We start from the raw sequence: 115,343 nt of genomic DNA, 5'->3' as shown, positions 1-115,343 counted from the left end.
CAGATAATTGCCGATGAACGATCCGGCGACAACGACGATCAGCGCCCAGAACAGGATGTTGACGCCCAGCTTCTGGTATTTGGGATCGCTGCCGTGGATGACCGGGGCCAGGAACAGGCCGGCCGCGAGGAACGCCGTCGCGATCCACAGCACCGCACTCTGCACATGCCAGGTGCGGGTCAGCGCGTAAGGGAAATATTGCGAGACATCCAAGCCGTAAAAGCTCTGGCCCTCGATCGTATAATGGGCTGTGAAGGCGCCGATGAAGACCTGGAATATGAACAGCGCCAGCACCACGAACAGATATTTGCCGAGCGCCTTTTGCGATGGCGTCAGACCGGCGACTTGCAACGGGTCGTTCGCCGCCGCGACCAAGGGGGTATCATCGTGGCGGCGCAGGAACGCCCAACCCCAGATCAGCGCGCCCACTCCCGCGATCAGGATGACGACGCAGGCGAGCGACCACAGGATATTTTCCGGCGTCGGATAATTGCCGATCAGCGGCTCGGGCGGCCAGTTGTTGGTATAGGTCGCGACCGTGCCCGGCCGCTCGGTCGATGCGGCCCAGGCCGTCCAGAAGAAGAAATTGGTCAGCTTCGCCCGCTGCGCCGGATCGGGCAGCGTGCCTTCCTTCATCGCATAATTATCGCGGGTGGGCCGCAGCGTGGGATCGGAGCCGTAGAGCCGCTCATAATAGCTGGCGGTCTGGGCGAACGCTTGGGCGCGGCGGTTCGACACCGTCACCACGCCGCTCGCCCTATCATAGCTGTTGTGGCGATATTCCTGCTTGAGGCGATAGGTCAGCGCCGCCTTCTGTTCGCCGTCGAGCGCCTCGAAGGACTTCCCTTCGGTCTCCCGTGCCGCAAGATCGAGCCAGGCGACAAGTTCGCGGTGCAGCCAATCGGCGGACCAGTCCGGCGCCTGATAGGCGCCGTGCCCCCAGATCGAGCCAAGCTGCATGCCGCCGGTGCTCTGCCAGGCACTCTGGCCGTCGAGGATGTCCTCGCGCGTCATCAGCACTTGGCCCGTTGCGGTGACGATCTGTTCTGGGATGGGCGGAGCCTTCCGATAGATCTCCACCCCGGACACGCTCAATATGCCGAAAGTCACCGTCAGCACGGCGATCAGCGCCAACCACAGAACCTTATAGTTTCCCACGGCGCGATCTTTCTTTTCGATGGTCAAAGCCTGTTCGCCAATATGCCCAGAGCCCAAACTTGGCCTTCGCCGATGATGGGGCTCCAGTCGTTCGTCAGTACGGCTGGCAACCCTGGACAGATGGGGCGCGAAGATCGCGCGCCACGTCCGGCAGCGATGCTGGCTCGCGCCCGAGGCTTGCCCGGTAGCAGGGCGCCGCCGCCGTGTGCTGCGCTTCGAAAAGGAGCGTGGTCCAGAATCCGCCTCCGCCGACAGGCGCGAGCGCGATTGTCCCCCGTCACGAGATGCCTGCAGAGAAGGCCCAAATGATGACAAGTACGTAGCACAGTTCGTCCACTAAACCCATCCAGCGAGCAGCCGATCTTCGCCGCGATCGACTTCATCACTTCCCATTCCGAGCCGTACTCAGCCCGCTGCTCCGCGACCATAAGGACCGCGCGTTCCCGTACTTCGGGTGAAAATTTGTTCGTCGTCTTGCTCATAACGGCTCCTTGTCACAAGTGGGAGCCTCCTGAAAACCCGGGGCGCTTCGGGGACCGACTTGGTTTGGTCGATATCGGTCATCGCCAGCGCCGACATAGCCTGGTCCCCCTGTGGGAAGACTGAACACCGCGACCGCCGCCGAGGCCCGAGAGTGTCATCTCTTCTGTGGATGGCTCCCCTTTGCGAGTGCTCAACGAACTTATGGCAACGGTCAGTTGCAGTCTTCTGTTCGGCCTTTTGTGCAGCCTAGAATTCGACTGCTGGCCCTGATGAGGTCCGCGGACAAGATCCCAAACTAACTATCAGGCAGCGCTGTGCCAGTCCTCGCGTCTACCAGGCGAGTGCCGTCAGCCGTCACGACTTCGGCGACAGCTCGGCCAAGCCACATGCGATAGGTGACGGTCGACGGGCGCGGCAGTGGCGGCGGTGATCGCCGATGGCGATGCGAGCGCGAGGTGGCTGGGCAGGGCCGTGGTGGCGTTGCGCTCCACCAAGTGATCGCCATGCACGCGGTCGATGGGCAAGAAGCTCATCAACGCGCCGCTCGTGAACCAGAGGAGGAGCTGCGCACCGATGATAAGTGCAACCATTTGTGGGTGCGGCTCGCGAGGAGGTGCAGCCTTAGTTTCGCGCTTTTCAGAACCGCCCCTCCATAGTCGCTGCTGGCATCACTTCATGCCGGCATGTCTTTCATCATCTCGTCGTGATCGGCCGGCACACTCGCCACAAGCCCTTGTACTGCTCGCGCATCGTTCCCTGGAGCCTGGGCACGAACGCGAGCATACCCCGCGCGAAGAAGTTTAGGCGGCCATCTTTTCGCAGGCGTCGGCGCACTTGCGGCACGCGGCCACGCAATCCTCCATGCCGTCCAGGGATTCGCAGCTCGCGGCGCACGCTCGGCAGACCTCGGCGCACTCGCGACAGATATGCTGATGGTGCGACGACTTGCGCGCCATGAAGTCGATTGCGACTTCGCAAATCCTCGCACAGTCGAGCATGATCTTGATATGCTCAGGTGCGGCATGCTGGCCGCCCATTTCAAGGCAATGGTTCATTGCCATGTGCAGGCAGGTCACATGACACTCGTGGCAGGCGTCCATGCAGGCCTGCATGTCGGGGTTCATCTGATGCATCGATCCATCTCCGTCTGAGTCCCCCCACTAGAAGATACGCGCTTTGCGCGATAACCCCTTGCATAAAAATTCCAGCGGCGCTTGCCGGTTCCAGACCAAGCGATGTCGCCACCATAATTCCGCCGGCGAGCGCAAGCGGCGTCAACCGTCATCGTCGAGATCTGGCCCGCGCCCGCGCCCGCGCCCGGCTCTGCTGCCATGTCGGCCATCGGACCCGGAACCTGCTGAGCATGGGAGCGGCCATCTTTTCGGGCGTGACACTCTGCCCGTGGGGGGCCAGCGCGCGCATCGTGCCGATGACGTGCTTCAGCCACACACCCACGAGCCACAGGTCAACGCGATGTACCGTTGCGTACCGACAGCTTCGACAGTGCTTACGACACTCAAATGGGGAGCGACCTGAGGTGCGTCATCGAGGACAAGGCCGAGCCGCCAGATAGGCTCAGGACGCCAGACGCGTGAGTATAGGGCATTCGGGCCGCTCGTCCCCATGGCAGGCATTCGCAAGGTCGAGCAGTGCTTCGCGCATGGCATTGAGTGCATCCGCCTTCCGACCCAGGTCTCCCGCGCGCGATTCCGCCAGAGCCTTGACCTCCGCGCTCGCGCGCTCGCGGTCGGACCAGAGATCAAGCAGCACGCGGATTTCCCCAATGGGAAAGCCGAGATCGCGGGCGTTGGCGATGAAACGCAGGAGGTGCACGTCGGCTTGCGAATAGTCGCGATACCCGCTGTCACGTCGCGGCGGCGACGGGATAAGCCCGATCTTCTCATAATGGCGGATCATGCGCTGCGACACAGCGCTCGCATCGGAGGCCGCGCCGATGTTCACAGCGTCACCCGATTGAGACGCAGCGCGTTGGTGACGACGCTGACGGATGACAGGGCCATCGCCGCAGCGGCGATGACAGGCGACAGAAGGATGCCGAACACCGGATAGAGCAGCCCGGCGGCGATGGGGACGCCAGCGGCATTGTAGATGAAGGCGAAGAACAGGTTCTGGCGTATGTTGGCCATCGTTGCCTCGCTCAGGCGCCGCGCCCGCACGATGCCGTTGAGATCACCCTTGAGCAGTGTGATCCCGGCGCTTTCGATGGCGACATCGGTGCCCGAACCCATGGCGATGCCGACGTCCGCCGCCGCGAGAGCGGGCGCGTCGTTCACCCCATCGCCAGCCATGGCAACGACATGGCCTTCGCGCTGCAGCCGCAGGACGACAGCGCTCTTCTGATCGGGCAGCACCTCGGCTTCAACCGCATCGATGCCTAGTTTCCGGGCCACCGCCTCGGCGGTTGTCCGGTTGTCGCCCGTCAACATGACGACGCTCACGCCCTCTTTTCGCAAGGCGGCCAGCGCCTCCGCTGTGGTTGCCTTGATCGAGTCCGCAATGGCGAGAATTCCGGCGACCCGGCCATCAACGGCCGCGAAAATCGCCGTCGCTCCGTCCGCCCGCAGCTCATTGGCGCGTGCAGCCGCGGCTGACACATCGATGCCATTCTCTTTGAGATAAACGGCGCCGCCCAGAAAGATCCGCTTGCCGTCCACGGTCCCGACCGCGCCCTTTCCGGTAGGCGAGTCAAAGTCGGAAACCTCGGGAACGTCGATGTCACGATCCTTCGCGGCCGCGACGATCGCGAGCGCCAGCGGATGCTCCGACGCCCGCTCGACGCCCGCCGCCAGGCGAAGAAGATCGTGCTCCGAAAAGCCGTCCATCGCCACGATATTCGTGACCGATGGGCGCCCTTCTGTCAGCGTGCCGGTTTTGTCGACGACGATCGTGTCGACCTTTTCCATGCGCTCCAGCGCCTCGGCATTCTTGATCAGGACACCGAGGCCGGCCCCCCGTCCGATCCCGACCATGATCGACATCGGCGTCGCGAGACCCAGCGCGCAGGGACAAGCGATGATCAGCACCGCGACCGCGGCCACGAGGCCATGCGCCAGTCGCGGTTCTGGACCCCATATTCCCCAGATCGCAAAGGAGAGCAGTGCGACGGCAAGCACTGCCGGCACGAACCAGCCCGCAACCTTGTCGGCCATGCGCTGGATCGGCGCGCGCGAACGCTGCGCATCTGCCACCATCTGGACGATCCGCGCCAGCATCGTATCCCGGCCAACCTTGTCCGCGCGTATGACGAGCGATCCTGTTTGGTTTATCGTGCCCGCCACTACATGGGCATCGACCGTCTTCGTCACCGGCATCGACTCGCCAGTCACCATGGACTCGTCGATCGAAGAGCGGCCGTCCTCGACAATCGCATCCACAGGCACCTTTTCGCCGGGGCGGACGCGCAACCTGTCGCCGACCACGATCAGGTCAATCGCGACTTCCTCGTCGTGACCATCCGGCAGGATCCGGCGGGCAGTCTTGGGTGCCAGATTGAGCAGGGCCTTGATCGCGCCCGATGTCCGCTCTCGCGCGCGCAGCTCGAGAACCTGCCCAAGGAGCACGAGGACGGTGATGACCGCGGCGGCCTCGAAATAGATGGCGACCGTGCCATCCATCATGCGGAATGCCGCCGGGAATATTCCGGGGGCAAGCGTGGCCACCACGCTATAGGCCCAGGCGACACCGGTTCCCATCGCGATCAGCGTGAACATGTTCAGGTTTCGCGTCCGAATGGACGCCCAACCGCGCTCGAAAAACGGCCAACCGGCCCAAAGCACGACGGGGGTCGCCAAAGCGAGCTGAACCCACCCTGATATTCGCTCGGGGACGAGTTGATGAAGCGCGGGGAAAAGGTGTCCGCCCATTTCGAGTAGGAATATGGGCACCGTCAGCGCCAGGGCGATCCAGAAGCGCCGTGACATATCGACGAGTTCAGGGCTCGGGCCTGATTCCGCCGTTATGAGCTCGGGCTCGAGTGCCATGCCGCAGATCGGGCAAGGACCGGCACGATCTTTTCGGATCTCCGGGTGCATCGGACAAGTCCAAATCGTGCCAGGTTCTGCGGCCGTGGGCGTGTCGCCCCCGCTCGACAGATATCGTTCCGGCTCGGCGACGAACTTCGCCCGACATCCGGCACTGCAGAAGTGAAACTCCTGGTCGCCGTGTGAGGCATGGTGCGCGGTCGCGCCGGGATCGACCATCATGCCGCAGACAGGATCCTTCGCTGTCGTCGGACCTTGCGGCTCGCGGTGCTTTCCAGCGCAACAGTTATGCGCACCAGATGTGTTCGCGGAAATAGGATCGGTCATGGCTCGTCTCCTTGTCGACGCTAAACAATCTGGGGTCTGACATCGTGTCAGGGTCAAGGCCCCGGTTCAAATATTCTGTCCGCCAGACGCTGGAGCCTGATTATTCGAGCAAGAGATTGTGGATCGCGGTCGCTGCCTTGGCCGCCTGACCCGCCGCGACGGCAATCTGGTCCAACCCTTCGACGACGTCGCCGGCAGCGAACAGGCCGCTGATCGATGTTCGCTGGTGGTCGTCGACGATGATGCAACCCGACGCGCTCAACGAAGCACCGGCTACCCGCGCGAGCTCTGATCTTCCGGAACTTCCGAGCGCGACATAGAGCGTATCGAAGCTGAGCGATTGGCCATCGGACAGGCGCACGAGAACATCATCATCGTTTATCGATAATGTTTGTATGGCGGCACGTTCGACCGCAATTCCGCCGTCCGCAAGATCAGCTTGGTCGGCAAGAGAAAGCTGCACGGATTCTTCAGTGAGCAGGGTAACGGTTTCGCTGTAGCGCCGCACGAAGATCGCCTCGGCCGCTCCATGCTCCGAGCAGCCCAGGACTGCCACGCGCTTGCCGCGCACCTCGTACGCATCACAAATTGGGCAGTAGCGGATGAGGCCGCGCGAAACGCCTCTGTCATGTGCAGCTTGGGCGAGGTTGGGTCGGTGGTTTGCAACGCCCGGCGCAAGCAACACCGTCCGCGCCTCGAGGGTGCGGGAACTCATGCCCACGGCAAAGCCTGTCTTGGACTGCATGATACCGAGGGCCACGTCACTGACCAATTCCGCACCGTAGCCGACAGCGTGCTGACGCATACGCGACAACAACTCCTCACCAGATATCCCTTCCGGGAAGCCGATGAGATTATGCGTCGTGGGAATGCTGGCGGCACGTCCGGCCCCGGCGTCGATAACCAACGTGGCACGCAGAAATCGACCCAGGTAGGTGGCAGCTGTCAGGCCTGCGGGGCCTCCGCCAATGATAATGCAGTCGTACATGCGCACCTCGCCGACGGTGATCCTCATTTCTATTACGCGCGCTCGCCCATCTTCCCTCGCATGCCCTTCGATGTTTTGAAGAAATTGCTGGCCGGGGCGAGGGGTGCGCGCCGCCGGTGCGTAAGTCAGTAGTAGCCCGTCGAGAGACTCGATGGGCCATTCGGGAGCCCACGGGTCGCAGCGTGGAGCGGGGCGAGCGTCCAAGGGAAGACCTGATCGAACCAACGATCATCCGCTTGGCCGTTCGTCCCGCGATGGGCGGAACTGTTGGCTCCTTGGCACTTGCGAGCGCAAGTGCAGGGGGAGGTATAAATGGAGACCTACAGTCCTTTTTCTGTGTCGATGGGACGTGCGCTTTGGGTCATGGCCATGGTAGCGGGACCGCCTTTGATCATCATGGGTGTCGTGGGGCTGGTCATCTCGATTATTCAAGCCGCGACGTCGATCAACGAGCAAACGGTCAGCTTCGTGCCTAAATTGCTCGCGCTGCTGCTATTCCTGGTCCTCTTTGGTGCCGCGATGGGAGCATTGCTTGTCGATTATACGCGCGACCTCCTCATCCACATTCCAGACGACATCCAGTGAACAGCGAGGCAATCGACTTCCGCATGGCGTGGCAGGGATCAGGAATCTGGCCTGCCGTCGACCACAATGCTAGCCTCTCGAGCTCATCGAGTAATCGACAAAGGGGGACGGTTTGGCGGATTTTGAATTGCTGGCACGGCAACTCATTCAGCGATGGAAGGAAGATCCGAACGCGACCTATCAGAGCTGGTTTTTGTGGGACGAGCGGATCAAGAATTTCCGCTCCATCCGCCGCGGTCTGGCCCAGGTGGTCGCCGAGATCGAGACGGGACGATTTGGCGTCGCTTATCGCGGCTCGTCGCTGGAAACCGTGGTTCATTCGGTCGCGGAACAACGGCAGATCTTCAAGGGGGCAGATCATGCCTTTTTGTGGAAGCCAAAGCTGCGGATACCGGACATTTATGAGAACGCGGCGCATCAGCGCGCCTTTGGCCGGTTGCTGGATCACTGCGCGTGCTGCGATACGGCGGAAGAAATTATTTCCGGCATCCATACGATCGACCGGCTGAACATTAAGGGGCTCGGGCCAGCGGTCGCCAATCTCCTGTATTTTCTGCATCCGACGCTGGTGCCGCCGTTCAACACGGCGATCGTTAACGGGTACAACAAGCTCACGGGCGGAAAGGTCAAGCTGGGGAGTTGGCCGCATTTCCTGGCAATGCGGTCGGAGGTTCTCGATCTCAATGAACAATTCCGGGATCTGCTGTCCAACGATCTTGGCGCCATTGGCGGTCTATTGTTCGACATCGGCTCAGGCCGATATCCGGCCCCGCCCCGCGGTGAGGAGGATCAAAGCGCTAGCGGCTGGACAGCTCGTCTCGAGCAAGCCCGGGCAGAAGCGCAGAACCTCAATAAGGCTGTTCAGAAGCAGGGCGAAAGCGATCGCACCCATTCGGAAATTCAAGCCTGGCTCCGCGATATCGGTCGGGCGCTTGGCTATGATGTCTGGATAGCGGCCAATGATCGCGGCCGTCTTCATAACGGGATACGCCTTGGGGAGGGGTGCCTTGAAAGCTTGCCAGCTTCCATTTCCACCTCGACCGGCGGCGACGCCATCCGCCTGATCGATGTGTTGTGGCTCGAACAGGGCGGTGATCGTGTTGCGGCGGCTTTCGAGGTGGAGCACTCGACTTCGATCTATTCCGGCATAGTGCGCATGCTCGACCTGGCCCTGAGCGGGAGCGCACTACACGCAACCGCTGGGCTGTTCCTCGTCGCCCCGGACGCCCGAGAAGCCGACGTGCGGGCGCAACTGGCGCGCCCCGCCTTCAGCCGTGTCGCCGATCTCGAGATCGCCTATCTTCCCTATGGCGAGCTGGAGCGGCACAAGGAGGCAATTTCGCGGTTCGGATCAGGGCTGAAGGCGATCAAGGCCATAGCCCGCACACTGCCCTAAAAATCTCTCACTCACATTCCCGATGCTGGTGGCGCAAGCAGCCCAAGCCACGCGACCAGCGCGAGGATCGCGATTGCGCAACTGCTTTCGATCAGGAGGCTCCGGCGTAATGCTCCGACTGCGGCTGCGCCCTCTCCGCGCTCCAACGCAGCCGCGAGCGCCGGCGTCAGAAAAAAGCGGTTCGCCGCGGCCAGGAGGAGCATCGCACCGAAAAGCAGCAACTTGCCTAGAAGCAGGATGCCATAGAGGGTGGTGAAAAGTGCGCCGAGTTTCGATGGCCCAATCAATATCCAACTATTTACGAGGCCCGAGACAATCAGCAGGCCGACGACAATCGAGCCAACTCTTGCAAATCCGTCCAATGCCCGGTGGGAAAGATGGATATGCTCGGCCGCCATGCGCGTAGCGGACCGGAAGATCAGGAGACAGAGGCCACATAGCGCCCCTATCCAGGTCCCGGCCGCCAGCAGATGGGTGATGTCTGCGGCCAGGTGGAGCCAGCCAAGTGCGCCTTCATCGGCGGCTCCATGGCCGGTCCACGCCAGCGTAGAAAGTGCCACGGCGGCCGTGATCGAGAGCGAAGCCAATGCGAAGGTCGGCCGCTGCCATCCCACGATCGAGAAATACAACACTAACAGGAGAGCGGCGATACGCAGCTGCCAAACGGTGCCGATCGTCGTGCCCGAGATTACCAGGCTGACCGTCGCGCGGTCGACCTCGCCGATGGCGACTCCGCCCATCGATGCGGCCAATACCATGACGCCCAGGATCGACAATCCGATGCCGACCAGAGCGATGGTGGCGAGAACGGGACGGAAGCGCAGGACCGAGCCGGATTGCCGCTCGGCCCCGCGCAGCGTGTAGAGCCCGAACATCGGCAGCCCAAACAGGAGCATGAGATCAAGATATAGCCCCAGCCTGACGGCGGTCGCTACCGTGTCTGGCACCCCTTACTTGACCTTGAACGTGTAGCTGCCCTGGACGCGATGCGTGTCGGTGGACACGATGTGATAGTCGACCTTGTACGTCCCGGCAGACAGCGGCTTGGCGAAGGTCGCAACAAGCGTCTTGCCATCGGGGGCGAGGGCAACCTTGACGCCATTCATCTTCATCGGCCCCATCTTCATGCCGGGCATTTCGGTCATGGTCAGGTCGATGCCGGAAAATTGAGCAACGAGCGCCTCGGAAAAAACGAGCTGAACTTTTGTAGGGGCGGTGACCACCGCGTCGGCGGCGGGCATCGCAGTCGCCAGCCTGGGGTGTGCCTGAGCGGCCGTGGCTACGATTGCAGAGGCGGCCAGCGCAACCGCAAAAACTGTCTTACGAAACATCGATTTCTCCATGCGCGGCGGTACTGCCGACAATTCGAATTACGCACGGCCGCCCGTGACCCCTCAACGATGCCGCCACAATTCTTAGGCGAGCGCCGCACCCGACCTTCTGAGTTCGGTGAACGAGGATGATTTTCATAGGCCATGAGGGGTCGAGGCGCCCCGCGCGTATGATCAAGTGGACGGCTTGGACACACCGGTCGCCCGAGATTTTGTGGGGAGGATGCAATGGCAGATCCGCGGATGACAGGCATAAGGCGGCATTTGCCGAGCGGCCCCTTTCTTGCGATCGCGGCACTCGCCGTCGCTGCGGTCGGCGGTGTGGTGGTGTATGTCGGTGCATATGACATCGGCGCCGACTCGCCGCATAGCCGGCCTATCTACTGGATGATCGAGCAATTCCGGGATCGTTCTGTCGCTGTGCGCGCACGTAATGTCGTCGTCCCTGGCAATCTGATGGATGTAAAGCGCCTAGAGAGCGGCGCGGGGCTCTACACGGAGATGTGCAGTGGCTGTCATCTAGGGCCGGGCCTCGAGAAGACAGAGATCAGCCAGGGCCTGTATCCACGAGCCCCAGAGCTATTCCGGGAGCCACAAAGGTCGGCCAAGGAGCAGTTCTGGATGATCAAACATGGCGTCAAGCTCACGGCCATGCCGGCGTGGGGGAAAACGCACAGCGACGATTTGATTTGGGATATGGTGGCTTTTGTTCGTCAGCTACCGAAGATGTCGGCTGCGCAATATCAGGCCGCTGTCGCCAGCGCGCCGGAAGATCATGATGCGATGATGAAAGACATGCCAGGTATGGCGAAGACGGCGCCTTGAATGGGTACTTGCGTCGGTCAGCGCGAGATATCGCGTCGCGTGCTGCCGGGTGACCAGGCATTGGGTAGCGTCGTCAGGCGCCAACGGGTGAGATCGAATGATGGGAATAGACGATGAACATTGACCTTGACGGGCTTTTGAGCCGCTTGCGCACCGACGCCGTTCACCCAGGGCTTTCCGGTCTGGAGGAGGCTGTGTTCAGGCGCATTGCGGCGCGTCCGCAAGTTTCCACCGCGCAGCAGCTGACCCTTGGCATGGTGGCGGCGTTCGGCGCTGTATTGCTCGGCGTCGCCAGCAATGGTCTTGCAACGCCGGCCGAAGCGTCCGTGACATTATCTCCATTTGGGCCGTCCAATCCGCTTGCGCCATCGACGCTGTTGGTGGGATCGCGATGAAGGCCAAGCTGCTTTTGCTGGTCGCAGTGGTGGCCTTTATCGCGGCGGTCGCTGGCGTCTTTCTGGGCCGGTATTTCTTTCCGCAACCGGTGGCTGCGGGTGTCGAACTGCATGAGGTGTTGCACGGAAAACTTGATCTGGACGCTCGTCAAAAGAGCCAGATCGATCTTCTTGAACAGCGTTTTGCTGTCCGCCGGCGGGCACTCGAACTTGAATTGCGGGCCGACAACGCACGGCTTGCAGATGCCATTGAAGCCGAGCACGGCAACGGTCCGCGGGTAACAGCCGCTGTCGATCAATCACACCAGGCAATGGGCGAACTTCAGAAAGAGACGCTTGGCCACATCTTCGCCATGCGCCAGATCCTGCGCCCGGATCAGGCCAGGACGTTCGATCAGGCGGTGGTTCATGCGCTCACCGACGACGTACGGTGAGTCTGGATCTCAAGGCGTGTTCGGACGGTGAACTCGCGGCGTTGACCTTGGGTGGTCGCCAGGCGGCGTTCGCCGAGATTATGCATCGCCATCAGACACCGATTTTCCGTCTGGTTCGCGGTCTCGTGGTCAACGCGGACGAGGCGCTTGATCTGACGCAGGATTGCTTTGTCTCCGCCTTCGGCCATTTGCAGAAATATGATGGCGATCGCCCGCTGCGCGCCTGGCTGTCGCGCATCGCGATCAACAAATGCCGAGATTGGCGTCGCCGGCAGAAAGTGCGGCGATTGTTCACTTTCGGAGCGGGTCCAACAGAGCAGGAGCGCGAAGCGGTCCCGGACGATAGCCCCTCTGCCCATGAAACGGTCTCGGGAAGGATGGAGCTCGCACGCCTCAATGCGGCGATCGCACAGCTTTCGGCTCCGTTGCGCGAGGTACTCTTGCTGAGGACGGTAGAGGGAATGACCCAGGCGGAAACTGCGGCCGCGCTTGCGATCAGTGGCAAGGCTGTCGAGACGCGCCTGTACAGGGCTCGAAGCCGGCTCGCGGAAATATTGGCGGATTGATGAGGGGTCCGCCCAGGTCGTGCGTAAGCCTCAGAGAGTATGGTGCATAAGGCGTTCGCTGAGCCTTGCGCCTGATTTTGAACAAGGGAGACGACATGAGCCCGGTATTGACCCGCCGCGATTTAATCCGGGGAGCCTCGCTTGCTGGCGGTGGCTTGGCATTGTCCGCGTGGATGCCGGCATGGGCGCAGCCCGTATCAACCGGCATCGCGACGCCGCTCCCGACGGTTTCCGGCAATGACATCGAGCTTAAAATTGCTCAGCAGATGATGACGATCGACGGTCGGAAAATGCGGGCCATTGGCGTCAACGGCACAGTTCCGGCGCCGTTGATCCGGCTGCGCGAGGGACAGACTGTTCGCCTGCATGTGACCAACGATCTCGATGAGGATAGCTCGATACACTGGCATGGCGTGCTGGTGCCGCCGCAATTCGATGGCGTGCCGGGTATATCCTTCCCGGGCATTCGGCCCAAAACCACTTTTGTCTATGAATTTCCGATCATCCAGAACGGCACCTATTGGTATCATAGCCATTCGGGCCTTCAGGAGCAGCTGGGGCATTATGGTCCGATCGTGATCGACCCTGCCGGTGTTGACCCGGTGAAATATGACCGCGAGCATGTCATCGTGCTGGCCGATCACAGCGCCATTTCGCCAGAAGCGATCTTTCGGGCGATGAAAGTGGACCCCGGGCATTTCAACTTCCAGCGCCAGACGCTTGCCGGTCTGCTGTCCAAGCGCGACCAGGCTCTGAAGGATCGCCTCGATTGGGGCAAGATGCGGATGGATCCAACCGATATTTCCGACGCGACGGGTTCGGCTTATACCTACATCGTCAATGGCTACGGGCCTCGAGACAATTGGACCGCTCTGTTCACGCCGGGCGAACGCGTCCGGCTGCGCTTCATCAACGCCTCGGCGATGACGACCTTCAATGTGCGGATACCGGGCCTCCCGCTGACGGTGGTGCAGGCTGACGGCCAGAATGTGCGGCCCGTGATGGTCGAAGAATTCCAGATCGGAGTGGCTGAAACCTACGACGTGATCGTTACTCCGCCCGATGATCGCGCCTACACGCTGGTCGGTGAGGCCATCGACCGTTCAGGCATGGCGCGGGCCACGCTCGCGCCGCGTGCTGGGATGACGGCCGAAGTGCCGCCGCTGCGTGAACGGCCGCTCGCCACGATGAAAGACATGGGCATGGACATGTCATCGATGCCGGGCATGGAAGGCATGGACATGTCCGGAGGCGGCATGTCGCCGATGCGGGGCGTCGACCCGACTGCGGAGAAAAATGCCTCGGCGAAGCTGACGGTGGCTGGTGCCGGGGCCATGGCCATGGGCGCGGCTCCTGGCGGGACCGCCATGGCGGGCATGGATCATTCCAATATGGCGGGCATGGCGGCAGGCGGGGGTGCGATGGCCGGCATGGATCACAGCGCCATGGCGGGGCAGCCGGGCATGGATATGGGCTCCATGGAAATGGGGCCGATGAACATGCGTGACTTTTCAAAAGCGCCGCAGGTCAAAAAGTCACCGGGCGTGCAGACGATCTCGCCTATGCCGATGGACCGCACCGGAGAGCCCGGTCAGGGTCTCGAGAATGTCGGCCACAAGGTTCTCGTTTACAAGGATCTCATGGCGCTGGAGCGCAATCCTGACGTGCGTGCTCCGGACCGCAGTCTCGATATCCATCTCACCGGCAACATGGAGCGGTTCATGTGGTCGTTCGACGGCGAGAAGATGTCGGATGTGCATGACCCGATCCCCTTCATCGAGGGTGAGAGGGTTCGGATCAATCTGATCAACGACAGCATGATGGGTCATCCGATCCATATCCACGGCCACTTTTTTGAACTGGTCACGGGTCATGGCGATCATGCGCCGCGCAAGCACACGGTCATCGTGCAGCCGGGCGGGAAGGTCACATGGGATTTTACCGCTGATGCGGTCGGCGACTGGGCGTTCCACTGCCATCTTCTCTACCACATGCACGCCGGGATGATGCGCGTCGTCAGTGTGCGGCCGAAGGGAGACGCAGCATGAAGCGCGTTTTGACGACACTGCTCGGCGGGTCGGCGATGTTGCTCGCCATTCCGGTAACCGCGCAAGCCCAGTCGATGCAGGGCATGGATCATTCCAGCATGCCCGGTATGGCGATGCCCGCGAAAAAACCGGCTTCCCCCAAGCCTGCCAAAAAGCCTGCGGCAAAGAAGCCGGCTCCTAAAAGGGCCGCGCCGGTCAGAGTGGCCCCGGCAAAGCCCGCGGCTCGCCAGGATATGGAAGGCATGGATCATTCGACCATGCCTGGAATGGCGATGCCTCAGCCGGGACCAGCAGCCGCGGCAACGGCGCCGACTATGGACCATGGCGCGATGCCGGGCATGGATATGGGCAACAGCGGTTCTACACCGATGGCTGGCAGCATGCCCGGCATGAATATGTCCGGGGATCATGGTGGCCACGATATGGCTGCCATGCCGGGCATGGAAATGACCGGAACCGCACTCCCGGCCGGAAATGCCCCTGCGCCAAAGCCTCCCATGGACCACTACGCCGATCGGCAGTTCCCGCCCGCTGCGATGACACAGTCGCGAATGGCTATGATGCACGAGCAGGGGGGGCAAGCCTTCTATCAAATCATGTTCAATATCGCGGAGTATCAGGTTCGCAATGGGCGTGACGGCTACCGCTGGGATGGAGAGGCTTGGTATGGCGGGGACGTCAATCGGTTGACGCTGAAGAGCGAGGGCGAGGGTGTCCTTGGCGGTCCTGGCGGATCGTTCATGGAGACCGCCGAGGTCCAGGCGCTCTACAGCCGGGCGATCGATCCGTATTGGAACCTCCAAGCTGGCGTTCGATACGATTTCAAGCCCAATCCGTCCCGAACATACGCTACTGTCGGGGTGGAGGGCCTCGCACCCTATTGGTTTGAAACCGAAGCGGCTCTATTCCTTTCCAACAAGGGTGAAGTTCTCGGTCGTGTTGAGGGTTATTATGACCAGCGCATCACGCAGCGAATCATTCTGCAGCCCCGAATTGAACTGAATCTCTCCGCGCAGGACGTGCCTGAGACACGGATTGGGTCTGGAATCTCCAACGCCGAGTTCGGATTGCGCCTGCGCTATGAGATCCGACGGCAGTTTGCGCCTTACATTGGCGTATCCTACGATCGAAAACTGGGCAAAACTGCCGACTATGCAAGGGCTGATGGTGAACGCATTAAGGCGACCAGCTTCGTCATTGGTGTGAGGACCTGGTTTTGAGCGTTGTCAGTGGAGTCAACGAAGGGGACGTAACATGATGAAAACGTGGATGCGAGCCTCGCGGTGCAGACGATAGTCGGCAGCACGGCCATGTATCTTGTCATGTTCTTCGTGGACGACAGGCTCGGCAGCTCTACAACAATCTGAACATGTTCTGCATGTCCCAGAGATGGTTGCGCTGAGAAAGGTCGCCAGGCGCCGTATGTTGGCCCAGAGGGATAAAGCTGCGCTGTGCAATGAGTTTATTCGGTCCCAGAGACAGGAAATTGACCAGGTGAAGGCGCTTCTTGCCCGCAATATAGTGTCGCAAGAGTGGTGCTATCGGCTCGACCGGCAACGCGCCTGCATGAAATCGAAGGAGCTACCATGATCAGCATCCGTACCCTCGCCGCCGCTTTGGCACTTGCCGTTCCGGTCGCAGCGATGGCGGCGAACCCGATTGTGGTTCACCGCGATCCTGGCTGCGGTTGCTGTGAGAAATGGGCGGCGCAGGTACGCGCGCAGTTCGGCCGGCAGGTGCAGATCATCGACGATGCCGGCCGCGCCGGCTTGAGCAGGCGTGCCGGCGTGCCCTCAGACCTGGCTTCTTGTCATACCGCCACCATCGACGGGATGACCTTTGAGGGCCATGTTCCGATCTCCGACATGAAGCGCGTGCTGGCCCAGCATCCCAAAGGCGTCACCGGGCTCGCCGTTGCGGGGATGCCGATGGGATCGCCGGGCATGGAGATGGCAGGCATGAAGGGCCAGCCTTACGATGTCATCGCCTTTGGCCCCGAAGGGCGTCGCGTCTTTGCGCACCACAGTTGATCGCAGGCATCGACGCTTCGCTGATTCCGAAGCCATCGCCGGGTGGGTGTTGGTCTCGTCTTGCCGCCCGGTGTCAGAACGGCTTGCGCCCGGTATAGAGCGAGATCGAGCCGGTCGGCGTCTGGACGACGCGAACTTCGGCGACATTTTCGAAGCCGGCGTCGGCGATGAGCTCCGGCAGGATGCCCTTTGCGTTGAGCCCGGTGCGCTCCCAGCCGTCGAGCGCCTGCACCTGACGAAACAGCGTTCGCATCAACAAGGTACGCTGAAGTCCGTAATCGGCAATCGCCACGAGGCCACCTGGGCAAAGCGTTCGTGCCATGGCCCGAAGGATGGCCGATTTCACCGGCAGGTCGCATTGATGCAGCACGAGGCTCGACACGATCTTGTTGGCGATCGTGCCGACCAGGACGTCGACCTGGTCGCCGAAACCTCGAACCCACTCGCTTTCTACGCCGGCCGTTTGTGCCTTTTGCCGCGCCAGCGCGAGAGCGGCAGGATCCGGATCGACCCCGATCACGCGTGCCGTGGGGACAGCCTGTTTGATCGCGATCAGCTGCGAGCCCGTGCCGGCGCCCACATCGACGATGACATCGCCCGCCTCGGGTGCAATCGACTCGAGCAATGCGCTGCGCCACCGACGCTCGCGGGTCATGACCGCAATCACCCGGTCATAGTCGCCCGTCAGGCCAGACAGCCCGAGTGCGGGGACGAAGGTTGGACTGTCATTCACCGTTATGCCTCCATGTGCTTCATGGCGATCGCAGCACCCCGAGTCTTGAACCTTTCGCTTGCATCTTCAGTTTCGCGACGGGAGTAAGCTCCGATGCCAAGCTATGGCGATTTGTGGACCGGCCATGTCCGCCTGGGCGACGGATGGGCGTGGTTCGAGGGTCGTTGCGGCGACACCCGACCCCATCGCCATCTCGCCGCGCAGATGATCGTCGGACTGTCCGAGCCGATCCATGTCGAGACGATCGCAGGTTCGTTGACTGGACCTGCCGTGCTGGTGCGCGCAGGCGCGCTTCACGCGGTTCGTCCCACCGCGACGCATGCGAGGGTGATCTATGCGCGATCCTTCAGCCCGCTGGGTATTGCCTGGTCCAGGCTTGGGGACGGTAAGGACGCGGCGTCGCCACCGGCAGCGCTATCCGAGCAGTTGCGCAGCTCCGATGACCTCGCTGGAACGCTTTACGAGCTTGCAGCGGCCTGCCCGACACCGCCGATCGACGCGCGCCTTTGCGAGGCATTGCGGCGCCTGAAGGACGCACGAGTGGACATAGCCGATCTAGGTGAAATCGCGCGCGCTGTCGGACTCTCTGAACCGCGGTTGCGTGCGCTTGCCGCGGAGCAGTTGGGCGCACCGCTCTCACACTGGCGGCTATGGTTCATGCTCGAGCAGGGCCTGCGATCACTTGGCGCGGGCGCGCCCCTTGTGGCAGCCGCAGCGGATGCGGGGTTCAGCGACCAGGCGCATCTCTCTCGTACGATGCGGCGGTTCATGGGCGTCACACCAAGGACCGTGGCATTGGCGATGGCCTCCCGCTGACGGCAGCATCGACCAGGGTCGAGCGACCGAGCCTTGGGTGGAATACGTATAGTGGCTGTCTTCGATCCGGCCCAAATTTGGGGGGAAAGGAAGCCGTCATGACCGATGCAAGCAAGCTCAGTGTGATACGATGTGCCGCGAGCAGCGCTGCCGCTCTTTCCACTGTCTTCGTGCTTTGCTGGCTCGCGGCGACTTTGTTCGGTCCGATCGGGTCACACATGTTCGTGACGATGTTCACGACAGCTCCGCCGGGATCGTTCGTCGCGCTTGGGGCGGGGTTGTGCTGGTCGATCGTCTTCGGCGCAGCCGTGGGAGGTCTCTTCGCCGCATTCCACAATTGGATCGGTCATTGGCAGCGTCCCTAGGACGGCGCAGCGCAAGTGAGCAATCAGCAATTTTTAACGAGTTCTATATTCAAGGAAACGTGATCATGGAACGGCAACGACCGGCACATACTGGGAAAAAGAATTTCCTGACGTCGCGCGCGGGCATCGTGATGATAGGCTTTCTTGCGCTCGGTTTCGTGCTGCTGTTCACGGAGCATCGCGCGCATGTACTTGGCGCGCTGCCCTTTCTGCTGCTGCTGTCGTGTCCCCTGATGCACCTCTTCATGCATCACGGACATGGGCATGGTCACGATGGAACACCGCAGCCGGGGGCCGGTCGTTCGCCCCGGGAGGGTCAGGGCCAGTGACGGGCCATGCGCAAGCCTATGGTCTGTGGGGCCTCGTCGTCGTCAATGCAGCGGTCTTCATCCTGTTCGCCTACAGTTTCTTCAAGCCGCGAACCACTCGGGACTGGCGATCGTTCAGCGCGTTCAGCGCCTTCCTGGTTGCGCTGTTCGTGGAAATGTACGGCTTCCCATTGACTCTCTATGTCCTGTCCGGGTGGCTGCAGAGCCATTATCCCAATATCGACTGGTTCTCGCATGATGCCGGGCATCTGCTCGAGATGCTCTTCGGCTGGCGGGCGAACCCGCATGCCGGGCCATTCCATATCATGAGCTTTATCCTGATCGGCGGCGGGTTCATCTTGATCTCGACGGGTTGGAAGGCGCTGTACGACGCGCAGAAGGTCCACGAGCTCGCGACCCAGGGGATCTATTCCTATGTGCGGCACCCGCAATATATCGGGTTCATTCTGGTGATGTTCGGGTTCCTGCTGCAGTGGCCGACGATCCTGACGCTTGCGATGTTTCCGGTCCTCGTCGTCATGTATTTGCGGTTGGCGCGGACCGAGGAGCGTGAGGCTCTCGCCGAATTTGATGATGCCTATCGGCGCTACGCAAAGACCGTTCCACCGTTCGTGCCCCACCTCGCGCGCCTGCTCGGGGCGAAGCGTGACGCAGGAGCGGATCAGCGATGAATTCCCTGCCAGCCGGACCGGCGCAAATCCCAGGGGAACCGCTCAGCCGTCCGCCCGGCATCGGGGCGTGGCGTATAGGCCGGCGCGGCTGCACGTACGTGCCGGTCGCCTCGCCGAAATGACTGAAGCTTGAAACCGCGACACCGAGAAGGAGCACTGGCCATGGCAGATCCGCTGAAACCGACCACATCGCCGCTTACCGCTGGCAGGAATCCGGCAATCCCCGCGGTCGCCTTTGATGTGGGACTGCGAACATATATGCTCGCAGTCTACAACTACATGGCCAGCGGTCTGTTGTTGACCGGGATCGTCGCGATGTTGGTTGCGAACAGCGCCGCCATACGCGCCGTGTTTTTCGCCGCGAGCGGCACTCCGACGCTGCTCGGATGGATAGCGGTCTTCGCACCGCTCGCCCTGGTCTTTACGCTAAGCTTCGGTATCAATCGGCTGTCCGAGAGCACCGTCAAGGCACTGTTCTGGACCTATGCGATCCTGATGGGCGTATCGCTGTCGACCATCCTCCTCGCCTATACCGGCGTGAGTGTCGCGCGCACATTCTTCGTTACGGCCGCAGCCTTCGGAGGTTTGAGCCTGTGGGGCTATACAACCAAGAGGAACCTGTCGGCGTTCGGGACCTTCCTGATCATGGGCGTCGTCGGCCTGCTCATCGCCATGGTCGTCAACATGTTCCTGCGGTCGTCCACTTTGGATCTCATCGTCAGCGCGATCGGCGTGCTTCTGTTTGCGGGCCTGACTGCCTTCGACACGCAAAAGATCAAGAGCGTCTACTTCGATGTGGCCGGTACCGAGTTTCGCGGTAAGGCGGTCGTGATGGGAGCGCTGACGCTCTATCTCGACTTCCTCAACCTGTTCCTGTTCCTGCTGCGCTTCATGGGTGATCGGCGGCAATAGGTCAGCCGGGATGACCGGCCGACACGCGCAGGCCTTGGCGGCGGGCGCATCTATGGCTGCCGACACGTCGGCGGCGGCTTGCCTCGATTTCGGAGACCTGCCTTGAAGACGTCCACCTTCGATCTGCGTGGATCATTCGAATCGCTCGACCATCTCGGCGTCGAAAAGCAGTTGCTGCGGGTTCCCGGCGTGACGCAGGTCTCCGCGAACGCCGCCTCCGACAGCGTCACCGTCAGCTTTGATGAAGCGCGCACCAGCGAAACCGCGATAGAGGAGCAGATCGCGGCATGCGGTTTCCATTGCGGCGGCCGGCTCGTCCCGCGGCACGTGTGCGTGATCGGAAGCACAACCCAGTCCTCTGTCTTGCCCGACGCGACGCATCCTCCCGATCATCGTTCCGATGGTGTCGCCGCAAGATCGGTTGCTCCCGATCGCAAGCCGGTGACGGCCGAACACGACGCCATGGCGCACGAGATGGGCCATGGCGACGGCAAGGACATGGCGGCTATGGCGCGCGACATGCGCAACAGGTTTATCGTCAGCCTCGTTTTTGGCCTGCCGATCTTTGCGCTGTCGCCAATGGGTCTGGACCATCCCCTTCTGAAACCGATGTTCGGACTCAGTCTCGACCTGACCCTGTTCCTGCTTGCCAGCGCCGCGATCCTCTATCCGGTCTGGCCCTTCGTGGTCGCCGCGATCCGCGCGCTTCGGAACGGTGTGCTGAATATGGCGGTGCTCGTCCTGTTGAGCGTCGGCACCGGTTATCTGTTCAGCGTGGCGTCGACATTCCTGTTCAAGGGCCAGCAATTTTACGAGGCTTCCGCGGTCCTGCTCATCTTCATTCTGCTCGGCCATTGGCTGGAGATGCGCGCTCGCGCCGGCGCGTCCCAGGCAATCCGCGCGCTCATGGATCTGGCGCCGCCCATGGCGACCGTGCAGCGCGACGGAAAGGACGTCGAAGTGCCGACCGCCGAGGTGCTGGCCGGCGATGTTGTGCTGATCCGGCCGGGCAACAAGATTCCCGTCGACGGCGAAATCCTCGAAGGCAAATCTGAGGTCGATGAGTCGATGCTCACGGGCGAATCGATGCCGGTGTCGAAGGCGGCCGGCGACACCGTGATCGGCGCGACGATCAACCGCAGCGGTAGCTTCCGCTATCGCGCGACCAAGGTTGGCGCCGACACCGCGCTCGCCCAGATCGTCAAGCTCGTCCAGGAAGCGCAGAACTCGAAGGCGCCGGCACAGCTGCTCGCCGACCGGGCATCGCAGTGGCTGGTGCTCGCGGCAATTCTGATCGGTCTCGCGACGTTCGCCATCTGGTACTGGATTCTGGGTGGGACATTGCTGTTTGCGCTGACCATGACGATAACCGTTTTCGTGATCGCCTGCCCGGACGCCCTTGGCCTTGCCACGCCAATGGCGATAATGGTCGGTACCGGCCTTGGCGCGATGAACGGCATCCTGTTCAAGAATGCCAGCGCGCTCGAGGATGCGACCAAGCTTGACGTCATCGTGTTCGACAAGACGGGGACCCTCACCATGGGCCGGCCCAATGTTGTCGAAGTAGTGACAGCGGAAGGCATCACCCGGGACGAGGTGCTTCGCATCGCCGGTGCGATCGAGCGCAACTCCGACCACCCGCTTGCGCTGGCGGTCCTCGAAGGTGCATCCGGTATCACCCTTCCCGAGACGCGCGATTTTGCCAATATAGAGGGGAAGGGCGCCAGCGCCCAGGTCGAGGGCGCAACCGTGGTGCTTGGCAACCGGCGTCTCATGGATGAAGGAAAAGTAGCGCTGGGAGCCCTCGAGGAACCTGGCGAGCGCCTGAAAGGGGCGGGGCGCACCGTTGTCCATGTTGCGCGCGGCGGCGAGATTCTCGGGTTGATCGCCATAGCGGATGCGGCGCGGCCAACCGCGAAGGCGACCGTCGCGGCGCTTCGGGAGCGCGGCGTCAAGGTCGCGATGATTACCGGCGACAACGCCGGCACGGCCAAGCGAATCGCCGATGAGCTTGGCATCGACATCGTCCTTGCCGATGTGCTTCCCGGTCAAAAGGCGGAGAAGGTCAAGGAGCTGCAGGCCCAGGGCCAGCGTGTCGGCATGGTCGGTGACGGGGTCAACGATGCCCCCGCGCTTACCCAGGCCGACGTAGGATTTGCGATCGGGGCGGGCACCGACGTCGCGATGGAAAGCGCCGATGTCGTCCTGATGAAGAGCGACCCCTATGATATTGTCGGTGCCATAGCGCTCTCACGCGCCACGCTTCGCAAGATGCACCAGAATCTGTGGTGGGCAGTCGGCTACAATGTGATCGCCTTTCCACTCGCGGCGGGTGTGCTCTATCCGGTGCTGCTGAGCCCCGAGGTCGCTGCGCTGGCTATGTCGGGCAGCTCCGCACTCGTCGCGGTCAACGCGCTGCTGCTGAAGCGGACCCGGCTGGCGGGTATCAGTCGGGGCGGCATGAGTCGGGCCTCAGCGGTGGAGCACAATGCCGTTGGTGCCGCTGTTTGAGACCGGCCCACGAGTGCGACCCCGGCCCTCGCGGCCCGCTATCTTGGTGTGCATGATTGCCGACAGGAGAAAGAACCGGTGGTGAAGGCGAAGAACGAACCCCGTTACGCCGAGCAGTTGCGCGCGCTCCAGATCGGGCTCACCGCCCTGCAGCGGGGAATCATCGAGGATGGCCGCAAGGTGCTGGTCATCGTCGAAGGGCGCGACGCAGCCGGCAAAGACGGCACGATAAAGCGTGTCGTCGAGCATCTGAGCCCGCGCGAAACCCGGGTGGTGGCACTCGGCCCCCCATCGGATCACGATCGCGGGTCGTGGTATTTCCAGCGCTGGGTCCCTCATCTGCCGGCTACCGGCGAGATCGTCCTGTTCAATCGTAGCTGGTACAATCGCGCCGGCGTGGAGCGCGTGATGGGCTTTTGCACCGACAAGGAATATGAGGAGTTTCTGACGACCGTCCCAATGTTCGAGCAGTTGCTCGAACATTGCGGGGTCACGCTGGTAAAATATTATCTCGATATCTCGAGGGCGGAACAGAAGAAACGCCTGACCGCCCGACGCGAGGATCCGCTCAAACAGTGGAAGATCAGCCCGATCGACGACCAGGCGAACAAGCGCTGGAAGGCCTACAGCAAGGCGCGCGATGCAATGCTCGCCCGCACGCACAGCATCGCGGCACCCTGGACGGTGGTTCGCGGGGACGACAAGCACCAGGCACGCCTCGCGCTGATCAGGGATCTGCTGACCCGGCTGGGAGAAACGGATTCTGATCGCTATGGCCACCCTGATCCCAACACCGCCTTCCTTTATGACGATGCCGCCCGAGAACAGGGGCTGATCGCGCCGTGAGCGAGCCTCTTGCGTCATCACGCGGCGGGCGAAGTCGTTGCCGCTCACGTGAAATGAAATTTGCATGAGCCAAAGAAGGATCAGGCTATGTTCTGGGTCCAGTTTCTATTCCAGGGAAGCTCGATAGCGTGCCGAGCCTAGAGGAAGCCCGAGTCTCAGACCTCCAGAACGGACGTTCGGAATGCGTTTGCGTAACCTTGGATCGCGCCGCCCTGAGCGACGCACTCGTCCGGGAGACGGGCGATCTGGCAATGCGAGCGTCATATCTGGAAACGCGTCCGCATCTATTCTCGGACGTCGCGGTGTTCATCAATGTGTCCCAACTCGCCGGGATGCAGCGCATCATCGCCGCGATCGAGACGGTCGCCCGCCACCCGGATTATCTGGCAGCCACCATGGCCTGGGCGCCAGTAAGTGCCCGACAGGACTTTGGTCCGCACGGCGTCTTCATGGGCTATGACTTCCATCTGAGCGAGCGCGGCCCGGCCCTGATCGAAATAAATACCAATGCAGGAGGAGCAATGTTGAATGCCGTGCTCGCGCGGGCACAACGAGTCTGCTGTCCTTCCGAGCCGACAGATTTTCTTCGCGCAGATCCGTTTGAGTCCGTGGTCGCGGCCATGTTCTCGAAGGAATGGCGCTATCAACGCGGCAGCGGCGAACCGGTCTCCATCGCCATCGTCGATGACGATCCCGTATCGCAATATCTGTTTCCCGAGTTTCTGTTGACCCGCCATTTGCTGGAGCGGGCCGGCCATAGCGTCTGCATCGCCGATCCTTCTGAATTCGCCTATGCGTCCGGCACTCTTCGCTATGGGGACCGGAATGTGGATCTCATCTACAACCGGCTCGTCGATTTCTCGCTCGATCGACCCGAGCACTCGGCATTGCGAGCGGCATATCTCGACGGCTCGGTGGTCGTAACGCCCAATCCCCATGTCCACGCGAAATTCGCCGACAAGCGCAATCTCACCCTGCTGTCCGACACCGCGCAGCTGCGGGAATGGGGTTTCGACCCGGCAATTGTCGACACGCTTGTTGCCGGGATTCCGGCAACCGAACGGGTCGACAAGGCTTCCGCCGAGCGGCTTTGGGCGGGCCGCAGGCAATTCTTCTTCAAGCCGGCCGGAGGGTATGGGAGCAAAGCGGCCTATCGTGGCGACAAGCTGACGAAATCGGTGTGGGCCGAGATCCTGGAGAGCGACTATGTCGCCCAAGCCTATGTGCGACCAAGCGAGCGGATCATCCGGCTGGATGGAGAGACGGTTAAGCGCAAGATCGACGTTCGTCTCTACACCTATGATGGGGAGCCGCTTGTTGCCGCAGCGCGACTATATCAGGGCCAAACCACCAATATGCGCACCGCCGGTGGTGGGTTCGCGCCTGTTCTGCTGATGGCCGCCGACGATTCGCCGCAGGACTGCGACAGGTGCGCCACTGGCGAGGCGTGAGCCGGACAGAACAGCGAAACTGGCGTCCTGAAAGTCGGGATACATCGGACTTCGCCAGACCGGATTGCATTAGCGATCCGGCGAAGCCGCGGCGCAGAGACGAGCATCCGTATAGTCCCGCATATCGATGCCGCCCGATCTCGCTTTAGCTCCCGTCATGAGAAGCTTGAGATGAGCAGCGCGGCACCCGACATCGATAAGGCGAGCGGACGCGTTTGCGCGATCCGCGGTCCCGTGCTCGACGTGGAATTTGCCGCCGGCTCGCTTCCGCCGGTCAACGATGCGCTGTGCATCGTAACCCCAACAGGGAAGCACATCGCCGAGGTGCAGAGCCATGTCGATGCGCGCACCGTGCGAGCGGTCGCACTCCAGACCACCAGCGGACTCGCGCGCGGCGCCCACGTCGAGGCCACGGGTGCAGCGATCATGGTCCCGGTCGGCGATGCGGTTCTGGGCCGCCTGCTCGATGCCACCGGCGTCATCGGCGACGGCGGGGCGGCGCTTCCAGTGGACGTTCCGCTTCGCCCAATCCATCGCCAACCGCCGCCACTCGATGCCCAGAGCACAGCGACGACGATGTTCGAGACCGGGATCAAGGTGATCGATCTGCTTGCGCCCCTCGCGCAGGGCGGCAAGGCGGCGATGTTCGGTGGCGCCGGGGTCGGCAAAACCGTGCTGGTGATGGAACTGATCAACGCAATGGTCGCACGTTACGAGGGCGTGTCGGTGTTTGCTGGTATCGGCGAGCGCTCGCGCGAAGGGCATGAACTGCTCACCGACATGCGCACTTCCGGCGTGATCGCGAAGACCGTGCTGGTCTTCGGACAGATGAACGAGCCGCCGGGCGCGCGCTGGCGGGTCGGTCTGACCGCGCTTACCATCGCCGAATATTTTCGCGACGAGCAGAAACGCAATGTGCTGCTGTTGATGGATAATGTCTTCCGCTTCGTCCAGGCGGGCAGCGAAGTTTCGGGGCTCTTAGGGCGGATGCCGTCGCGGGTCGGCTATCAGCCGACGCTCGCGAGCGAAGTCGCGGCGCTCCAGGAGCGGATCGCCTCGGTCGCGGGCGCATCGGTGACCGCGATCGAAGCGGTCTATGTGCCTGCGGATGATTTCACCGATCCGGCCGTGACGGCGATCTCGGCGCATCTCGACAGCAATGTGCTCCTGTCACGCACGATGGCCGCGGAGGGCATGTACCCGGCGATCGATCCGCTTGCCTCCACCTCGATCCTGCTCGATCCGCTGGTCGTGGGCGAGGACCATTATGCGCTGGCCCAAAAGGTCCGCGAGACGATCGCTCATTATCGCGAGCTGCAGGACATCATCGCGCTGCTCGGCATGGAGGAGCTGGGACAGGAGGATCGGCTGATCGTTGGCCGTGCCCGCCGACTCCAGCGCTTCCTGACGCAGCCTTTTGTCGTAACACAGGCTTTTACAGGCCAGCCCGGACGATCGGTGCCGCTCCACGCCACACTCGATGGCGTGCGCGCTATCCTCGGTGGCGAGACCGACGACTGGCACGAAAGTGCCTTCTATATGGTCGGAGACCTGGAAGAGGCGCGCGGCAAGGTGGGGCCCAAGCCATGAGGCTGCGCATCACTGATCCCACCGCGATCATGGTCGACCGGGAGGTCGCCGCAATCCGCGCCGAGGATGCGACGGGCAGCTTTGGGATCCTGAACGGTCACGCCGATTTCCTGACCGCGCTCGATATCTCGGTCGTCTCCTGGCGCGACATGGACGGGCGCGCCGGCTACTGCGCGGTGCGCAACGGCATTCTGACGGTGAGTGGCGGCAATGACGTCTCGATCGCGACGCGCGAGGCGCATGTCGGCGATGATCTCGACGAACTCGAGACGGTAGTGCTTAGGGGTTACCGTGAGCGCGGCGATGCCGAACGCAGCGGTCGCACCGCCGCGACGCGGCTGCGCATGCGCGCGATCCGGCGCATGGTCGAGGCGCTGCAGGGCGTGCCGGCGGAGATCGGTCTATGACCCAGGATCTGCCACCCGAGCAGGAACGGCTCGTGGACGCGGTCAAACAGCGCGCTGAACGTCGACGCAGGGCGCGGGGATTGCCCTCCTTTGCGCGCAATTTCGGCCAGATCGGCGTGCTTGGCTGGCAGGTCGTCGTGCCGGCGTTAATTGCGCTCGCGATCGGCCGCTGGCTCGACCATCGGCTGTCCAGCGGTATCTTCTGGACCGCGCCGCTGCTGATCCTTGGCGTGAGCCTCGGCTGCTGGTCGGCCTGGAAGTGGATCGGGCGGCAATGACGCCCTGGGCCGTCCTCCTGTTTCTGCTGCTCGGCGCCGCTGCCGGAACAGCACATTACCTGGCTATCGCGAAGGATGCTGACCTGCTCGTCCATGGCGGATCGATTATGCTGTCGCTCGGCCTGCGGCTCGGTCGGATGCTTCTGACGCTCGGCGTGCTGCTCGTTGCCGCAAGGCAGGGCTGGGTGGACCTACTCGCGGCTGCGGCCGGGTTCATGGCGGCGCGACAGGTCGTGCTGCACCGACTGAAAGCGGTGTCGTGAAGTTCGCCTCTCCGCTCGAAAGCCATATCCTGTTCACGATCGGACCGGTTCCGATCAGCCAGCCGGTCGTCACGACATGGGGCATCATGGCGGTGCTGACGATCGGTTGTTGGCTTCTGACCCGGCGGCTCGGCCTTCGTCCCACCAGGACCCAGGCGGCGCTGGAACTGGTGGTCGAAGTGATCGCGCGCCAGATTCGCGAGACGATGGACGCTGAGCCACGGCCCTATCTGCCCCTGATCGGGACGCTCTTCATCTTCCTGCTCGTCGCAAACTGGTCATCGCTCTTGCCCGGCGTCGAACCGCCTACGGCGGCCCTCGAAACCGATGCGGCGCTGGCCTTGATCGTGTTCGGCGCGACGCTCTGGTTCGGTGTCCGGGCGCTTGGCGCGCGCGGTTATCTGCGCAGTTTCGCGCAGCCGTCGATCCTGCTCGTGCCGCTCAATCTCGTTGAGCTGTTCACCCGCAGCTTCTCCTTGATGGTGCGCCTGTTCGGCAATGTCATGAGCGGCGTGTTCATGATCGGCGTCGTGCTGAGCCTTGCCGGGTTGCTCGTACCGATCCCGCTGATGGCGCTCGAGATGCTGACCGGAGCCGTCCAGGCCTACATCTTCGGCGCGCTCGCAATGGTCTTTATCGGCAGCGCCATCAGCGAAGCGAACCCATCCCCGAAAGCGCCGAACCACGAGGTCTCTTCATGAACTGGATCCACATCGTCAGCATCCTCGGCGCGGCGTTCGCCATCGCCATCGGCGCGATCGCGCCGGCACTCGCCCAAGGCAAGGCGGTCGCCGCAGCGATGGATGCGATCGCTCGCCAGCCTGAGGCGGCGAACACCGTCTCGCGCACCCTGTTCGTGGGCCTGGCCATGATCGAGACGATGGCGATCTATTGTCTCGTGATCGCGCTGCTGCTGCTCTTCGCCAATCCCTTCGCTTGACATGCGTATCGACTGGTGGACGCTGGCGCTGCAGGCGATCAACGTCGTCATCCTCGTCTGGCTGCTCGCACGCTTCCTTTTTCGTCCGGTGATGGGGGCTATCACCGCGCGCCAGACGGCTATGGACCAGCTGCTCGCCGATGCGGAGTCTGCAAAGGCAGCTGCGCTCAAGCTGGAAGCGGATCTTAAGGCGCAGACCGACGCCTTCGCCGCCGATGGAGAGGCACGCCGGTCAGCTTTGCTGGCCAGCATAGAGGCCGAACGCAGCCGCCTCCTTGATGCGGCCACGATCGAGACCGATGCAAAAGCGAAGCAGGCGCTTGCTTCTGTCGAGGACGCGCAAAAGGGCATGGCGACACAGCTAGAGGAAAACGCGGCCGTGCTCGCGGGCCAGATGGCGTCTGCGTTGCTGCGCCGGCTACCGGCCGCGGGCACCACCGATATGATGTTCACTGCCCTGCTCGAACGGGTCGAACGCTTGCCGGTCGAGGAACGCCGAGCCCTGGCCGGTGACACTCCTCTCGCCATCGTGACGCCGGCCGCGCTCGATGGGGAGACCCAAGCGCGATGCGTGCAAAAGCTCGAAGAGGCACTGCCGGGGCTTGCAGCACCGAACTTCACCGTCGATCCCGCGCTGATTGCCGGGTTCGAGCTCCATGGACCGCACATGCTCGTCCGTAACAGCTGGCGAGCCGATCTCGACACGCAGCTGGCGGCACTCAAGGAGGACGATCATGCCGGGCTCCGCGGATGAATGGCTTGCCCGGGCCGCGACGCGCGTGGCCGCGGCGGAAATCGGCGCACAGGTCCGCCAGATCGGCCGCGTCGAATCAATCGGCGATGGCGTAGCGCTGGTCTCGGGTTTGGCGGAGGCACGGCTCGACGAATTGCTGCAGTTTGCCGGAGGTCAGGCGGGCTTCGTACAAACGCTCGACCGCGATCGCATCGGCTGCGTGATGCTTGAGGATGCTGACAGCATCGAGGCGGGGGACATCGTCTCGGGCACCGGCGCAGTGGTGCGCACGCCGGTGGGGCGAGGACTGCTCGGCCGTATCGTCGATCCACTCGGCCGACCACTCGATGGCGGGGCGGCGATCGTCGCCGAGCGGTTCGAGTCGGTGGAGCGCCCCGCGCCGTCGATCATCGATCGCGACCTCGTCGTTCAGCCGGTGCAGACCGGGATATTGGTCATCGACGCGATGTTCGCGCTCGGCCGCGGCCAGCGCGAGCTGATCCTGGGCGACCGCGCGACCGGCAAGACCGCGCTCGCCGTCGATGCGATCATCAACCAGCGGTCGAGCGACATGATATGCATCTATGTCGCGATCGGCCAGAAATCCTCCAGTGTCGCGCGCGTGATCGATCAGGTGCGCCGCCATGGCGCGCCGGAACGCTGCATCTTCGTGGTCGCGAGCCCGGCTTCCGCACCGGGGTTGCAATGGATCGCGCCGTTTGCCGCGTTCACCATGGCGGAATATTTCCGCGATCAGGGCGGCCATGCGCTCGTTGTGCTCGACGACCTCACCAGGCATGCCGCCACGCACCGCGAGATCGCGCTGCTGACCGGCCAGCCGCCGGGACGCGAGGCCTATCCAGGCGACGTTTTCTACCTCCATTCGCGGCTGCTGGAGCGCGCCGCCCGCATGTCGCCCGAAAAGGGCGGCGGTTCGCTCACGGCGCTGCCGATCGCGGAGACCGATGCCGGCAATGTCAGCGCCTATATCCCGACCAACCTGATCTCGATCACCGACGGGCAGATCGTGCTCGACACCCGGTTGTTCGCCGAAGGCCACAAACCCGCGGTCGATGTCGGCACCAGCGTCAGCCGCGTGGGCGGCAAGACGCAGGCCCGGGCGCTGCGGGACGCGAGCGGCACGATGCGGCTCGACTATGCCCAGTTCCTCGAACTCGAGATGTTCACCCGCTTCGGCGAGCAGCCAGAGCCGCGCGTGAAGGCCCAGATCGAGCGTGGCAGGCGGCTGCGCGCATTACTCTCCCAGCCGCGCTTCCAGCCTCTGCGGGTCGTCGATCAGGTGGCGCTGGCAATCGCGCTCACGGAGGGCCTCCTGGATGCCCTGGCGATCCCCGACATCACTGCGATCCGCGCGACGCTGCCGTCATGGCTCGATGCCAACGCCGCCGAGCTCACAGGGCAGGTCGAGGATAAGGGGACAATGGATGCGACGTTGCGGGCCGCATTGTTGGCGGCCGTGCAACGGATGATCGCCAGTTCCAGCGCTGGCGCCGCGACATGAGCGATCGTCTGGCCACTGTCGGGCGACGGATCGCCACTGTGCGGCAACTCGGTGCGGTGGTCAATGCGATGCGCGGCATCGCCGGCGCCCGTGCCCAGCAGGGCCGCGCGTTGTTGCCCGCGATCCGCGCCTATGCCGCGACGGCGGGTCATGCGATTGGGAAGGCGCGGCAGCTACAGACAGGACCTGCGGCACCGCCGCTGAACAGCGCAAAGGGCAAGACAGGTCTTATCGTCTTCGGCGCAGAGCAGGGGTTCGCGGGCGCCTTTCCAGAGCAGGTCTTGAACGCCGCTGCGAGCGATTCCCAAGCGGCGCACTTCTTCCTCGTCGGCGACCGTGCCGCCGCGCTTGCTGCCGAGCGGTCACTGCCCGTCGCTTGGGCCACCAGCCTTCCCAGTCGCGCCGCTGCGCTTGCCAATATGGCAACCGAACTGCTTGGCGCCCTCTACGATTATGTGGCCGTGGCCGGCGCGGTCCCGGTCGCAATGATCTATCCGGTCTGGACGGCAGGGCATGGTGCGTCGGTCGTCCGCCGCAGCCTTTTGCCGCTCGATCCCGATATGTTTCCGCCGGAGCCAGTTGGGTCGATACCCCTGATCAATCTGCCGGCAAGCGACCTCGTCGAGCGCTTGGCCCAGGAATATGTCTTCGCCCAGCTGTGCGAAGCGGCCACCGAGGCCTTCGCCGCTGAAAACGAGGCTCGCATGGCGACGATGGCGGCCGCGAAAACCAATATCGACGCCAGACTCCAGGCACTTGAACGCGAGGAACGGCTGACGCGTCAGGAGGAAATCACCGCCGAGGTGGTTGAGCTGGCGGCCGGGGCACGCGCACGCGGCCGAACCAGGGCGGTATCGGAGTAGGGGGCCGAGCTGATGCCGGAAGCGACGTGATTGCCTGGTATAAGTGTGCGGCACTGCCATCCGTATCAATACGCATGTTGTGAGCAGTCTGCGCCATTCATGGGTGCGCAAGCAGTTTGAGCGCTGCGCGGTGGCGCATCAGCGCTCCGGCAAACACCAGCTCCGGCTCGGCGGCCGGGAAACCATGCCTTTTCAGTTTCAGGAAGAATGACCATGGACCCGCAGCCCGAGGCGACAGGCCAGCCACTCTCCAGCGATGAGATCGGCCTGATCCACGCTTGGTGGCGCGCCGCCAATTACCTCTCGGTTGGACAGATTTATCTGCTCGATAATCCGCTGCTCCGCGAACCGCTCAAGATGGATCACGTCAAGCCGCGGCTGCTTGGACACTGGGGTACGACCCCCGGGCTTAACTTCCTCTATGTGCACCTCAATCGTGTCATCAAGGCGCGCGGCCTCAATGCGCTCTTCATCGCCGGGCCTGGTCATGGCGCACCAGGTGTCGTCGCCAACACATGGCTCGAGGGCACCTATAGCGAAGTCTATCCTGCCATCGGTCCCGACGAAGATGGCCTGCGCCAGCTTTTCCGGCAATTCTCCTTCCCTGGCGGCATTCCCAGTCATGCGTCACCCGATACGCCCGGTTCAATCCATGAAGGTGGTGAACTGGGTTATTCTCTTCTGCATGCGTTTGGCGCCGCCTTCGACAATCCCGATCTGATCGTTGCTTGCGTCGTCGGCGACGGCGAAGCGGAGACCGGACCGCTGGCGACCTCGTGGCACAGCAACAAGTTCCTTAATCCCGCGACCGACGGGGCCGTTCTGCCAATCCTGCATCTCAACGGTTACAAGATCGCAAGTCCGACTGTCCTTGCGCGCATTTCGCACACCGAGCTCGACGCGCTGTTTCGCGGTTATGGCTACCTGCCGATCTTCGTCGACGGCGAGGAGCCGGACGCGATGCACCGGGCGATAGCGGCCGCGCTAGACGACGCGGTCGATCGGATACACGCGATCCAGAAGGCCGCGCGCGACGGTGGGGTCACGACGCGTCCGCTCTGGCCGATGATCGTCCTGCGCAGCCTAAAGGGCTGGACCGGACCCAAGATCGTCGACGGGCAGAAGAGCGAAGGCTTCTGGCGGGCGCACCAGGTCCCGTTCACGATGGACAAGCCCGAGCATCTTGGGCTGCTCGAGGAATGGATGCGCAGCTACCATCCGGAAGAACTGTTCGATGATGGCGGGCGGCTTCGGCCCGAAATTGCGGCTCTGGCTCCGCGCGGCGACCGGCGGATGAGTGCCAATCCGCATGCCAATGGCGGGGCTCTGATGCGCCCTCTGCGGTTACCCGACTTCGCATCCTACGCGGTCCCGGTTGTTCATCCCGGCGAGAGCGACGGCGAGGCGACCCAGGTGATGGGTACGTTCCTGCGCGACGTGGTGCGGGAGAACGCCCAGGCCCGCAACTTCCGCGTTTTCGGCCCGGACGAGACGGCATCCAACCGGTTGCAGACGATCTTCGAAGCCACCGACCGGAGCTGGGACGCGGAGACGATCGCGGACGATGTCCATCTCGATCCCAGCGGACGCGTGATGGAGGTGCTGAGCGAACATTGCTGCCAGGGATGGCTGGAAGGCTATCTGCTGACGGGCCGCCACGGCCTGTTTTCCTGCTATGAGGCGTTCATCCACATCGTCGATTCGATGGTCAACCAGCACGCCAAATGGCTGAAGACGGCGAAGGAGGTGCCCTGGCGTCGCCCGATCGCTTCGCTCAATTATCTGCTGACCTCTCACGTCTGGCGCCAGGATCATAATGGCTTCAGCCATCAGGATCCCGGATTTGTCGATCATGTCGTCAACAAGAAGGCTGACATCGTGCGGGTCTATTTCCCGCCCGACGCCAATACCCTGCTTTTTGTCACCGACCATTGCCTGCGCAGCTGGGACCGAATCAATGTCATCGTCGCCGGCAAGCAACCTTCGCCCCAGTGGCTCGACATGAATGCGGCGATCAAGCACTGCACGCGCGGCATCGGTATCTGGGATTGGGCCAGCAACGATCGCAGCGGAGAGCCGGATGTCGTCATGGCGTGTGCTGGCGACGTTCCAACGCTGGAGACACTGGCCGCGGTCAGCCTGTTGCGTGTGCAACTCCCCGAGCTCAAGGTCCGCGTCGTCAACGTCGTCGATCTGATGACGTTGCAGCCCAACAGCCAGCACCCTCATGGGCTCAGCGACAGCGCGTTCGACGCGCTCTTCACGACGGATAAGCCGGTCATCTTCGCCTATCATGGCTATCCGGCACTAATTCATCGGCTCACCTACAAGCGTACCAACCACCAGAATATCCACGTCCACGGGTTCGAAGAGGAGGGCTCGACGACGACGCCGTTCGACATGGTGGTCCGCAACCATCTCGACCGCTTCCATCTCATGGGGAAGGTTATCGACCATGTGGAGCTGCCCGATAGCGCGGCCGCCTACGCCAAGCAGACGATCGATGATCAGCTGGTCGAGCACAAGCGGTACATCGCGGCACACGGGATCGATATGCCTGCCGTTCGCGACTGGCGGTGGCCCTCTGGAGCCTGAGGGGTCCACCGAGACGGGCGGTTTGGGAGAGCCCCGCCTCGAGAGACATGGCAGGCATTATGCGCGTGCGCTCGTTAACGGACAAGCATCTGGGGACATCACGTAATGTTGTTTCGAGCCATGCCGGGCATGCCGCGACGTCCCCCGGAGAAACGCTGCATGATCGATACGTCCGCAGACTGTGCCAAGTGCGACCCACTCGACGGCATCGCTCGGACGCTCGACCATGCCTCGGCCGCGGCAATCGCGCAGATGACCTCTGGCCTGTCGCCGGTGACAATGATGCAGGCGTGGCTGGACTGGTGTGCTCATCTCACCATATCGCCGGGCAAGCGGCTGCAGCTTGCCGGCAAGGCAGGGCGAAAGGTCCAGCGGATTGCCGATTATGCCGTGCGACGTGTGGGGCAGGTCGATGCCGCGCCGGCGATCGAGCCGCTACCGCAGGACCGGCGCTTTATCGATCCGGCCTGGCGGCAGTTCCCTTTCGACCTGATCTCGCAATCCTTCCTTCTCACCCAGCAATGGTGGCATGCGGCGACCACCGGCATCAGCGGCGTGTCCAGGCATCATGAAGAGATGGTGGCGTTCGCGGCACGGCAGATGCTCGACGTCATCGCGCCCACCAACTTCCTCGCGACCAATCCCGTGCTCCAGCGCAAGATCATCGAGTCCGGTGGTGAGTGCCTGGTCGAGGGTGCGAAGCATTGGATGGAGGATGCGGAGCGGCGCGCCCGAGGCGAGCCGCCCGTAGGGACTGAGGCGTTCCGCGCCGGGGAGACGGTGGCGATCACGCCCGGCAAGGTGGTGTTCCGCAACGCGCTGGTCGAGCTCATCCAATATGCGCCGACGACCGGGATTGTCCGCCCCGAGCCGATCCTCATCGTTCCCGCCTGGATCATGAAATATTACATTCTCGACCTGTCGCCGGAGAACTCGCTAATCCGCTGGCTGGTGGCCGAGGGCTATACCGTGTTCGTCCTGTCCTGGCACAATCCCCAGAGCGCGGACCGCGACCTCGATATCGACGCCTATCTTCGCCTCGGGCCGATGGCGGCGCTCGACGCGGTCATAGCGATCACGGGCTCGGACAAGGTCCACGGCGTCGGCTATTGCCTGGGCGGGACGCTGCTGGCGATCACGGCGGCGGCCATGGCTCGCGACGGCGACGAACGCTTCGCATCGCTCAGCCTGTTCGCGGTGCAGACCGAGTTCAGCGAGCCGGGCGAGCTCGGCCTGTTCATCGACGAGGCGCAGCTCAACCTGCTCGACAATATGATGTGGAGCCGTGGCTATCTCGACAGTAGCCAGATGGGCGGCGCCTTCCAGATATTGCGGTCCAACGACCTGATCTGGTCGCACATCCTCGGCACCTACCTGATGGGCGAGCGCGAACCCATGACCGACCTGATGGCATGGAATGCGGACGGCACCCGCATGCCCTACGCCATGCACAGCGAATATCTGCGCACGCTCTTTCTCGACGACGATCTGGCCGAAGGCCGGTTCAAGGTCGAAGGGCGCACGATCACGCTCTCGTCGCTGCGTCAGCCGATCTTCGTGGTGGGGACCGAGCGCGATCTTGTCGCGCCGTGGCGGTCGGTCCACAAGCTGCACTGGCTGAGCAGCGCCGAGATCCGCTTCGTCCTGACCAGCGGCGGCCACAATGCCGGCATCGTGTCCGAGCCCGGGCATCGCCACCGCAGCTATCATGTCGCGACCCGCGTCCTCGACCGCCCCGCGCTCGATCCGGACGATTGGCTGGACCAGGCCGAGGCGCGCGAGGGATGGTGGACGGACTGGGTGGCCTGGCTCGGCGATCATTCCGGCGCGCCGCAGGCCCCGCCGCCGATGGGTAATCCGGACAGGGGCCTCGTAGCGCTCTGCGATGCACCCGGCCATTATGTGCTGGAGCGCTGAGCAATGGGCAGCCTCAAAATGATCGAGAACCGGACCTTCGACGAGATCGTCGTGGGTGAGACGGCGAGCGTCACGCGGACCTTGGGCGAGCAGGACATTCAGCTGTTCGCCCTGGTTTCGGGCGACGTCAATCCGGCCCATCTCGATGCCGAATATGCCGCCGGCGACATGTTCGGGCGGGTGATCGCGCACGGCCTATGGGGTGGTGGTCTGATCTCGGCCGTGCTCGGCACGCAGCTCCCTGGGCCGGGCGCGATCTATCTGAGCCAGAGCCTTCGGTTCAAGCGACCCGTAGGGTTGGGGGATACGATTGTCGCGTCGGTCACGGTACGCGAGAAGCGCGCCAAGCATCATATCGTCGTCTTCGACTGTTGCTGCATCAACCAGGCCGGCGAGGAGGTGATCAACGGCGAGGCTGAGGTCAAAGCGCCAACCGAGAAAGTAAGGCGCCCGCGCATGGCGCTGCCCGATATCCAGCTCTCGGATCATGACGGCTTCCGCCGGCTGATCGAGATGACGAGAAGCGTCGAGCCCGTTCCCACGGCGATCGCACATCCCTGCACCACCGCCGCGATCCTGGCTGCGGCAGCCGCTGCCGAAGCCGGCCTGATCGTGCCGATCCTGATCGGCCCCGAGGCTCGCATCCGTGTGGCTGCCAAGGACGCCGGCAAGGATATCGGTGCCCTCCGCCTGATCGACGTGCCCCACAGCCATGCCGCCGCGGCGCGTGCGGTCGAACTGGTCCGCTCGGGCGAAGCACTGCTGCTGATGAAGGGATCGCTGCACACCGACGAACTTATGGGTGCTGTCGTTCCGGCTGCGACGGGCCTGCGAACCGAGCGCCGCATCAGTCATGCCTATCTGCTGGACGTCCCCGGGCATCCGGCGCCGCTCATCATCACCGACGCGGCGATCAACATCGATCCGAGCCTGGAAGACAAGGCCGATATCATCCGCAATGCGATCGACCTCGCGCATGTCATCGGCATCGCCTGTCCGAAGGTCGCGATCTTGTCTGCCGTGGAGACGGTCAATCCGGCGATCCGCTCGACGCTCGATGCGGCCGCCTTGTGCAAGATGGCCGATCGCGGACAGATCGTCGGCGGCGTCCTTGACGGTCCGCTCGCCTTCGACAACGCGATCAGCGAGAAGGCGGCAAAGGACAAGGGCATCGTCTCCCCCGTTGCAGGGCGCGCCGAAGTCCTCGTCGTTCCCAATCTGGAAGCCGGCAATATGCTTGCCAAGCAGCTGACCTTTCTCGGCGGCGCGGACGCGGCCGGCGTGGTGCTGGGCGCGCGGGTACCCATCATTCTCACCAGCCGGGCGGATTCGCTCCGCACCAGCGTAGCGTCATGCGCAATCGCGCTGTTGCTGGCGGGCCGCCCCCAGAGCCACGCCCGGCCCGATAGCGAAGCCGGCATGAAGGCGATCGTCAGTCTCAATGCCGGCTCGTCGAGCATCAAGTTCGCGCTCTATCGCTTGTCGGGCGGACAGCTCGACTTCGATGCGGGCGGCAAGATCGAGGGTATCGGCACTAGCCCCCGGCTCGTCGCGCGCGACGCGGGCAGCGAGACCATCGTGGAAAAGACGTGGCCGGGCGGGGACGCACTCTCGCACGAGAATCTGCTCGAGGACCTCTTTGCCTGGGCGGCAACCCAATTGGGAGACCGCAAGGTCGCCGCGATCGGCCATCGTATCGTCCATGGCGGCGTGCGCTTCGCCGCGCCGCAGATCATCGATGATACTTTGCTGGATGCGCTCGATGCCTTGATCCCATTGGCGCCGCTCCATCAGCCGCATAACCTCGCCGCGGTCCGGGCCTTGCGCCTGCTGGCGCCTTTGCTGCCGCAGATCGCCTGCTTCGATACCGCGTTTCACCATGGCATGCCGCCGTTGGCGACGCGCCTGCCGATTCCGCGCGCTTTTCACGGCCAGGGCGTGCGCCGGTATGGCTTTCACGGTTTGTCCTATGAATACATTGCGGGCCGCCTTCGCGAGATCGACCCTGCTCTGGCCGCAGGCCGCGTCATCGCCGCGCACCTAGGCAACGGTGCGAGCATGTGCGCAATGCGTGCCGGGGCGAGCGTCGATACGACGATGGGCTTCACGGCGCTTGACGGATTGATGATGGGCACGCGCTCGGGCGCGATCGACCCCGGCGTGGTGCTTCATCTTCAGACTCAGGTCGGTATGGCCGCACAGGCGGTGGAGACGTTGCTCTATGAGCAGTCGGGCTTACTCGGTGTGTCCGGGATTTCAGGCGATATGCGTACGTTGCATGCAAGCGACGCGCCGGAAGCGAAGGAGGCGGTCGCCCTTTTCGTCCAGCAAGCTGGCCGTCAGGCCGCCGCTCTCATTCCCGCGCTCGGCGGTCTCGACGGTCTCGTCTTCACCGCCGGCATTGGCGAGAATGATTCAGAGATTAGGGCTGCGATTTGCGAGCGCTTAGCTTGGACTGGCGTCATTCTTGATCTCGACGCAAATGCATCGAATGCGCCTGTCATCAGCGCGCCAGATAGCAGAGTGATCGTGCGGATCGTTCCCACTGATGAGGAGCGCGTGATCGCCGATCATACGGTCGCTCTTATCAATCGCCATGGAAGGGGGCGGCGGTGAGGCCGCGTGTTGATCCTTCGGTCACGCACCGGCGGAGCAGTGTATCACCGCGGGTGATCCGGCACTATGAGAAGATCGCCCTGATGCGAACCAGGCTTCGCAGCGATAACGGGTTATCGCGACTGTTCGTTTCCCGCCCACCAGTTGCCATTTTATCGCGCGATCGCTCGCGATCTCGGTTTTCCTATCGTGGAGATCGCGGATCTCGTCTCCCTCTCCCTTTGGAGCGATTTCGAGCGCTCCAGGCCGAGGTCATGTCGCTTGCCCATCACGCGCGCCGAACAGCTGTCAGGCTCGCAAGCTCCAGACGACGCGCGTGCCGCTGCTCGATCTCGCGGATCGATGCGGTGGTGACGACCGGTCGGGATGCCCGATCCTCGATCAGCTGGTGGCTCGCTGAATTCGCATTTAGCAAAGCAGGCGCTCCGCGCCAACCAGGAGGCGGTCATGATGTTACTGAACCGGCGGACGTTGCTGGCGAGCGGGGGTCTGCTCCTGGCGGCGGCGTGTACGCGAAAATTCGGTTCGCCCGAGCGTGCCGGGACGCTTCCGATCCCGCGCCTGGTCGACGCGCGCCAACACGGCCAGCTGATCAACCTGAGAGCACAGGAAGGCGAGACCACGTTCTTCCCTGGCCGGCGAAGCGCCACGCTCGGGTACAATGGTAGCTATCTCGGCCCGACGCTGCGGGTTCACCGCGGCGACGATGTGACGATGACCGTCGGCAACAGCCTGTCGGCTGACACAACGGTTCACTGGCACGGGCTGCTCGTGCCGGGCGAACTGGACGGTAGCCCGCACCAGCTGATCGCTCCCGGTGCGACCTGGCGTCCTACGCTGCCGATCCGCCAGCCGGCGGCGACCCTCTTCTATCACTCGCATGCGCATGGGTTGACGGGTGAGCAAGTCTATTCGGGGCTCGCGGGCATGCTGGTTGTGACGGATGAGGAAGAGCAGGGCCTTGGACTGCCGTCGGACTATGGCGTTGATGATCTGCCCGTCCTGATTCAGGACCGGCAATTCGAGGATGGCCGGCTGGTCATGCCGACCGGCATGATGGTTGCTTCGCAGGGCCGCCGTGGCAACACGATTCTGGTCAATGGCGCACCCACGCCTCGGGCCGATGTTCCGGACCGCCTGGTGCGGTTGCGGCTCGTGAACGGTTCGAACGCCCGCATCTATGAGCTTTCGTTCAGCGATGACCGGACGTTTCATTGGATCGGCACCGAGGGCGGTCTCCTGGCGAGGTCCGTCGAACTGCAGGCCCTCACCCTGGCACCCGGCCAGCGTGCCGAGATATTGGTAAGCTTCGCCGATGGCAAGCCGGTCGCTCTGGTCACCGCTCAAGATGCGAGCGCGTCGATGATGGGGATGATGGGAGGTATGGGAATGATGGGCGACCATCACGACGATGAAGACGACGCTTCAACGACGGAGACGGTGCTGACCTTCTCACCGCGCCCGGGCTTGGGCGGGCGGGCCGCAGCCGCTGTACCACTGCTCCTGGCGGCACGCACCGTACCAGATCCTGAAGCGGCCGTAAGGCGCCGGCGCTTCGTGCTCAATATGTCGATGGGCGGTATGATGGACAGCGATGACGGCGCATACGCGATCAACGACAGGCCGTTCGACATTGATCGCATCGACGAGGAAGTCGGTCTCGGGGACGTCGAGATATGGAAAGTCTCCGGGAAGAAGATGGCGCATCCCTTCCATATCCACGGCGTGCATTTCGACGTGCTACGCCGCGATGGCGACGACCCGGACCTTCTCGATCAGGGGCCTCGCGATACGATCGTCGTGAAGGAGGCGGTAGAATTGTTGGTCGGGTTCGACCAGCCGGCCACCAAAGCACCTTTTATGTATCACTGCCATATCCTGGAACATGAGGATGAAGGCATGATGGGGCAATTCACGGTCGGTTGATTCAATCCGGGTGCGTCGCCCAAAGCCTGCCAGGAGCGGGTGCATCTCACGGACGCGGCCAACGCCGGTGGCCCCTGTCGCTCGGACGGCAACGCCTGGCCGTGCCACTCTCGTCCAGCGACATCTTCGTGACAGCATGAACTCTCCAGGCGCTGCCGTTTTAGGCTCGTCAATATCGCTTGACCCAGGACTATGGTCCAAGGTCCACAATGATGATCTTGGCGCAGCCCGATAGCTCGGACGCCGTGACCGGGGAAACGGAGCGTGAGGGGTAACCGCTGCTCCTGCGTATAGAGTTATGGGGAGCCACGCTTGATGTCTCGTTTCGAAAGCCAACGCCGATTTTCGCTCGCCGGGTGCATGGTGGGAACGATGGCAGAAACCCTGCCTCCGACGGCTGTCGGCGCCTGTCCGCAAATCCATTCTAACCTTGTTTGACTGTGGATGACGGGGAGATGGATGGGGGCATGATTGAGAGCCAAAAGGCGAATGGCCTCGATCCCGATTCGGGCACGATCATTCAGGTAGTGAAGAGCGCGCCAAATTACGCCGTCTATGCGCTTGACCCTAAGGGCCTCGTGACAGTTTGGACCGCCGGCTGTGAAGAAATTACGGGATGGGCCAGCTCCGATGCGATCGGGAAACACCATTCGTTCCTGTATTGCGCGGAAGATATCGCGGCGGGCGTTGCGGATAGGCACCTCGCGCAGGTGGAGCAGCTTGGCCGGGTCGAGCAAGAGTCTTGGCGCGTTCGGAAAAACGGGTCGGAGTTCCTCGCCCATCTGACGACGACGGCGCTCCACGATGAGGCCGGCCAGCTGAGCGGCTATGGCAAGATCCTGCGCGACACGACCGATGAAGCCGCGACCAAGGAAGCGATCGTTGCCCGCGAGCAGCATCTCCAGTCGATCCTGGATACAGTTCCCGATGCCATGGTCATCATCGATGAGCGCGGGCTGATAACGTCCTTCAGCGCCGCGGCCGAGCGCTTGTTCGGATATTCGGAAGCAGAGGTGCTCGGCGCCAATGTGAGCAGCCTCATGCCGTCCCCGGACCGTGAACGGCATGATTCCTATATCGGCCGATATCTGTCGACGAGCGAACGGCGGATCATCGGTATTGGCAGGATCGTCGTTGGCCAACGGCGGGACGGTACCACCTTTCCGATGGAACTCTCGATCGGAGAGGCCGGTCACCGTGGCCACCGCGTCTTCACGGGCTTCATTCACGACCTGACAGAAAGCGACCGCAACGAACTGCAGCTCAAGGAGCTGCAAGCCGAATTGATTCACGTCTCGCGCCTCAGCGCGATGGGCACGATGGCGTCGACGCTGGCCCATGAGTTGAACCAGCCGCTTACCGCGATCGCCAATTATCTGGAAACGACGCGCGACCTGCTTGTCGATCCCGATGCCGAGACCGTCGCGATCGTGCGCGACGCGCTCGACGAGGCAGCTAAGGAGTCCCACCGCGCGGGGCATATCGTCCGAAGACTTCGTGATTTCGTGGCGCGAGGGGAGACCGAGAAGCGGATCGAGGATTTGCCGCGGCTGATTGAGGAAGCCGCTGCTCTCGGCCTTGTCGGCGCCCGTGAACGAGGCGTTCGCAGTTTTTTCGATTTTGATCCGGCGGCCTCGCCGGTGCTCGCCGATCGCATACAGGTTCAGCAGGTCCTCGTGAATCTGATCCGCAATGCGGTCGAGGCGATGGCGCAGGTCGCCATTCGCGACCTCACGATCACGACGCGGCGGCGGCCGAAGGCAATGGTTCAGGTGTCCGTGGCGGACACGGGCCCAGGCATATCCGAGCAGGTCGCGCCCCAACTTTTCGAAGCCTTTGTGAGCAGCAAGACCGACGGCATGGGCCTTGGCCTTTCGATCTGTCGAACGATCATCGAAGCCCATGGCGGCCGGATCTGGACCGACGGCGCGCCGAACGGAGGCGCTGCTTTTCATTTCACCTTGATGCAGGCCCGCCCGGAGGATGAGCATGACGCCTAAACGTATTGTCCATTTGGTCGATGACGAAGAATCCATCCGCAAGTCGGCCGGCTTCATGCTGAAGACATCGGGATTCGCCGTCCAGACCTATGCCTCCGGCATTGCGTTTCTGAAAGCCGTCAAGACCGCTGAGCCGGGATGCATTCTGCTTGACGTTCGCATGCCCGGCATGGACGGGCTCGAGGTCCAGGAGGTGCTTGCAGAGCGTGGTGTCACCATGCCGGTGATCGTTTTGACCGGGCATGGCGATGTCGGGATCGCGGTTCGCGTCATGAAGGCAGGGGCGGTCGATTTCCTGGAGAAGCCGTTCGAGAAGACCGCGCTCCTGGCCTCGATCGGCGTGGCTTTCTCGAGGCTCGATAAGTCCGACGCGCGGTCGCTTCGAGAGGCGGAGGCGAGGGTGCGGGTCGCCGTGCTCACGCCTCGCGAACGAGAGGTTCTCATCGGCCTCGCCAACGGCTTTCCCAACAAGACCATCGCCTATGATCTCGACATATCGACTCGAACGGTGGAAGTTCATCGGGCGAACCTCATGACCAAGCTCGAAGTGCATAGCCTGTCGGACGCGCTGAGGATCGCGTTTTCGGCCGGATTGGGCGATGCGCCGGAATCGTGAGCTTGGGATCACTACGTAGCGACGGCCTCCTGTTCATTTGCGATGCATGCCCAGGATCCGAGGGTGGATCAGCGAAGAGGCAGCATCGTCGGTCATGGGCGTTATCGATCACCAAACGAGCGAGAAAGCGGCCCTGATCCTGTTGTCTGACGACGATGTCTCGGTACGCAGGTCCCTTCATCTCTTGTTGCGGTCCCGCGGCTTTGGCGTCCTGTCCTATGCGAGTGGCACTGCCTTGCTGCTCGATCCGCAAACGCAATCGGGCGATTGCCTCGTGGTCGATTATCTTATGCCGGACATCGACGGCATTTCGATCCTGAGGAAGCTTCGGTCGGCGGGCTGGTGTGGGCCGGCGATCCTGATCACGGCGCATTACGCCGATAAGCTCGCCGAAAGCGCGCAGGAAGCGGGCTTTGCCGCTGTGCTCGAGAAACCTCTGCGCGATGGTGTGCTGGTACAGACCATCGGCGAAGTAATCTCCGCCGGGCGGAAAGTTGGCAGCGATCACTGCTAGGGAAATGGAATATCGCGCCGTGATCGGAACCTCTGCGACATCCTCGCACCTTCCCGGGACCGGCGCTCGTCCCACAAGGCATTTTCTCCGCCGCCTTCTGATGGTGGATATGCGCGCGATTCCGCGTGCGATCTTCTTCGCGGGCGCGCCCGGCCCTGGTGACTGCAAGGGCGGGGCCAGCGCGATCCGGGTATTCATGGCCGGGTCGTAGCATATGGAGGCGAGCTTGCCCGCCACGGTCATCGAAGCGGCGCGCGATCGGGGCGAACTTGGCTTCGTCGTTCTTCTCTTCGCGGCCACGGCGGTTGCCCTGGGTAATAGCGTCGTCCTGCCATTCCTGCCAGAAATGGTGGGTCAAATGTCTCCGGACGCGAGTGCCCTCGCGAGAGGGCGCCTTGTCGTCGCCCTGGTCACGGTTTCCCAGATCGCAGGGTGTCTCTCGGCGCCGTTATGGGGCTGGATTTCCGACCGGTGGAAACGGTGGCCGATCCTGGTCGTGGGGCTGTTGGGTTTCAGCCTGACAATGGCGTTGTATTCCGCGGTCGGATTCGAGCGACTCTATGTTTTGCGGTTGCTCAATGGCGTGTTTGCGGCGGCCGTCGTGCCGACGGCATTTGCGATGGTCGCCGATCGTTCACCAGATCTGGTTCGGCGAGCGCGTCAGTTCACCTGGCTGAACGCCCTGGTCTTCGCGGGCGACCTGACCGGCCCGCTCCTTGGAGAAATTTCGGTGGCGCTCGGAGCAACGTCGCCATTCCTGGCGCCAGCTGCATTGAGCGCGATCGCCATGCCCGGTCTTCTTCTGGTTTCACGGGAAAGTGCCACTGGTCCGGTCGGCAGCGTTCCACGCCCGAAAGCGCGTGAGGCGCTTGTCCCGCTGCTCCTGATCTCGGCCATTGCGTCCGGGTGCCTCACCGTTCTGCATCTGACGTTGTCGCTTGGATCGGGCGCGCGGGATCTGTTCCGCGAGAACGTCTCGATGCTGTTCGCTCTGTGCGGTGCAGCGATGCTGGTGGCGCAGCTCGTCCCGTTCACAGGGCGCAGAGTCACGGTCGGCGCGGCCTGGCTGTTGCGGCCAATGCTCGCCGGGCTGGCCGCCGCATTGATCATTGCCGTCTTCGCCCGGACCTTGTGGGTGCTCGTGCCTGTATTTCTGCTCGCCGGCTGGAGCACCGCGACGCTGAAGCTGCTCACCAATTATCTGACGTCGAAAGCGTCTCCGGGCACGCAGGGTTCGGGCCTTGCGCTCCAGTACGCGGCGGTGAGCGCCAGTCAGGCTGCGGCGTCGATCGTCACTGGATGGGCAAGCGCGTCGGAGCATTTGATGCTGTGGCTTGCCGCTGCCGCCGCGTTGGCGGTCACGGCGATGACGTTACGGTTGAAAGATTGAGGCGCCTCTCGTTCGCTCCGTCGTCAAAGTACATCAAAGGGCCGGCTCCGATTCAGATCTTCGGGCGATCGATGAAGCGGTGCACCGCGAACCCTGCCAGCATCGCGATCACGAAGGGCGCGGCAAGCGTCGGGCGGATGGCAAGGTCCGCAATCGCCGGACCGGGGCAGAGGCCGGCAATTCCCCAGCCGATCCCGAAGATTGCACTACCGCCGATCAGGCGCGCGGTGATCTCGCGGGCATCCGGCAGCGAGAAGCGGCTGTCGGCAAGTGGCGTCTCCATCCGCCGCCGGATCACCCAGGCCAAGGCCATCGGGGCGATGGCGCCTCCCATCACGAAAGCAAGCGTAGGGTCCCAGCGGCCTCCGAACAGATCGAGGAAGGCACGCACGCGGGTCGGATCTGACATGCCGGAACAGGCGAGTCCTGCGCCAAACAGGAGCCCGGCAATGAGTGCGATAGGGATGCGGACCCTCACCACGAAACGCCTAGCACGCGCATCACCGCGACGGTCGCGAAGCCAAAGCTCACGAAGCTCAAAGTTGCTACGATCGATCGCGCTGACAGGCGGGAGAGGCCACACACGCCGTGGCCGCTGGTACAGCCGCTGCCCATCCGGGTACCGAAGCCGACCAGCAGCCCGCCGATCAGGACCACCGCCGGCGAGGATGGAAAACGGGCAATTACCGGACCTGAGATCAGGTTCACGATCCCCGCTCCGAACGGCAGGCCGACAATGAAAGCCGCAGCGATGCTCCAGGGCGGGCCAGTCTGTGAGAGGGCGAAGGCACGCGCGGCGAGGCCGCTCACGCCCGCTATCCGGCCGAGGCCGAGCAACATGATCGCGCACGCCAATCCGATCAATATTCCGCCCGTCAAGGCAGCGAGCGGCGTGGCGTTGGTCCAGTCCATCAGAGCATATCCAGCGGCAACCTCAATGGCGCCATTCAGGCTGTGGCGTCCATCGCCATCGCTTGAGCCTGGCGGTCGGCAGGGTTGATGCGTTGGTGTGCCGCCGTCGCAGCACTGGCCGTCGCGACAGTTACGTTCGCGTTGAAAAGCTGAGGGGCTTCAGGAACGCTCTGTCGGCCAAGGGCGGTCAGGTCGTGATGGACCAGTACGCTGGCCGGCTTGTACCGAATGGCTGGGACCGCCTCATTTTCTCCACGTTCACCCGCTGCGGCGGCTGCGGATGTTGCGCGACGGCTCTGGGCCATTTCCGGGTCTTGCCCTTCGCAAAGGCAGGCGCGTTCAGCACAAGGCTGGCTTCCCCGGTCGCCTCGCTCACGAAGTTGGTCCCGCCGTATTCCCACCAGCAAATGCTGATAATTCTCGACGAAGCGTCGGTGGATCAAGCGCGCCTCGGGGCAATTCGCCGCCGCTGCCTGTGACCGGTGGGCGCGCACGCGCCGTAGCAAGTAAGGAATATCGCACTCGTTCATGACCGCCTCCATGCATTGAAAGTCGCAATTGGGTCGCGCCGGGTCTCTACGGAAATATACGAATGCTTCTCGTGCTTATGCCGGCTCGGATGCGGCGCCCTATGAGTGCGGGACGGATATGCCAGATGCTGTTGCGCCAGAACGCAAAGCGCCGGGAAGTTGTTGCTGGCTCAGACGGGTGGCCTGGGGCCGGCAAACATGCGGTCCGCAGCGGAAATCTGGCACGATCGTGCCCGCGGCTGATTGGCCGGTCGCGTGGCTTGCGGAATGAACGTCGGGTGCGGATCCGGAGGCAAGCGGTGACCGGCCAGATCACATTCCCATACTGGCCATTTCCTTGCAGCTCGCCGCGCAATCCCTGCAGGTCTGGGCGCAGGCCTGCATGCGGGCGTCGCCGGAGATCTTCGCGCAATCGCGCGCGCAGGCTTCGCACATCCGGGCACAGGCGTCGCACAACAGGGCATGCTGCGGCGATCGGCGCAGCATGGAATTGGCGGTTGTCTGGCAGAGCTCCGCGCAGTCCAGAAGCAAAGCGATGTGCGTCGCCTCGATATGAGCCGGTGCGCCTTGCTCGGTGCAGTATCGCGCGGTTTCCAGGCACATGCGGTGCGATGCGATACAGCTGTCGACGCACTCGTCGAGCGTCATCATGCCGTCACCACGCTTCCTTGGCGCCGCGATGGCCGGGCCTGCCGCGGCGACAGCCCCGGTAAGCGCCGCGAAGGTGAGTCCCGAACCGATGACGGCGCGACGATCAAGCATGATTTGGTCCTTTCCAAAAAGTTTAGCCGCTGCGGTTCAGCGCGCGTCTCACCACCAGATCCGTAAGCCAGCCACAAACCGGTGTTCGGTGGGATTTTCGCCAGCAAGGCGACGAAAATCCGCCGTCTCACCAAAGGAGCGCTCCCATACAAAGCCGACATAGGGAGCGACTTTTCGGTGAATCTCGTAGCGCATCCGCAAGCCGAGCTCGAGGTTGCTCAGGCCTCCGCCGAGCCCGCGCTCGGGAGCCGCCTTGCTGTAGGCGTTCGATTCCAGCTGCGGTACGAGGATGAGGCGGTTGGTGAGCAGCACGTCATAGGATGCCTTCAGACGTGCCGCGAGACGGCCATCGTCTCCAACGTAGCCGGTCAGCTGGACATCGAACCAATAGGGGGCCAGGCCCTCGATCCCCCCGGCGATCCAGCGATGGGCTCCCGGGCCGATGTCCTGACGCACGCCAAGGATCGTTCCCCAAAACGGGCGCTGTCCGTGCCACCAGAACGCCTCGACCGAGGATTCCGGATCAAGCCGCTCACCGGATTGTTTCAGGCCCTGGCTCCGCAGCAAGAGTTTGTCGTTGTCCGGGCCATTGGTAATCTGACCCGACCAGCTGATGCCTTGGCCTTGCTTGTTCGTGAGGAACTCGAGCTCATCCACGAGCACCTTGGCCACCGAAATTTTGTCGGCCATCTCATAGCCGGGCAGCGTCGAATTCCTGTAGCCGTCGGAATAAGCGTCCGGGTCGCGCGCATCGGCGCCGGGCTTTCCGCCACTCATGTCCATGCCGGGCATGTTCATCGGGGGCGCGCTGCTGCCATCTTTTTGCTGGTCGCCCATCTGCATATCCGGCGGCATGGCCTGATCATTGGAGCTGGCGGCCTCGGCGTTGCCCGCGGGTTTCACCTGCTGGCTGAGCGCGGGTTCGGTGATGGTGGTCATCGCGAGCCCGGTGAGAGCCAGCAACCAAGTTGAGCGCGAGCTTGTCATGCCACGACCACCTCGCGGAACATGCCCGCCGCCATGTGGTAGAGAAGGTGGCAGTGAAAGGCCCACCGGCCCATCGCGTCGGCCGTCACGCGAAAGGCCACGCGCTGGGCCGGTTGCACCGAAATGGTGTGCTTGCGGACCTGGAACTGTCCGTCGGGCGATTCAAGATCGCTCCACATCCCGTGCAGGTGCATCGGGTGGGTCATCATCGTATCGTTGACGAGGATGATCCTGAGCCGTTCGTTCGGGGTGAAATGCAGGGGCTTCGAATCGTTGAGCTTCACGCCGTCGAATGCCCACACGAAGCGTTCCATGTTGCCGGTCAGATGGAGTTCGATCTCGCGCTGCGGTTCGCGGGGGTCTGCCGCCGGCCCTGCTGTCTTCAGATCCGCATAGGTCAGGGTCCGGCGCCCATTGCGCCGCAGCCCGACGCCGGGATCATCGAGATTGGTACGCGGAAAGTCGACGCGCATGTCGGTATTGGCACCATATTCGGTACGCGCATGGCGGGCTTTGGGTGTCGTCTCGACCATGCCATGGTCGTGACCGGCCGGTCCCATCCCCGCCATCCCGGCCATCCCACCCATCATGTCGATCGGATCGAGCCAGGAGCGCGGATCGACCGGGGGAATGTCCGCGCTCATGCCGTCACGCGGCGCGAGCACGCCGTGGACAAAGCCGGTGCGATCCATGGACTGGGCGAAGATCGCATAGGCCTTGTCGTCCGCGATGGTCGCGATGACGTCGTAGGTTTCACCGGGTCCGATCCGGAATTCATCCACGTCGACCGGCTCGACGGGTTGTCCGTCGGCGGCGACGACCGTGAGCATCAGGCCGGGAATCCGAACGTCGAAATAGGTGGCGGTTCCGGCGCCGATAAAGCGCAGGCGAACCCTTTCGCCCTTGCTCGCGATGCCCGTCCAGTGCCTGGCGGAGGGCGCGCCGTTCAGGAGATAGGTGTAGGTGGCGGCGGACACGTCGCTCAGATCGGTCGGATTCATGCGCGCCTTGTTCCACATCGCGCGCTTCGACAAAGCACCGCCCAGCCCGAGCTTGCCGGCATCGCGCGCAAAATCGCCGGCGGTCGGCTGCGCGAAATTATAATAGCTGCTCATCTTCTTCAGGTTCAGATAGACCTGAAGCGGAGCCTCGTCCGTCCAGTCGCTGAGCATGACCGTATAGTCGCGGTCGGCGGCGAGGGGCGTCTCGCTCTTCGATTCGATGATCATCGGGCCATAAAGGCCCGTCTGCTCCGCCAATGTATGAGCATGGTACCAGAAGGTGCCGCTCTGCTTCACGACAAAGCGGTAGGTAAAGGTTTCGCCCGGCGCTATTCCGCCAAAGCTGATCCCTGGCACGCCATCCATGTCCGTCGGCAGGATCAGGCCATGCCAATGGATGCTGGTCATTTCATCCAGACTGTTCTTGACCCTGATCGTTACAGCGTCGCCTTCGCGCAGCCTGATCAGCGGGCCCGGCACGCTCCCGTTGACGGCCGTGGCGACGCTCGCTTTTCCGGAATAGTTGACCGTGACCCGGCTGATGTCGAGATCGATCTCGGTGCCGCTCAGCACGTCCGGCGTCTTCACCGCCGGTGCCGCGAGCGCGTGCGCGGGCCAACCCAGCGTGGCAAGGGCTGTCGCGAGCAAAAGACCTTGCACGAAGCCTCGGCGACCGGTGGTCGTATCGGCAAGCGGGGGAAGTAGAGTCCGCATCAATTTGAACTTTCGGAACCAGACCTGAAGAGACGCCGCGGAGCCGATTGCCCCGCGGGGGCATGGTCGCAGAGACGGCCGACCGGGCAGGCGGGGTCAGGGGCGCATGAAACCCGGCCGAGGAAGTGAAAGGCGCGCAGGATCAGCGTCCGGTGGAGACATCCGTATCTGCCGGACCCTCGCATCTGTCTCGCCAACGCTGTCGGCCCTTCACTTCCGCGCTTCCTACATGTCGTCGCTCATCGGCGTGGCGGGCATGCTGGCGGCGGGCGGCGCCTGGTCCGGCTTCGCTTTGGGCGCCATCGGCATCTTGTCCTTGCACCCGGCCGCCCCGCCACATCCCATCTGCATGCCGCCCGACGCGTTCACGCCCATCTGATGGTCGTGCATCATCTCGTCATGCATCTGTCTCGCGCCATGCTTCATCCCTGCCTGATGGGCCTGATGCGCCTCGTGGTTCTGGTGCTTGACGACTTTTGCCGGCACCGGCGGGGCCTCATCCGCCCAAGCCTGCGTCGCCGAGAGCGCGACAAGCGCAGCGATGGCGGGGACGATCAGGCCAGCTTTGCTACGGAAAATATTCTGCATGACTTGGCTCCTCGAAGAATTGGACGTGGGGACCGCAAGATTTCGATCCGTTTGAAGATGCCAGCAGAAGTGCCGTTCGAGCCGTTCGGGAAATATACGTTTTGTTACGGATGCCTGCCGCCGGCGCAGCATGCGAACGATCATGCCGGGCAATGAGACCGCCTGTGCGGCGTCGATCGAACGGGGCGGTTTTCCAGAAGCAGGCAGGGCAGATTGGAAAACGACGCGGACGCTTATCACAGGATGCATCGCCGGACGCTTCTCGCCCGCGGCCTGTCCGCCGCGTCGCTCCTGGGCGCCTCGTCGGCTGGCTTCCCTCTGACGTCTCTCGCCCGCGCAGGCGATGGGTGGGGTTCCTTTGCCTGGACGTCAGCGGAGATCGCGATGGGCGATACGCTGATGGTCTCGGCAGAGGTGGCCGGCAGTCCCGTCCGCGCCATTCTAGACAGCGGAAGCGCCGCTTCGATCATCAATACGCGCCTGGTGGAGAGTCTGGATATCGCCCCATCCGGGAAACGGATCATTCGCGGCACCGGTGGCCGCGTCGAGGTCACCGAGATCAGCGACGTTGCCCTCACCGTCGCCGACGATCGCAGGCGCTTGCCGTTCGCCATCGTGAGCGACCTTGCGGCGATATCGTCCGCATTCGGGCGCCCGATCGATCTGGTCCTGGGGGAGGACATCTTGGCGGGGCGCTGTGTCGCCCTCGACTTCACGCAGGACCGGATCGGCTTCGCCCCGACGGGGAGTTTTGCCGGCGGGAGCGGCTGGCGTCGCCTTCCTCTGACGCACGGGACTCGCAGCGAACTGCTGGTCACAGCGTCGATCGGGGGCGGGAGCCCCGTGCAACTCATTTTCGATCTCGGGAGCGCAAATGCGCTCATGCTCTCTACCCCCTTTGTCGCTGCGCAGGACCTCCTCGCCGGCAAGGCCCGGTCGACCGCGGCGCTGGGAAGCCTTGATGGGGTCCAGATTGTGACCGCCTTTGTTCTGGACGACATTGTTATCGGCGAAGTGCACATTGCCGGGGTGCCGGTGGCGGGGCTGGATCATTGGCAATCCGACAGCGCGGTGGGGAGCATCGGATTGCCGCTCATCGCGCAATTCGATGTGATCATGGATATCACTGCGGAAAGCCTGTGGCTGCGTCCGGCGCCGCCAAAACACAGGCTCCCGATGCTGAAAGACCGTTCAGGCTTCGGCCTGGCGGTTTCGCCTTCCGCCCTGACCGTCGCCCATGTCGCGGTCCATAGTCCGGCCGAGAAGAGCGGCTGGTCGGTCGGCGATCGGATCGTCCGTATCGACGGGCGGCCAATCAATGCAAGCTACACGCGTGGGCAGCTTTGGCGCTGGCGCTTCCTTCCTGCCGGCACCCACTTCAGGCTCGTCGACGGATCCGGTATCGTGCGGCTGCTGACGCTCGCAGATTATTACTGACGTTGACGCCCGTGTCGGCGTTCGGTCGCGACGCACGGCTTCTTGTTGCCGATCGACACCGCATCCAACCGGCCCCGGATTGCTCTATCAGCCGCTACGTAACAATCCCAATACTTCGCAAAGTCGTCATCTCGCACATCCGCAACGCAGCCCTCCTGCGAGGGAGAATATTGAGTCCGCGGTGCCGCACACCTGGGCGCCGGGCCATGTATAGCGGAGATGTTTCATGTTCCAGCAAGCGATCGACACCGTCCGGGCGAAGGGTCACGCACCGTCGCGTTATGGCAACTTCATCGGTGGACGATGGGTGGAGCCGATACGCGGCGAATATTTTACGGACCATAGTCCGATCAACGGCCGGCAGCTCGCCGAGATCGCGAAGTCTTCGCCAGAGGATGTGGAGGCAGCGCTGGATGCTGCCCACCGGGCGAAGGAGGGCTGGGCGCGCATGTGCCCCGCCGAGCGCGCAAGGATCCTCAATCGCGTGGCTGACCGGCTCGAGGACAATCTCGAGCTGCTCGCGCTGGCCGAGACCATGGACAACGGGAAGCCGATCCGGGAGACCCGCGCCGCCGATGTGCCGCTGGCCATCGATCACTTCCGCTATTTCGCCGGCTGCGTCCGCGCGGAGGAAGGGTCGATCTCGACAATCGACGAGAAGACGATCGCCTATCATTTCCGCGAGCCGCTGGGCGTCGTCGGACAGATCATTCCGTGGAATTTCCCGCTGCTGATGGCGGCCTGGAAGATTGCCCCGGCGCTCGCGGCCGGCAACTGCACGGTCATCAAGCCCGCCTCGCAGACGCCGCTTTCGCTGCTGCTGTTCGCCGAGCTGACCGCCGATATCCTGCCGCCGGGGGTGGTCAATATCGTGACCGGACCGGGTGGGTCGGTCGGACGCGCGATCGCGGCCAATCCGCGGATTGCGAAAGTGTCCTTCACCGGCGAAACGACGACCGGCCGGCAGATCATGGGCTATGCCGCCGAGCACCTGATCCCGCAGACGATGGAGCTGGGCGGAAAGTCCCCGAACATCTTCCTGGCGGACGTCATGAACGAGGACGACAATTTCCTCGACAAGGCGCTGGAAGGCTTCGCCCTGTTCGCGTTCAACAAGGGTGAGGTCTGCACCTGCCCCTCGCGCGCGCTGGTCCACGAATCGATCTTCGACCGGTTTGTCGAAAGGGCGGTCGCGCGCGTCGCGGCGATCCGGGTCGGCGACCCGCTCGATCCGCTCACGCAGATGGGCGCGCAGGCGTCGGAGGACCAGCTCCACAAGATCCTGGGCTATATCGACATCGGCAAGCAGGAAGGCGCCGAGTGCCTGACGGGGGGGCAGCGCGCCCGTCCGGGAGGCGAGCTCGACGACGGCTTCTTCGTCGAGCCCACCGTGTTTGTCGGCAACAACAAGATGCGGATCTTCCAGGAGGAGATTTTCGGGCCGGTCCTGTCGGTGACCCCGTTCAAGACGATCGAGGACGCGATCTCGATCGCCAACGACACCATCTACGGATTGGGCGCCGGTGTGTGGACCCGTAACGGCAATCATGCCTATCGGCTGGGCCGCGCGATCGAGGCCGGTCGGGTGTGGACCAACTGCTATCATGCCTATCCCGCGCACGCGGCGTTCGGAGGATATAAGGCCTCCGGGTTCGGGCGTGAAAACCACAAGATGATGCTCGACCACTATCAGCAGACCAAGAATCTGCTGGTCAGCTACGACGAGACGGCCCTCGGCCTCTTTTGACCCGGCTCACCCAGGCCGCGGCCAATCCGCGCGGCCGCCTCTGCAAGGAACACCACGATGAACAAGACCATGAAAGCTGCGGTCGTACGCGAATTTGGCCAACCGCTGGTGATCGAGGAAGTGCCGGTCACGATGCCTGGCCCGGGCCAGATCCTGGTGAAGATCGCGGCGACCGGCGTTTGTCATACAGACCTTCACGCGGCCGAGGGGGACTGGCCGGTCAAGCCCAATCCACCGTTCATTCCCGGCCATGAGGGTGTCGGTCATGTGGTCGCGGTGGGTAGCGGCGTGACCTATGTGAAGGAGGGCGACCGTGTCGGCGTCCCCTGGCTCTACACCGCCTGCGGGCACTGTGTTCATTGCCTCGGCGGATGGGAAACGCTCTGCGAGGCCCAGCAGAATACCGGCTATTCGGTGAATGGCAGTTTTGCCGAATATGTTCTCGCCGATCCCAACTATGTCGGTCACCTGCCGGCCAATATCGGGTTCATCGACATCGCCCCGATCCTGTGCGCCGGCGTGACGGTCTACAAGGGGCTGAAGGTCACGGACACACGGCCCGGCAATTGGGTGGCGATCTCGGGCATCGGCGGTCTCGGGCATATGGCCGTGCAATATGCCAAGGCGATGGGGCTCAATGTCGTGGCCGTCGATATCGACGACGCCAAGCTCGCGCTCGCGGAGCGACTGGGCGCAGATCTCTCCGTCAACGCGCGCAACGTCGACCCCGCGGCATTCATCAAGAAGGAGATCGGGGGCGCCCATGGCGCACTTGTCACCGCCGTGTCGCCGATCGCATTCAAGCAGGCACTCGGCATGGTCAGGCGGGGCGGCACGGTGGCGTTGAACGGGCTTCCGCCAGGCGACTTTCCGCTGTCGATCTTCGACACGGTCCTCAACGGGATCACCGTTCGCGGCTCCATTGTCGGCACTCGCCTCGATCTGCAGGAAGCCCTTGATTTTGCCGCCGAGGGCAAGGTTCACGCGACCGTCACGACGGACACGCTGGAGAATATCAACGACATCTTCGCGCGCATGCATCATGGCGAAATCGAAGGCCGGATCGTGATCGACTTCGAGGGCGGCGCCCAGTGACGGCGCGCTCGCTCAAAGCCTGCGCGGAACAACCGCTCTCGCATCGAGTTAGCCTCGGCTCTCGACGTCGGCGGGTCACGTGCCGCGACCCCGGGGCGAGTTTTCTCGTACCGTGGGACCGGCACAAAGCGGTCATAGATCTCCTTGGTCGCGGCAGCGCCCTGGGTGGAGACCGGCCGGCATGACCGAACGCGCCAAGCTCACCTTTTACGACCGCGTGCTTCGACCCGATCCATCACGCACTGTCGTCCGGCCATTTGAGCCGAGTTACCCCAGAGGCTTCGACGACGGTCCATCCCGCACGCAGGAGACAGTCGACCTGATCATGGGTCTCGACGAGGCTGAGTTGGCCCGCCAGTTGAAAGGCGTGACGCTGTCGCTGGACGAGAACCATCGTGATGTTGATGCCATGCTGCTTCGCCAATTCGACGATATCGCCGGTCGGATTAAAGGCGCTGATCGGACGAACGCTGCGCAACGACGATTGATCGGTGCCTATTGCAGCGAGGAATTTGCATATGAGGCGGCCGCCTTGTTCAATCCAAGCGCGGTACTCCATCCCGACCAGTCGGGTCTTGCCGAAGGCACCATCCGTTTCGTGATCTCGTTGCGGGGAATTGGCGAGGGACATGTGTCGTCCGTGACGTTCCGCACTGGCACCTGGACGCCGGGAGGAGCGCTCGTCGTCGATGATGCCAGTCCGACATCGGTAGCGCCCCTTATCGATACCTGTCCGAGAGGTGAGGGCGTAGCGGCGCGCCTTTGCTGCGCTGGTGGCAGGTCGATTTCGGAGACCGTGCTGTTCCCGGTACTGCCAAGCCAAACGCAAGGCATCGAAGATACGCGCCTCGTCCGCTTCTGCGAAGATGACGGCAGCATGATCTATCATGGAACCTATACCGCGTTCGGCGGGGGCCAAGTGCGATCGGAATTGCTGACGACGTCCGATTTTCGGTCGTTCGACATGCGCGTTCTGAGCGGTCGCGCCTCGAGCGGAAAGGGTATGGCCCTCTTTCCGCGGCGCATCGCGGGCAAGTACGCAATGCTTGGGCGTCAGGACAGCAAGAACATCTGGCTACATTTTTCCGATGAGCTGCTGAACTGGGAAGGGGGCGAAAAGCTCATTACGCCAAAGTTCCCCTGGGAATTCGTGCAGGTGGGAAATTGCGGGTCGCCGATCGAGCTCGACGAAGGCTGGCTGGTGATGACCCACGGTGTCGGCACGGTGCGAAACTACTGCATCGGCGCGTGTCTGCTCGACAAAAACGACCCATCGAAGCTGCTGGCCCGCACGCCGCGCCCGGTGCTCTTCCCCAGTCCCCACGAGCGAGACGGTTACGTGCCCAACGTCGTCTACAGTTGCGGTGCGATTGTTCAGGGTCGGACGATGTTGCTCCCTTATGGCGTGGCGGACAGCTTTACTGCCTTCGCTACGGCATCGATCGACAATCTCCTCGATGTGATGGAGTAGGTCACTTTGGCTCACAGGGAATAGTCGGCCGCCGGGTGGAGAATTCTTGTTCCGGCCGGCGTGAGACGCGCCCGGGCGGCGGGTCATCTCGCACCTGTGGTTATTGCTCGGCCAGAGCGGGATCAGGCGCGAGGCAAGCGAGGATTGCCATGATCGCGGTTCGGGTCTCCGCCACGTCTCGCACGGGGATTACGTCGATTCCGGCTGCGCGAACGGGATCGTCATTGCCACCGGGATAGATCGCGTCCCCCATGAACAGCATGGCCGACTGCGGAATGCCGGATTCCTCGGAAAGACGGCGCATTCCGTAGGCCTTGTCGATACCTTGGCGAGTAATGTCGATGGAGGTTGATCCTCCCACGTTGACGGACAATTCCGGCAGTCGTGATCGAAGCGCCGCCTGCAGTGCCTTGCGCTTGGCGAAGTCGGGATCCCACGCTTTCTTTGCATCGAGCGGCGCCTCCTGTCCAAGTCCAGAGAAAGTAATCTGGCTTCCGCGGTCCTCGATCCGCTCGCCCCATATCTTCTCGTGCGCCAGGTCCATCTCGTCCAGAGCCTGTTCAAACGCGCGCAGAATGCGCTGGCGTTCGTCGGGGTCGAACACATCAGCATAGACTGGTTTCCAGCTGCTCTCGAAACGGTAGAGTTTGGTGCCCGTCGTCGGCATAATGAAGAGCTGCCGGAGGTTGGCACTGCTCGGCAGCAGCGACACGACTTGCGCTTCGAACTGCGGCCAGTCGCCACCGGAGATAACCGCGACGCCGACGAGATCGAGCAGCGCGGCAAGCAACTCGACCATATTCTGGTCGATCGGCTGCTTGCTTTCAGCCAGCGTGCCGTCGAGATCGAAGGCGAAAAGTCGCTTCATCGGTGGACTCCAATCAGGGTGCGGTCGCTCGGCAGGTAGGCGGCGCTAAGGCACGATCGCCGGCTCTGGTGGATCTCCGAACGCGATGCGCCTTTCCAAGATGCCGCAGCGGATCCGCCTTTGGCCCGGCTCGTGCGGCGCTGCACATTTTTTGCGCGCCACCTCGTCGCGCACATCGATGGCGCGACCGACAATGGCTGGATCATCTCGCAGCCTCCGTCTGGATGATATTGTCTATCGCCTGGGCAGCGCCGTCCTCCTCGTTCGACACAGTCACCTGGTCAGCGGCTGAGCGGACCGCGTCGGGACCCTGTCCCATCGCAATTGAGAGGCCAGCGCGCGCGAACATTGGAAGGTCATTGCGCTCGTCCCCCAAGACGGCAACGTTGGCGAGCGGCACTCCGATCGCGGCTGCCAGGGCGGCGACGCCATCACCTTTGTTGGCCTGGGCGGCGGTAATGTCGAGATAGTAAGGCTGTGAACGGCCGACAGTCGCAGAGCGTCCGAGCGCTGCCGCGATATCGCCGTCAAGTCGCGCGAGGAGTGCTTGGTCGTTGCTGACGCCGACGATCTTGTCAGTGTGTGCGAGCAATCCCGCGAAGTTGTCCCTGATTATCGGCTCGATGTTTGCCGCGCGGCGCTCGCGCGGAACGTACACATCGTCGGCCGCGCGTGCGTACCAGAGGCCGCCCGTGAACAGCCAGGGCGTGACGGCTGGGTGCTCGAGCAGGGCGAGCGTCCGCGCGGCGCACTCGGGATCGAGTTGGTCGGCCGAGATGACAGCCCCATCCGTCTCGACGATCGTGCCGCCATTGAAAGCGCCGATGACGCCCGGGAGTTCCAGCCGTCTCGCGATCCAAAGCATGCCGCTGGGCGGGCGAGCACTGATCAGGCTCACCGCAATACCAGCTGCTCTGGCGCGTCCAACTGCAGAGATGACGCCTTCGGAGAGGCTTTTGTCCTGGCGGACGAGCGTGCCATCTATATCGGAGACGATCAGGCGAATAGGGCTGCTCATCCCAGGTGATGCCAGCGTCGATGCGAGCGGTGCATCAGCGCATCCGCACTTTCTGGGCCGGCGCTGCCTGCGGCATAGTCCTCGGGAGTGCCCTGCGTCCACAGATCGAGGAGCGGCTGCACAGCGCGCCAGCCACCTTCGATTTGCGCGGCGCGCTGAAACAGCGTCTGGTCGCCGGATTGCACGTCATACAGCAAAGTTTCGTAGCCGGTCTGGTGGCCAACGTCGAAATGGTCACGGTAGCGGAAATCCATTGCCACTGGCGCAGTGTTCACGACGAGCCCAGGCCGCTTGACCACAAACTCGAGGCTGATGCCCTCGTCGGGCTGGATTTGCACCACAAGACGGTTGGGGGGCAGCCGGTCCACCACCGTCTCCTGGAAAAGCGCCAGCGGCACGTCGCGGAATTGGACGACGATCTCGGTATCACGGGTCGCCAGCGCCTTCCCGGTGCGTAGATAAAAGGGCACGCCCGACCACCGCCATGTCTCTACGTGCAACTTGAGTGCGGCGAAGGTCTCCGTGCGGCTGGCAGGGTCCACGTCGGGCTCGTCGAGATAGGCGGGAACGGCCTTGCCAGCGACTGAGCCCGAGCAATAGCGCCCGCGAATGGCCTCGGCCGGGTCGATCGGCAGGATGGCGGCAATCACCTTCTCCTTCTCCGTGCGGATCGCATCGGCATCGAAGCTGATCGGGGGCTCCATCGCTATCATCGCCAGTAGCTGGAAGAGATGATTGGGAACCATGTCCCGCAATGCGCCGGTGGCGTCGTAGAATCTGCCGCGGGTGCCGACGGTCACTGCCTCGGCCGCCGTTATCTGGACATGGTCAACGTAGCGGTTGTTCCAGACGGCCTCCATCATGGTGTTGCCGAAGCGTGTGACCATGATGTTCTGCACGGTCTCCTTCCCAAGGAAATGATCGATCCGGTAGATCTGGGACTCGCTGGCGCGGGAAAGGATTTGCCGGTTCAGCGCCTGCGCGGAGACAAGGTCGGTCCCGAACGGTTTTTCGATCACGACGCGGCGGAAACCATCGGTCTCGGTGAGCAGTCCTGCATCGCCGAGCTGATTGACGACGGTCCCGAAGAAAGTCGGCGCGGTGGCGAGGTAGAATATCGCGTTGCCGGCGAGTTGGCGGCCGAGACCCTGATACATTGCCGGGTCGGCGAAATCGCCTTTCAAATAGCGGATACGACTGCGGAGCCATTGCCAGTTGGCATCGTCCTCCACGCCTTCGTCAAGCGCCGCGCGCAGCTGTTCGTCGTCGATGTCATGATGGCTGACACCGACGAGCGCCAAATCCTCCTTCAGCAAGTCGGCCCGAGCGAGGTTGACGAGCGCGGGTATCAGCAAGCGGCGGGCGAGGTCTCCGAGTGCGCCGAAGATAACGAAGGTGGCAGAGGGCGCAGTCGGAGCATCGCTCATTGCGGCATCTCGACATGGCCACCGAAGCCGAACCGCATCGCCGAGAGCAGCTTGTCGCCGAACGTTGTGTCGACGCGGCTGCGGTAGCGCGCGAACAGTGCCGCTGAGAGCACGTAGGCAGGGACTGCCTCCTCCATTGCCGCCTCGATCGTCCAGTGACCCTCGCCGGAATCCGCGACCTGGCCGGAGAATTGTTCCAGCATTTGGTCCTTCGCGAGCGCCGTTGCGGTCAGATCGAGCAACCACGAGGAGATGACGCTTCCGCGACGCCAAACTTCGGCGATGTCCGTCAGGTTGAGGTCGAAGCGCTCGTCTTCCGGCAGCTTGGCCGATGACTTGCCCTTCAGGATGTCGAACCCCTCAGCATAGGCCTGCATCAAGCCATATTCGATGCCGTTGTGCACCATCTTGACGAAATGGCCCGAGCCGGCGGGACCGGTGTGGATATAGCCCTTCTCGGCACGGGCATCCTCGTTGGGATCGCCGCGATCCGGCGTGCGTGCGATCGTCCCGAAGCCTGGTGCCAGGGCCTCGAAGAGAGGATCGAGACTGACGAGCGTCGCAGCATCGCCTCCGATCATCATGCAATAGCCTCGGTCGAGGCCCCACACGCCGCCTGAGGTGCCCACATCGACATAGTGGAGCCCCTTCATGGCGCACAGCTTCGCCCGGCGGATGTCGTCCTTGTAGAAGCTGTTGCCGCCGTCGATGATTATGTCGCCTGGGGAGGCGAGGCCCATCAGCGTCTCGATCGTGCTCTCCGTCGGCGGTCCGGCTGGCAGCATCACCCAGAAGATGCGCGGCCCCTCCAGCGTGGCTGCGACCTCCTCAAGCGAAGCGGCGGGGGTCGCGCCTTCGCCGGCCAGCATGGCCACCAGCGGCGGGTTCCGATCATAGGCGACGATCTCGTGACCGCCGCGCATCAGACGGCGCGCGATATTGGCACCCATCCTGCCGAGGCCGATCATCGCTATACGCATCTGCTCATGCCTCAGCTTTCTGTACGGCATCCATCGCCAACGGACCGATGGAGTCGGTCGCGGACCTTTTGAGCGCTCGGGCCTTTTCAGCCGGCTGAGCCGATACCGTCGTCATGGATTTGGGCATCCACAGGAAAGCTGAGCTTCTGGGCGGTCTTCGGGAAGACCTGTTCGGACCCCGTTGGGTACCCGCCTGAGAGGCTTAGTACCGGCCGCGCAGAGTTCGACTACGCGTGCCGCTCTGCTCGACGAGCTATCCTGTTCGGCCGTGCTCAGGATCGCGGTCAGTGCGGAAAGATATGCGAGCGTCGATTCAGCGCCTTGGTTGGCATTGCGCCGGTCTGGATGGAGACCATCGAAGCAGGCGCCTCGTTCGACGTCCACGACGGGGATGCCAAGGTCGTTTGCCCCGAGAAACCAATTGAAGGCCCGGCGCGCTTCGCGCTTCCACCGGACGTCGCTGGTGACTCGGGCCGCGGTAAGGCATGCGCTCACCGCTGCACAAGCCTCGAGAGGCTGCTGGTCGAACGGCTGCGGGCGCCGCCTGTCGCTTCCAAATGTTTCGGTTCCGATCGGCCGAAAGTGCCCAGCTTCAGCCGTCTGCAGCGTCATCAGCCAGCGCAGCGTATCGAGGCCGGCATCAAGGTGAGACTCGTTGCCAGTGTCATGGCCGCTTTCGATGAGAGCTTCACACAATCGGGCATTGTCATAGCCGAGCCTGTCTTCGAACCAGATCCAGTCGGGCGCGGCGGCGTCAGACCAACGTTGGAACAAGCGATTGGACAGTTCTCCTCGCAGCTGTTCCAGATTGCGATGGCCCGGGAAGCGCCGGAGAAGCTTTGAGATGCCGAGCAGCCCGTAGGCCCAGGCACGCGGCGTGGTCAGCGCTACCAACGCCGGCGCCATCTCCAGCAAGCGCGCGGCGGCCCATCCGTCCAGGAATCGATCGTCTTTTCGCATTGCGACCGCCCCCAGCGCCCAGACCGTGCGGCCATGCGCGTCGTCGGCTCCCGCATCGTCGAGCCATGTGCGGTCGAACCCCATGAAATTGTGGACGCGGTTATCCTTTGGCGACCAGGCGTGCTCAACGAATGCGGCATATGTCAACGCAAGCTGCTCCTCGTGTGGAGTAAGAGAACGCAGCGTCGATAGTTCGGAGAGAAGCAACAGCGCGCGCGCGTTGTCATCGAGGCAATAGCCGTGTCTCCGGTCCGGAACCGCGAATTTTGTGTGCTGGGTTACGCCGACCATGTCGGTAAGAGCGGCGAGATGGTCCGTGTTTATCGGTGGAAGCGCCCTGTTCCAGGCTTCGTCATTTACAGGACGTATAGCCCGAGAAGCGCCGGAGCGTCTTTCAAATCGGACATCGGAGAAGACTTTCAGGTACTGCTTCGCCACGCTCGACCAGATCATCGCGCGACCGCGCTCGTACGCGCGGGTTCTAATCTCGCTACGCGACGCGCCATCGACGATCAATCGAGCGACGGCAGCTCCGAGTGCATCCGGTTCCGAAAAAGGCACCAGCACGCCACAATGGTCGGCGAGCAGTTCCTGCGCATACCAGAAGGGCGTGGAGACGACCGCTTTACCAAGGGCAACAGCGTAAGCGAGCGTTCCTGAAACGATCTGCGCTTCATTGGGGTAAGGCGATAGGTAGATATCGCATGCAGCCAAATGGTCGAGCAGCTCATCCAGTGAGAGATAACGGTCGACAAAGCAAATATTCTCGATGACGCCGAGTTCGGTTGCGAGTGCAACGAGGCTATCGCGATAGCGTTCGCCTTCATCCCTAACGAGGTTGGGGTGGGTCGCGCCGACAATCATATAGAGCAGATTGGGATGGTCGCGAACGAGTGCCGGCACTGCGCGAATTGCCGTTTCGATACCTTTGCCTGGACCAAGCAGGCCAAAGGTCATCAACAAGGTCCGGTCTGCAAGTCCCAGTTTGTGCTTCGCCATCGCCGGATCGATAAAGGCGCGGTCCGGAACGCCGTGGGGTATCACGGCGATGTGCTCGGTCGGGACATCATAGACGTCCTGCAGAATGCGCCGTCCTTTGTCCGCCATGACGACGAGGCGGGATGAGTGTTTGATGATGCCATCCATGACGCGACGTTGTGCAGGGTTGGGGTTGGCCAGTACGGTGTGCAGCGTCGTGACGATCGGAGCGTTGAGGCCGCTGAGAAGGCCAAGGATGAATTCACCGGCCTCACCTCCGAAGATCCCGAACTCGTGCTGAAGAGAAACGAGATCGACGTTCGACACGTTGAGGAAGTCGGCGGCGACTGCATAGGACGCGGGCGAGGCCTGCTGGATCTCCAGGGCGACATCGGGCGGATAGGCGTAAGTGTTGGCATCGTCCGTCAACGCGATCGTCATTGAAGAGAGATCGGAATCGCAGTTCTTCAACGCCTGCTGCAGATCGTTGGTGAAGGTGGCGATGCCACACTGCCTTGGAATGCAGGTTCCTACGACAGCGATACGCTTGAGCGGGGGAATGATCACAGAGTGGTTCATGCTCGACCTCAAATATGAAAATATCTCTCAGAGCGGCTCATGCCGCCTTGGGGGCCGCGTCCGCTGCTCCCTCGTGTTCGCGCCGCGGCAAGACGACGGTTGCCGAGCAATGGGGTTCATGATCCGACCATGTTGTCGGGCTTCGACCACCGTCCAGAGTCAAGGCCAATATTCTGTCTCCACGCCTGAGCAGCTTGGACACAGGATTGCGCGGCCGCGCCGGCCTGACGGCGTTAATGCTGGCGCGGTGACTTGGGCGATTGGCTTGCATTTCTTCGATTTATGGCAAGCACACACACGTCGCGTTACGTAATGTGCGCAGGACTTGCTGACCGGCGTCGCCTGAGCCAGGCCGCGCGTCGGCCGGATTCACGATGCTGAAATTGCTGAGGGCGGAACGCGTCAATCTCGTGCCAAGCTTGATCTGTGCGTGCGAGCGCTGGATCGCCAGGGGATCATCATCATTTATCGCGCGGTCGGGGCGATCCACGAAACTGTGGTCATTATGGCAACACCGACCATGACCAGACAGGCTGCGCCACCGAGCAGTTGCAGCCGCCGAGGAATGGGCTGGCCGTTCATCGCTTCGGAATCCGAGCCGAGCCATATCACCAGGGCAATAAGTGGGGCTGCAACAAAGCCGTTGACGACAGCACTCCATAGCAATGCCCTCATCGGATCGATCGAGGAGAAGTGCACAAGCACACCCAGCAACCCCGCGGCAGCAATTACGCCATAGAAGGCCTTGGCCCGCCCAGCGCTTTGCGCAAGGCCGGTCCGCCAACCAAATGCTTCAGAAACGGCATAGGCCGCAGAGCCGGCGAGCACCGGAATGGCGAGCATGCCGGTCCCGATGATTCCGACAGCGAAAAGCGCGAAGGCAAAATCGCCTGCAAGCGGTCGAAGCGCCTCGGCCGCTTGAGCAGCCGTATCAATCTGGGTGGTTCCAGCGACATTCAGAGTTGCGGCCGTCGTCACGATGATGAAGATGGCAATGACGTTCGAGAACAGCATTCCGAGCCAGCTGTCCAGTCGGATACGGCGCACTTGCCAGTCTGGCCCTGGCTCCGCATCACCAGCGCTGGCCAGGCCCGCTTCTTCGGCTTCCTGCGAGGCCTGCCAAAAGAAAAGATAGGGGCTGATCGTGGTGCCAAAGATCGCCGCCACCAGCATCCACGCTCCCGAGCCGGGCATGGCTGGTACTACAAGCCCGCGCAAGACCGAGCCCCAGGATACATGCACCACAAATGCCGTCGCCGCATAAGCCAGGAGCGCCAGGGTCATCCATCGCAAGAGCCGGGCATATCGCTGATAGTCCACAAACGTCTCGAGCAATGTTGAAGCAAGCGCAAAGACGATCACCCAGGGGTGCGGGGGACCGCCGCCTATGAGAGACATCGCCGAGCCCATTGCACCCAGGTCGGCCCCGAGATTGATGATATTTGCGATGAACAGGAGGAGGACAACGAGCCTTAGAACGGGTGATGGACAACGACGACGAATGGTTTCAGCCAGCCCGGCGCGGGTACTTCGCCCTATTCGACCACAGATCTCCTGCACGGCCGCGGCAAGCGGCCAGGTGAGAAGCATGGTCCAGCCAAGCATATATCCATAAGCCGCGCCGGCTTGCGCATAGGTTGCAATCCCGCTGGGATCGTCGTCGGCGGCTCCGGCAATAAATCCTGGGCCAAATATTTGGCGGATGCGTCGCAATCGGCGGGTGCGAGACGCCTTTGGGCGTGGAGCTTTCATCAAAGGGCCGTCCTGTTGGGAATCCGGCTCGCGCGCCAACGGGGTTCTCGTGCACGCTGGTCCCATTTTTCCAGTTCTTTGGTCGGCCGGTTACGGATCCTTGAGTTCGGTTTCGTGAATGTGGTCTGCGGGCAGCGGCATTTTCGCGCGAACGGACGTGGCGCGAGGAAAAGCTGTCGGGCAGCGCCCTTTCCAACTCCGGGAAATCCTCGAATTGCTCTTTCGGGCTGGAGTAAAGCGCGCGTAGCGACTGTTGCCGGTACACCCCTATGACGGGTCAATGGACCTTCACCATGCCGACACCCTTGATATTGTTGAATGAGTCGGTCTGGTGACACGCGAAGCACTGCTCCACGCGGGCGCTCTTCTCGCCGGTGATCGTCTTGTCCATCATTTCGAAGTGCATCATGTTATGGCTCGGCGGCGGCTTGTGGCACTGCGAACATTCGGTTGATTTGGGGCTGGGGTGGAGAAATCCGCTGATCTTCCAGCTGCTCGTGAGATGGCAGCTGGCGCAGTCCGTGCCGAAGAAGCCCTTATGCGTGTCCCGGGGGGCATGACAGGACTGGCAGTCGAGCCCCGCGGGATGGTTCATGCCACGCTGGGCGATCTTCTCGAGTACGGCATGATCCATGCGGACCGGCCGAATGTCTCTCCCCTGATGTTCGACATGGCAGCCGGCGCATTCCGTGACGTTAACGTGGAAGGCGGTCTCCGGCTTCATAAGCAATTCCGGCGCCGACGCATGGCAGGCAATACAGGTTTCGGCCTTGATCCCGCGATTGGGCGTGTGACAGCTCTCGCACTTGCCTTCGAGAAATGCATGGGCGTTCGATAGCGGCCCGGGTCGAACCGACGACGCCCATTGCGGCAGCGCGGTGCTGCCCGAGCGGTAGATGGTGAGGGGGACGGCGATCGCGGCGGCCACCGCGAGCGTCGCAAGGATCAGATAGACGATGGTCGTCCGGTTCATGGCCACCACCGCAGGCCGAAGTAGATGCTGCTCCAGATGTGCATCGTCAGCAATCCGTACATGATGATCGCCGCGACGATATGCACGACGATCCACCTGTCGAGCGTGGCCTTGATGACGTCGCGTGCGGTAATCGTGAATTCGAGATCGGCTATCGCGCCGAGCAGCGAGTCCAGCGGCAGTCCTGATGGATCAACGATGTTCTGACCGTGCAGATCGGCCGATACGGCCGCCAGGACGTCATAGCGGTCGCGCAGGACCTTGAGTTCCTTTTGCTGAAACCGCAATTCCTGGCCGACCTGCGCCAGATAATATCGGCCGATGAAGCCCGTGACGACGACTGTCAGCATCGCGATCACGAGGGCGATGCCGATCGGACTTTGAAACTTGTGCCCTGAATGGATAATCCCGAGCAGCGCGCCGATCGCGCCGGCATACACATGGAAACTGAGCAGTCCGCCAAGCGAGACGAGACGCTGCGTGCGCTGCTTGACCCACGCCTGCCGCTTCACGATGCTGTAGACGAGCAGGAGCACGAAAAGCAGGGCGGCGGCGATGCCGAACAGGCCTCCCGCCAGGCTCCCGGGGAACCGCGGCGCGGAATGCAGCAGGAAGGCCGGGACCAGCAGCGCAAGAGCGGTCAAGAGAGCGCCGACCGTTACTTTCTCGGTTTCGGTCATCTCAAGCGTCCACCACGAGATCGCCCACCGATTTTGCCTGGCAGGCGAGGATGATACCGTCGGCCTTCTCGTCGGCGGCGAGAGCGTCTTCCACTTCCATCGTCACTTGGCCCTGCCGCAGCGGGACCTTGCACCTTCCGCAGATGCCGACCCTGCATTCATAGTCGATGGCCACGCCAATGGCCTCCGCCGCCTCGAGCACGGACTGATCGGGTGCGAGTGCACCGCTTTTGCCGGACTTCGAAAAAGCGATCGTCGCCTGCGCGGAAGGAATGGCGGGCGGCGTCTGCGGGGCGGCCGATGCCGAGCTGTCGGTCGCGGTCTCCGCCGGTTCATCTTCAAGGACGGGTCCGCCCTTGGGGGGCGCGAATTCCTCCGTCTTTACCTGCTCCGCCGGCACCTTGAGCTGCGCAAGCGCCGCCTTCACCGCGTCCATCATCGGCGGCGGGCCGCACAGGTGAACGCGCCTGCTGGCGATTTCGGGAACGGAAGCGGCGATGAAATCGGCCGTCAAATAACCGGAAGGCCCGGCCCAGTCGGTCCCTTCGGGCTTTGCGACGATGGAGACGATGTGAAGCTTGTGGTGGCGCCGCGCCAGATAGTCGCATTCCTCGCGAAAGATCAGATCCGTCGGCGTGTTGACACCGTAGAGGAGGTAGATGTCGTGTTCATAGGAGCGGTCCGTCAGGCTGCGCAGCACACTCATCATCGGTGTGATGCCGACTCCGCCGGCGATCAGGACGATCCCCTCGGCTTCCTTGCCGGTGAAGAAGAACCGGCCCGCGGGCGCCGCAATCTCGAGAAGGTCGCCCGTAGCGGCATGATCATGGAGATGGCGCGATTCCAGCCCATATTGTTCGCGCTTGATCGTGAGCTCGATATAGTCGCGCTGTGTGGGCGACGACGAGATCGTGTAGGATCGTCGGACCTTCTGGCCTTCGATCTCCGAGGTGATCGAGGCATATTGGCCGGGCAGGAACGTGAACGGCATCGGCCCGCGGTTCGGTTCCATGAGCCGGAACGTCTTGACGCTCGGGGTCTCGTCGAAGATCGCGGTGATCCGCAGGACGCCTTTCCACAGGCGCGGCGCTGCCGGCGTGGCGCTGCCGGGCGTAGCTGCGCCTGCAGGAGCAGCGGGCGCCGGCACGATGGGGGCCGGGGCCGGAGAGGTGGCCGGACTGGCCGGTGGTGTAGCCCCGCCTGGTGCGAGCCGCTCCACCAAGCTTGCGATGCGGCGCAGCCGCGCCCATCGGAGTAGCAGCGCCGCAACCAGAGCCGCCGCCAGCAGCGCCATCGCGATCAGGTGCCACCAGGAAAGGCCCGCCAGCTCGTTTCCGTATGCCATCTGGTCGCTGACGGCAAAACCCGACTGGGTCTTGAACCAGCTCAGGGCAATCTGCCGGGGAGGGCGGCCCTCTTCGAGGCCCCTGAGCGCGCCTGCTCCGCTGTCCGCGAGTGCGAGGCCTTCGCGGGCGCCCCTGATCGCATCCTGGGCTCCTTTCGTGTCGTTCGACATGAGAGCGTGGTGAAGCCGGGCTTGCTCCGCGGTCAGGACCTCGGCGCCCGACCCCAGGCGGGCGAGAGCCGCGGCGCGTACCGTCCGTCGTGCCTCATCGGTCAGGACGGGCCAGTCCATCAGCGAGGGGTAGAAGGGTTTGGCGCCGCCGTTTCCACAGCATCCCGCCGGTCCCGCGCCCATTTTGGTACCCGGCGACGGCACCATCATCCCTTTCATCATCGCCGCCATGGGATCGGCAGCTTTCGCCGCGGCCGGAGCTGCTGCCCCCATCACGTTGCCCGCTGGCATCGCCGCTGGCGCGGCGGCTCCGCCCGCTGGATGATGCGACGCGTGCTCTGACTCGGCCATCTGCGCCGACGCTGGCGGTGATCCGGAGATCATCGCCAGCGCGAGTGCGATACCGCTCGTCCTCAAAGCCCGCGATAGCTTGAGGCCGGTGATGTTGTTGTGAGGGCGCGTCACCTGAGGACTTCCTTACATGTCATCCTTCATGGGCATCGGCTTGTCCGCGGGCATCGGCGCCGGCTTCGCGGTGGCGGGTTTCGCATGGCGGCGGTGCGGGGCTGCCTTGTGCTTGGCCATCGGCATCTTCTTCATGCCGCAGCATCCGGCCTTCTTTGCCATCGGAGGCATGGCCGCAGGCATCTTGTCGTCCTGCATCGGCATGCCGGCCATGCCTGGCATCGCGTCGTGCTTCTCCATGCCGCCTGCCGGCATCGACCCGTTGGCGGAGGGCGCAGACTGGGTCGACGGATGGCCGGTGGTTTGCCCCTGGGCCGAGGCGATGGCGGGCGACAGCACGATTGCACCCCCTAGGGCGAGCGCGCGCAAGCGGGAAGAACGCGTCATGATCATGATCAATACTCCATTGCTATGACCGGCCGAACATCCGGCTGGCAACGGCCCCGAGGGACCACAAATCGATTTTCGCCAATATACGTAGTTTCCTGTTTCCCCGGCGTTGTCGCCCGGGCGCCCGGAGCCGGCGCCGATGCTCAATCATCGCGCGGGGTTCCCGTCGCCCGCTGCCAGGGCCAACGACCCTTGATCTCGACCTCTAGCGAGAAACTCAGGAAGGTTCGTATCAGCACAATGCCGGCAAGGACCGCGAGACTGCTAAGCGTTGGCTGGATCGCGATAGTGTTGATGATGTCGGCCGCAACCAGGAATTCGAGTCCGAGAAGAATGGCTTCACCGAGGCTCGACCTGAAGTTGCCGACGACATGTTGGTCGATCGGACCTTTCAGGGATTGCTGCAGGAATCTGATCAGCGAAGAACCGGCGCCCACGACGATGATCGCCGTCCCGGTGACTTCGATGGCACGCGTGATCCAGTGGATGCCCTCCACAATGAGGCTCTCGGTCATCACGGACACCTGTGCATCACGTGGCGAACTCTGCGACCTCCCAATGCGACGAGGCGATCGGGTTCGCGTTCGATGATCACCATGCGTTTGTCAGGCCGCCCCGGGGCGACTGTCTCTGGCCGCGCCAGGGAATAAAAGATGATGTCACCGCGTTCGTACCACGTCCCGGTGGCCTGCGGTGCACGGTCGGGCAAACTGATCTCATTATAAGATCCATCCGCCCGGAACTCCCAGGCTGTACCGGTCTTGCACCCGGACCGGGCGTCGAATGACCAGATACCGATGAGATCCGTCTTCGAGCCCAAATGCTGACCGGGCAGATGCTCGGCAACAGAAGGCTGGGCCAGGCCGCCAACCGCAGCGATAACAGCCAAGGCTAAACTTGCTCGGCTGAGGAGCGCGCGCGCTTGGCGCCGACTTGCCCAAAGCAGCAGTAAACCCAAACGCTGCAAAACAGGTCTCATATGGACGCCTTCACTGCGCGGGCGGCATGAGGGTCGCCGTCGCCAGGTGGGCTTCCCCTGGGAATGCTCGCGAGATGCGCGAGGATCGGGCAATCCGCGATGGGAATGTCGATCGAGCATTGGGCGGACAGGGCGGACAGGGCGGTCTTGATGCGGGTCAGATCATCGATACGGGTGGTCGCTTCATTTATCTTGCTCTCGGTGATGGCCAGGACATCGGCGGTTGTCGCGGTGTCGGACGCGCGCAAATCGAGCAGGCTTCCGATTTCGCGAAGCGTGAAACCCAGCTGCTGCCCCTTGCGAATGAACCGCACGCGCTCGAGATCGGCGTCGCCATAGGTGCGGTAACCGGCAGAAGACCGGGCGGGCGGAGGAAGCAGACCGTTGCGCTCGTAATAGCGGATGGTATCGGGACGGATGCCGAGCGCACGCGACAGCTTTCCGATCGTGAAATATGTCATGGCGCGTCTCCGTTGCCGCGACCATTCGAAAGGTCGCGGCATTATTCCTTCGAATTGGTCTTGCTCAGGTCGGGCAGTGCCGGGGTTTTCAGCCTGCTCGGCTTACATATCCTTCATCGGGGCGGACTGACTGTTGTCGGGCGTGCTCGTAGGCGGGGCGCCATTGGGCATCATCGGCCCACCCCGGCGCATGTCGCTGTGGTCCATATCCTGACGGTGGCGCTCATCCATATCGGCCGCCGTGTTGTCGGTCCCGACAGAGTCCGTGGCGGCGGCGGTGTCGTTTTCAAGAGCGCCGGGCGCGCTTGCAGAGGCATTGGAGGCAGCCTGGTTTTGCGTGCCGTCCGTCTTCTTGCCGCACGCAGCAAGCGTTCCGAGAAGCGCAAGGGCTGTGAGCCCCGAGACGATCTTCCCGGACGTATTCGTGAGGTGAGTCTTCATGATGTGTCTCCGAATGAGAGTGAGCGGTCGAACGCAAATCCCGTCGGACGAGCTTGATAAGCGTGCTCGACCGACAGATCAGGGTGTCATTGCTGCTTGAGAATCTGCAGGCAGCGATCGTGCGAGAGATTCATCGGGTTGCGCCCCTGTCCCTTCATCTCGTTGTGATCATGGGGCGTCGCGAGACCCATATTGTCTTCCATGGCCTTGCAGCTCGCGATCTGCGCGCTAGTCGGCGGAAGGGTCGCGCAAGCGCCGAGCAGCGCCAGTGGTAGCAATCCCAGCGAGATAGAGTATTTCATGTTCAGTCCTTCCCTGTGCAGGTGGTGTGGTCCTCTCCCACGGACATTTGTTCTGGCTGATCTGCGGCCAATTGAGACAGCCGCCCGTCCCGAACCAGAAAGAGGATCGGGCAAGGGTCGCTTTCGGCTTCGTGCGAGGGCGCTTCACCCAGCTGCTCAAGGCCTGTTTCGATAAGCTTGAGCTGTTCCACCCTGACCAGTGCTTCGCGCAGTTTGACCCGCGTGACGGCGAGGATATCCGACCCGGCGAGGGCGTCTCCGGCCCGCACCAGCAGGAGCGCGTGCGTTTCGGTGAGGGTGTAACCGAGCCCCTGTGCAGCGCGAACGAACTTGATGCGTTCGACGTCTGCAGGATGATAGACGCGGTATCCTGCACTGGTCCGTTGCGGAGCGGGGAGCAGGCCGGTGCGCTCATAATAACGTATGGTGTCCTTTCGAACGCCGGCAGCCTCGGCCAGCTCACCGATTCTAAGCCGTGACATGGCAAGTCTCGGAGGCACAGTGCCGCTTGGACCTAGGTCCAGGGTCAAGAGAAATATTTGGACGTCGGTCGATCATCGCCGCTCTCCTGTCCGCTCAAAGGCCGCGCGACTTTTCGTCGCTTGCGGCCGCCATCAGGCATCATGGGGAGCGGCAAGCCCCTCCCCGGCACGCCCTTATTTCTTGCGGAGCTCGACGATGTCGTGAACTGCGGGAGCGCCGTCGGCGACGCTCACATGCGCAAAATGGTCGTCAAATATATGATCGACCCTGACGTGGCCGATGAGGTCTCGGCGATAAGCGGGGCCGCTTCCTTTGTAGCCGGAGCCGGGCAGCGTCTTCACGCGATAGACGTCAAGCACCTGTCCGACTGTCGCGCCATCTGCTTTGCCGACACACACGATCGTTCCGGTCGTGTCCTTGCCGATGATCGATCCACGCATAAAAAAGCTGTGGCCGATGCCGGTCGCCAGAGCGGGGACCGCGCCGGCGAGGGCGATACTCGCCATGGCCATCGATATTGACTTCTTGAAGCGCATCTCGATTCCTTTCAATTCATGTCTCGTGCACCCAGGCCGGTGTTCGTCGCTTGGTTGCGAGCGATCGTGCCGGTCTCGTTCTGCAGCGAGGTGGCGTTGATGGTGGGGACGGCGGTCGCCGTCCCCGCTGCCGACTTATTTCCTGCGGAGTTCGACGATGTCGTGGACCTTCGGCGTGCCGTCGGCGATGCTCACATGCGCGAAATGGTCATCGAAAATGTGATCGATCTTGACGTGCCCGACGGCCACGCGCCGGAAGCCCGCGCCGGGGGTCTTCGAAGGTCCAGGTGTGCTTTCCACACGGTAGACCTCGAGGACCTGGCCTACGGTCGCGCCGTCGGCCTTACCCACACAAACGACCGTTCCGGTCGTGTCCTTGCCGACGATCGATCCACGCATGAAAAAGCTGTGGCCGATGCCCTGGGCGTAGGTAGGCGCGGCGCCGAGCACGGCGAGGCCTGCAAGCGCGATGGTGATCTTCTTCTTGAGCAACATGGTGGAAGCCTCCTTGGCTGAGTTTACAAGACCCGCCGAGGAAAACTGGCGGTGAAGAACCTTTCTTCGCCACCAAGACTATGGACCCGGCTCCCGACTCAATATGCGTAATGTTACGAAGCCCCATCAAAGCTCCGGGCAAACCCCGTGCCAAAACGTCGTCGCACTAATCGCATCTTTTGATACGCTCCCGCTACTAGCGGGTTGTGCTCTGGCGATAAGGGGTACGCGTACTCGATGGCCTGTAAATTAGGGCGATTCTCGCGGTCCAGGGTGCCGTCGGGCGGTACAAGGATCAAATCACTCACGCCCGCAGTATGCAACAGGATCATCATAGCTGCTCGGGCCGCTCAAGGAATTGATAGCGACAAAGCCGGTCGACATCAGGGCGCCCTCAGAACTTGGCCGGTTAAGCGTCGCCGCCCAAGAGCCTGGCTGAACAATGCAGAGGTACGGCGCAGCGGAAACCCGGCTATGATCAAAGTTGAATGTCCATCCTCCCGGTCATACTCCAGGTGATCTTGGATCCCTTTGGGTATGAAGTGAGTTGCAGGCATGCCCCCTTGGCAGCCGAGGAGGGTGAGGAGCCTAGAGGTAGGACGGAGTCGGTCAATGGAAGACAAGAAGAATGGCATGGGCATAGGCATGGGCTATGGCCGGTTCGTGGCGATGATTGCGACGTCTACGGTCGTGATGTTCGGGCTGATGTATCTCAACACCTATGCGCTGAGCCATGTCCAGTTCAGCCAGACGCGCACCTGGATGGCGCTCGTCATGGGCGCGGTCATGGCGGTGATCATGCTCAGTTTCATGTGGGGCATGTACAAGAACACCCGCCTCAATATCGGCATCCTGCTCGGTAGCGCTGCCATTTTTGGTTTAGCGCTTTGGCTGGTGCGGAGCCAGGAAACGGTCGACGACGTCTCCTACATGAAGGCGATGATCCCGCACCACTCGATTGCGATCATGACCAGCGAGCGCGCGCACATCAAGGACCCCGAGGTTCGAAAGCTGGCCGATGGCATCATCGACGCGCAGGTACGCGAGATCGCCCAAATGAAACAGATGATCGCGCGCCTGCAAGCTAACCCGGCGCCGGATGGCGCTCCGGACCTGCCCTCCTATCGCGATCGCGGTGCGTCGCCCCCGCCACCGCAAACCGACGAAAGCACCGGAATAGATACACGAAAGCCGATTTCCTGAGGTGTGTTCTTCGAAGTAAACAGGATGGGCACATGATCGGGTACTGTCGGAAAGGCTTCGTCATGCGCATCTTGCTCAAATATCCAGCGATCGACGCTCTTCGCGAAAGAAGCAGGATGGTGGAAGTATGACCGACATCGAGCGCAGCGGTCCGAGTGGCGCCAAAGGCGCTTCTGAGATCGTCCTCGTCACCGGAGCGAGCGGTTTTATCGCCGCGGCCCTGATCGCCCGGCTCGGCGAGCGCTACACGGTCGTCGGTCTCGATCGCGCCGGTCCGCCCGAGCCACCACCGCCCGCCGCCGCTATCGACATTGATGTCGGCTCGGATGAAGCGGTTCACGCTGCGCTCGAGGAGGTTCGCGCGCGATACGGCAACCGCATTGCTTCCGTCATTCATCTCGCCGCGTATTATGACATTTCTGGCGATCCCAATCCGCTCTACGACAAGGTAACCGTCCAAGGGACACGGCGGCTGATCGACGGACTCCAGTCGTTCGATGTCGAGCAATTCGTCTTCGCCAGCACGATGCTGGTCCATAAACCGACCGCCACTCCGCAGGAGCGCATCAACGAGGAATCGCCGATCGGTGCCTCCTGGGCGTACCCGCAGTCCAAAGTCGACACAGAGGCGCTGCTGCACGAGCGTCACGGACGGATACCCGTCGTCTACCTGCGACCCGCAGGAGTCTATGCCGACGAGGGACGCTCAGCGTTCCTCGCACAGCAGATATCGCAGATCTACGAGCACCGCCTGATCTCGCATTTCTATCCTGGCATGCTGTGCGCGGCGCAATCATCGGTGCACCGCGATGACCTGGCGGAAGCCGTGGTGCGCCTGGTCGATCGGCGGCACGATCTTCCGTCTGAACTGCCCCTGCTCATCGGCGAACCCGATGCCCCCGGCTACGCCGAAATCCAGGACATCGTCGGCGAGGCGCTCCACGGCGAGGGCTGGAAGACGATCCGCATCCCGCAGCCGCTCGCGAAGGCTGGTATCGTTCTTCAGAACGAGGCACTCGGCGACGACGATTTCATCCAGCCCTGGATGATCGACAGCAGCAACGACCACTACATTCTCGATATCTCGCGCGCACGGTCGCTACTTGGATGGGAGCCGAAGCACAGTCTTCGCGAAACGCTTCCGACGATCGTTGCGGCGTTGAAGCGCCACCCGCGCGCCTGGTACCGGAACAACAAGCTCAACGAAAACCTCGTCGCCTGGAACGACAAGTCCGATCCGAAGCCGGCCGAGCTGGACCATAACCCGCCTGAAGCGGCAGCCGGCGCGATGCCCGGCATGGAGCACGGAGCTAAGGACCATGGCAACATGGATCATGCCGCTGTGGGGCACGGGGCTGGGGACATGGCGATGTCCAGCCACGGTGCACATGGCGATCACATGGCCATGATGGACCGCGACGAGCGCCGTGCGCGCTGGGCGCTCTACGCCAACATCGGCCTCGGTCTGTGGCTCGCCTCGAGCCCGCTCATCTACGACTCCATGACCGCGCAGCGCGTCGGTGAGGCGGCGCGGTTCGTAACGGTCGATCGCGGTCTGCCGTCGATCGAGTGGCGTGCAAGCGCGCTGGCCGTAAGCGATCTTGTCAGCGGGCTTGCCATCGCGCTGTTCGGTGCGCTGTCGCTTGTACCACGCACCAAGACGTGGGCTCAGTGGGCGGTCGCATTCGTTGGGATCTGGCTGCTGTTCGCGCCGTTGATCTTTTGGAGCCCGAGCGCGGCGCAGTACAACAACGATTTGCTCATCGGCTCGGCTGTGATCGCGCTGTCGGTGCTCGTGCCGATGATGCCGGGTATGAGCATGGCAGGGATGATGGACCCCAAGAACATCCCACCCGGCTGGACCTATTCCCCGTCTACCGATGCCCAGCGGCTGCCGATCGTCGTGATGGGTCTGATAGGTCTTCTTACCTCGCGCATCCTGACGGCATACCAACTGGGCCACATCGATAGCGTCTGGGAACCCTTCTTTGTCGGCTCGTTGAGCGATCCGCGCAATGGTACCGAGGAGATCATCACGTCTAACATGTCAAAGGCGTGGCCGATTCCCGACGGCGGTCTCGGCACCATCAGCTACGTGCTCGAGATCCTGATGGCGGTGATGGGCACCCGCGACCGCTGGCGCACGATGCCGTGGATGGTGACCTTCTTCGGCATCCTGGTCATTCCACTCGGCGTGGTCAGCATCTATTTCATCATCAGCCAGCCCATCGTCATTGGCACCTGGAGCACGCTGGCGCTGATCGCCGCCCTCGCCATGCTGATCATGATCCCTTTCGCGCTCGACGAGGTCATCGCCATGGGTCAGTTCCTTGTGTGGGCGAAATGCCGCGGCAAGCCGCTGATTCGCACCTTCTTCCAGGGCGACGCGAGCGAGGCCGGCAGTGAGGACGCCTCCGACCTGATGTCGTCGCCTGCCGCATTTTGGGCCGATGCAAAGCGGGGGCTGACCCTGCCGTGGACGCTGGCGGTCAGTATCGCGCTCGGCGCATTCCTCATGCTCACGCGGGTGACACTGGGCAATGAGGGCGCCATGGCGAACAGCGACCATGTCATTGGTGCCCTGGTCATCACCGTCGCGATCATCGCCACCGCCGAAGTTGCCCGCGCCGTGCGCTTCATCAATGGCGCGCTCGGCGCCTGGCTGGTTGCTGCCCCTTTCCTGCTGACGGGGGCCGGCCACCTGGGAACGATCGTTTCGGTGATCATAGGGCTCGCCCTCGTCGGTCTCAGCCTTCCGCGCGGCAAGCGCAGCGCTGAACATTATGCGAGCTGGGACAAATATGTGATCTGAGGGTCGCTCTGCTCGACGTGGAATTGAACAGGAAAAGATACGTCACGTCTGTTGGGAATGCGGGACTCCGAACGGTCAACTTACGGCCGTGCGACCGGGTCGCTGAGATGTGAAATGCGGCCTGCTCGGGTGCAATAATGCTTTTCGACTGCATAAATCGACGCGAGTGCGAGAGGTCTGCAACGACCCTGGATTGCCCATCGACGAATGTCGGTTCGTGATCGCTACGGTAATCTTGCGACCGTCTGCCACTTTTTGAGGGGTAGGCGGCGGTCGCGCGTATTATGAAGAGTGGTAGCCTTGATGAATGGGTGCGGTGAAGGACGATATGAAACTCAAAGTCGCATTGTCGTTGGTCCTTGCGTCGGTTTCGGTCGCCAGCGCGGCGGCGACGCCTATCGTGGTTCACCGCGATCCGGGCTGTGGCTGCTGCGCGCAGTGGGCGGCGCAGGTGCGTAAGCAGTTCGGGCGCCAAGTAACCATCATCGACGATCGCCAGCGCTCCAGCTTCCAGCGGACCCAAGGCGTTCCTTCGGGCCTGTCATCCTGCCATACAGCGATTGTAGACGGCATGGCATTCGAGGGTCATGTCCCGATTACCGACATGAAGCGCGTCCTTGCCCAGAAGCCGCGCGGCGTGCGTGGACTTGCGGTTGCCGGGATGCCGATGGGCTCGCCGGGGATGGAAGTCCCGGGGCAACACGTGGACCCCTATAATGTCGTCGCCTTCGGTCCAGGTGGACAGCATGTCTTTGCGCGTCATGGCGGACGATGATGTCGTTGTTCTACGATAAGGACGGGTGTAAGAAGTAACGGCTGTGAAACGGGTACTGCATCTCTTCCTCCTGCTGGGAGCCTTGGTTGGCCTCATGGGCCAAGCGGCGGCCTATGCCTCTAACCCGGCCCCGGTTTCCGCGCCGATGGCGATTTCGGGAATGAGCGCAGATTGCATGAATGCGATGGCTCAGAAACAACAGCCCTCGGGCAAGCCCTGCAAGGGGCTGACGCTCGACTGCGTCGGATCAATGGGCTGTGTCGTTCCGATGGTTCTGCGCGACGCGCCGCGCGTCCCGGCATCGCCGGTGGCTCACGGAGCTATGGCATTCTGGACCACGACGTCGACCCTGCATGGCAGTGATCTGACCCCCGAGCCTGAACCACCGACTATCCTTGGCTGATCGACCACAGCCGTCAGGCTGACAGGATCGGTGCGCCTATCGCGCACTCAAACATCCTGTCCGATCTGCGGCTACCACGATGATTTGCCAAAGGATTACAGTCATGAAAAACCGTGTTTTCTACGCCCTGCTGGGCGTAGCCCTTGCCGCGCCTGCCGCCGCATTCGCCGGCCAGCCCGACCACAGCCAACAATCCGGTCATTATGAGTGGAAGTCGGTTCCCCAATATGGCCCGCGCGCCACGGGACCGGCTCAGCGGCGCGTCTGGGTGCCTGATACCGCGAAGATGGCCAACTGCGACTGCGACATGATGAAGATGAGCTCCGCGGATTGTATGAAGGAGATGCATGGCATGATGTCTCCGTCCGGCGCCTCGGCTGGCTAGCAGCAGGTTCTGGCCGCTTCAGGTCGCATAGACGGCTAGGCCAGCAGTGGCGGCGGGATACCCCTTCCTGCCGCCACTGACATGCCTGGTGTGCCACGCTTGCCTGAACCTCCGATCAGGAGATCTCCATGCGATTATTTTTGTGTATGCCGCTGTTAGCGGCAATCCCCGGCATTGCCTTCGCCGAGCCGCTCACCTTCGACGCGGCCCTCCAGCGCGCCCGGCAGGAAGCGCCGTCGCTCAAGGCGAAGGCGCTCGGTGCCAACGCCGCCCGTTCCGTGCGCGGCGCGGCCGGCGCCCTGCCTGATCCGACGCTTGCAGTTGGGATCGACAGTTTCCCGGTATCGGGACCGCTCGCGTTCGAGCCGCAGCGCGACAATTTCAGCATGGCGCGGGTCGGCGTGTCCCAGGACATTCCCAATCTCGCCAAGCGCCATGCGCAACAGGCGCGCGCCGACAGCGACATAAAGGCGGCCGAGGCTGATACCGCAGTCCAGGCGCGCACGGTCGAGGTTGGCACCGCGCTAGCCTGGATCAACTTGGCCTATGCCGAGCGCAGGCTCGCCGTGCTCGACGATATTCTGTCCGGTCTCGAGCGTGTGGTGGGAACGACGCCAGGTGCGGTCGCATCGGGAGGCGCGCGCCCGGCGCAGACCCTTGCAGGGCGCCAAGCCGTCGCCGCGATGCAGGATCGCCGCAGTGAACTGGTCTCGAACGTGGCGCGGGCACGCGCGACGCTAACCCGGTGGACCGGAGACCCCGCGCCGGAGATCGCCGGACCGATCCCCGATTTTGCGGTCGACGCAGCGGGTCTGCGCGCAGGACTCGACCGCCACCCCACCATCCAGATGATCGATGCCCAGGCCGGGCAGGCGGATGCCGATGTGCGCGTAGCCGATGCCGGCCGGCGTTCCGATTTTGGTGTCAACCTGGCCTACCAGCGCCGCGATCCCCGGTTCGGCGACTATGTCTCGGCCGGTGTGACGGTCAGCCTGCCGTTCTTCACGCGCAGTCGCCAGAATGCCGGGATCGCGGCAGCCCAGGCAAATGCCGGACGAGTGATGGCTGAACGCGAGGCCTCGCGGCGCGCGCTCGCCGCCGACCTTGATGCGGATATCGCCGACCATGTCATGCACCATGAGCAATGGATGCGTGCGCAGAGCACACTGCAACCGCTCGCTGAGCAGCGCGTGAAATTGGAAACCGCCAGTTATGCGGCTGGTCGTGCCAGTCTCGTCGATATCGCCGACGCCTATGCCGCGCTGGCCGATGCCACCATCACGACTCTTGATCGTGAAGCCCTGGTCACCGCGGACGGTGCGCGGCTGACACTCACCTACCGGAGCGCAAATCGATGAGCCAGGTTATGATAGCCCGCGGGTGGCTCTTTGGCGCAGCTGCTGCTCTTGCGCTTGCTGCCGGCGGTCTCGGGTTCGCTCTAGCGGGCTTCCAGGGCACAAAAGATGGTGGGGCCGTAAAGCCGGCAGCGCGCAAGATTCTTTATTGGTACGATCCGATGATACCGGCCGAGCACCATGAGGGTCCGGGTCTCTCATCCATGGGTATGCAGACGATCCCTCGTTATGCGGACGAGGGCGGAGCAAGCGCGCAGGTGCCGGGCATTTCGGTCGACGCTTCCGCCTCGCAGGCGCTCGGTCTGCGGATCGCCACGGTGCAACGCGGCGAGCTGGCTAGCAGCCTCACCGCGACCGGTACAATCGACTTCAACCAGCGCGATGTCGCGATCGTCCAGGCACGTGCCGGGGGCTTCGTGCAGCGAGTCTATGGTCGCGCGCCGGGTGACGTGGTCGGCGCGGGGGCGCCGCTCGCCGATATCCTGGTGCCGGAGTGGGGCGGGGCGCAGGCCGAGTTTCTCGCGGTGCGCCGCACCGGCAACGCAGCACTGACCCAGGCGGCCCGCCAGCGACTCATGCTGCTTGGCATGCCGTCTGGCACCATCGCGTCGGTCGAGCGCGGCGGCCGTCCGCACAATGTCATCACGATCTCCACGCCGATCGGCGGCGTTGTCAAAACATTGGACGTGCGAGCCGGCATGACACTGACGGCAGGACAGACGCTCGCAGAGGTGAATGGTCTCGGCACTGTCTGGCTCAATGCCGCCGTGCCCGAGGCGATCGCCGGACCGCTCAAACCCGGGCAAACCGTGCGGGCGACGCTCGCGGCATTTCCCGGCGAGATCTTGTCGGGCCGCGTTTCAGCGATCCTGCCGCAGACGCAAGCCGACAGCCGGACGCTGACCGTGCGGATCGAGTTGCCCAACCGCAGCGGACGCCTGCGTCCCGGCATGTTCGCAACCGTGTCGTTTGGCGGAGCCACGCAACCGGCGCTGCTGGTGCCCTCCGAAGCGCTGATCCGTACCGGCAAGCGGACATTGGTGATGCTCGCGCTCGACAAGGGCCGCTATCGGCCGGCCGAGGTCCAGACCGGGCGGGAATCCGGGGGCCAGACTGAGATCCTGGCGGGCCTGGGCGAGGGTGAGAAGATCGTCGCGTCGGGCCAGTTCCTGATAGACTCCGAGGCGAGCCTGTCCGGAGTCCAGGCGCGGCCGATCGGGGGTGGCGCGCCTATAGCCGCCAAACCCGCTGCTACTGGCAGACTCTACGAGACCGTTGGAAAGATCGAGCAGATCACCGCCAATTCGGTGACGCTCAGCCATGAGCCGGTGCCTGCGATCGGTTGGCCGGCGATGACGATGACCTTCCAGCTACCCGATCCTAAGATCGCGCGCGGCCTCAAGACCGGCGATCGGGTCCGTTTTGGATTCGATCAACCTTCCGCCGGAGCCACTGTGCGGCGCATGGCGAAGGTCGCGGGCCAGTGATCGCCCATCTCATCCGCTGGTCGGTCCGTAACCGGTTCTTCGTCCTGATCGGCATGCTTGCGCTGGTCGGGGCGGGGCTGTGGGCGGTGCGTTCGACCCCGATCGATGCGCTGCCCGATCTCTCCGATACCCAAGTCATCATCCGCACCAGCTATCCGGGACAGGCGCCGCAGATCGTCGAGAACCAGGTCACCTATCCGCTGACCACCACCATGCTGTCGGTTCCCGGCGCGAAGACGGTGCGCGGCTATTCCTTCTTCGGCGATAGCTTCGTCTATGTGATCTTCGAAGACGGCACCGACCTTTATTGGGCGCGCAGCCGGGTGCTCGAATATCTCAATCAGGTGCAGGGACGGCTGCCGGCAAGCGCCCGCAGCGCGCTCGGACCGGACGCCACCGGGGTTGGCTGGGTCTATGAATATGCGCTGGTCGACCGCACCGGCCGCCACGACCTGTCGCAGCTCCGTGGGATTCAGGACTGGTTCCTGCGCTACGAGCTGAAGACCGTGACCGGCGTCGCTGAGGTGGCCAGCATGGGCGGCATGGTCAAGCAGTATCAGGTGCTGCTCGATCCGGTGAAGCTGGCCGCTTATGGGATCACCCATCAGCAAGCGGTCCAGGCGATCAGCCAAGCCAATCAGGAAGCGGGCGGCTCGGTGCTGGAGATGGCCGAAGCCGAATATATGGTTCGCGCCTCGGGCTATCTGAAGACGCTCGACGATTTCCGGGCGATTCCGCTCAGGACCGGCGCCGGTGGCGTGCCCGTGCGGTTGGGCGATGTCGCCACCATCCAGATCGGCCCGGAGATGCGACGCGGCATCGCCGAGCTGAACGGCGAAGGCGAGGTCGCCGGTGGCGTGGTGATCCTGCGTTCGGGCAAGAACGCGCGCGAAACGATCGCCGGAGTCAAGGACAAGCTCACCGAACTGAAAAAGAGCCTGCCACCCGGCGTCGAGGTGGTGACGGTCTACGATCGTTCGCAGCTCATTGATCGCGCAGTCGAGAATCTCACCCACAAGCTGGTCGAAGAGTTCATCGTCGTCGCCATCGTCTGCGGCCTGTTCCTCTGGCACGTCCGTTCAGCGCTGGTCGCGATCCTCACTCTTCCGCTGGGGGTGCTGGCGGCGTTCGTCGTGATGCGCTTCCAGGGGGTGAATGCCAACATCATGTCCTTGGGCGGCATCGCCATCGCGATCGGCGCGATGGTCGATGCGGCCGTCGTCATGATCGAGAATGCCCACAAGAAGATCGAGCACTGGGAACAGGATCATCCGGGCAAGCATCTCGAGGGCGAGATGCGCTGGATTGTCATCACCGAAGCCGCCGCAGAGGTTGGCCCCGCCCTGTTCTTCAGCCTGCTGATCATCACGCTCTCCTTCATTCCCGTGTTTACACTCGAAGGACAGGAAGGGCGGCTGTTCGCGCCGCTCGCTTTCACCAAGACCTACGCGATGGCGTCGGCGGCGATCCTATCGGTGACCTTGGTGCCGATCCTGATGGGTCTGCTGATCCGCGGGAAGATCCCGCCCGAGCAATCCAACCCGGTCAACCGCTGGCTCACCAACATCTACCGGCCCGCAATCGACTGGACGATGCGGCGGCCCAAGACGGTACTGCTTATCGCGGCTCTGGTGTTCGCGACCACGGCCTGGCCGCTCACCCACCTCGGCGGTGAGTTCATGCCCAATATGGACGAAGGCGACCTGCTTTACATGCCGTCAGCACTGCCCGGGTTGTCGGCGGCGAAAGCGTCGCAACTGCTCCAGCAGACCGACCGGTTGATCAAGACCGTGCCCGAAGTCGAGAGCGTATTCGGCAAAGCCGGACGCGCCGAGACCGCCACCGATCCGGCGCCGCTGGAGATGTTCGAGACGACCATTCAGTTCAAACCCCGCGACCAATGGCGGGCGGGGATGACACCCGACAAGCTTGTTGAAGAACTGGATCGTACGGTGAAACTCCCCGGCCTCGCCAATGTCTGGGTTCCGCCAATCCGCAACCGCATCGATATGCTGGCGACCGGCATCAAGAGCCCGATCGGGGTCAAGGTGTCGGGGTCCGATCTCGTCCAGCTCGACCGGATCGCCCATGATGTCGAGACGGTGGCGAAGACCGTGCCCGGCGTCAGTTCGGCGCTGGCCGAGCGGCTGACCGGTGGGCGCTATGTCGATGTCGACATCGATCGCGCTGCCGCCGCCAGGTTCGGGCTCAACATCACCGATGTGCAGGCGATCGTTTCGGGTGCGATCGGGGGCGAGACGATTGGCGAAACGGTCGAAGGCCTAGCCCGCTACCCGATCAGCGTGCGCTACCCGCGCGAGGTGCGCGACAGCCTGGAAGGCCTCCGCACGCTCCCGGTCCTGACGCCATCGGGGCAGCAGATCACGCTCGGCACGGTCGCGAACATATCGATCGCTGAAGGGCCGCCGATGCTCAAGACCGAAAATGCGCGCCCCTCCACCTGGGTCTATGTCGATGTTCGCGGGCGCGATCTCGCCTCCGTCGTCGGCGATCTCCAGCGCGCGGTGGCGAAGCAGGTCAAGCTCTCGCCGGGCGTCAGCATCGCCTATTCCGGCCAGTTCGAATATCTCGAGCGTGCGGTCGACAAGCTGAAGCTGGTTGTGCCTGCAACGCTGCTGATCATCTTTGTGCTGCTCTACATGATCTTCGGCCGGTTCGATGAAGCCGCGCTGATCATGGGCACGCTGCCGTTCGCGCTCACAGGGGGCATCTGGATTCTCTATTTGCTAGGTTTCAACCAATCGGTCGCGACCGGCGTCGGGTTTATCGCGCTCGCCGGCGTTTCGGCCGAGTTCGGCGTGGTGATGCTGATCTACCTCAAGAACGCACTGGAAGAACGCGGCGCCGGTCCCGATGCTACTCAGGTCGAGGCTGCGGTGCGCGAAGGTGCGCTGCTCCGCGTCCGGCCTAAGGCGATGACGGTCGCGGTTATCCTCGCCGGCCTGCTGCCGATCCTATTGGGATCTGGCGCGGGCTCGGAAGTGATGAGCCGGATCGCCGCGCCGATGATCGGCGGCATGCTCACCGCGCCGCTCCTGTCCATGTTCGTACTTCCTGCGGCCTATCTTCTGCTCCGGCGGCCGAAGAGCAAGCCCACACCTCAACCTCTTATTTCATGAAGGAGAAGACCATGAAGCATGCACGACTGACTATTGCCCTCGGCCTCGCCGCCTTGACCGCTGCGTGCGGTAAGAAAGCGGAAACGCCGGTTGCGGCCGAGACCAACCAGGCGGCGCCCGCCGCCGCCATGAGCGGTGACATGGGCAATATGGCGATGGCACCAGCTGCCACTGCGCCGATCATGGCCAAGGGTCATGGCACGGTCACCGCGATCGACAAGACCGCTGGCACGATCACGCTCGACCATGGCCCGATCCCGGAAGCCAACTGGCCGGCAATGACCATGGCGTTCAAGGCCGCGCCTGCGATATCCGACGCGGCGAAGGTGGGCGACAAGGTCGATTTTGATGTCACGCTTGTGGGCAGCGCCGGTGAGGTAACAGCGATCCAAAAGAAGCCTTAAGCAGGGGATTTTATAAGGCCCATTAAAGGCTAATTAACCTCGTTCCTTCACGCTTCAGTGATGAAAAAAGAACGAGCTGGGCGCGAAACGCAGATCAAGATTGGAAGAACCGAGCGGTGGCAGTCGTGATTGCCACCGCCTTCGGTTGCGTGGCGCTTCTGTGTGTCATTATCTGGCCGTTCTTCAGCGACTACAAGACGGTCGTAAAAATTCAGAGCGCGGGCGCTGCTGCGTTTGCGACATATTTTCTAATGTTGGGATCGCCCACTGCGGCGGTGGCATGCCTCATTTCTTGCGCGCAACTCCTCGTCTCAGCGTCAGTGCGTGACCGCTATGTCGTCGTGCGACTCTATGGGGCCAGCCTCATTGTGTTGTCCTTCCTATCGGTCATAACATGGCACGGAATACCATCCGCGCTGGCGTTGACCGGCAGTTCGCTGGGTAGTCTAGCCCGCTTGCAGACATCGACGACGCGTATGAAGGGTCTGTTCCTCGTGGGGGCTCCATTTTGGCTCGCCCATAATTTGATCGTTGGAGCCCTTTTCGCCTTGGGCACCGACGTTGTTTCTTTGCTCTCGAACTTTGGGAATTTGTTGAAGTTTGCGGTGAGACGTTGGCGCGAATCAGCCTTTCATGACGCTGCCACTAGAGCGGCCATAGGCTATTAAGCGCTCGGGTCTTTTTCCTATGTGGGATCATGACCTAACCACAACCATCTGAAAGGCCCTTCAGATCTGACTGTACACGGCGGGCTTCCGAATCAAAGTGGTTGACGGTTGCGCATGGGTAACGCGCTGAAGGCGCCGAATTCGGGCAAGACTCGGCGGTGTGCGGGCGGCGTGACATCCATACCTGAACGCTGATAAGTTTGGCGGACGCAGGTCAAAGGATCGTTCGTCGGACAAGCATTTTGGTGGGGAAGTGCCGCTCTATTAGCACACGCTAGCAGACTGCGTCTGGTCGAGTAGCCGATCAACGTCAGACGTAGCCGCTCATAGATATTTCGATATTATCCTGAACTCCTCTACCGCCGAGCCAACGGCCTCCGTGCCGTCGGCATGGACGAGGCAATGATCGATATGGTCGTTAATAAGCGCTCTCTTCGCGCTGGCGACTGCCTTTTCGACTGCATGAAGTTGCTGGACGATCTCGACGCAAGGTCGACCAGCCACGATCATATCGACAGTGCTGCGCAAGTGGCCACCAGCGCGATTTAATCGCTTGACGATCGCGGGATGACTTTCGTGCCTGTGTTCCGTCATCCGCAAGACCTCCTGCAACGCGCTACATGGCTTTACATATCCTCCAGGGGAGGATAACTCAAGCGCGTCCGATATCCCCCATGGGGGATAGGGTCGCAAATCAATCGGAACAAACGCGACGTGATCTCCGTCCTGGCAAACCGCACCTATCGCCATCTTTTCATGGCTCAGGTCATCGCGCTTATCGGCACGGGGCTCGCAACGGTCGCGCTCGGTCTGCTAGCCTATGACATCGCCGGCGGCAGCGCGGGCGCGGTGCTCGGCACGGCGCTCGCGATCAAGATGGTTGCCTATATCGGTGTCGCGCCGGTCGTTGGCGCCTTCGCCGACCGCCTGCCACGTCGCGCGTTTCTTGTCAGCATGGATCTCGTGCGGATGGCCGTGGCGATCTGCCTGCCATTCGTGAGCCAGGTCTGGCAGATCTATGTCCTGATCTTCGTGCTGCAATCGGCCTCCGCGGCGTTCACGCCGACCTTCCAGGCAACCATCCCCGATATCCTGCCAGAGGAGCGCGACTATACCCGCGCGCTGTCGCTGTCGCGGCTCGCCTATGACATGGAGAGCCTGACCAGCCCGATCCTCGCTGCCGCGCTGCTGACCGTCATCAACTTCCACTGGCTATTCTCGGGAACGGCGATCGGGTTTCTGTGCTCGGCACTGCTCGTCGTGACGACGGTCCTGCCGCGCGCGGTGAAATCAGAACCGAGAAGTGGCGGGATTTACGCCAAGACCACGCGGGGTACGCGCATCTATCTGAAGACGCCGCGCCTGCGGGGGCTGCTGGCGCTGACCCTCGCTTCAGCTGCGGCCAGTTCGATGGTCATCGTCAACACGGTGGTAATCGTGCGTGGTAATCTCGGCCTCACGCAGCGCGATGTTGCCTTCACCCTTGCGGCTTTTGGCGCAGGCTCGATCCTTGCCGCGCTGACCCTGCCACGTATCCTCGATCGGGTCGCCGATCGTACGATCATGATTGGGGCTGCGGCAGCAATGACGATCGGTCTCGCCCTTCTGGCGATGCTCACGGCAAGCTTTGGGGCAGCGCCCGGTTATTGGCGCATGGTCCTGATCGGCTGGTTCATACTCGGTATCGCCTATTCGATGAGCGTGACGCCATCGGGCCGATTGCTTCGACGGTCGGCCAATGCCGACGACCGCCCGGCCTTGTTCGCCGCGCAATTCGCGCTCAGCCACTGCGCCTGGCTGATCTGCTATCCCCTGGTGGGGCTGTTGGGCGCCAGTATCGGGCAGACGGCGGCGTTTGCGGCAATGGCGGCGATTGCGGCCGCCGGAACCCTGGCCGCCTTGTGGCTCTGGCCCAGCGCAGATCCCGATACGGTGAACCATGACCATGCGGATCTCGCGCCCGATCATCCCCATCTGCGCGGTGATCACGGCAAGGCGCGGGAGCATGCGTTCGTTATCGACGATCTCCATCAGCGCTGGCCACGCCGATGACTTTCATCTCGACTGTCATGATCCCTGTCTTGCGGCGCGCTTGTGGACCGGCCGTGTTCGCGATACCCGTATCGACATGACGGCATCGTCGGTCAGATTGCGCTCTTCGGTGCGGGCCTGTGCCCGCTTGCGCCTTTTTGCGCTCTCGGCGATTCTGGCGCTGTTCGGGATGCTGGCGCTTGCCACCTGGCATGACGCTATGCCGCACGTCCATGATGCCGCGCATGGCATCAGCGTCGATCGGGATCATCATGATCACGCCCCGGCCGAGCAGCCGGACACACCCGACCTGATGCATCTGGCGGCTCATGCGGTGCTCCAGACAATCGACATGCCTGCACAGACTGTTGTTGTTGCGCTGTTGAAACCTGTCGCGGCGATCTGGGCGCGCGAACCTGCCGAAGCGGCGCGGTCTATCGCACCTTCGTCAATTCTGCGTCCCCCGCGAGGCTGAATTCACGCGCGTAGCGCGTGCCGTCATTGCAGCCTTTTTTGGGGATAAGAATATGAGAGCCTTTATAAGCCGGCTGCCGCGTCGCGTGGTGTCCGGCATGATGGGCGCGACCTGCGTCGCGGCGCTGTGCGCACCCGCACAGGCGCAAGTGGCGCCGCCGTTTGCTACACTGCTACGCCAGACCGCCGATGCGCCCCGGCGCATCGAAAGCGAAGCCGAGGTTCGCCGGTACGAGGGTCTAGCACGCCAGGCGCGCGCCCGACCCAATCCGACGATTGGCGTGCTCACCGAGAATGTTGCGGGATCGTCTCCCTATCGCGGGGTCGATCGCGCCGAGACGACGCTGCAATATAGCCAGCCGCTCGAAATCGGCGGCAAGCGTTCGGCGAGGATCGCAGCCGGAGAGGCCGGCGTCGCTGCGTCCCGCGCCCGCGATCATGATGCGAAGATCCGCTACGCTTATGATCTTGCACGCGCTTATGCAGCGGCGGACGTCGCAGACCAGCGGATAATGCTCGTCGAAGGCGAGGTCGAGCAAGCGCAGAATATCCTGCGCGCCGCTCGCGTGCTGGTCGATGCCGGCAAGGAAGCGCGGCTGCGCGCCCTGCAAGCAGAGGCCGCGCTGAACGCCGTGACCGCCGATCTTGAGGGGACGAAAGCGGATCGCATTGCGGCCTATGCCCGTCTCTCCGCACTCGCCGGCGTCGACGAGACCTTCACCGGCTTGTCGGAATCGCTCCTGACCGTGCCGGTCGCGGCACCGGCTTATGGCCCCGTCGATCCGATGACGAGTTCGTCCTTTCTTGCCGCGCAGGCAGAGCGGGAGGCTGCCGAGCGCCGCCTGACCGCCGAACAGAAGCGGGCAATCCCCGATGTGACGGCAATCGTCGGCGTGCGGCGTCTCGATTATGAGAATGCGACCGCTCTCACGGCGGGCGTCTCGATCCCGCTGAACATCTTCGATCGCAACCGCGGCAATATCGCCGCCTCGGAAGCAGAGGCACAGGCCGCCGCTGCAAGATTGGCCATGGCGCGTAACGATGCGATTGCCGAAGCCCGCGCGGCCGGGGCGCAGATTGCGGCCGCACAGTCGCGGGTTGCCGCAGCGGAGGCATCGCAACGCACCGCGGAAGAAACCTATCGTCTCGCTCGCATCGCCTATGAGGCTGGCAAATCCCCGCTCGTCGAATTGTTGAACGCCCGCCAAGGCCTTGGCGCGGCACGCGGGATCGTCCTCGACGCCAAAGTGGCCAGTTTCGAGGCGCGCGCGCAGCTCGCCCGCCTCCAGGGCCGCACCCTTTCCGGAGGTGAGATCCAATGAACCCCGAACGCAATAAGCTTTATGCCGGGGCCGCGATGGGTCTCCTCCTCGCCGCCCTTGCCGGTTTCGGTGTCGCCAGAATGACTGGCCCATCCGCACCGACAGCCGAGACGGAGGCGGCGGCCGATGCTGCTCAAACCGACACCGTCGTGATCACCCAGGACGGTATCAAGACCTCGAGGATCGGAGTCGCACCCGCAGCAGCCGGTGGCGTCGCCGGCATCATCCTCGCCAGTGCCACCGTTGAGGCAACGCCAGATGCCGAAGCGGTGCTCACTGCCCGGGCAGCGGGCACCGTTACCCGGATCTTCAAGCGGATCGGTGATCCGGTCAGCGCCGGCGAAACGATTGCCCTTGTCGAGAGCCGCGATGCGTCGGCGATCGCCGCCGATCGCAGTACGGCTGCCGCAAGGGTTACGCTTGCAAGCCGACAACTGGCGCGCGAGCGAATACTGCTCAATCAAGGGGTGTCGCCCCGGGCAGACTATGAGACCGCCGAAGCCAATCTGGCGGTCGCTCAGGCCGAAGCCCGGCAAGCCAGCGCTGCCGCCAGCGCGGCAATGGTCTCGCGCGACGGCAGGTCGGTTGCGGTGGTCAGTTCGATCTCCGGCCGTATAACATCCGCACCCGTCAATCTCGGCGCTTTCGTGCAGGCCGAGACCGAGCTGTTCCGTGTCGCCGATCCGCGCCGCCTTCAGATCGAGGCGAGCATGCCGGCAGCGGACGCATTGCGTGTGAAGGCGGGTGACAGGGTCGAGCTGACGACCAACAACGGCCAGAAAGTGGAAGGCCAGGTCCGCTCGGCGACCGGCGTGGTCGATCCGCAGACGCGGCAAGCGACGGTGGTCGTGACGCCAAGCGGAGGCGGCGGCCTGATCGCGCCCGGCCAACTCGTCCAGGCGCGTATCTTCGCCAGCGGCGGCGATGCGGCCTCCGGCGTGAATGTGCCGCAGGATGCGGTCCAGACGCTAGGGGATCGCTCGGTGGTGTTCGTGCGAACCCGCCAGGGGTTTAAGGCGCAGACCGTGCGGGTTGGAACGCGCAGCGGCGGCATGGTCGAGATTGCCTCGGGCCTCCCTGCAAACACGGTGATCGCCACCACCAATGCCTTCCTGCTCAAGGCCGAGCTTGGCAAGGAGTCGGCGGAATGATCGCGCGGATTTTAGGGCTCTCGGTCAGAGCGCGATGGGCCGTTGTGTTCATCACCTTCCTCGTCGTCCTGTTCGGTGCCTGGCAGATCACCCTGCTGCCGATCGACGCGGTCCCGGACGTCACCAACCGCCAGGTCCAGATCAACAGCTTCGTGCCGACCCTCGGACCGGTCGACATGGAGAAGCAGGTCACCTTTCCCGTCGAGACAGCGCTTGCCGGTATTCCCGGTCTGCAGACGACCCGCTCACTCACGCGTAACGGGTTCAGCCAGGTCACCGCGGTCTTCAGGGACAGCACCGACATCTATTTTGCTCGGCAGCAGGTTACCGAACGGGTCGCTCAGGCCAAGGACAGTCTGCCTGCCGGCGTTCAACCCCAACTCGCGCCGCTCACGACGGGTCTGGGCGAGATTTTCATGTTCAGCGTCGCGTTCGACCATCCCGACGGCAAGGGCGTTAAGGTGGTCGACGGTCAGCCCGGCTGGCAGTCCGATGGTTCCTATCTGACGCCCGAAGGCGAGAAACTGACCACGGTGGTTGCCAAGGCCGCTTATCTGCGAACGGTCCAGGATTGGATCATCAGGCCGCAGATGCGCACCGTGCAGGGTGTTGCCGGTGTCGATTCCAACGGCGGCTATGTGAAGCAATATGTCGTCGAGCCCAATCTGACCGCGCTTGCATCCTATGGCGTCTCGGTCACTGACCTCGCCGACGCGCTCGAACGATCGAACCTGTCGGCGGGCTCCAACTATGTCCGCCGTGCCGGCGAATCCTTTCTCGTTCGCGCCGACGCGCGGCTGCGCTCGGTCGCCGACATAGAAGAGGCGGTGATCGCCACGCGTGCCGGCGTCCCGGTGCGCGTGAAGGACGTCGGCCAGGTCGTCATCGGGGGCGCGGTGCGGACCGGATCTGGCAGCGTCGGCGGGTCAGAAGCAGTCATCTCGACTATCCTGATGCTCACTGGCGAGAACAGCCGCATCGTTGCCAATCGCGTCGCCGACAAGCTGGTCGAAATCAACAAGACGTTGCCGCCGGACGTTGTTGCAAGCCAAGCCTATAACCGCTCCAAGCTGGTCAATGCGACCATCGCCACGGTCGAGAAGAATCTGGTCGAAGGCGCACTGCTGGTCATCGTCGTGCTGTTCCTGCTGCTCGGCAACATCCGCGCCGCGCTCATCACGGCGGCGGTGATTCCGATCACCATGTTGATGACTGCGGCGGGCATGAATGAGCTCGGTGTCTCGGGCAATCTGATGAGTCTCGGCGCACTCGATTTCGGCCTGATTGTCGATGGCGCAGTCATCATCGTCGAAAACGCGCTCCGGCGCCTCGCCGAGCGGCAGCACAAGGAAGGAAGACTCCTAACCCGACTCGAACGCCTCACCGAAACCACTCACGCCGCGCAGGAGATGGTCCGGCCAACCGTCTATGGCCAGGCCATCATCTTCCTCGTGTTCATACCTTTGCTCACCTTCCAGGGCGTGGAGGGCAAGACGTTCGCACCGATGGCGATCACGCTGATGCTGGCTCTGGCCAGCGCGTTCATCCTGTCGATCACGTTCGTGCCGGCGATGGTCGCGTTGCTGGTGACCGACAAGGTCAGCGAGACCGAGGTCAGATCGATCCGCTGGTTCAAGGAGAAATATCAACCGGCGCTCACCCGCGCCGTGGCGCGGCCAATGCCGTTCATTCTCGGCGGCGCAGGCGTGTTTGCGGCAGCGGTGCTGCTGTTCGGTACGCTTGGACAGGAGTTCATGCCGCAGCTCGACGAGAAGGACATCACGGTCACCAACTTTCGTATTCCATCCGCCTCGATCGACCAGTCGACCGCGATGCAGCTCGACATCGAAAATGCACTCAAGACATTGCCCGAGGTGGCATTGGTCTTTTCCAAGAACGGCAATGCCGATCTGGGTACCGATCCGATGCCGCCTAATGCGTCCGATACCTATGTCATCCCAAAGCCTGAAAAGGAGTGGCCAGCCGAGGTCAAATCCAAGGAGGATATCCTTCGGCGGATCGAGGAACGGATGAAGCCGCTGATCGGCAACCGTACCGAGATCCAGCAGCCGATCCAGATGCGGTTCAACGAGCTGATCGCGGGCGTTCGCTCTGATGTGGCGGTCAAGCTCTATGGCGACGACCTGGACGCGATGAGCGAGGCGGGAGGCCGAATCGCGACCGCGCTGCGGACCATTCCCGGCGCGGCGGACGTGCAGGCGGAGCAGACATCCGGCGCGCCGACCTTCGACATCAAGGTCGACCGCCAGGCGGCGGGCCGTTACGGCCTGTCGGTCGAGGAGGTCGCCAGTACGGTCGCGGCCGCCCTGGGTGGACGCGAAGCGGGCTTGTTGTTCGAAGGCGATCGACGCTTCGCTGTGGTGGTGCGACTGCCCGACGCACAGCGCGACGATATCGACACCTTGGGATCGATCCCGGTCATGCTACCATCCAACGGTGCCGGGAACGCGCGTTCCATCCCGCTCAGCGAAGTGGCGCGCTTCACTTACACCGAGGGGCTCAACCAGATCAGCCGCGAGAACGGTAAGCGGATGGTCGTCATCCAGGCCAATGTGCGCGGCCGCGATCTTGGCGGATTCGTCGCGGAAGCCCAGACGAAGATCGCCGATGTGAAGCTGCCCGCCGGAACCTTCACCGAATGGGGCGGCCAGTTTGAGAGCCTTCAGTCCGCTTCCGAGCGGTTGGCGATCGTCGTGCCGCTTTGCTTCGTCCTGATCTTCGCGCTGCTCTACATGGCACTGGGCGGCGCTTGGCCGGCGCTGGTCGTGTTTACGGCCGTTCCCATGGCGCTGGCCGGAGGTGTGTTCGCTCTGGCCCTGCGCGGGATACCTTTCTCCATTACGGCGTCGGTCGGGTTTATCGCGCTTTCCGGCGTGGCGGTTCTCAACGGCCTTGTCATGATGAGCGCGATCCGCAAGCGGCTTGACGATGGCGAGGGGATCGACGGGGCGATCATTGGTGGCGCGATGGAACGAGTACGGCCTGTGTTGATGACCGCGCTCGTTGCGAGCCTGGGCTTCATCCCAATGGCGCTTGCCACCGGAACCGGAGCGGAGGTGCAACGACCGCTTGCGACTGTAGTGATCGGGGGGCTCATCACGTCGACGGCGCTGACGTTGCTCGTCCTACCGGCGATCTCGGCGCTAATGTTCCGGTTATTGGCGAAAAGGAAAGGTATCCAGGAGCCACCGATAAAGGTTGTGGCGGCGTGAGGGGGCGTCTCCAATAAATTTGGTGGATAGCTAGGCTGAAAGGCAGACTAACCGGCGACACTCTAATCGTGCCGGCCACGGTGTCCGGCCGAGCAATCGATGCGGTGCTCGACATCGGTTCGTCTGGTCCGCGATGTCGCGGTGACGCAGGGCGGTTATGCGCGCGTCCTGCCTTCGCGATAATCGCAGACTTGGGGGCGGCCTCGGCCGCCTTTGGCTGTCCGATATTATGCTCGGAGCAGATGTGCTGGCCGGGGCTGCGGCGTTCGCGTTTTCGACGCGACGGTTCGCATTGAGAAGCCACCCAGCTTTGTAGCGGGGTCGGAATGGACTGAATTTGCGCACGACAGGGTGCCAGACAGGAACTGTTTCCCCTCGCTTTCCGGCACCTCGGCACGCAGGGTCGGAAGCCGTGTCTCCCATCATCGCCGGCACGCTCAGCGCGCCCATTATGCCGACTTCACCACCGGCATGGGCACGCGCATTTAGCGATGGCTTCAGGCTGGAAGGCTGCGCGGCCCCAGCATGATGATGCCGGTACCTAAGAGGCAGACCGCAGCGCCGATGACATCCCAGCGATCTGGGCGGATTCCTTCGAAGGCCCAGAGCCAGAACAAGGATGTGGCGATATAAACCCCGCCATAGGCAGCATAAGCACGACCGGCCGCATTGCTATCGACCAGAGTCAGCAGCCAGGCGAACAGCGCTAGAGCGGCTATGCCCGGCACCGTCCACAGCGGCGTTTTGCCAAGCCGCAACCATGCCCAGAAGGAGAAGCATCCAGCGATCTCCGCGAAGGCAGCGGCAATATAGGCGAAAGCTGTAGGCATTAGACGTCACTCTGCTTGATTTTATGCGCCATGAGCCGGAGGGGCCGGCGCAGATCCTCATCAAACGTCCGCATGAGTGTCTCCCACGACAGGAGCCAGCGCTTCCAGAATGCGGCATTCGGCTACGGTTCCGCCTTCGCATGAAGCGATGAGCGTGCTCAATTCGCGCCGCAACGCGCTGAGATCGGCGATCTTTCGGTCAACCTCACGCAGATGCTCTGTTGCGATCCGGTCGATCGTGGCGCAATCGCGACCGCGGTCGTCCGAAAGGTCCAACAACGCGCGGACGCGCTCGATCGGAAAGCCAAGATCGCGCGCGCGGCGAATGAACGACAATCGCGCAAGATGGTTCTCGCCATAGTGGCGATAATTCGCTTTTGTTCGCGCCGGCGGGGGCAGCAGGCCAGTTTGTTCATAATAGCGGATCGTTTCAACCTTCGTGGCCGTCGCCCGCCCCAATTCCCCGATCTGCATCACACAACCCTCTAGTTACTATAGAGCGGATATAGGATGACGAAACCTCCCGGTCGAGATCGCGATTTGCGAGTTGCACTTTCCGATCCGAACGATCTGAACATCGCGCCGGAGCGAGGGGCCGGAATGAGACGCGATACCGCACAGGGCATTGTTGCAACTAAGTCGCAAAACGCTTGACCCTCTAGCTGCTAGAGGGTGTATTTGATACGGATGTCACTCCCCGATCATCCCGAATCGCGCAGCACCATTTCTGCCGCCTGCCATAGCGCGGCGCCGTTGATCCGCCGCGCTATGGCCGTCCTGGCAGTATTTCTCTGTCTGGTTGGTGTCAGCACCATCGCCCACGCCGAAACTGCTGACGTGCAGACGGCTTGGCGGCTGCTCGACTATATGGCGGTCGACTATGGCGGTGCCGTCAGCGGCGGACGGGTGAAGAGCGCCTCGGAATATGCCGAGATGACCGAATTCGCGGCTTCGGTATCCGACCGCCTTATGGCCCTGCCACCCACGCCGGCGCGCGGACAGCTGATTACGGGAGCAACCCAGCTCCGGGGTGTGATTGCCGCCAAGGGCGAACCCAAGGAGGTCGCACGCATCGCCCATGGCCTCGCCGCCGATTTGCTCAAGGCCTATCCGGTGCCTCTCGCGCCGAGCAAGGCGCCTGACCTCGCTCGCGGCGCCTCGTTGTTCGCGCAGAACTGCGCGAGCTGCCACGGCATGACCGGGAATGGACATGGCCCCGACGCTGCAAAGCTGACGACGCCGCCGATCGCCTTTAGCGAGATCGTGCGCGCGCGGCAGCGCAGCCCCTTCGCGCTCTATCAAGTCATCGATCAGGGCATCGATGGCACCGCGATGCAAAGCTTTGCGACCTTACCGAGCGACGATCGCTGGGCGCTGGCCTTCTATGCCGGTCGCTTTGCTTTTCCGGACGCTCTCGCGCACGAAGGCGAGCGGCTGTGGAAATCCGATCCCGGCCTGCGGCAGATGATCCCCGACCTGACGACACTCGCGGGGCTGACGCCCGAGGTGCTGGCAAAGTCGATCGGGACTACCAAGGCCGACGCGGTGATCGCCTATCTACGCCGCCACCCGGACGTGGTGATCCAGCAAGCGCCCGGCTCGTTGGCCATTGCGCGCGATAAACTGGCGCAGAGCCTTGCCGCCTATCGCGGTGGCGACCGTCACGCCGCCCAGGAACTTGCGCTTTCGGCCTATCTCGATGGCTTCGAGCCCCTCGAACCGATGCTGACCGCGCGCGATGCTACGCTCATGGGGCACATTGAAAGCGCCATGGGCGAGTTCCGGGCATCGCTCCAGCAAGGTCGCCCCGCCGACGAGATCGCCACGCGCATCCAGGTGCTCGACGGTCTGTTCGACGACGCCGAGGCGGCCTTGTCCCCGGACGCGGCGAGCACTGCATCGACCTTCCTGGGCGCCTTCACCATCCTGCTGCGCGAGGGACTCGAAGCCCTGCTGATCGTCGTCGCGATGATCGCCTTCCTGCGCAAGGCCGAGCGGCCCGAGGTGCTGCGCTACGTCCATGGCGGATGGATCGGGGCGCTGGCGGCCGGAGCCTTGACCTGGGGAATCGCGACCTATGCGATCGGGATCAGCGGCGCGAGCCGGGAGCTTACCGAAGGGTTCGGATCGCTGTTCGCAGCCGTCGTCCTACTCTCCGTGGGAATCTGGATGCACGGCAAGGCGCAGGCGGACCAATGGCAACGCTACATCAGGGAGAAGATGTCGCGCGCACTGTCGCGGCAGTCGGCCTGGTTCCTGTTCGGCCTGTCCTTCATCGTCGTGTATCGCGAGGTCTTCGAGACGATCCTCTTCTACGCAGCGCTCTGGACCCAGGGCAATGGCGGCGCGATGCTGGCTGGCGCGGGCTTGGCCGTGCTGCTGCTCGGACTTATCGCCTGGGCCGTGCTGCGCTACAGTCGCGACCTGCCGATCGCGAAATTTTTCGCCTACAGCGCCTGGCTGATGGCGATCCTTACCATCGTCCTCGCCGGTAAGGGCGTGTCGGCGCTACAGGAGGCCGGCATCATCGATATCGCGCCGCTTGGCGGCGGCATCCGCGTCTCCATGCTCGGAATCTTCCCGACCTTGCAGTCGATGGGCGCGCAGCTCCTGATGCTCATCGCGGTGCTTGGTGGCTTCCTCCTCAACCGGCGCCGTGCCGCTGTGGCGGTCGGCTGATGCAGCCTGCGACACCGACGACGATTTGCCTTGACCCTCTAGTTGCTAGAGGGTGCATAGAGATTCCATGATGCTTGTTCGAGTAGATGATGATGGTCTGTAACAACTGCCAGTCCGACGCACCGCCGACGCCGGATCCGCGCTGGCGCCGCATGCTCTGGATGGCGCTCGCGATTAATCTGGCGATGTTTCTGGGCGAGATCGTCGCGGGTATCGCTTCGGGATCGCGATCGCTGCAGGCGGACGCACTCGATTTCCTGGGCGATTCCGCCAATTACGCGATCAGTCTCGGGGTCGCCGGCATGGCGCTGGGCTGGCGGTCCCGTGCCGCGCTGCTCAAGGGCGGCACGATCCTCGCCTTCGGCCTTTATGTCCTCGTCACGACGGTGCTTGCGGCGCTGGGCCGCGGGGTGCCGCACGCCGAGACGATGGGAATCGTCGGGGTGATCGCGCTGGTCGCGAACGGCAGCGTTGCCCTCATGCTCTATCGCTACCGCAGTGGCGACGCCAACATGCGCTCGGTCTGGATATGCTCGCGCAACGACGCAATCGGCAATCTTGCGGTCCTTCTGGCTGCCGCCGGTGTCGTCGGCACGGGCACCGCCTGGCCCGATCTCGCTGTCGCCTTGATCATGGCGGCCTTGGGCATCTGGGGCGGCCTGCAGATCATCAATCAGGCCCGTGCAGAGCTACGCCCGAAAAAACCGGCAAGTCTAGTCGAGGCACAACAGACGTTGGCCTCCACGAGCTTGTAGTTGCCAAAAGGAGCATAGATGTCCGCCCGCAGTCACGGCGACGCCGGTAAACTGAGCCGATATCGTTTGCGGTGTCATCGCGATCATCTCGCTGCGCCCGGGGAGTGGGCGCTGGCCGAGGCGATCTCGGCATGGCACGACGCGCGTCCTGTTTTATTGCAGACTCTCCGATGACGGCTTTATTTCTTCATGCGACGAGCGGGACTAGCCCGTTACCTGCGTTCCTGTTAGGGCGTGATCTGTGCGACGCCTGCTGAACATCCTTGCGTATTTGACGATCGCCCTCTCCTTGGGAACGACGGCGACTGCACATGTGCTGGAGCGACCGGATGTTAGCGCTTCATCCCATGAGGCGCGCGTGGACGAAGTTGCGTTAGGCCACGTGCCTGGCGACGCCGACCAAGTGCCCTCTGATAGCGATAAGGGCTATCCTCATCATCACGGTGGTTGCCATGGCGATCACGTCGCAGCGCCGGTCAAGGCTATCAACACAGCACTGACGCACGATCTTCGGCTCGCCCCCATCTTCGCGAGTCATTCCATGCGGCCGCTATCTACCGCCGATCCGGCGCTGAGGCCTCCCCAAGCCTGACAATCCGCTGACCTCGCTGGGCATTGCCGCGCGGGGCGAATCCGGTTCGTCAGGAGTTATCATCCATGTATCGTACAATCGCGGCCGTCATGGTCGCGGCGTCCATTGCCAGTGCGGCCGGGGCGCAAACAACAACGCCACCCGGCATTCCGGCGGCGACCACTTCGTCACAATCGACCGATGCGTTCTCGCTCGAGAACGCTCTCGCTGCGGGCGGCATGCCATCCATCCCATCGGCCGTCCTAGACAACGGCGCGGCCTCAGGGGGGGGCGGATCGGCTCAACTTCCGTCGGTCGCGGCGGCCACGGCCGGCGTCGATGCCGCGACCGCGGCGCGGCGTGTTGCAGGCTTGCGCCCCAACCCCGAAGTGCAGGCGCAGGTTGAGAATCTTGCGGGGACCGGTGTCTACAAGGGTTTGCGAAGCTCCGAGACGACGGTTGGCGTAGCGCTGCCGCTGGAGTTGGGCGGCAAGCGGCCGGCGCGTGTCGCGCTGGCGACCGCCCGCCTCACTCGGGCGCAGGTCCAGTCGGAAATTGCGCGAGCGGATCTCCGCTTGCGGATTACGCAGCTCTACATCGAAGCCGCAGCCGCCGAGCGCCGTGCCGAGGTGCTGAGCGAGCAGGCCGGGATCGCCAACAATGCGTTTCGGGTCTCAAGTGAGCGCGTCAAAGCCGGCGATGTCAGTCCGATCGAGCAACAGCGCGCCGATGTGCTGCGCATCAATGCGCAGGTCGCGGCCGATAGCGCGGCCCGGCAGGCACAGGCGGCGCGCGCGAACCTTGAGACGCTACTTGGGGCGCCAGTGACCGGGCCGCTCGATCGCGCATGGTTCGAGCGGATCGATGGCTACGGACCGCCCCGGCCCGTCGATGTTGATGGGACACTCGCCTTGGTTGCTGCGGAAGCGGACGTTCGCACCGCGGATGCGCAGGTTCGCGTGGCCCGGTCGTTGCGGGTTCCTGACCTAACGGTAAGCGCCTCCGCACGGCGACTGGCGGCGACCAACGACACCGCCGCGGTCGTCGGCATTTCGATCCCGATCCCGTTCTTTAACAACGGCAGCGCGTTCGTAGCGCAGTCACGCTCTGAACAGACGCAGGCGATCGCGCTGCGCAACCTGGCCGTGATCGATACCCGGCAACAGATCGCCAGCGCACAAACCGAAGTGGCGAACGCCGCTGCGACCGCGCGAGCGGCCGGCGGACCCGGACTGGCGGCGGCACAGGAGGCTGCCCGCATAGCGCGGATCGGTTGGACGCAGGGCAAGTTCGACCAGATCGCTCTCCTCGATGCCGAGCGCACGCTGTCACAGACGCGCCAGACCTACGTCGATGCGCTCGCCGCCTATCACGACGCACAGGCCCGGCTCGACCGGCTCACGACGCCGGCCCCCATGATTTCCGGAGATGATCGATGATGAACGATAAGCGCCTTCTTGGCGGTGCGGCAGCTGTCGCGATCGTCGCCGCACTTGGCGGCTTCGGGATCGCCCGCTGGACCGCGAGCGAACCTGCCGCGACCGAAGCGGCAAGCGGCAACGCCGCGGCCCCTGCAGAAGAGGAAAAGACGCCCGACACGGTGACGATGACCGCGCAGGCCATCCAGCAGGCCGGCATTTCCACCGAGACGATCAATCCCGGCGGGCTAGGCGCAGAAATCGTCGCGCAGGCGACGGTGAGCGCATCGCCACAAGGCGAAGCGATCGTGACCGCCCGCGCAGCCGGCGCAGTCACGCGGCTAATGAAGCGGCTTGGAGATCCAGTGCGCGCCGGTGAGACGCTGGCGATAGTCGAAAGCCGGGACGCGGCGCAATTTGCCGCCGATCGCACCGCTGCGGCGGCCAAGTCGACGCTGGCGCAAAAGGCGCTCGCCCGCGAGCAATATCTGTTCCGCCAAAAGGTTTCGGCGCGGGTCGAGCTGGAACAGGCGGAGGCGGAAGCCGCGTCTGCCGCGGCCGAAGCGCGCCGCGCCAGCGTGGCGGCAGGCGCCGCGCGCGTGACATCGGATGGCCGCGGCGTGGCAGTGTCGAGCCCGATTTCGGGTCGCGTCACTTCGGAGAATGTCAGTCTGGGCGCGTTCGTCCAGCCCGAGACCGAGCTGATGCGCGTCGCCGATGCCTCAAAGATTCAAATAGAGGCGGCGGTCGGCCCGACTGACGCACAGCGGCTAGCTCCCGGCGATCGGGCAATCATCGAGCTGCCCGACGGGCGGACGGTGGAGGGGCGCGTGCGCGCCGTCACACCCGGGCTCGCCAACGATACGCGTTCGGCGACAGCGGTCCTCGACGTTTCGGGTAGCCTTCAGCCGGGACTCGCAGTGCGGGTGCGGCTCCTACCGAGCGGGGGTGGCACGACCAGCAATGCGATCGTGGTGCCTGAGGACGCGGTGCAGACACTCGAAGGGCGTGACATCGTGTTCGTGCGGACCGCGCAGGGCTTCAAGGCTCAGAGCATCACGATCGGACAACGCAGCAACGGGAGGGTCGAGATCCTGAAGGGTCTCGCGGCAGGCAGCCAAGTCGCAACCAAAAACGCATTTCTGCTCAAGGCCGAACTCGGCAAGGGCGCGGGCGAGGAAGAATAGACCATGATCGCAAATCTCATGGCGCTCTCCGTCCGCATGCGTTGGACGGTACTCGCCCTTTTCTTGGTCATCGGCGGCCTCGGCCTCTGGCAGCTTACGAAGCTGCCAATCGACGCAGTGCCAGATATCACCACTAATCAGGTTCAGATCAACACGATCGACCCGCGTTTGTCGCCAGTCGAAATCGAGAAACTCGTCACCTATCCCGTCGAAATCGCCCTAGCCGGCATTCCAGGCCTTGAAACCACACGTTCGATCTCGCGCAATGGTTTCAGCCAGGTCAGTGCGATCTTTACCGACAGCACCGACCTCTACTTCGCGCGCCAGCAGGTTGGGGAGCGCCTGCGACAGGCAACCGAAAATTTGCCTGACGGTGTACAGCCGCAGGTCGGACCAGTCTCGACCGGTCTCGGTGAGATCGTCATGTACACAGTGGGCTATGCCAATCCAGACGGAAAGGGCGCCAAAAAAATCGCAGGCCAACCAGGGTGGCAGCCTGACGGTAGCTATCTGACGCCCGAAGGCGAACGACTAACGGATGCGGTTGCCAAGGCGAGCTATCTGCGAACTGTCCAAGACTGGATTATCGGCCCGCAGCTTCGCTCGGTGAAAGGCGTTGCCGGCGTCGATTCCATTGGTGGCTATGCGAAGACGTTTGTGGTCGAACCAGACCCGACGAAACTCGCCAGTTTCGGCATCTCGTACAGCGAACTCGGCGAGGCTCTCGAAAACGCAAATCTCGCGGTGGGCGCCAATTACTACAACCGTGGTGGCGAAGCGTACCTTGTGCGCGTCGATTCCCGCGTGCGCACGGTCGATGAGATCAGCAATGCTGTCGCGGCGACGCGCGGGGGAACCCCAATCACGGTCGGCCAGATCGCCAACGTTCGCGTTGGTGGCGATCTGCGAACGGGTGCGGGTAGTATGAACGGCGAGGAAGCGGTCATCGGCACGGTGCTGATGTTGATCGGCCAGAACAGCCGGGTTGTCGCCACGGAGGCCTCGTCCAAGCTCGATCAGGTTGCGAAAACACTGCCGCCGGGCATCCAGGTCAACGTGGTGTTGAACCGCGCTGAATTGGTTGGCGCGACGGTGGCGACGGTCCAGCGCAATCTGACCGAAGGCGCGATTCTTGTTGCCGTGGCGCTGTTCCTGCTGCTTGGCAACTGGCGCGCCGCAGTGATCGCGGTGCTGGTCATCCCGTTTTCGTTCCTGATGATGGCCATGGGAATGAACGCGTTCAAAGTCCCCGGCAATCTAATGAGCCTGGGGGCGCTCGACTTCGGCCTAATCGTTGATGGCGCCGTTATCATCATCGAAAACTGCCTCGCCAGACTGGCGCACCGGCAGGAACATGAAGGCCGACTGCTCTCGCTCCGCGAACGACTGGAGGAGACGATGCGGGCGTCGCAGGAAATGATCAAGCCGACCGTCTTCGGCCAAGCGATCATCCTGCTCGCGTTCGCACCGCTGCTCACATTTACGGGCACCGAGGGCAAAACGTTCTCGCCGATGGCGATAACGATTATGCTCGCGCTGGTGGCCGCGTTCGCGCTCGCAATCACGCTGGTGCCAGCGCTGGTTGCAATCCTGATCCGCGGCAAGGTTGCGGAGAAGGACGTATGGCTGATCCGCAAGTCCAAAGAGCGCTATCTGCCGTTGCTGGATCAGGCGATTGCGCGTCCGTGGCCATTCATCCTCGGCGGATTGGCTTTCTTCGTGGCGGCCATACCAGCGTTTGGGCTGCTAGGCTCGGAATTCATTCCCCAGTTGGACGAGAAGAACCTCGCCTTTGCATCGACACGAGTGCCCTCGGTCAGCCTTGATCAGTCGCTGGCGATGGAACGCAAGGTCGAGGAGGCGGTAATCAAAATTCCGGAAGTCGCCTTAATGTTCTCGAAGACGGGCACTGCGGAAGTTGCAAGCGATCCGATGCCGCCGAACGTCTCGGATGGCTTCGTTATCTTGAAAGAGAAGGACCAGTGGGCGGAAGGTACAACCAAGGCCGATGTGGTCGCCAAGATTGAGAAGGCGACCGGCGGTCTTCTTGGCAATCTTTACGAGGTCAGTCAGCCGATCCAGCTACGATTTAACGAGCTGATCGCGGGTGTCCGTGGCGATGTTGCGATCAAGCTCTACGGCGACGATCTCGACAAGATGGCGCTGACGGCAAATGAGATGGTGCGAGTACTCCAGACCATACCCGGTGCGGCCAGCGTCAAGGCCGAACAGGTCGGTGGCGCGCCAGCGCTCGATGTGAAACTCGACCGCGCCGCGATCGCGCGCCTCGGTCTCACCGTCCGCGACGTTGCGGATACGGTTGCGGCAGGGCTCGGCGGGCGTGAATCGGGGCTTGTGTACGAGGGCGACCGGCGTTTTGACGTCACCGTGCGCGTCCCTGAGGCTACCCGCGCCAATCTCGACGACATCCGCTCGATGCCGGTGCTGCTCCCGGAGGTGGAAGGGAGGCCGCGCGCCCAGGTGCCGCTGGCACAGGTCGCGCAGATCCGGCTTACCGAAGGGCTAAATCAGATCAGTCGTGAGAACGGCAAGCGTCGCGTGGTCGTCCAGGTCAATCTCGGCGGACGCGATGCCGGTTCGTTCGTTCAGGAAGCGCAGGCGAAGATCGCACAGGTTAAGCTGCCGGCGGGCTATTACCTCGAATGGGGCGGTCAGTTCGAGAACCTTGCCGCGGCATCGAAACGGCTGTCGATCGTGGTGCCGTTGTGCTTTCTGGTCATCTTCGGGCTGCTTTACATGGCACTGGGTGGATTCGGCCGTGCGGCGGCGGTGTTCCTGGCGGTTCCCCTAGGGCTCGCGGGCGGCGTCTTCACGCTCGTCCTCACCGGCATCAACTTCTCGGTGTCGGCGGCGGTGGGGTTCATCTGCCTCGCCGGCGTGGCAGTACTAAACGGGCTTGTCGTCATGACGGCGATCCGGGACCGGAGTGAAGCTGGACTGCCCATCGCGCAGGCCATTCGTGAAGGCATGGCCGAGAAGATGCGGGCGGTCATCATGACGGGTTTCGTGCCGGCGATCGGCTTCGTGCCGATGGCGCTCGCGCACGGCACCGGCGCTGAGGTCCAGAAGCCGCTTGCGACGGTCGTGATCGGCGGCCTGATTGCGGCAACTATCCTTACCTTGCTCGTGCTGCCGGCGCTCGCGAAAGTGATCCTTGGGCGTACCGAGGACCAAAAAGATCAAGAAGGTAGCACGCCGCACGGCGAGGATACTGCCCCTTTGAGAGGAGAAGCGTAATGGGACAACCCGCTCGAAAATTGCTGCGGATCTACACAGACGAAGCGGCCTATATCGGCGATCGCAAGGTTTTCGAATATGTCGCCTCGCTGGCGCGCGATCGGAAGATGGCGGGTCTCACGGTGCTTGAGGCGCTGATCGGGTTTGGGGCGTCGTCGCACATCCACCGCCGCCATGTGCTCGAAAGTGATCGAGCCGTGGTGATCGAGATCGTCGATTTTGAGGATGCGTTGCGCGCGTTCGTTGCCAGTCTGGAAGATGTACCTGACATCGGCCTCATCACTCTCGAAGCCGTAGAGGTCATCGGGGGCAAGGCCAGTAAAACGCTGGAGAGCTCTAGCCAATGAGGATCGGCCCCGCACGCGCCGAGGCTTGGTCGGTACCAGCCCCTGGCGTCCACGCAGCTCCCATAAATTTCCCGCTTAATCGGGGAGGCCGCTTTTGCGCGGAATCCGGTTCGGCTGTGTCGGGGCCCGGCAGGACAGGCAGTCATGAAGGAAGAGACGATTTTCGATTTCAATATGTCAGCACTGCGAGTGTGGTCGCTGATCTCCGATCTGAGGGGCTTTGCACGATGGCACCCGATCTATCGCATCGCGGGCGAGGCCGAACGTGGTGCCGAAATCGATGTGACGTGGCTCCTGTTCGGCGGCGATCGGAAAATGACGACGCAAATGATCATCACTCGGCTGACGAAACCCCAGCTCATCGGATGGCAGATGGGTGTGCGAGGTTTTCTCACCTTGGACGAACGCTACGAGATCGAGCCTATCGCGAACGGCGTCTCAATTCACCATTCGGTGGAATGCCGGGGCATCTTTGGCGGCCTGGTCGGCCGCATGATGCGCAAGGGTCTGCGGCGGACAATGCGGCTGCAGGATGCGGCGTTTCTCGCTCTCCTGCGGCGGCAATCGCGACTGCCGGGGCAGTCCACGCGGCATCATCGGCGCCCCATCAAACCACCGCCTCCTCCTCGCGGCGCCGCCAACGACTGACGGGGCGATATTCGGAAGAAGAAACCCATCATGGTAGATAGCCGTGCGCCCCAAGGGCTGCTGTGCCCGACATGCCGCGTCGATCTCGTCATGAGCGAGCGGCAGGGCATCGAGATCGACTATTGCCCGCAATGTCGTGGGGTCTGGCTCGATCGCGGCGAACTCGACAAGATCATCGAGCGCAGCGTCGGAGACGACAGCGCGCGGCCGTTGAGCGGCGTTCGTCTTGGAATATCCGAAGATCGCGGTCATGGCAGGAAGCACGGCTACGAGCGGGAACATAAGGGCCGCCGCAAGGGCTTTCTGAGCGAATTGTTCGACTGACTGCGATGGATCGGCCGCCACACAACGAGTCCTTCGGGTGTCCGTGTGAGAACGGCCCGCGCCATGGGCGTGCCCCCTGTAGCGCCCATGGCGATAGATCGTGGAATGACGGGGAAATAGCGGCTCGGCGCCTCCGGAGCGGCCCGGTTCGGGGGATCATCCTCGCGACCGGGCTTGCTCTGGCGCCGGGCCTGCTCGGCTGCTCGCCAGTCACCAACAAGAGCGAGGCCGAAGCATCTCGTGATCGCGAGATGCCCGACTTCATCGGTGAGCATTTCTACGCCCGCCCTGATGGTTCACGCCTCGATGTGGATTTCCTCGGCGATGGCCTGACCCTCGACATAAAGACCCGCCCCAACGCCGCTCCGGAACGGGTAATATCGCCGGCAAACGGGCGGGCCTATGTCGGCCGCAACCTCAACGTGTCGATCTCAGGCGGCGACCGGATCACGCTCAAGCGCCCCGGCGCGCGCGCTTTGGCCTGCAACAGGGTGCTGGCCTATCGGGATTCAGCGGACGAGATCGCGAGCGGCCAGGCCGGAGGATCGGCCGCATGATGACGATCTCGTCCTGGGAGGAGTCGTTTTCCCATATCGTCAGCCTCGCCCTGGCCTATGCGCTGGCGCTTCCGGTTGGCTGGAACCGGGAAAAGGACGAACGCAGCGCCGGCATCCGGACCTTTCCGCTGGTCGCCATCGCCAGTTGCGGTTTCGTGCTCGTCGGTATCGCCATTCTCGGACGCACATCGCCTGCCCAAGCGCGCCTGCTCGAAGGATTGATTACCGGCGTCGGCTTCATCGGCGGCGGCGCCATATTGAAGCACGCTGGCAAAGCATCCGGGACCGCGACCGCTGCGAGCCTTTGGGCGACCGGAGCGCTGGGCGCTGCGGTCGGCTATGGTCTTTACGACATCGCGGTGACCCTCAGCCTGACCACCTTTCTGACGTTGCACCTCTCTCATCCGCTGAAGCGCGCCTCCCAGGATCGCACCGAGCCGGCTGATCGACAATGAGGCACAATCGTCCCTCCGAAACTCGCACGACGCGGCGAGTGCCCAAGACTGGCGGGCAATGCGGGCCGGTGTCGTCGCCTCCAAGCGACGACCGTCGTTCGCGCTTGGAGCGGTGGGCGTCTCTGCTCGAACGCGATCCGCACCGGCTTGTCGCGCTGCTGCGTCCGTCATGGGCAGCGGGCGACGACATCGCCCCGATGACGGCGAGCCCAAGTGCCATCGATCTGGCCTGGGCCGATCCGGTGTTTCGCGTGACGGGTCTCGCGGGACGCTCTCGGGGCGACGTGAGAGCGTTTTTCCAGCTTTCGGATGCCGAGCTGGACCGGATCGCAGCGGGGTCCTGGCGCGTCCCGCTGCGGCCTGCCTGGCAGGTCGCGGCGCGCATACGCAACGTGGCAGATCCGCGCCCTGAAAAACTGATCCTGGTCGGCGTCATGGTCATGATCGCCAGTGTCGTGGGAGCTGCCCAATGGCTTGGATGAACAGGCTCTTCCCGGGAGGTAATATGACGCCGGTTCGGTTTGGGTTCGCCGGCATAGCCCTTGTGCTGGCGTCGGGCTGTTCGGAACAGCCTCGCAAGGCGAAACCCACGGAACAGGAAATCCACGCTGGCGACAGCGGCGATGCCAGCGGCATCCCCGGTCGCCACCCCTATCGTTGCGACGACGATCGCCCGCTCCTGGTCGACTTCAAAAATGAGGGCCTGACGCTTGAACTGCGCCGCGACGGGAACGTTGCACCGGTTGTGCTGACCGCGCCCGCGGCCGGGCTTCAATATGTCGGCGACACGATGAGCGCGATGTTCTCGGGCAACGAACTCAAGATCGAGGAAGGGGACAAGCCCCCTGTCTTGTGCAGGAAGGATACGAGCTTGTGACCAACCCACCTGGCACAGAGGGGCGCTGACGATGGCGGCGCTCAAATTCTCCCTGATCCCCATGATCGCGATCGTGATCGGCGCGCTGATCGCCGGATGGCGCACCCCCGGCGAGAAGCTGGTAGCGGCCATGCAGCATCTAGCGGCCGGCGTGGTATTCGCCGCTGCTGCGACGGAGATTCTGCCGCTGGTGATGCATGCCGGTTCCCCGACCGCGACGCTGATCGGCGGGGCGCTAGGCGTCGCGGTGATGCTCGGCCTCAAGGCGGCGGAAAGCCGTTTTGAAGGGCCGGTGGCGCTGCTTGCCGCGATCGGGCTCGATCTGGCGATAGACGGCTTGGTCCTCGGCCTCGCCTTCATCGCCGGCGAGAAAGCGGGCACGCTGCTGGCCGTCGCACTGACCCTCGAAGTGCTGTTCCTGGCCCTGACCCTCACCAACGATCTGGCGGGGCGGTATCGCAAGGCGAAGGCGATCGGCCTGACCTGCGCGCTGGGGGTGCTGGTGCCGATCGGCGCGCTGGTCGCGCAGCCGGTGGCGTTGCTGTCGCCGATATGGATCACCGGATTCCTGAGCTTCGGCTTGATGGCGCTGCTTTATCTCGTCACCGAAGAGCTGCTGGTCGAGGCCCACGAGAAACCGGATTCGCCGCTGATCAGCGCGATGTTCTTCGTCGGCTTCCTCATCCTCCTGCTGATCGAGGAAATCATGGCATGACGGCTTCACCCGACGCAAAGGTCGCGGCCGAGCGCCGCACGCTCTGGATCGTGCTGCTGCTCAACGCGGCGATCGCCGTTGGTTTCTTCGTGACGGGCCTGATCGGCGATTCCAGCGCGCTCATCGCCAACGGCGTCGACAACCTGTCGGACACCGCGGTCTATGCGCTGAGCCTTATTGCGCTCAGCCACGGGCGGATGTGGAAGACGCGGGCGGCAACCGCGTCGGGCGTCATGCTGCTGATCTTCGCGGTTGGCATCCTGATCGACGTCGGCCGCCGCTATGTCCAAGGCAGCGATCCGATCGGCCCGACGATGATGGTGATGTCAGCCATCGCAGGCGTCGTGAACTATGTCTGCCTGCGCCTGCTCCAGAAGCTCAAGCAGCCCGATGTGAACCTGCGTGCCGCGACCACGTTCAGTTTTAACGATTTCATCTCCAATGGCGGCATCCTGATCGCGGGCGCCCTGGTGCTTTGGCTGGGGACGAATTGGCCCGATCTGCTGGTGGGCCTGGCTACCGCTCTTATTGCGATCAAGGGCGGCATCGAAATCCTGCGCGACGCGCGGGCAGAAACCAAGACCAACGCGGAGACGGCGTGATGACCGAAAAGCTCGAACTCGATATTCCCGTCCTGCTGCCGGAGGTTCCCGACGCGGCCGATGCCTGTGTCGGGCGTCTCGTCTCCACACTGAGCGCCAAGCCCGGCGTCGAGCGCGCGCACGTCCTGCCTGCCGATGGCGATACGCCGGCGAAGCTCTGCATCCATTTCGACGGGGCGGCGCTGCCGCTGCCGCGTGTGCGCGAGATGGTGCGGGCGGCGGGCGCCGATATCAGCGGGCGATACGGCCATGCGACATGGCAGGTCGAAGGAATCGGGCACGAGCGCCGCGCCCGCACTGTGGGCGAGACCCTGTGCCAGATGCCCGGCGTGCTGCAGGCCGACGCCAGCGCCTCGGGCAGCGTCCGCGTCGAATATGACAAGGAGCGCGTCGACGAGGCGGCGATCGTCGCGGCGCTCGGCAAGCTGAAGGTCAAGCCGGGCAAGCGCACGGGCTCCGATCATGCCGGCTCTCATGCGGGACACGATCACGGCGCCGGCGACCATGCCGGGCACGATCACGGGCCTGGCGGCCATGCCGAAGGCGCAGAAAAGCACGGACCGGGCGATGGCCACGATCACGCCCATGCCAATTTTCTCGGCCCCAATACCGAGCTGATCTTCGCGCTCGCCTGCGGCGCGCTGCTGGCGATCGGCTTCGCGATCGAAAAGCTGGTGGCGGGCGCCCCCGACTGGCTGCCGACCGCCTTCTATGTCGGCGCCTATGTGTTCGGCGGCTTCTTCACGCTGCGCGAGGCAATCGACAATCTAAAGCTCAAGAAATTCGAGATCGATACGCTGATGCTCGTCGCGGCCGCCGGCGCCGCGGCGCTCGGCGCCTGGGCGGAAGGCGCGCTGCTGCTGTTCCTGTTCAGCCTCGGCCATGCGCTCGAGCATTATGCGATGGGTCGCGCCAAGCGCGCGATCGAGGCGCTGGCGGAACTCGCGCCTGAAAAGGCGACGGTTCGCCGTGACGGACAGACGACGGAGCTTCCGGTCGAGGAACTCGTGGTCGGCGACGTCGTGGTCGTGCGCCCGAACGAGCGCCTGCCCGCCGACGGCTTCGTCATCAAGGGGTCGAGCGCGATCAACCAGGCCCCTGTTACCGGCGAGAGCATCCCGGTGGACAAGGAACCCGTCGCCGATGTTGAGGCAGCGCGCGCGAAGCCCGACGCGGTCGAGGCGACGTCGCGGGTGTTCGCCGGCACGATCAACGGCGGCGCCGCGATTGAGATCGAGGTGACGCGGCGTTCCAACGAAAGCGCGCTTGCCAAGGTCGTGAAGATGGTGAGCGAAGCGGAAACGCAGAAATCGCCGACGCAGCGGTTCACCGATCGGTTCGAGCGCGTCTTCGTGCCGGCCGTCTTGGCCCTTTCGTTCATCCTGCTGTTCGCGTGGGTCGTGGTCGACGAGCCGTTCCGAGACAGCTTCTATCGCGCTATGGCGGTGCTGGTTGCCGCCAGCCCCTGCGCGCTAGCGATCGCTACCCCGAGCGCGGTGCTGTCCGGCGTCGCGCGCGCCGCGCGCGGCGGCGTGCTGGTGAAGGGCGGTGCGCCGCTCGAAAACCTCGGCTCGCTGAAAGCGATCGCGTTCGACAAGACGGGGACGCTGACGGAAGGCCGTCCTCGCATCACCGATGTCGTCCCCGTCGACGGCGCGAGCGAAGAGGATCTGTTGGCGCTCGCCATCGCGGTCGAAGGGTTGAGCGATCACCCGCTGGCACAGGCGATCGTGAAGGATGGACGCGAGCGCTTGGGCGGGCGCGAGCTGCCGACCGCGACCGATCTCAAGAGCCTGACCGGACGCGGCGTCACCGCGATCGTCGACGGCGAAACGGTATGGATCGGCAAGGCCGAGATGTTCGGCGTGGAGGGTATCCCCACGCTGAATGCCGCTGCGACCGACGCCATCGCCATCCTGCGCGAGGGCGGGCGCACGACGATGGTGGTGCGCAAGGGCGATAAGGACATCGGCGCGATCGGGCTGATGGATACGCCGCGTGAAGCAGCCAAGGTTGCGCTCAAGCGGCTGCGCGAGATGGGCATCACCCGAATGATCATGATCTCGGGCGACCATCAGAAGGTCGCCGACGCCATCGCCAAGGATGTTGGGCTCGACGAGGCATGGGGCGACCTTATGCCGGAGGACAAGGTTGCCTCGATCAAGAAGCTCGCCGGCGAGGATAAGGTCGCGATGGTCGGCGATGGCGTCAACGACGCCCCGGCAATGGCGTCGGCGACGGTCGGCATCGCGATGGGCGCAGCCGGCTCTGACGTGGCCCTGGAGACGGCCGACGTTGCGCTCATGGCTGACGATCTAGCGCATCTGCCATTCGCGGTGGGCCTGAGCCGCCACACCCGCGGCATTATTCGGCAGAATGTGTTCGTCAGCCTCGGAGTGGTCGCGTTTCTCGTGCCCGCGACGATCCTCGGCCTTGGCATCGGCCCAGCAGTGGCGATGCACGAAGGCTCGACGTTGCTGGTTGTATTTAATGCGCTGCGGTTGCTCGCCTACCGCGATCCGGCAAAGCAAGTAGCGTGACGGCAGATCGCTATGACGCCTTGATCGTCGGCGGCGGACCGGGGGGCCTAACTGCAGCGATCTATCTTGCGCGTTATCACCGCCGTGTCGTCGTAGTCGATGAAGGGCATAGCCGAGCGAAATGGATACCGCTCTCCCACAACCACGCCGGCTTTCCAGACGGAATTGCTGGCGAGGAGCTGCTACGGCGGATGCGCGAACAGGCGGAACGCTACGGCGCCACGATACTGGCGGACCGCATTGAGACGATCGACGGCAAGGCCGATGCCTTTGAAGCGCAAGGGTCCACAGTGACGATCGCCGCGCGCGCCGTCCTGATCGCAACCGGGGTCGAGAATCGCCGCCCTGCGCTCGATGCCGATACGCACCGCGACGCGTTGCAGCGGGGGATGCTGCGCTACTGTCCGGTCTGCGACGGCTACGAGGCGAGCGGGCAGGCGATTGGGGTGATCGGCGCGAACACGCACGGCGTTGCCGAAGCGCTGTTCCTGCGCACCTTCTCGGAACGGATCACGCTTGTTGCGCAGGAGACGATCGACCTTGGTCCCGACGATCGCGCGGCGCTCGCGGCGGCCGGGATCGCAATTGCACCGAAGCCGCTGGCCCGGATGGACTTTTCGGACGACCGTGTTGCGCTCCACTTGACCAACGGCACCGAGCTGCACTTCGATACCGTTTATCCGGCACTCGGGTCGGACAGCAACAATGCGCTCGCGCGCCAGCTCGGCATCGATCTGAGCGACGATCGTTGCATCGTCGTCGATACCAAGCAGCGCGCGAGCGTCGCCGGCGTCTATGCGGCGGGCGATATCGTTATGTCGCTCGATCAGATCAGCGTCGCGATGGGCCACGCGGCGATCGCCGCGACCGCCCTCCACAATGATCTGCGCAACCGGGAAGGGGGGGGCACCGAGTCATGAAATGGCTGATCGTGTTCGACCTCGACGGGACGCTTGCGGAGAGCAAGCGCCCCTTGTCAGCCGAGATGGCGATGACGCTTGCGCGCTTGCTGGCGGTCGTCGACGTCGCGGTAATTTCGGGCGGCGACTGGCCGCAGTTCGACCGGCAAGTCGCCTCGCGCTTGCCGGTCGAGGCCGAGCGCGAGCGGCTGTGGTTGATGCCGACCACTGGCACGAAGCTTTACCGCTTTGTCGATGGTGCGTGGCGCGCGATCTATGCCGAGCTATTCGATGACGCGGAGAAGGCGAGCATCCGTGCAGCGTTCGACCGTGCGCTGTCGGAAGCGGGGCTTGCCGACGAACGCATTTGGGGAGAACGGATTGAGGATCGGGGAAGCCAGATTACCTTTTCCGGACTCGGCCAGGACGCGCCGCTGGAAGCGAAGGAGGGCTGGGACCCCGATCGTGCCAAGCGGACTGCGCTCCAGAAGACGCTACAAGCAGCGCTGCCCGGCCTTTCGATCAACCTGGGCGGCACTACCTCGATCGACGTCACCCGCGCAGGCGTCGACAAGGGCTATGGGCTGAAGCGGTTGAGCAAGGAAAGCGGCGTGCCGCTGGCCGGGATGCTTTTTGTCGGTGACGCGATTTATCCCGGTGGTAATGACTATCCCGCCGCCGAACTCGGGATCGACACGATAAGGGTCCGCGATGTTGCCGAAACTGCGGCTGTCGTGTCAGCGATCATCGCCTGTTTGAAGCATTGAAAGGCCAGTTGCTCAGCTGATCTTTGAACGCGACGAGGATTGAGCACGAAACGCATCATAATCAAGCACGTACCCCTACAAAATTCTGTTCCTGCTAATTAGAGAAGTCACTATCTCAGCCATATAGAAATGTCACACAGTCGTGGGTAGCAGGGGCTGCGTGGAGCCTTCCTCCTTGCGCAGCGCAGACCCTGCTGATGCGCTGACGTAAAAGGTAGGGCGCGCATGGACCCGCTGCGCCAGCAGTGGGCCGGGTCAGCTTTCCAAGCCCAACACCTTCTCGACAAACTCCAGCGTGCCTCGTTCCTGCAACTCCGCCATGGTGAGCCGCTTACCCCGCCTCGTGCCGCCGATCCGGCGCCGGTCAATCTTCACCGCTGCATCGGGCTCGGGGAAAAGATGCGATGCCTGGGATTGGCGGGCAGGGGCGTCGTTGTTGCGCTTCTGGTGATGCGGCATGATGGCCTGCATCTGCTTCGCCAGCATCAGCGCTGCGTCGAGATGCTTGTTCTCAACGATGGCGGGCTGGTTGACCTGCCGCATCTTGTCGAACTGGCGATAGGGCAGGACATGGCCCTCATGCTGAATCTCCAGCCGACCATCGGGATATTCGCAGATCGTCACCCGCTTGCGCGCCAGCGCTTTGCTGATCGCGGTCGGCTCCAGGATGAACATCGCCTTGTTGTAGTGGAGCGTCAGCGCCGCTGTCACTGTCCGCTGCTCGCGCCAGACCATGATCGAGCGCAGATCGTCATGCGGGGCGAGGGGCCGGTGCAGATCCCGGGCATCGAAGGCAGGGCGGGCGAACTGCACATTGTGCCTGGCCATGTAGCTGGCGAGAAAGGTGTTGGCCTCTGCGATGGACGAGATGCTCTCCAGCCGCATTGCCTTGACGAGCCGGTCCTGCAAGGTGCCATTGGCGCGCTCGACCCGGCCCTTGGCCTGCGGCGAGTTGGCGCAGATGATCTCGATGTTCAGCGCATCCAGCGCTCGCCCGAAATGCGTCATGCCATCGCCGCGCGCCGCGCTGGCGCGAGAGTTGCGGAAGACGCTGTGCTGATCGGAATAGAAGGCCACCGGCTTGCCGTGCTGCTCGATATACTCGCGTGTCGCCTCCATATAGGCGAAGGTGCTCTCGCTTTCGACCATCTTGAGGTGCATCAGCTCGCTGGTCGCATCGTCGATATAGACGAGCAGGGTGCATTGCGGCCCGCGATCCTCGAACCACCAGTGCTTGGACCCATCGATCTGGATCAGCTCGCCCCGGCAATCCCGCCGATAACGCGGCTGATACGGGCGAGGGCGGCGGGCTTCCCGATCCTTCCACAAACCGGCCTCCATCATCAGCTTGCGCAGCGTCTCGCAGCCGATCCTGATGCCATGGCGCTCGGCCAGATACTCACGCGCCAGCGTCGGACCGAAGTCCGCATAATGTGCGCGGACTAGCGACACGACCTGATCGCGAAAGGCATCGCTGTGCCGCCGGTTGCTCGGTCGACCGCGCTTGCGGGACATGAGGCCAGCGGCGCCATCTTCGCGAAGCCGACCCAGCAACCGGAATATCTGCCGGCGCTTCAAGCCCAGCAGCGTCGCCGCATCCTCAACCCGAAGTTCGCCGCGCTCCACGCGCATCAACGTATCAAATCTCGAAAGCTCGCCTTGGCTCATCGCCAGCACCGTCATAGTCTGGTCCTCCCGTGGGAAGACCATGAACACCGCGATCGCCGCCAAAGCGCGAGAGTGTCATCTCTATCTAGCGGAGGGGTGTCATTTCTATCCGGGCTCTACAAAATTCTGTTCTCGCTAAATAGAGAAGTCACTATCTGTGCCATATAGAAATGTCCCACCTGTGAGTACAGCAGGGGCTGCGTGGAGCCATCGACACAGCGCAGCGCAGCCCCTGCTGATGCGCTGACCTGGGGGTAGTAGACCCATGGACCCACTGCGTTAGCAGTGGGCACGGTCATGTCCTCTGTACGAAGGCGAGCGTGCCGCGTTCGCGCAACGCCTCATCACTGAGCCGGGGACCACGCTTGAGCTTCGAGCCACCCAGTGTGCGCCGATCGATCTTTGGTGGCGGGTCTGGTTCGGGGAAAATATGCATAGGCTGGTCACGGCGGGCAGGGGCGTCGTTGTTGCGCTTGCGGTGATGCGGCATCATCGCCTGCATTTG

107 protein-coding genes and 3 pseudogenes (1 of these 110 running past the window's edge) are annotated in these 115,343 nt (G+C 63.1%); 71 read left to right on the top strand and 39 right to left on the bottom strand.

The genetic code is table 11. The features are described from left to right. The 7 genes and pseudogenes from QHC67_RS06900 to QHC67_RS06870 form a co-directional block, all read right to left on the bottom strand. Positions 1–1,185: the 5' portion of a nitric-oxide reductase large subunit gene (locus QHC67_RS06900; protein ID WP_024018156.1), read on the bottom strand. Its footprint begins 1,092 nt before the window's first position; the window shows 1,185 of its 2,277 coding nt (coding positions 1–1,185); its start codon is at positions 1,183–1,185; its stop codon lies off the left edge, out of view. A 323-nt stretch (positions 1,186–1,508) separates the two neighbouring features. Then, positions 1,509–1,640: pseudogene (locus QHC67_RS06895) on the bottom strand (IS3 family transposase); the annotation flags it as partial. Positions 1,641–1,988: 348 nt separating this feature from the next. Then, on the bottom strand, positions 1,989–2,231 hold the full coding sequence (locus tag QHC67_RS06890) for a hypothetical protein (protein ID WP_024018157.1): 243 nt from the start codon (positions 2,229–2,231) through the stop codon (positions 1,989–1,991). Positions 2,232–2,441: 210 nt separating this feature from the next. After that, positions 2,442–2,765 carry a four-helix bundle copper-binding protein gene (locus QHC67_RS06885; protein ID WP_235218991.1) on the bottom strand — a complete coding sequence of 108 codons (324 nt, stop codon included), beginning with the start codon at positions 2,763–2,765 and terminating at the stop codon, positions 2,442–2,444. Between the two features lie 451 nt (positions 2,766–3,216). Then, the gene (cueR, locus tag QHC67_RS06880; RefSeq protein WP_024018159.1) at positions 3,217–3,603 is read right to left on the bottom strand and encodes a Cu(I)-responsive transcriptional regulator; all 387 of its coding nucleotides are present in this window, start codon (positions 3,601–3,603) and stop codon (positions 3,217–3,219) included. Continuing rightward, positions 3,600–5,969 (bottom strand): heavy metal translocating P-type ATPase, encoded by a 2,370-nt coding sequence (locus QHC67_RS06875; RefSeq protein WP_037529499.1) that lies wholly within the window; start codon positions 5,967–5,969, stop codon positions 3,600–3,602. Before QHC67_RS06875 ends, cueR begins: the two co-directional genes overlap by 4 nt. A gap of 100 nt (positions 5,970–6,069) precedes the next feature. Continuing rightward, positions 6,070–6,984 (bottom strand): NAD(P)/FAD-dependent oxidoreductase, encoded by a 915-nt coding sequence (locus tag QHC67_RS06870; RefSeq protein ID WP_024018161.1) that lies wholly within the window; start codon positions 6,982–6,984, stop codon positions 6,070–6,072. A 285-nt stretch (positions 6,985–7,269) separates the two neighbouring features. Between QHC67_RS06870 and QHC67_RS06865 the strand changes: the two genes are divergently transcribed. Beyond that, positions 7,270–7,542 (top strand): flagellar biosynthetic protein FliQ, encoded by a 273-nt coding sequence (locus QHC67_RS06865; protein WP_088181985.1) that lies wholly within the window; start codon positions 7,270–7,272, stop codon positions 7,540–7,542. A 112-nt stretch (positions 7,543–7,654) separates the two neighbouring features. Continuing rightward, positions 7,655–8,938, top strand: coding sequence for a hypothetical protein (locus QHC67_RS06860; RefSeq protein ID WP_024018163.1), 1,284 nt, complete (start codon positions 7,655–7,657; stop codon positions 8,936–8,938). 11 nt (positions 8,939–8,949) lie between these two features. Here the strand turns inward: QHC67_RS06860 and copD are convergent, their stop codons facing one another. Beyond that, positions 8,950–9,885, bottom strand: a complete 936-nt coding sequence (copD, locus tag QHC67_RS06855) for a copper homeostasis membrane protein CopD (RefSeq protein WP_031308578.1) — start codon at positions 9,883–9,885, stop codon at positions 8,950–8,952. Between the two features lie 3 nt (positions 9,886–9,888). Beyond that, positions 9,889–10,269, bottom strand: coding sequence for a copper homeostasis periplasmic binding protein CopC (gene copC, locus QHC67_RS06850; RefSeq protein ID WP_031308579.1), 381 nt, complete (start codon positions 10,267–10,269; stop codon positions 9,889–9,891). A 264-nt stretch (positions 10,270–10,533) separates the two neighbouring features. Between copC and QHC67_RS06845 the strand changes: the two genes are divergently transcribed. The 7 genes from QHC67_RS06845 (at position 10,534) to QHC67_RS06815 (ending at position 16,567) form a co-directional block, all read left to right on the top strand. Then, complete coding sequence (locus tag QHC67_RS06845; RefSeq protein WP_239019059.1) at positions 10,534–11,094, top strand: c-type cytochrome; 561 nt, start codon at positions 10,534–10,536, stop codon at positions 11,092–11,094. Between the two features lie 113 nt (positions 11,095–11,207). Further along, positions 11,208–11,489 (top strand): hypothetical protein, encoded by a 282-nt coding sequence (locus QHC67_RS06840; RefSeq protein ID WP_024018167.1) that lies wholly within the window; start codon positions 11,208–11,210, stop codon positions 11,487–11,489. Beyond that, entirely contained in the window at positions 11,486–11,923 is a 438-nt protein-coding gene (locus QHC67_RS06835) for a periplasmic heavy metal sensor (RefSeq protein WP_024018168.1), read from the top strand. The genes QHC67_RS06840 and QHC67_RS06835 overlap by 4 nt, the downstream gene beginning before the upstream one ends. Further along, the gene (locus QHC67_RS06830; protein ID WP_024018169.1) at positions 11,920–12,489 is read left to right on the top strand and encodes an RNA polymerase sigma factor; all 570 of its coding nucleotides are present in this window, start codon (positions 11,920–11,922) and stop codon (positions 12,487–12,489) included. The genes QHC67_RS06835 and QHC67_RS06830 overlap by 4 nt, the downstream gene beginning before the upstream one ends. A 95-nt stretch (positions 12,490–12,584) precedes the next feature. Then, positions 12,585–14,537: a copper resistance system multicopper oxidase gene (locus tag QHC67_RS06825; protein ID WP_024018170.1), complete on the top strand. Its 1,953-nt coding sequence runs from the start codon at positions 12,585–12,587 to the stop codon at positions 14,535–14,537. Beyond that, complete coding sequence (locus tag QHC67_RS06820; RefSeq protein WP_031308582.1) at positions 14,534–15,757, top strand: copper resistance protein B; 1,224 nt, start codon at positions 14,534–14,536, stop codon at positions 15,755–15,757. The genes QHC67_RS06825 and QHC67_RS06820 overlap by 4 nt, the downstream gene beginning before the upstream one ends. Positions 15,758–16,123: 366 nt before the next feature. After that, on the top strand, positions 16,124–16,567 hold the full coding sequence (locus QHC67_RS06815; protein ID WP_024018174.1) for a DUF411 domain-containing protein: 444 nt from the start codon (positions 16,124–16,126) through the stop codon (positions 16,565–16,567). Between the two features lie 73 nt (positions 16,568–16,640). On the opposite strand, the gene QHC67_RS06810 is transcribed toward QHC67_RS06815, so the two are convergent. Further along, positions 16,641–17,300 carry a class I SAM-dependent methyltransferase gene (locus QHC67_RS06810; protein WP_024018175.1) on the bottom strand — a complete coding sequence of 220 codons (660 nt, stop codon included), beginning with the start codon at positions 17,298–17,300 and terminating at the stop codon, positions 16,641–16,643. A 93-nt stretch (positions 17,301–17,393) separates the two neighbouring features. On the opposite strand from QHC67_RS06810, the gene QHC67_RS06805 reads away from it, so the two are divergent. From QHC67_RS06805 to QHC67_RS06680, 26 genes and pseudogenes are all read left to right on the top strand, one after another. After that, complete coding sequence (locus QHC67_RS06805; RefSeq protein ID WP_169574008.1) at positions 17,394–18,116, top strand: helix-turn-helix domain-containing protein; 723 nt, start codon at positions 17,394–17,396, stop codon at positions 18,114–18,116. 98 nt (positions 18,117–18,214) lie between these two features. Next, a complete protein-coding gene (locus tag QHC67_RS06800; protein WP_024018177.1) occupies positions 18,215–18,481 on the top strand; it encodes a hypothetical protein in 267 nt (88 codons plus the stop codon). A gap of 65 nt (positions 18,482–18,546) precedes the next feature. Then, positions 18,547–18,810 (top strand): DUF2933 domain-containing protein, encoded by a 264-nt coding sequence (locus tag QHC67_RS06795; RefSeq protein ID WP_024018178.1) that lies wholly within the window; start codon positions 18,547–18,549, stop codon positions 18,808–18,810. Beyond that, the gene (locus QHC67_RS06790; RefSeq protein ID WP_024018179.1) at positions 18,807–19,481 is read left to right on the top strand and encodes a methyltransferase family protein; all 675 of its coding nucleotides are present in this window, start codon (positions 18,807–18,809) and stop codon (positions 19,479–19,481) included. Before QHC67_RS06795 ends, QHC67_RS06790 begins: the two co-directional genes overlap by 4 nt. Before the next feature lie 162 nt (positions 19,482–19,643). After that, positions 19,644–20,393 carry a Bax inhibitor-1/YccA family protein gene (locus QHC67_RS06785; RefSeq protein WP_024018180.1) on the top strand — a complete coding sequence of 250 codons (750 nt, stop codon included), beginning with the start codon at positions 19,644–19,646 and terminating at the stop codon, positions 20,391–20,393. Positions 20,394–20,495: 102 nt separating this feature from the next. Beyond that, a complete protein-coding gene (locus QHC67_RS06780; protein WP_024018181.1) occupies positions 20,496–22,904 on the top strand; it encodes a heavy metal translocating P-type ATPase in 2,409 nt (802 codons plus the stop codon). Positions 22,905–22,982: 78 nt separating this feature from the next. After that, positions 22,983–23,750, top strand: coding sequence for a polyphosphate kinase 2 (ppk2, locus tag QHC67_RS06775; protein ID WP_024018182.1), 768 nt, complete (start codon positions 22,983–22,985; stop codon positions 23,748–23,750). A gap of 197 nt (positions 23,751–23,947) precedes the next feature. Then, positions 23,948–25,201, top strand: coding sequence for a hypothetical protein (locus QHC67_RS06770; RefSeq protein ID WP_024018183.1), 1,254 nt, complete (start codon positions 23,948–23,950; stop codon positions 25,199–25,201). 171 nt (positions 25,202–25,372) lie between these two features. Beyond that, positions 25,373–26,791 carry a F0F1 ATP synthase subunit beta gene (gene atpD / locus QHC67_RS06765; protein WP_024018184.1) on the top strand — a complete coding sequence of 473 codons (1,419 nt, stop codon included), beginning with the start codon at positions 25,373–25,375 and terminating at the stop codon, positions 26,789–26,791. Beyond that, positions 26,788–27,198 (top strand): F0F1 ATP synthase subunit epsilon, encoded by a 411-nt coding sequence (locus QHC67_RS06760; RefSeq protein ID WP_024018185.1) that lies wholly within the window; start codon positions 26,788–26,790, stop codon positions 27,196–27,198. The genes atpD and QHC67_RS06760 overlap by 4 nt, the downstream gene beginning before the upstream one ends. After that, positions 27,195–27,476, top strand: coding sequence for an AtpZ/AtpI family protein (locus QHC67_RS06755; protein ID WP_024018186.1), 282 nt, complete (start codon positions 27,195–27,197; stop codon positions 27,474–27,476). Before QHC67_RS06760 ends, QHC67_RS06755 begins: the two co-directional genes overlap by 4 nt. After that, entirely contained in the window at positions 27,473–27,739 is a 267-nt protein-coding gene (locus QHC67_RS06750; protein WP_024018187.1) for an ATP synthase subunit I, read from the top strand. The genes QHC67_RS06755 and QHC67_RS06750 overlap by 4 nt, the downstream gene beginning before the upstream one ends. After that, positions 27,736–28,440 carry a F0F1 ATP synthase subunit A gene (locus tag QHC67_RS06745; RefSeq protein WP_024018188.1) on the top strand — a complete coding sequence of 235 codons (705 nt, stop codon included), beginning with the start codon at positions 27,736–27,738 and terminating at the stop codon, positions 28,438–28,440. The genes QHC67_RS06750 and QHC67_RS06745 overlap by 4 nt, the downstream gene beginning before the upstream one ends. Further along, positions 28,437–28,679 carry a F0F1 ATP synthase subunit C gene (locus QHC67_RS06740; RefSeq protein WP_010405656.1) on the top strand — a complete coding sequence of 81 codons (243 nt, stop codon included), beginning with the start codon at positions 28,437–28,439 and terminating at the stop codon, positions 28,677–28,679. The genes QHC67_RS06745 and QHC67_RS06740 overlap by 4 nt, the downstream gene beginning before the upstream one ends. Position 28,680: 1 nt before the next feature. Then, positions 28,681–29,433, top strand: a complete 753-nt coding sequence (locus QHC67_RS06735; protein ID WP_024018189.1) for an ATP synthase F0 subunit B — start codon at positions 28,681–28,683, stop codon at positions 29,431–29,433. Then, entirely contained in the window at positions 29,414–30,934 is a 1,521-nt protein-coding gene (locus QHC67_RS06730; protein ID WP_024018190.1) for a F0F1 ATP synthase subunit alpha, read from the top strand. Before QHC67_RS06735 ends, QHC67_RS06730 begins: the two co-directional genes overlap by 20 nt. Then, on the top strand, positions 30,931–31,797 hold the full coding sequence (locus tag QHC67_RS06725; RefSeq protein ID WP_024018191.1) for a F0F1 ATP synthase subunit gamma: 867 nt from the start codon (positions 30,931–30,933) through the stop codon (positions 31,795–31,797). Before QHC67_RS06730 ends, QHC67_RS06725 begins: the two co-directional genes overlap by 4 nt. A 213-nt stretch (positions 31,798–32,010) precedes the next feature. After that, positions 32,011–34,392, top strand: coding sequence for a phosphoketolase (locus QHC67_RS06720; RefSeq protein WP_031308588.1), 2,382 nt, complete (start codon positions 32,011–32,013; stop codon positions 34,390–34,392). A 159-nt stretch (positions 34,393–34,551) separates the two neighbouring features. After that, on the top strand, positions 34,552–36,309 hold the full coding sequence (locus QHC67_RS06715) for a PHA/PHB synthase family protein (RefSeq protein ID WP_024018194.1): 1,758 nt from the start codon (positions 34,552–34,554) through the stop codon (positions 36,307–36,309). A gap of 3 nt (positions 36,310–36,312) precedes the next feature. Next, positions 36,313–37,732, top strand: a pseudogene (locus tag QHC67_RS06710) (bifunctional enoyl-CoA hydratase/phosphate acetyltransferase). Beyond that, positions 37,729–38,925, top strand: coding sequence for an acetate/propionate family kinase (locus tag QHC67_RS06705; RefSeq protein ID WP_031308703.1), 1,197 nt, complete (start codon positions 37,729–37,731; stop codon positions 38,923–38,925). The pseudogene QHC67_RS06710 and the gene QHC67_RS06705 overlap by 4 nt, the downstream one beginning before the upstream one ends. Before the next feature lie 447 nt (positions 38,926–39,372). Continuing rightward, complete coding sequence (locus QHC67_RS06700) at positions 39,373–40,851, top strand: multicopper oxidase family protein (protein ID WP_319292576.1); 1,479 nt, start codon at positions 39,373–39,375, stop codon at positions 40,849–40,851. Positions 40,852–41,318: 467 nt separating this feature from the next. Continuing rightward, on the top strand, positions 41,319–42,851 hold the full coding sequence (locus QHC67_RS06695) for a PAS domain S-box protein (RefSeq protein WP_088181988.1): 1,533 nt from the start codon (positions 41,319–41,321) through the stop codon (positions 42,849–42,851). Next, a complete protein-coding gene (locus QHC67_RS06690; RefSeq protein ID WP_031308706.1) occupies positions 42,841–43,467 on the top strand; it encodes a response regulator transcription factor in 627 nt (208 codons plus the stop codon). The genes QHC67_RS06695 and QHC67_RS06690 overlap by 11 nt, the downstream gene beginning before the upstream one ends. 46 nt (positions 43,468–43,513) lie before the next feature. After that, positions 43,514–43,981, top strand: a complete 468-nt coding sequence (locus QHC67_RS06685; protein WP_309298561.1) for a response regulator — start codon at positions 43,514–43,516, stop codon at positions 43,979–43,981. A 226-nt stretch (positions 43,982–44,207) separates the two neighbouring features. Continuing rightward, on the top strand, positions 44,208–45,371 hold the full coding sequence (locus QHC67_RS06680) for an MFS transporter (protein WP_161633892.1): 1,164 nt from the start codon (positions 44,208–44,210) through the stop codon (positions 45,369–45,371). 52 nt (positions 45,372–45,423) lie between these two features. Here the strand turns inward: QHC67_RS06680 and QHC67_RS06675 are convergent, their stop codons facing one another. The 7 genes from QHC67_RS06675 to QHC67_RS06645 form a co-directional block, all read right to left on the bottom strand. Next, on the bottom strand, positions 45,424–45,849 hold the full coding sequence (locus QHC67_RS06675) for a DUF6691 family protein (RefSeq protein ID WP_031308708.1): 426 nt from the start codon (positions 45,847–45,849) through the stop codon (positions 45,424–45,426). Beyond that, on the bottom strand, positions 45,846–46,283 hold the full coding sequence (locus QHC67_RS06670) for a YeeE/YedE family protein (RefSeq protein WP_024018485.1): 438 nt from the start codon (positions 46,281–46,283) through the stop codon (positions 45,846–45,848). Before QHC67_RS06670 ends, QHC67_RS06675 begins: the two co-directional genes overlap by 4 nt. 35 nt (positions 46,284–46,318) lie before the next feature. Next, positions 46,319–46,813 carry a hypothetical protein gene (locus QHC67_RS06665; protein ID WP_130752805.1) on the bottom strand — a complete coding sequence of 165 codons (495 nt, stop codon included), beginning with the start codon at positions 46,811–46,813 and terminating at the stop codon, positions 46,319–46,321. 312 nt (positions 46,814–47,125) lie between these two features. Next, a complete protein-coding gene (locus QHC67_RS06660) occupies positions 47,126–47,575 on the bottom strand; it encodes a four-helix bundle copper-binding protein (protein ID WP_024018487.1) in 450 nt (149 codons plus the stop codon). 48 nt (positions 47,576–47,623) lie between these two features. Then, positions 47,624–48,514 (bottom strand): copper resistance protein B, encoded by an 891-nt coding sequence (locus QHC67_RS06655; protein WP_370569401.1) that lies wholly within the window; start codon positions 48,512–48,514, stop codon positions 47,624–47,626. Between the two features lie 44 nt (positions 48,515–48,558). Then, the gene (locus QHC67_RS06650) at positions 48,559–50,277 is read right to left on the bottom strand and encodes a copper resistance system multicopper oxidase (protein WP_031308709.1); all 1,719 of its coding nucleotides are present in this window, start codon (positions 50,275–50,277) and stop codon (positions 48,559–48,561) included. 225 nt (positions 50,278–50,502) lie between these two features. Further along, positions 50,503–50,865, bottom strand: coding sequence for a hypothetical protein (locus tag QHC67_RS06645; RefSeq protein WP_024018490.1), 363 nt, complete (start codon positions 50,863–50,865; stop codon positions 50,503–50,505). Between the two features lie 213 nt (positions 50,866–51,078). Here QHC67_RS06645 and QHC67_RS06640 point away from each other — a divergent pair, with 213 nt between their 5' ends. The 4 genes from QHC67_RS06640 (at position 51,079) to QHC67_RS06625 (ending at position 56,615) form a co-directional block, all read left to right on the top strand. Next, positions 51,079–52,302 (top strand): retropepsin-like aspartic protease, encoded by a 1,224-nt coding sequence (locus tag QHC67_RS06640; protein ID WP_024018491.1) that lies wholly within the window; start codon positions 51,079–51,081, stop codon positions 52,300–52,302. A 226-nt stretch (positions 52,303–52,528) separates the two neighbouring features. Further along, entirely contained in the window at positions 52,529–54,049 is a 1,521-nt protein-coding gene (locus QHC67_RS06635; RefSeq protein ID WP_024018492.1) for an aldehyde dehydrogenase family protein, read from the top strand. A 57-nt stretch (positions 54,050–54,106) separates the two neighbouring features. After that, positions 54,107–55,144, top strand: a complete 1,038-nt coding sequence (gene adhP, locus QHC67_RS06630) for an alcohol dehydrogenase AdhP (protein ID WP_024018493.1) — start codon at positions 54,107–54,109, stop codon at positions 55,142–55,144. A gap of 181 nt (positions 55,145–55,325) precedes the next feature. Beyond that, on the top strand, positions 55,326–56,615 hold the full coding sequence (locus QHC67_RS06625) for a glycoside hydrolase family 130 protein (RefSeq protein ID WP_024018494.1): 1,290 nt from the start codon (positions 55,326–55,328) through the stop codon (positions 56,613–56,615). 100 nt (positions 56,616–56,715) lie between these two features. Here the strand turns inward: QHC67_RS06625 and QHC67_RS06620 are convergent, their stop codons facing one another. The 17 genes from QHC67_RS06620 to QHC67_RS06540 all read right to left on the bottom strand — a co-directional run bounded on the left by QHC67_RS06620 (position 56,716) and on the right by QHC67_RS06540 (position 72,898). Continuing rightward, a complete protein-coding gene (locus QHC67_RS06620) occupies positions 56,716–57,483 on the bottom strand; it encodes an HAD-IIB family hydrolase (RefSeq protein ID WP_024018495.1) in 768 nt (255 codons plus the stop codon). A 202-nt stretch (positions 57,484–57,685) separates the two neighbouring features. Then, positions 57,686–58,501 carry a Cof-type HAD-IIB family hydrolase gene (locus QHC67_RS06615; RefSeq protein WP_024018496.1) on the bottom strand — a complete coding sequence of 272 codons (816 nt, stop codon included), beginning with the start codon at positions 58,499–58,501 and terminating at the stop codon, positions 57,686–57,688. Then, positions 58,498–59,928 carry a glucose-6-phosphate dehydrogenase gene (gene zwf, locus QHC67_RS06610; RefSeq protein WP_024018497.1) on the bottom strand — a complete coding sequence of 477 codons (1,431 nt, stop codon included), beginning with the start codon at positions 59,926–59,928 and terminating at the stop codon, positions 58,498–58,500. Before zwf ends, QHC67_RS06615 begins: the two co-directional genes overlap by 4 nt. Continuing rightward, entirely contained in the window at positions 59,925–60,938 is a 1,014-nt protein-coding gene (gnd, locus tag QHC67_RS06605; protein ID WP_119750000.1) for a phosphogluconate dehydrogenase (NAD(+)-dependent, decarboxylating), read from the bottom strand. Before gnd ends, zwf begins: the two co-directional genes overlap by 4 nt. Before the next feature lie 81 nt (positions 60,939–61,019). After that, the gene (locus QHC67_RS06600; protein WP_024018499.1) at positions 61,020–63,425 is read right to left on the bottom strand and encodes a glycosyltransferase family 4 protein; all 2,406 of its coding nucleotides are present in this window, start codon (positions 63,423–63,425) and stop codon (positions 61,020–61,022) included. A 465-nt stretch (positions 63,426–63,890) separates the two neighbouring features. Further along, positions 63,891–65,177 (bottom strand): NRAMP family divalent metal transporter, encoded by a 1,287-nt coding sequence (locus QHC67_RS06595; RefSeq protein WP_052028229.1) that lies wholly within the window; start codon positions 65,175–65,177, stop codon positions 63,891–63,893. A 277-nt stretch (positions 65,178–65,454) separates the two neighbouring features. Next, the gene (locus QHC67_RS06590; RefSeq protein WP_024018501.1) at positions 65,455–66,150 is read right to left on the bottom strand and encodes a cytochrome c3 family protein; all 696 of its coding nucleotides are present in this window, start codon (positions 66,148–66,150) and stop codon (positions 65,455–65,457) included. After that, positions 66,147–66,830 carry an iron reductase gene (locus tag QHC67_RS06585; RefSeq protein ID WP_024018502.1) on the bottom strand — a complete coding sequence of 228 codons (684 nt, stop codon included), beginning with the start codon at positions 66,828–66,830 and terminating at the stop codon, positions 66,147–66,149. Before QHC67_RS06585 ends, QHC67_RS06590 begins: the two co-directional genes overlap by 4 nt. Position 66,831: 1 nt before the next feature. Beyond that, the gene (locus tag QHC67_RS06580; RefSeq protein ID WP_024018503.1) at positions 66,832–68,811 is read right to left on the bottom strand and encodes an FAD-binding oxidoreductase; all 1,980 of its coding nucleotides are present in this window, start codon (positions 68,809–68,811) and stop codon (positions 66,832–66,834) included. 12 nt (positions 68,812–68,823) lie between these two features. Then, positions 68,824–69,210 carry a hypothetical protein gene (locus tag QHC67_RS06575; protein ID WP_088181972.1) on the bottom strand — a complete coding sequence of 129 codons (387 nt, stop codon included), beginning with the start codon at positions 69,208–69,210 and terminating at the stop codon, positions 68,824–68,826. A gap of 134 nt (positions 69,211–69,344) precedes the next feature. After that, on the bottom strand, positions 69,345–69,716 hold the full coding sequence (locus QHC67_RS06570; protein ID WP_024018505.1) for a DUF1622 domain-containing protein: 372 nt from the start codon (positions 69,714–69,716) through the stop codon (positions 69,345–69,347). A 460-nt stretch (positions 69,717–70,176) separates the two neighbouring features. Then, positions 70,177–70,641 (bottom strand): heavy metal-responsive transcriptional regulator, encoded by a 465-nt coding sequence (locus tag QHC67_RS06565; protein ID WP_024018507.1) that lies wholly within the window; start codon positions 70,639–70,641, stop codon positions 70,177–70,179. Positions 70,642–70,743: 102 nt separating this feature from the next. After that, positions 70,744–71,082 (bottom strand): hypothetical protein, encoded by a 339-nt coding sequence (locus QHC67_RS06560; protein ID WP_024018508.1) that lies wholly within the window; start codon positions 71,080–71,082, stop codon positions 70,744–70,746. A gap of 86 nt (positions 71,083–71,168) precedes the next feature. Continuing rightward, positions 71,169–71,384, bottom strand: coding sequence for a hypothetical protein (locus tag QHC67_RS06555; RefSeq protein WP_024018509.1), 216 nt, complete (start codon positions 71,382–71,384; stop codon positions 71,169–71,171). Between the two features lie 2 nt (positions 71,385–71,386). Then, a complete protein-coding gene (locus tag QHC67_RS06550) occupies positions 71,387–71,866 on the bottom strand; it encodes a MerR family transcriptional regulator (RefSeq protein WP_082679233.1) in 480 nt (159 codons plus the stop codon). 174 nt (positions 71,867–72,040) lie between these two features. Beyond that, positions 72,041–72,403 (bottom strand): hypothetical protein, encoded by a 363-nt coding sequence (locus QHC67_RS06545; RefSeq protein WP_024018511.1) that lies wholly within the window; start codon positions 72,401–72,403, stop codon positions 72,041–72,043. 135 nt (positions 72,404–72,538) lie between these two features. Further along, entirely contained in the window at positions 72,539–72,898 is a 360-nt protein-coding gene (locus QHC67_RS06540) for a hypothetical protein (protein WP_024018512.1), read from the bottom strand. Between the two features lie 612 nt (positions 72,899–73,510). Between QHC67_RS06540 and QHC67_RS06535 the strand changes: the two genes are divergently transcribed. The 10 genes from QHC67_RS06535 (at position 73,511) to QHC67_RS06490 (ending at position 85,530) form a co-directional block, all read left to right on the top strand. Beyond that, the gene (locus QHC67_RS06535; protein ID WP_024018513.1) at positions 73,511–74,101 is read left to right on the top strand and encodes a DUF305 domain-containing protein; all 591 of its coding nucleotides are present in this window, start codon (positions 73,511–73,513) and stop codon (positions 74,099–74,101) included. A 127-nt stretch (positions 74,102–74,228) separates the two neighbouring features. Further along, positions 74,229–76,913 (top strand): NAD-dependent epimerase/dehydratase family protein, encoded by a 2,685-nt coding sequence (locus QHC67_RS06530; RefSeq protein WP_024018514.1) that lies wholly within the window; start codon positions 74,229–74,231, stop codon positions 76,911–76,913. 328 nt (positions 76,914–77,241) lie between these two features. Next, on the top strand, positions 77,242–77,688 hold the full coding sequence (locus QHC67_RS06525) for a DUF411 domain-containing protein (protein WP_031308719.1): 447 nt from the start codon (positions 77,242–77,244) through the stop codon (positions 77,686–77,688). Positions 77,689–77,731: 43 nt separating this feature from the next. Then, on the top strand, positions 77,732–78,091 hold the full coding sequence (locus QHC67_RS06520) for a hypothetical protein (RefSeq protein WP_319292553.1): 360 nt from the start codon (positions 77,732–77,734) through the stop codon (positions 78,089–78,091). 103 nt (positions 78,092–78,194) lie between these two features. After that, a complete protein-coding gene (locus QHC67_RS06515; RefSeq protein ID WP_024018517.1) occupies positions 78,195–78,476 on the top strand; it encodes a hypothetical protein in 282 nt (93 codons plus the stop codon). 128 nt (positions 78,477–78,604) lie between these two features. Continuing rightward, entirely contained in the window at positions 78,605–79,834 is a 1,230-nt protein-coding gene (locus tag QHC67_RS06510; RefSeq protein ID WP_230189187.1) for a TolC family protein, read from the top strand. Continuing rightward, entirely contained in the window at positions 79,831–81,318 is a 1,488-nt protein-coding gene (locus tag QHC67_RS06505; protein ID WP_066608847.1) for an efflux RND transporter periplasmic adaptor subunit, read from the top strand. Before QHC67_RS06510 ends, QHC67_RS06505 begins: the two co-directional genes overlap by 4 nt. Further along, complete coding sequence (locus QHC67_RS06500; protein WP_275488662.1) at positions 81,315–84,458, top strand: efflux RND transporter permease subunit; 3,144 nt, start codon at positions 81,315–81,317, stop codon at positions 84,456–84,458. Before QHC67_RS06505 ends, QHC67_RS06500 begins: the two co-directional genes overlap by 4 nt. 11 nt (positions 84,459–84,469) lie before the next feature. Beyond that, on the top strand, positions 84,470–84,862 hold the full coding sequence (locus QHC67_RS06495) for a copper-binding protein (RefSeq protein ID WP_182914071.1): 393 nt from the start codon (positions 84,470–84,472) through the stop codon (positions 84,860–84,862). 116 nt (positions 84,863–84,978) lie between these two features. Next, entirely contained in the window at positions 84,979–85,530 is a 552-nt protein-coding gene (locus QHC67_RS06490; RefSeq protein WP_232016452.1) for a YgjV family protein, read from the top strand. A 324-nt stretch (positions 85,531–85,854) separates the two neighbouring features. On the opposite strand, the gene QHC67_RS06485 is transcribed toward QHC67_RS06490, so the two are convergent. Then, positions 85,855–86,124: a metal-sensing transcriptional repressor gene (locus tag QHC67_RS06485; protein WP_082679252.1), complete on the bottom strand. Its 270-nt coding sequence runs from the start codon at positions 86,122–86,124 to the stop codon at positions 85,855–85,857. A gap of 120 nt (positions 86,125–86,244) precedes the next feature. On the opposite strand from QHC67_RS06485, the gene QHC67_RS06480 reads away from it, so the two are divergent. The 5 genes from QHC67_RS06480 to QHC67_RS06460 are packed head-to-tail and all read left to right on the top strand — an operon-like array spanning position 86,245 to position 93,741. Further along, on the top strand, positions 86,245–87,582 hold the full coding sequence (locus QHC67_RS06480; RefSeq protein WP_066608855.1) for an MFS transporter: 1,338 nt from the start codon (positions 86,245–86,247) through the stop codon (positions 87,580–87,582). After that, positions 87,536–88,036, top strand: a complete 501-nt coding sequence (locus tag QHC67_RS06475) for a hypothetical protein (RefSeq protein WP_140419370.1) — start codon at positions 87,536–87,538, stop codon at positions 88,034–88,036. Before QHC67_RS06480 ends, QHC67_RS06475 begins: the two co-directional genes overlap by 47 nt. 52 nt (positions 88,037–88,088) lie before the next feature. After that, entirely contained in the window at positions 88,089–89,357 is a 1,269-nt protein-coding gene (locus QHC67_RS06470) for a TolC family protein (RefSeq protein ID WP_066608858.1), read from the top strand. Continuing rightward, positions 89,354–90,508 carry an efflux RND transporter periplasmic adaptor subunit gene (locus QHC67_RS06465; protein ID WP_088185136.1) on the top strand — a complete coding sequence of 385 codons (1,155 nt, stop codon included), beginning with the start codon at positions 89,354–89,356 and terminating at the stop codon, positions 90,506–90,508. The genes QHC67_RS06470 and QHC67_RS06465 overlap by 4 nt, the downstream gene beginning before the upstream one ends. Next, positions 90,505–93,741 carry an efflux RND transporter permease subunit gene (locus QHC67_RS06460; RefSeq protein WP_275488663.1) on the top strand — a complete coding sequence of 1,079 codons (3,237 nt, stop codon included), beginning with the start codon at positions 90,505–90,507 and terminating at the stop codon, positions 93,739–93,741. The genes QHC67_RS06465 and QHC67_RS06460 overlap by 4 nt, the downstream gene beginning before the upstream one ends. 497 nt (positions 93,742–94,238) lie before the next feature. Here QHC67_RS06460 and QHC67_RS06455 read toward each other — a convergent pair whose 3' ends face one another. After that, positions 94,239–94,571: a YnfA family protein gene (locus QHC67_RS06455; RefSeq protein ID WP_066608871.1), complete on the bottom strand. Its 333-nt coding sequence runs from the start codon at positions 94,569–94,571 to the stop codon at positions 94,239–94,241. A 60-nt stretch (positions 94,572–94,631) separates the two neighbouring features. Next, positions 94,632–95,045 (bottom strand): MerR family transcriptional regulator, encoded by a 414-nt coding sequence (locus tag QHC67_RS06450; protein ID WP_066608873.1) that lies wholly within the window; start codon positions 95,043–95,045, stop codon positions 94,632–94,634. Between the two features lie 294 nt (positions 95,046–95,339). Between QHC67_RS06450 and QHC67_RS06445 the strand changes: the two genes are divergently transcribed. The 17 genes from QHC67_RS06445 (at position 95,340) to QHC67_RS06365 (ending at position 113,170) form a co-directional block, all read left to right on the top strand. Continuing rightward, positions 95,340–97,250 (top strand): cytochrome c/FTR1 family iron permease, encoded by a 1,911-nt coding sequence (locus tag QHC67_RS06445; RefSeq protein WP_066609065.1) that lies wholly within the window; start codon positions 95,340–95,342, stop codon positions 97,248–97,250. Positions 97,251–97,339: 89 nt separating this feature from the next. Continuing rightward, on the top strand, positions 97,340–98,005 hold the full coding sequence (locus tag QHC67_RS06440; protein WP_066609066.1) for a cation diffusion facilitator family transporter: 666 nt from the start codon (positions 97,340–97,342) through the stop codon (positions 98,003–98,005). A gap of 657 nt (positions 98,006–98,662) precedes the next feature. Next, complete coding sequence (locus QHC67_RS06435; RefSeq protein WP_066608876.1) at positions 98,663–100,015, top strand: TolC family protein; 1,353 nt, start codon at positions 98,663–98,665, stop codon at positions 100,013–100,015. Further along, the gene (locus tag QHC67_RS06430; protein WP_066609067.1) at positions 100,015–101,181 is read left to right on the top strand and encodes an efflux RND transporter periplasmic adaptor subunit; all 1,167 of its coding nucleotides are present in this window, start codon (positions 100,015–100,017) and stop codon (positions 101,179–101,181) included. Before QHC67_RS06435 ends, QHC67_RS06430 begins: the two co-directional genes overlap by 1 nt. Positions 101,182–101,184: 3 nt before the next feature. Then, entirely contained in the window at positions 101,185–104,439 is a 3,255-nt protein-coding gene (locus QHC67_RS06425; RefSeq protein ID WP_066608879.1) for an efflux RND transporter permease subunit, read from the top strand. Continuing rightward, positions 104,439–104,786 (top strand): DUF190 domain-containing protein, encoded by a 348-nt coding sequence (locus QHC67_RS06420; RefSeq protein ID WP_066608884.1) that lies wholly within the window; start codon positions 104,439–104,441, stop codon positions 104,784–104,786. Before QHC67_RS06425 ends, QHC67_RS06420 begins: the two co-directional genes overlap by 1 nt. A 144-nt stretch (positions 104,787–104,930) precedes the next feature. Further along, positions 104,931–105,434: an SRPBCC family protein gene (locus QHC67_RS06415; protein ID WP_066608886.1), complete on the top strand. Its 504-nt coding sequence runs from the start codon at positions 104,931–104,933 to the stop codon at positions 105,432–105,434. 30 nt (positions 105,435–105,464) lie between these two features. After that, positions 105,465–105,758 carry a zf-TFIIB domain-containing protein gene (locus tag QHC67_RS06410; protein WP_082679235.1) on the top strand — a complete coding sequence of 98 codons (294 nt, stop codon included), beginning with the start codon at positions 105,465–105,467 and terminating at the stop codon, positions 105,756–105,758. A 251-nt stretch (positions 105,759–106,009) separates the two neighbouring features. Beyond that, the gene (locus QHC67_RS06405; RefSeq protein ID WP_066608891.1) at positions 106,010–106,315 is read left to right on the top strand and encodes a hypothetical protein; all 306 of its coding nucleotides are present in this window, start codon (positions 106,010–106,012) and stop codon (positions 106,313–106,315) included. Continuing rightward, positions 106,315–106,770 (top strand): MgtC/SapB family protein, encoded by a 456-nt coding sequence (locus QHC67_RS06400; protein WP_066608895.1) that lies wholly within the window; start codon positions 106,315–106,317, stop codon positions 106,768–106,770. Before QHC67_RS06405 ends, QHC67_RS06400 begins: the two co-directional genes overlap by 1 nt. Further along, on the top strand, positions 106,767–107,252 hold the full coding sequence (locus QHC67_RS06395; protein WP_319292534.1) for a hypothetical protein: 486 nt from the start codon (positions 106,767–106,769) through the stop codon (positions 107,250–107,252). The genes QHC67_RS06400 and QHC67_RS06395 overlap by 4 nt, the downstream gene beginning before the upstream one ends. 23 nt (positions 107,253–107,275) lie before the next feature. Continuing rightward, a complete protein-coding gene (locus QHC67_RS06390) occupies positions 107,276–107,647 on the top strand; it encodes a hypothetical protein (protein WP_066608903.1) in 372 nt (123 codons plus the stop codon). A 31-nt stretch (positions 107,648–107,678) separates the two neighbouring features. Further along, positions 107,679–108,362 carry a ZIP family metal transporter gene (locus tag QHC67_RS06385; protein ID WP_066608911.1) on the top strand — a complete coding sequence of 228 codons (684 nt, stop codon included), beginning with the start codon at positions 107,679–107,681 and terminating at the stop codon, positions 108,360–108,362. Further along, complete coding sequence (locus tag QHC67_RS06380) at positions 108,359–108,964, top strand: cation transporter (RefSeq protein ID WP_066608920.1); 606 nt, start codon at positions 108,359–108,361, stop codon at positions 108,962–108,964. Before QHC67_RS06385 ends, QHC67_RS06380 begins: the two co-directional genes overlap by 4 nt. Then, on the top strand, positions 108,964–111,504 hold the full coding sequence (locus QHC67_RS06375; RefSeq protein WP_066608921.1) for a heavy metal translocating P-type ATPase: 2,541 nt from the start codon (positions 108,964–108,966) through the stop codon (positions 111,502–111,504). The genes QHC67_RS06380 and QHC67_RS06375 overlap by 1 nt, the downstream gene beginning before the upstream one ends. Next, positions 111,501–112,424, top strand: a complete 924-nt coding sequence (locus QHC67_RS06370) for an NAD(P)/FAD-dependent oxidoreductase (RefSeq protein WP_066608922.1) — start codon at positions 111,501–111,503, stop codon at positions 112,422–112,424. Before QHC67_RS06375 ends, QHC67_RS06370 begins: the two co-directional genes overlap by 4 nt. Next, positions 112,421–113,170: an HAD-IIB family hydrolase gene (locus QHC67_RS06365; protein WP_066608924.1), complete on the top strand. Its 750-nt coding sequence runs from the start codon at positions 112,421–112,423 to the stop codon at positions 113,168–113,170. Before QHC67_RS06370 ends, QHC67_RS06365 begins: the two co-directional genes overlap by 4 nt. Positions 113,171–113,425: 255 nt before the next feature. Here QHC67_RS06365 and QHC67_RS06360 read toward each other — a convergent pair whose 3' ends face one another. Both QHC67_RS06360 and QHC67_RS06355 read right to left on the bottom strand, forming a co-directional pair. Further along, the gene (locus QHC67_RS06360) at positions 113,426–114,853 is read right to left on the bottom strand and encodes an ISNCY family transposase (protein WP_319292527.1); all 1,428 of its coding nucleotides are present in this window, start codon (positions 114,851–114,853) and stop codon (positions 113,426–113,428) included. A 280-nt stretch (positions 114,854–115,133) separates the two neighbouring features. Continuing rightward, positions 115,134–115,343: pseudogene (locus QHC67_RS06355) on the bottom strand (ISNCY family transposase); the annotation flags it as partial.

This window comes from Sphingobium sp., assembly GCF_033795625.1.
Lineage (GTDB): Bacteria > Pseudomonadota > Alphaproteobacteria > Sphingomonadales > Sphingomonadaceae > Sphingobium.
The sequence above is the reverse complement of the archived record's forward strand: the minus strand, read 5'-3'. Positions and strand labels throughout refer to the sequence as shown.

Excerpts from the sequence above, each read along its gene's own strand:
- QHC67_RS06890 (WP_024018157.1), bottom strand. The coding sequence starts at position 2,231 with ATGGTTGCACTTATCATCGGTGCGCAGCTCCTCCTCTGGTTCACGAGC.
- QHC67_RS06885 (WP_235218991.1), bottom strand. The coding sequence starts at position 2,765 with ATGAACCCCGACATGCAGGCCTGCATGGACGCCTGCCACGAGTGTCAT.
- QHC67_RS06875 (WP_037529499.1), bottom strand. The coding sequence starts at position 5,969 with ATGACCGATCCTATTTCCGCGAACACATCTGGTGCGCATAACTGTTGC.
- QHC67_RS06870 (WP_024018161.1), bottom strand. The coding sequence starts at position 6,984 with ATGAGGATCACCGTCGGCGAGGTGCGCATGTACGACTGCATTATCATT.
- QHC67_RS06865 (WP_088181985.1), top strand. The coding sequence starts at position 7,270 with ATGGAGACCTACAGTCCTTTTTCTGTGTCGATGGGACGTGCGCTTTGG.
- copC (WP_031308579.1), bottom strand. The coding sequence starts at position 10,269 with ATGTTTCGTAAGACAGTTTTTGCGGTTGCGCTGGCCGCCTCTGCAATC.
- QHC67_RS06840 (WP_024018167.1), top strand. The coding sequence starts at position 11,208 with ATGAACATTGACCTTGACGGGCTTTTGAGCCGCTTGCGCACCGACGCC.
- QHC67_RS06835 (WP_024018168.1), top strand. The coding sequence starts at position 11,486 with ATGAAGGCCAAGCTGCTTTTGCTGGTCGCAGTGGTGGCCTTTATCGCG.
- QHC67_RS06825 (WP_024018170.1), top strand. The coding sequence starts at position 12,585 with ATGAGCCCGGTATTGACCCGCCGCGATTTAATCCGGGGAGCCTCGCTT.
- QHC67_RS06820 (WP_031308582.1), top strand. The coding sequence starts at position 14,534 with ATGAAGCGCGTTTTGACGACACTGCTCGGCGGGTCGGCGATGTTGCTC.
- QHC67_RS06815 (WP_024018174.1), top strand. The coding sequence starts at position 16,124 with ATGATCAGCATCCGTACCCTCGCCGCCGCTTTGGCACTTGCCGTTCCG.
- QHC67_RS06805 (WP_169574008.1), top strand. The coding sequence starts at position 17,394 with ATGCCAAGCTATGGCGATTTGTGGACCGGCCATGTCCGCCTGGGCGAC.
- QHC67_RS06800 (WP_024018177.1), top strand. The coding sequence starts at position 18,215 with ATGACCGATGCAAGCAAGCTCAGTGTGATACGATGTGCCGCGAGCAGC.
- QHC67_RS06795 (WP_024018178.1), top strand. The coding sequence starts at position 18,547 with ATGGAACGGCAACGACCGGCACATACTGGGAAAAAGAATTTCCTGACG.
- QHC67_RS06785 (WP_024018180.1), top strand. The coding sequence starts at position 19,644 with ATGGCAGATCCGCTGAAACCGACCACATCGCCGCTTACCGCTGGCAGG.
- atpD (WP_024018184.1), top strand. The coding sequence starts at position 25,373 with ATGAGCAGCGCGGCACCCGACATCGATAAGGCGAGCGGACGCGTTTGC.
- QHC67_RS06760 (WP_024018185.1), top strand. The coding sequence starts at position 26,788 with ATGAGGCTGCGCATCACTGATCCCACCGCGATCATGGTCGACCGGGAG.
- QHC67_RS06755 (WP_024018186.1), top strand. The coding sequence starts at position 27,195 with ATGACCCAGGATCTGCCACCCGAGCAGGAACGGCTCGTGGACGCGGTC.
- QHC67_RS06750 (WP_024018187.1), top strand. The coding sequence starts at position 27,473 with ATGACGCCCTGGGCCGTCCTCCTGTTTCTGCTGCTCGGCGCCGCTGCC.
- QHC67_RS06740 (WP_010405656.1), top strand. The coding sequence starts at position 28,437 with ATGAACTGGATCCACATCGTCAGCATCCTCGGCGCGGCGTTCGCCATC.
- QHC67_RS06735 (WP_024018189.1), top strand. The coding sequence starts at position 28,681 with ATGCGTATCGACTGGTGGACGCTGGCGCTGCAGGCGATCAACGTCGTC.
- QHC67_RS06730 (WP_024018190.1), top strand. The coding sequence starts at position 29,414 with ATGCCGGGCTCCGCGGATGAATGGCTTGCCCGGGCCGCGACGCGCGTG.
- QHC67_RS06725 (WP_024018191.1), top strand. The coding sequence starts at position 30,931 with ATGAGCGATCGTCTGGCCACTGTCGGGCGACGGATCGCCACTGTGCGG.
- QHC67_RS06720 (WP_031308588.1), top strand. The coding sequence starts at position 32,011 with ATGGACCCGCAGCCCGAGGCGACAGGCCAGCCACTCTCCAGCGATGAG.
- QHC67_RS06715 (WP_024018194.1), top strand. The coding sequence starts at position 34,552 with ATGATCGATACGTCCGCAGACTGTGCCAAGTGCGACCCACTCGACGGC.
- QHC67_RS06705 (WP_031308703.1), top strand. The coding sequence starts at position 37,729 with ATGAAGGCGATCGTCAGTCTCAATGCCGGCTCGTCGAGCATCAAGTTC.
- QHC67_RS06700 (WP_319292576.1), top strand. The coding sequence starts at position 39,373 with ATGATGTTACTGAACCGGCGGACGTTGCTGGCGAGCGGGGGTCTGCTC.
- QHC67_RS06695 (WP_088181988.1), top strand. The coding sequence starts at position 41,319 with ATGATTGAGAGCCAAAAGGCGAATGGCCTCGATCCCGATTCGGGCACG.
- QHC67_RS06690 (WP_031308706.1), top strand. The coding sequence starts at position 42,841 with ATGACGCCTAAACGTATTGTCCATTTGGTCGATGACGAAGAATCCATC.
- QHC67_RS06685 (WP_309298561.1), top strand. The coding sequence starts at position 43,514 with ATGCCCAGGATCCGAGGGTGGATCAGCGAAGAGGCAGCATCGTCGGTC.
- QHC67_RS06670 (WP_024018485.1), bottom strand. The coding sequence starts at position 46,283 with ATGGACTGGACCAACGCCACGCCGCTCGCTGCCTTGACGGGCGGAATA.
- QHC67_RS06665 (WP_130752805.1), bottom strand. The coding sequence starts at position 46,813 with ATGAACGAGTGCGATATTCCTTACTTGCTACGGCGCGTGCGCGCCCAC.
- QHC67_RS06660 (WP_024018487.1), bottom strand. The coding sequence starts at position 47,575 with ATGCTTGATCGTCGCGCCGTCATCGGTTCGGGACTCACCTTCGCGGCG.
- QHC67_RS06655 (WP_370569401.1), bottom strand. The coding sequence starts at position 48,514 with ATGACCACCATCACCGAACCCGCGCTCAGCCAGCAGGTGAAACCCGCG.
- QHC67_RS06650 (WP_031308709.1), bottom strand. The coding sequence starts at position 50,277 with ATGCGGACTCTACTTCCCCCGCTTGCCGATACGACCACCGGTCGCCGA.
- QHC67_RS06645 (WP_024018490.1), bottom strand. The coding sequence starts at position 50,865 with ATGCAGAATATTTTCCGTAGCAAAGCTGGCCTGATCGTCCCCGCCATC.
- QHC67_RS06635 (WP_024018492.1), top strand. The coding sequence starts at position 52,529 with ATGTTCCAGCAAGCGATCGACACCGTCCGGGCGAAGGGTCACGCACCG.
- adhP (WP_024018493.1), top strand. The coding sequence starts at position 54,107 with ATGAACAAGACCATGAAAGCTGCGGTCGTACGCGAATTTGGCCAACCG.
- QHC67_RS06625 (WP_024018494.1), top strand. The coding sequence starts at position 55,326 with ATGACCGAACGCGCCAAGCTCACCTTTTACGACCGCGTGCTTCGACCC.
- QHC67_RS06620 (WP_024018495.1), bottom strand. The coding sequence starts at position 57,483 with ATGAAGCGACTTTTCGCCTTCGATCTCGACGGCACGCTGGCTGAAAGC.
- QHC67_RS06615 (WP_024018496.1), bottom strand. The coding sequence starts at position 58,501 with ATGAGCAGCCCTATTCGCCTGATCGTCTCCGATATAGATGGCACGCTC.
- zwf (WP_024018497.1), bottom strand. The coding sequence starts at position 59,928 with ATGAGCGATGCTCCGACTGCGCCCTCTGCCACCTTCGTTATCTTCGGC.
- gnd (WP_119750000.1), bottom strand. The coding sequence starts at position 60,938 with ATGCCGTACAGAAAGCTGAGGCATGAGCAGATGCGTATAGCGATGATC.
- QHC67_RS06600 (WP_024018499.1), bottom strand. The coding sequence starts at position 63,425 with ATGAACCACTCTGTGATCATTCCCCCGCTCAAGCGTATCGCTGTCGTA.
- QHC67_RS06595 (WP_052028229.1), bottom strand. The coding sequence starts at position 65,177 with ATGAAAGCTCCACGCCCAAAGGCGTCTCGCACCCGCCGATTGCGACGC.
- QHC67_RS06590 (WP_024018501.1), bottom strand. The coding sequence starts at position 66,150 with ATGAACCGGACGACCATCGTCTATCTGATCCTTGCGACGCTCGCGGTG.
- QHC67_RS06585 (WP_024018502.1), bottom strand. The coding sequence starts at position 66,830 with ATGACCGAAACCGAGAAAGTAACGGTCGGCGCTCTCTTGACCGCTCTT.
- QHC67_RS06570 (WP_024018505.1), bottom strand. The coding sequence starts at position 69,716 with ATGACCGAGAGCCTCATTGTGGAGGGCATCCACTGGATCACGCGTGCC.
- QHC67_RS06565 (WP_024018507.1), bottom strand. The coding sequence starts at position 70,641 with ATGACATATTTCACGATCGGAAAGCTGTCGCGTGCGCTCGGCATCCGT.
- QHC67_RS06560 (WP_024018508.1), bottom strand. The coding sequence starts at position 71,082 with ATGAAGACTCACCTCACGAATACGTCCGGGAAGATCGTCTCGGGGCTC.
- QHC67_RS06555 (WP_024018509.1), bottom strand. The coding sequence starts at position 71,384 with ATGAAATACTCTATCTCGCTGGGATTGCTACCACTGGCGCTGCTCGGC.
- QHC67_RS06550 (WP_082679233.1), bottom strand. The coding sequence starts at position 71,866 with ATGTCACGGCTTAGAATCGGTGAGCTGGCCGAGGCTGCCGGCGTTCGA.
- QHC67_RS06545 (WP_024018511.1), bottom strand. The coding sequence starts at position 72,403 with ATGCGCTTCAAGAAGTCAATATCGATGGCCATGGCGAGTATCGCCCTC.
- QHC67_RS06540 (WP_024018512.1), bottom strand. The coding sequence starts at position 72,898 with ATGTTGCTCAAGAAGAAGATCACCATCGCGCTTGCAGGCCTCGCCGTG.
- QHC67_RS06535 (WP_024018513.1), top strand. The coding sequence starts at position 73,511 with ATGGAAGACAAGAAGAATGGCATGGGCATAGGCATGGGCTATGGCCGG.
- QHC67_RS06530 (WP_024018514.1), top strand. The coding sequence starts at position 74,229 with ATGACCGACATCGAGCGCAGCGGTCCGAGTGGCGCCAAAGGCGCTTCT.
- QHC67_RS06525 (WP_031308719.1), top strand. The coding sequence starts at position 77,242 with ATGAAACTCAAAGTCGCATTGTCGTTGGTCCTTGCGTCGGTTTCGGTC.
- QHC67_RS06515 (WP_024018517.1), top strand. The coding sequence starts at position 78,195 with ATGAAAAACCGTGTTTTCTACGCCCTGCTGGGCGTAGCCCTTGCCGCG.
- QHC67_RS06510 (WP_230189187.1), top strand. The coding sequence starts at position 78,605 with ATGCGATTATTTTTGTGTATGCCGCTGTTAGCGGCAATCCCCGGCATT.
- QHC67_RS06505 (WP_066608847.1), top strand. The coding sequence starts at position 79,831 with ATGAGCCAGGTTATGATAGCCCGCGGGTGGCTCTTTGGCGCAGCTGCT.
- QHC67_RS06495 (WP_182914071.1), top strand. The coding sequence starts at position 84,470 with ATGAAGCATGCACGACTGACTATTGCCCTCGGCCTCGCCGCCTTGACC.
- QHC67_RS06485 (WP_082679252.1), bottom strand. The coding sequence starts at position 86,124 with ATGACGGAACACAGGCACGAAAGTCATCCCGCGATCGTCAAGCGATTA.
- QHC67_RS06475 (WP_140419370.1), top strand. The coding sequence starts at position 87,536 with ATGCGTTCGTTATCGACGATCTCCATCAGCGCTGGCCACGCCGATGAC.
- QHC67_RS06470 (WP_066608858.1), top strand. The coding sequence starts at position 88,089 with ATGAGAGCCTTTATAAGCCGGCTGCCGCGTCGCGTGGTGTCCGGCATG.
- QHC67_RS06465 (WP_088185136.1), top strand. The coding sequence starts at position 89,354 with ATGAACCCCGAACGCAATAAGCTTTATGCCGGGGCCGCGATGGGTCTC.
- QHC67_RS06460 (WP_275488663.1), top strand. The coding sequence starts at position 90,505 with ATGATCGCGCGGATTTTAGGGCTCTCGGTCAGAGCGCGATGGGCCGTT.
- QHC67_RS06455 (WP_066608871.1), bottom strand. The coding sequence starts at position 94,571 with ATGCCTACAGCTTTCGCCTATATTGCCGCTGCCTTCGCGGAGATCGCT.
- QHC67_RS06450 (WP_066608873.1), bottom strand. The coding sequence starts at position 95,045 with ATGCAGATCGGGGAATTGGGGCGGGCGACGGCCACGAAGGTTGAAACG.
- QHC67_RS06445 (WP_066609065.1), top strand. The coding sequence starts at position 95,340 with ATGGCCGTCCTGGCAGTATTTCTCTGTCTGGTTGGTGTCAGCACCATC.
- QHC67_RS06440 (WP_066609066.1), top strand. The coding sequence starts at position 97,340 with ATGATGGTCTGTAACAACTGCCAGTCCGACGCACCGCCGACGCCGGAT.
- QHC67_RS06435 (WP_066608876.1), top strand. The coding sequence starts at position 98,663 with ATGTATCGTACAATCGCGGCCGTCATGGTCGCGGCGTCCATTGCCAGT.
- QHC67_RS06430 (WP_066609067.1), top strand. The coding sequence starts at position 100,015 with ATGAACGATAAGCGCCTTCTTGGCGGTGCGGCAGCTGTCGCGATCGTC.
- QHC67_RS06425 (WP_066608879.1), top strand. The coding sequence starts at position 101,185 with ATGATCGCAAATCTCATGGCGCTCTCCGTCCGCATGCGTTGGACGGTA.
- QHC67_RS06420 (WP_066608884.1), top strand. The coding sequence starts at position 104,439 with ATGGGACAACCCGCTCGAAAATTGCTGCGGATCTACACAGACGAAGCG.
- QHC67_RS06415 (WP_066608886.1), top strand. The coding sequence starts at position 104,931 with ATGAAGGAAGAGACGATTTTCGATTTCAATATGTCAGCACTGCGAGTG.
- QHC67_RS06410 (WP_082679235.1), top strand. The coding sequence starts at position 105,465 with ATGGTAGATAGCCGTGCGCCCCAAGGGCTGCTGTGCCCGACATGCCGC.
- QHC67_RS06405 (WP_066608891.1), top strand. The coding sequence starts at position 106,010 with ATGCCCGACTTCATCGGTGAGCATTTCTACGCCCGCCCTGATGGTTCA.
- QHC67_RS06400 (WP_066608895.1), top strand. The coding sequence starts at position 106,315 with ATGACGATCTCGTCCTGGGAGGAGTCGTTTTCCCATATCGTCAGCCTC.
- QHC67_RS06395 (WP_319292534.1), top strand. The coding sequence starts at position 106,767 with ATGAGGCACAATCGTCCCTCCGAAACTCGCACGACGCGGCGAGTGCCC.
- QHC67_RS06390 (WP_066608903.1), top strand. The coding sequence starts at position 107,276 with ATGACGCCGGTTCGGTTTGGGTTCGCCGGCATAGCCCTTGTGCTGGCG.
- QHC67_RS06385 (WP_066608911.1), top strand. The coding sequence starts at position 107,679 with ATGGCGGCGCTCAAATTCTCCCTGATCCCCATGATCGCGATCGTGATC.
- QHC67_RS06380 (WP_066608920.1), top strand. The coding sequence starts at position 108,359 with ATGACGGCTTCACCCGACGCAAAGGTCGCGGCCGAGCGCCGCACGCTC.
- QHC67_RS06375 (WP_066608921.1), top strand. The coding sequence starts at position 108,964 with ATGACCGAAAAGCTCGAACTCGATATTCCCGTCCTGCTGCCGGAGGTT.
- QHC67_RS06365 (WP_066608924.1), top strand. The coding sequence starts at position 112,421 with ATGAAATGGCTGATCGTGTTCGACCTCGACGGGACGCTTGCGGAGAGC.
- QHC67_RS06360 (WP_319292527.1), bottom strand. The coding sequence starts at position 114,853 with ATGACGGTGCTGGCGATGAGCCAAGGCGAGCTTTCGAGATTTGATACG.